Source organism: Paraburkholderia acidicola, from assembly GCF_002362315.1.
Classification (GTDB): Bacteria; Pseudomonadota; Gammaproteobacteria; order Burkholderiales; family Burkholderiaceae; genus Paraburkholderia; species Paraburkholderia acidicola.
This window is the reverse complement of the sequence record NZ_MTZV01000002.1, coordinates 57,672-173,014: the sequence shown is the minus strand read 5'-3', so window position 1 is coordinate 173,014 and position 115,343 is coordinate 57,672. Positions and strand designations below refer to the sequence as shown.

The window sequence follows — 115,343 nt, the reverse complement described above, 5'->3', positions numbered from 1 at the left end:
CGCGATAGCGACGGATCGCTTTTGAAGAAACCGCCGGCTTCGGCAATATTGCTGGCGATCATCCCGCGATGCTCGCGGCGATAACGGCGAATTTCCTTCATCGTGCGCAACGGTTCGCTTGCGCACACACCCAGTAGCTCCGGGTTGCGCACACGATGACAGGTCACCACATCGAGGTGATCGTGCAGATTGGCGCCCACCTGCGCGGCGTCGTGCACGACCGGAATGCCGTGTGCCGCGAGATGTTCGCCCGGGCCGACACCGGAGCACATCAGCAGTTGCGGCGTGCCAAAGGCACCGCTCGCGAGTACGACTTCGGCACGCGCACGCAAGCTGCGGCGCGCGCCGTTCTGTTCTACTTCGACGCCGACACAGCGCTTTCCTTCGAAGAGAAGTCGCATTGCCTGCGTGTGGGTCAGTACTTCCAGGTTCGGCAACGACGCGCTGTACAGATACGCGCGTGCGGCGTTCCAGCGTTCGCCGCTCTTGATCGTGCGCTGGTACATACCGGCGCCTTCCTGGTCAGCGCCGTTGAAATCGGGGTTGTGCGGCAAACCGGCTTCGCGGGCCGCTTCGATGAACGCGAGCGAAAACGGATTGGGGTCGGGCGTATCGCTGACATGCAGCGGACCGCCGCTGCCGTGCCACTCATCGTCGCCGCGCGTGTTGTCTTCGGCGCGTTTGAAGTAGGGCAGAACCTCGTTCCAGCTCCAGCCGGCGCAGCCTTGCCCGGCCCAGTCGTCGTAGTCGTCGTGCTGACCGCGGATATACACCATCGCATTGATGGAGCTCGAGCCGCCGATGACGCGCCCACGCGGCTGGTAGCCGCGGCGGCCATTCAGGCCCGGCTGCGGCACGGTCTCATAGGCATAATTGCGCGCATTGCGGCGTGGTCCGACGAGCGCAACAGCCGTCGGAACACGAATCAGAAAGCTGTTGTCGTCGGGCCCCGCTTCGAGCAGCGCAATGCGGGCCTGCGGGCGCAGGCGCGCCAGACGTCCCGCGACTGCGCAGCCGCCCGAGCCGCCACCGACGACGATGAAATCGTATTCCAAGGATGCTCCTCTCAGATATCTCGTGTCCCGAGATGTGCTTCGGCGCCACGCAACCGCGCCCTGGTGCGGCCTTTTCGTGCGTTTTAACGTAACAGCATTGTTATTATTGACGGCAATCGTAACAGTGGTGTTTCGATTGAACAAGAATTTTGCAGTTGCCTAGGGGAAGACACTGAGATGCCCGGCGATATGCCAGATAACATAACGCGGATGTTATGATTTGCGCCGTGTATGTGTTTGCTGAGGCGATGACCCCGATGTCGACTTCCCCACCCGATGCGGTGCGCCGCACCAGGACAACGAAAAAGGCTGAACCCAAAGCACGCAGGCCAGGACGTCCGTCCGCAGACGAACCTTCAGGGCAGGAGTTGCGTGAACTGGTGATCGATGCGGCGAGAAGCGTCTACGCCGAGCATGGCTTTCATCGCAGTTCCGTCGAACAGTTGCTGGTGGCCGCGAAGATTTCGCGCCCCACGTTCTACCGGTTGTTCGACGATAAACGTGAGGTGTTCGACGAACTGATTGCGAGACTCAAGGCGGGGTTGGCGGAATCGGTGACGCAGGCCATGGCGAGAGCCAGCTCGCTGCATGAACTGGTCGAGTACGGGCTCGATGCTTTCTTCGAGTGGCAGAGCGAAGACGCAGCGGTAATAGGCGCGCTATACCGCGAGATACACGATCTGAATTCGCCCGCGAGCGCCCATCGCGACCGCACGGTGGCCTACTTGAACGAAGCGTTCACGAAGCGGGCAGAAGCGCTCGGATATCCGAAAGTCGATCCACTGCTATACGACGCGTTGCTGCATGTCACCGAGTATGTCGCTGCGATGTCTTTCATGAACAACCCGACATCGAAAGCGCAGATTCGCAGAAGTCGTCAGGTCGCGTCGAGGATCATGCTGGCGGCGCTGCTGTCCGGGGTGGACGATCGCCAGATTCCGCCGCTTCCTCTGCTCGGTGCGAAGAGAAGCCGGCGGGGCGGTGAGCCGCGTCGCGGCCACCGCGGTACGGCTTATTCGCTTTGCGACGGCGGCACGAACCCCGACGCCTGATCGGCACCTTCGCCGAAGAAGAACTTTTCGGTCTGCTTCATCAGATACTGGCGCGCGCGCGGATCGGCCATGTTCAGGCGGTTTTCGTTGATCAGCATGGTCTGCTGCTTGAGCCATGCCTGCCAGGCTTCCTTCGAGATGCCCTCGTAAATCCGTTTGCCGAGTTCGCCGGGTAGCGGCGGGAAATCGAGGCCTTCGGCTTCCTTGCCGAGCTTCGCGCATTGAACCAAACGAGCCATGCTGTGCTTCTCCTGTAATCGATGTGGGGTGGCAGTCGCGCCTGTGCCGCGTATGCGGTGCTCAGAGCTGCTTCATCAGCACAAGTGACTTGCGCTGCCAGTTATATAGACGACGGCGATCTTCGGGCAGGTCGTCGACCGTTGCCTTTACAAAGCCGCGTTTGAGGAACCAGTGTTCGGTGCGGGTCGTCAGCACGAAGATGCGCGTGAGACCGCGGGCCCGCGCGCGCTGCTCGATGCGCTTGAGCAACCGCTCGCCGTCGCCGGAACCTTGCGCTTCCGGTGCGACCGTCAGGCACGCCATTTCGCCGATGCGCTCCTGCGGATACGGATAGAGCGCCGCGCAGCCGAATAGCACCGCATCGTGCTCGATCACCGAGAAGTGGTCGATGTCGCGTTCGATCTGGTGGCGATCGCGCCGCACGAGCGTGCCGTCGGTTTCGAGCGGCTCGATCAGCGTCAGGAGGCCGCCGACGTCGTCCGGCGTCGCTTCGCGCAGGCTTTCCAGATTCTCGTACGAGATCATCGTGCCGACGCCATCGTGCAGGAACAGTTCGAGCAGCAGGCTGCCGTCGAGCGCGTATGGAATGATGTGCGCCCGTGCGACTCCGCCGCGGCACGCGCGGATCGAGTGCTTCAAATAGAAGCCCGCGTCGCCAGTGACTTCGCCGCTTTCATGCAGTTTGAAAGCGTCGTCGAGCGACAGTTCGCGGATCAGCTCGCTCTGGTCGTCCATCAGACCGGGCGTTTCGGTGAGAAACACGATCTTGTCGGCGCGCAGCGCGATGGCCGCGGCGGACGCAACGTCTTCCATCGACAGATTGAACGCTTCGCCGGTCGGCGAGAAACCGAGCGGCGACAGCAACACGAGCTTGCGGCTTGCCAGCGAATGGCGGATCGAATCCGCGTCGATCTTGCGCACGACACCGGTGTGCGCGAAATCGACGCCGTCGAGAATCCCGACCGGCCGCGCGGTGACGAAGTTGCCGGACACGACGCTGATGTGCGCATGCGCCATCGGCGTGTTCGGCAAGCCCTGGCTGATCGCGGCTTCGATGTCGAGGCGCACTTCGCCGGCGGCTTCTTTCGCGGATTCGAGCGCGCGGGCATCGGTGATGCGCATGCCGTGCGAGAACTCGGATTCGACGCCGTGCAGGCTCATCTGCTCTTCGACCTGCGGGCGTGAGCCGTGTACCAGCACGATCTGGATGCCCATCGCCTGCAGCAGCGCGATGTCGGAGACGAGCGCACTGAGCAGGCCCTCGTGCACCACTTCGCCGCCGAACCCGACGACGAACGTCTTGTTCCGGAACTCGTGAATATAGGGGGCGACCGAACGCATCCAGTCGACAAATTGCGCATGCGGCAAGTCGGATTCCAGGGCTTGGGGGGCCGCCGGAACGCTCTCGGGCGCGGGGACGAGGTCGGGTTGAGAATTCATGCCCGGGATTATAATGCGCCCCCATGTCGAATGTATCCAAAAGTCCCGCTTCGCCGGATGCGAAAAATGCGTCGGGTGCCGGGCAAGACAAGCCGGCGCAGCCCCGCCCCGACACGGCGCCCGCGCGGCGCCCGCAGCAGCACGCGCCGAAGCATGTGTCGAAGCCGCCGCGCCGTGGGCCATCTGGAGCGCCAGGAGTGTCTGGCCAGCCCGGTGAGCCCGGTAAATCCACGGGCAATAACAACCGTCCCGCTCCGCGCGCGCCGCGCATCGTCGAGCCGAACCCGATCCCGCCGATCACCTTCCCGGAAGCGCTGCCGGTCTCCGGCCGGCGCGACGAAATCGCGCGTGCGATTGCCGGGAATCAGGTCGTGATCGTCAGTGGTGAAACCGGTTCGGGCAAGACGACCCAGTTGCCGAAAATCTGTCTTACGCTTGGCCGCGGTCTTGGCGCCGGCGGCTCGGGCCTGATCGGGCACACGCAGCCGCGGCGTATCGCGGCGTCCGCGACCGGCCGCCGGATCGCCGAAGAACTCGGTACGCCGTTCGGCGAAGTGGTCGGCTACAAGGTGCGCTTCACCGACAATCTCGCTCCGGGCGCGTCGGTCAAGCTGATGACCGACGGTATCCTGCTGGCCGAAACGCAGACCGATCCGCTGCTGCGCGCGTACGACACGCTGATCATCGACGAAGCACACGAGCGCAGCCTGAACATCGATTTTCTGCTCGGCTACCTGAAAGAGATCCTGCCGAAGCGGCCCGATCTGAAGCTGATCGTCACGTCCGCCACGATCGACGCGGACCGTTTTGCGCGGCACTTCGGCAGTGACGAGCGGCCGGCGCCGGTGATCGAGGTGAGCGGCCGGCTCTATCCGGTCGAGGTGCGCTACCGGCCGGTCGCCGAAGACAGCCCCGCGGTGAAGGCCGCCGAAGGCACGGCCGGCCGCGAGCGGGCCCGCGGCGGCGCGGGCCGCGACCGCGATCTGATGGAGGCGATCGTCGATGCGGTCGACGAGCTGTGCCGCGAAGGTCCGGGCGACGTGCTGGTGTTCCTGCCCGGCGAGCGCGAGATTCGCGACGCCGCGGAAGCGCTGCGCAAGCACCATCCACCGCATACGGAAATCCTGCCGCTGTTCGCGCGGCTGTCGGCGGCGGAGCAGGAACGCGTGTTCCGCACGTCGAGCGCGCGGCGCATCGTGCTCGCGACCAACGTCGCCGAAACTTCGCTGACGGTGCCGGGCATCCGCTATGTGGTCGATACCGGGCTGGCGCGCGTCAAGCGCTATTCGTACCGCAACAAGGTCGAGCAGTTGCAGGTCGAGTCGATCTCGCAAGCGGCGGCGAACCAGCGCGCGGGCCGCTGCGGCCGGGTGGCCGACGGTATCTGTATCCGTCTTTACGAAGAGACCGATTTCCAGGCGCGGGTGCGTTTCACCGATCCGGAAATCCTGCGCTCGTCGCTGGCGGCGGTGATTCTGCGGATGAAGTCGCTGCATCTGACCGGAATTGAAACCTTCCCGTTTATCGAGCCGCCGCCGGGCCGCGCGATCGCCGACGGTTACCAGTTACTGAACGAACTCGGCGCCGTCGATGACGACAACGCGCTGACGCCGCTCGGCCGCGAGCTGGGGCGCTTGCCGCTCGATCCGCGGGTCGGCCGGATGATTCTTGCCGCGCGCGACCAGCAGGCGTTGCGCGAGGTGCTGATTATTGCGAGCGCACTCTCGGTGCAGGACCCGCGCGACCGGCCGATCGAGGCGCAGGAGCAGGCCGATCAGGCGCACCGGCGTTTCGCCGACGAGCGTTCGGAATTCCTGCAGTGGCTGAAGATCTGGGCGTGGTTCGAAGAAGCGATCGAGCACAAGAAGTCGAACCGGCAGTTGGCCGACGCGTGCCGCGCGAATTTCCTGTCGCATCTGCGCTTGCGCGAATGGCGCGACGTGCACTCGCAACTGCTGACGGTAGTGCGCGAACACGGCTGGCGTCTGAACGAAACCGAAGCGACCTTCGAGCAGATCCATCTCGCGTTGCTCACGGGCCTGCTCGGCAATATCGGCCTGAAAGCCGACGACGAACCGCACTACCTCGGCGCGCGCGGTATCAAGTTCTTCCTGTGGCCGGGTTCGGCGCTGGTGAAGAAAGCAGGGCGCTGGGTAATCGCCGCCGAACTCGTCGAGACGAGCCGGCTGTACGCACGCTGTATCGCGAAGATCGAGCCGGAGTGGATCGAGCGGGTCGGCGCGCATCTATTGAAGAAATCGCTCTCCGAGCCGCACTGGGAAAAGCGCGCGGCCCAGGTGTCGGCGTTCGAGCGGGCGGTGCTGTACGGCCTGACGGTGTATCACCGGCGGCGTGTGAGTTTCGGCAAACAGGACCCGGCGCGGGCGCGCGAGCTGTTTATCCGCGGCGCGCTGGTCGAAGGCGAATTCGACACGAAGCTCGCGTTCTTTGCACATAACCGCAAGTTGTTCGCCGATATCGAGCAGCTCGAACACAAGTCGCGTCGTCAGGATGTGCTGGTCGACGACGAACTGATTTTCGGCTTCTACGATCAGGCGATTCCGCAGGGCATGCATACGGGCGCCGCGTTCGAGCGCTGGTATCGCGACGAGGTGAAGAAGAGCGGGCAGCCGGAAGAGCGCTTGCGGCTGCTGTATCTGTCGCGCGATGACCTGATGCGGCACGAAGCTGCCGGTGTTACCACCGATCTGTTCCCGAAGCGGATGACGATGTCGGGTGTCGAGATGACACTAACGTATCACTTCGAGCCAGGCACGCCGCGCGATGGCGTGACGCTCGCGCTGCCGCTGTATGCGCTGAACCAGGTCGACGCACGGCGCTGCGAGTGGCTCGTGCCGGGCATGATCAAGGAAAAGACCCAGTTGCTGCTGAAGTCGCTGCCGCAGAAGCTGCGCCGTCATTGCGTGCCGCTGCCGGAATACGCAGCGGGTTTTGTCGAACGCACCGGCGGTCCGCGTTTTGGCGCGGGCGGTCTGCTCGAAACGTTGATCGCGGATATCCGCGAACAGACGCAGGTCGCCGTCCGGCAAGCGGACTTCAAGCTCGAAACGCTGGCGGCGCACCTGTTCATGAATTTCAAGGTCGTCGACGAGCACGGACGACAGCTCGCGATGGGTCGCAATCTCGCGCAGTTGCGCGCTGAACTCGGTGGTCAGGCGCAGCAGCATTTTCAGCAGATTGCGGCGGGGGCGGCCGGTGCTGCGCTTGCCGATGTGGCGGGTGGGGGTGCCAGTGTTGCTGCGAGTACGCGCGGTGCCGCAGCCGGAGCGTTGCCAGTACCGGCGACGCGTGGCAAACCCACGTCCGCGGCGCCACAAACCGCACGGCAAGAAGGCACGGCGTCTGGCACGGCGCTCTACGAAAACCTCACCACCTGGAATTTCGGCAAGCTGCCTGAACTGCTCGAAATCCGCCGCGGCGGGCAGACGCTGTTCGGCTATCCGGCGCTCGTCGATCGCGGCACACATTGCGACGTCGAGGTATTCGATTCGCCCGATGAAGCTGCGCGCATCCATCGCGCGGGTCTGCGGCGGCTCTTCGCGCTGCAGTTGCGCGAGCCGATCCGCTACCTTGAGAAGAACCTGCCGGGGTTGCGCGAGATGGCGATGCAGTTCATGCCGCGCGGCTCTCAGGAAGAATTGCGCGACCAGTTGATCGACGTCGCGCTCGATCGCGCGTGCCTGCAAGAACCGCTGCCCGACGACGACGCGAGTTTTCACGCGCGCCGTGACGAAGGCAAGGGGCGCCTCACGTTGCTCGCTCAGGAGATCGCGCGGCTGGTTGGGCAGATTCTCGGCGAGTACGCGGCGGCCGCGAAGAAACTCGTGCAGGCGAAGTCGTTCGGCGCGGCGTATGCGGATCTCAGCAGCCAGCTCGATACGTTGATCGGAAAACGCTTTGTCATCGATACACCGTATCAGCAGCTCACGCATTTTCCTCGCTATCTGAAGGGCATCGCGCTGCGCATCGACAAGCTGAAAGCCGATTCGGCACGCGATGCCCGGCAGTCGGCGGAATTCCAGCCGCTGTTGCAGCACTATCAACGCGCGCTCGCGCAGCGCGGTGGCGTCGCCGATCCGCGTCTTGCGGAGTTTCGCTGGCTGCTCGAAGAACTGCGCATTTCACTGTTCGCGCAGGAACTGCGTACGCCGATGCCGGTGTCGGTGAAGCGGCTCGTCAAGGTGTGGGAATCGATGCAGCGTTGAACGTAGCGGGGTTTGCGGCTAATTGCAGCAAACCCCGGCAACCGCGCGCTCTGGCAAACGTTCTACAATGACGGCTGTTCTTCGAAGTCATTCTTCATGTCCATATTCTCTCTTCGTCGTTTGACCGGTACGTTCGCAGCGGGTGCGGCGATGGTTGCCGCAGCAGGTCTGTTTTCCCCGGCAGTTCACGCGAACAACGTGATCGTGCTCAATTCCGGCGAAGCCACGCTGAGCCTGATCGACGAGGCCACGCGTCAGGTGGTGTCGACCGTGCCGACCGGCAAGGAGCCGCACCATCTGATGGCGACGCCCGACAACGCGTCGCTGATCGTCGCGAATTCGGTGTCCAACAACCTGTTGTTCGTCGATCCGAAAACCGGCAAGCCGCAACGCTGGATCGAAAACATCGAAGATCCCTACCAGATCGTTTTTTCACCCGACCGTAAATGGCTCGTTACGACGGGGCTGCGGCTCGACCGTCTGGACATCTATCACTTCGACGGACGCGACCCGACGCTCGCGAAGCGTCTGCCGCTCGCGGTGATGCCAAGCCATATGGCGTTCACGAACGACAGCAAAACCGTATTTGTAACGCTGCAGGTTTCTGGCGAACTGGCTGCGATCGATCTGCCGACGCAGACCATCAAGTGGAAGATGAAACTCGGCAAGGTGCCGGCCGGCCTGTGGATGACCCCCGGCGAAAAGTACCTGCTGGTTGGCATGACCGGCGCCGATTACGTCGCGGTGGTGGACTGGAGAAACCAGACCATCGTCAAGACGATCCCGACCGGCAAGGGCGCGCATAACTTCCGCTCGCTCGCGGACGGCCGGCACGTCGCAGTATCGAACCGGGTAGCGAGTACGATCAGCATCATCGACGAAGAGTCGTTGACCAACGTCGGCGATATCACTGGCCTGATGCCAGGACCGGACGACATGGAACTCACGGCAGACAAGCGGTATTTGTGGGTGACGTTCCGCTTCGCGAAGCACGTCGGCATCATCGACCTGAGCACGCGCAAGCTGATCCAGACTATCGCGGTGGGTCGTTCGCCGCACGGCATCTATTTCTACGACCGCGCACCGGTCACGGCGCCGAACGGCGCGTGATGCGGGCACGAGTAAGCACCAACCGGCACGATCGGTAAGGCACGACAGACACCATGTTCCAGCTGATCTTCTCCGCGCTCGACAGCTTCGTTTCGACGGTGCAGACCACGCTGTACGTCGATATCGTGCAGCCGCTGCTGTTTCGCTTCGATCTGATGGGCTACGACGAAGACACCTACGACAGCCTGTACTGGGTGATCGTCGGCGTGTTCGAGGTGCTGGCGATGTACGCGGTACTGCGGCCGCTCGAAGCGCTGCGTCCGGTCGAGAAATGGGAAAACCGCAAGGCGGTGCGTGTCGACGTGCTCTATACATGGATTGCGAAGCTCGGCATCCTGAACCTGTTTTTCTTCTTCGCGCTGCAACCGCTGTTCGATCACGTACAGGGCTGGCTGCGGCTGCACAACATCGCGAACTTCGAGATCGACAACCTGTGGCCCGGCGTCACGACGCAACCGCTCGTGACATTCGTGATCTATCTGCTGGTGCTCGATTTCGCTGGGTACTGGTATCACCGCGGGCAACATCGTGTCGGCATCTGGTGGGAATTGCACGCGGTGCATCACAGCCAGCGCCAGATGTCGCTATGGACCGACGACCGTAACCATCTGCTCGACGATCTGATGCAGGCGTGTTTCTTTGCGCTGATCGCGCTGGTGATCGGTGTGCCGCCCGCGCAGTTCGTCGTCCTCGTCGCTATCACCAACCTTGCGCAAAGCGTCCAGCACGCGAATATCCGTCTGTACTTCGGCCGGTTCGGCGAACGGTTGCTGGTCAGTCCGACGTTTCATCGCCGGCATCATGCGATTGGCTACGGGCACGAGGGCCTCAAGTACGGCTGCAACTTCGGCGTACTGTTTCCATGGTGGGACATGCTGTTTCGCAGCGTCTCGTGGAACCGCGAGATGGAACCGACGGGGATTCGCGACCAGCTCGATGGCCGGCGCTATGGCGATGGTTTCTGGGCGCAGCACGGGCTGGCCTTCGTGCGGATCGGCAAGCGGCTCACCGCGAAACGGCGCGGATCAGGCAAGGATGCCGCGGCGCTCTGAACGGACCGGTGCGGCCGCGCTCGCACGGCTTACGTCGCCGTGCGGTTTACCGGGTGCCGGGCGAGTGGTTTATCCTGTCCCCGTGACACCTTCGTTCAATTCTTTTCACCGCTTCAATCACCGGCACCGGCTCGCATGAATGATCTGTTGCGCTCGTTCGGGCGCGCGCTGACGAGTGCGCTCCACCCGCGCATGCTCTGGCTGACCTTTATGCCGTTTGCGGCGGCAACGGTCGTGTGGGGCGTGATTCTCTGGTTCTTCTGGCAGACGCTGACCGGCGTTGCGCGTACATGGCTCGATAGCTGGTCGTTCACGACGACGCTGTACGGGCTGTTCAACTGGCTCGGGTTTTCGTCGCTGCATGCGGTGATCGCGCCGTTTCTCGTCGTCGCACTCGCCATCCCGCTGATCGTCGTCTCCGTACTGCTGCTGATCGCCACGCTATCGATGCCGGCCGTGGTCCGGCATCTGTCGCAGCGGCAGTTCACGAGCCTCGAGATGCGGCGCGGCGGGACATGGTACGGTAGCCTCGCGCATTCGCTGTTCACGACGCTGATCTGTCTCGTACTGCTCGTGGTGACGTTGCCGCTCTGGCTCGTGCCGCCGTTCTTCGCGCTGATTCCGCCGCTACTGTGGGGCTGGCTCACGTACCGCGTGATGACTTACGATGCGCTTGCGCTGCATGCAAGCGCCGACGAGCGGCGTGCGCTGATCCGGCGCTACCGGCTGCCGTTGCTGCTGATCGGCGTCGCGAGCGGTTTGCTCGGCTCGCTGCCTACCTTGTTGTGGGCATCGTCGGTCTGGCTGATTGTGCTGTTTCCGGTGGTGACCGCGGTGACCATCTGGATCTATGCGTTCATCCTCGTGTTTTCGGCGCTCTGGTTCGGCTACTACTGCCTGCGCGCGCTGCAACGGATGCGCGCCGAAGAGCAGGGCGCCCGCACGACGGCGACCCCTTACTGACTTCTTATCGAGAGGCGGCCATGGCATTTGGCGTCATCATCATCGGCGATGAAATCCTGTCGGGTAGACGCTCGGACAAGCATCTGCCGAAAGTCATCGAACTATTGAGCGCACGCGGACTGTCGCTCGAATGGGCCGACTATATCGGCGACGATCCGCAACGTATCGTCGATACGCTGCGTCGCACGTTTGCCTCGGGCGATATCGTGTTTTCGACCGGCGGTATTGGCGCCACGCCCGACGATCACACGCGCCAGTGCGCAGCAACCGCGCTCGGTGTGCCGCTCGAACTGCATCCGGAAGCTTCGGTGCTGATCCAGGAGCGGATTCGCGAGACGCATCCAGCGAACTCTCCCAAGCCAGTCGATCTCGACTCGCCGGACAACCGACATCGTCTGAACATGGGTACGTTCCCGCGCGGTGCGTCGATCATTCCGAACGGCTACAACAAGATCCCGGGCTTCTCGGTCGGCGATCATCACTTCGTGCCGGGCTTTCCGGTGATGGCGTGGCCGATGATCGAATGGGTACTGGACACGAAGTACGCGCACCTGCATCACGCGATGCCGCACGCGGAGAAGTCGCTGCTGGTGTTCGAGATGCCCGAGTCGACGTTGACGCCGCTCATGGAGAAGATCGAGCGTGATTTTCCTGGCGTGCGGGTGTTCAGCTTGCCGAGCGTCGGCGATGCGGAGCGTGGTGGCGTCTACGCGCGCCGGCATATTGATCTGGGCGTGAAGGGCGAGCCCGAAGCGGTGGCTGCGGCGTTCGTGAAACTGCGCGAAGGCGTGCATCAGCTGGGCGGCGATATCGTTGAGCCGGTGGTGGCTGACGTACCGTTTGTGGCGGGCAAGCCGCAAGGTTAACTTTTGACTTAACGAATGACGCGCTGCGCGGCCGGACGCGCAGCATCATCGGCCTGTCACATCGGGCGCCGAGCATGGGGCATGAATGCAGCCGTTCAGCGTGTCACGCGCCGATCCACGGCAAGCCGCGAAAGCACCATCCCGCCACCGTCTTGCGATGCCCCTGGCCATCCTTGTCGCCCTCGAATCCTTCCAGCAGATCGAATGCACGCGTGAAGCCGGCCTGGGTCGCGGCGATCGCGGCGAGCTTCGAGCGCGCCGCGCTACGGCACAGCAGGAGGACGGGGGTATCGGGGGAGACGACGAGGCGTAGTTGCTCGAGGAATTCCGGATTCGGCACGCCGCCTGGGTAGCGGGTCCATTCGACATGAGCGTACTGACCGTCGCCGATCACCGGGCGGCCGACCCAGTCGAGTTCGGCGCGCGTGCGCACGTCGACGAGCCGGGCGCTGGTGTCGAGTTGAAGAAGCTCGAAGGCTTCGGCCGGGGACACGGCGCCCGCATACGGCAACTGGTTCTCGGTACGGCGCCTGTCGGCCTGGGCGTACAGCTGTTCGAGCGTGCTCATGACGGCAAATCTCCTTCGGACCAAAGGAGCATTCTAGCTCGCGGAAGGTGGCGGCATCAGTGGGTCGTCAGGGCGTGACAACGCGGCACATCGGTTTTGGGTGGTGGCAGGGATGTTTGGGGAAGTTGTCTGGCGGGTGCGTTAAAGTGGTGCATATTTTCAGAAATGCACTAATGTGGTGTTCAATAGTGGCGCGTACTTTTGGGTTGCACCGAGATAGTGCTTCTTTGCTATCGTCGCCACGGTGCAGCGCTGCATGGAGCCCCGCCGATTCCCCGCAAACGCGCGCCGGCAAACGCGCTGCGCCGCTTTGGCGCATGTATGGCATGGAAGCTGCTTTATTGGTGCCGATCGATTCAGTCACGGGCCGCATGCCCTGATTCCCTGCTATCAGGATCAGGTGGACGTACCGGGATGGGTCAGCTAGATTTGGGCGGCGGCTCGATCCGCCGAATTCGTTAATCAGGAGATAGGTTATGAGTAAATCCGTGGCCGACGTCATGCAAATCGTCAAAGACGAAGACGTCAAGTTTGTCGACTTTCGTTTCACCGACACGCGCGGCAAAGAGCAACACGTTTCGGTGCCGGTGTCGGCATTCGATGAAGACAAATTCGAAAGTGGCCATGCGTTTGACGGTTCGTCGATTGCCGGCTGGAAGGGCATCGAGGCTTCGGACATGCTGCTGGTGCCGGACGCCGACACTGCGTTCATCGACCCGTTCTACGAAGAATCGACGCTCGTGCTGACCTGCGACGTCGTCGAGCCGGCAGACGGCAAGGGCTACGAACGCGATCCGCGCTCGCTCGCGAAGCGCGCTGAAGCGTACCTGAAGAGCTCGGGTCTCGGCGACACCGCGTACTTCGGTCCGGAACCTGAATTCTTCATCTTCGACTCGGTCCAGTGGAACACGGACATGTCGGGCAGCTTCGTGAAGATCGGTTCGGAAGAAGCACCGTGGTCGTCGGCGAAAGAATTCGAAGGCGGCAACACGGGTCACCGTCCTGGCGTGAAGGGCGGTTACTTCCCGGTCGCACCGGTCGATTCGTTCCAGGACATCCGCTCGGAAATGTGTCTGCTGCTCGAGCAGATCGGCATTCCGGTCGAGGTGCACCACCACGAAGTGGCCGGTCAAGGCCAGAACGAAATCGGCACCAAGTTCTCGACGCTCGTGCAGCGCGCCGACTGGACGCAGCAACTGAAGTACATCGTCCACAACGTTGCGCACACGTATGGCAAGACGGCGACGTTCATGCCGAAGCCGATCGTCGGCGACAACGGTTCGGGCATGCACGTGCACCAGTCGGTGTGGAAGGACGGCCAGAACCTGTTCGCAGGCAACGGCTACGCCGGCCTGTCGGAATTCGCGCTGTTCTACATCGGCGGCATCATCAAGCATGCTCGCGCGCTGAACGCGATCACGAACCCGACGACCAACTCGTACAAGCGTCTCGTGCCGCACTTCGAAGCACCGGTGAAGCTCGCCTACTCGGCGCGCAACCGTTCGGCATCGATCCGCATTCCGCACGTGTCGAGCCCGAAGGGCCGCCGTATCGAAACGCGCTTCCCGGATCCGATGGCGAATCCGTACCTGTGCTTCTCGGCGCTGCTGATGGCCGGTCTGGACGGCGTGCAGAACAAGATTCACCCGGGCGAAGCTGCCGACAAGAACCTGTACGACCTGCCGCCGGAAGAGGATGCAAAGATCCCGACCGTGTGTGCCGGCCTCGATCAGGCGCTCGAAGCACTCGACAAGGATCGCGAGTTCCTGACGCGCGGCGGTGTGTTCACCGACGCGATGATCGATGCGTACCTGGGTCTGAAGGAAGCCGAACTGCAACGCGTGCGCATGACCACGCACCCGGTCGAGTTCGAACTGTACTACTCGCTGTAAGCGGCGATGGCGCTTCGCCTGCTACGCAAGCGAAGCGCGCGCCCGACGCTCGCGATCGGTGACGAAGGGACGGCGGCGCCGTCCTTTTTTTTCGGCCACGCGAGTGGTATTGCTTCACGCAGTTGCTCTATGCAGTTGCTCTATGCAGTTGCTCTATGCAGTTGCTTCATCTAGTCACAACACTGTCTCATACCGGCCAGACTGAACGATGGTTCTGAAGAATCTGATCAAGGCGAGAAAGGGACATGCGGAGGCGCTGTCCGACGACCCGCAACTCGTCGACTCCGGCCTGCTGACGGGTTTCGAGGCGTTGCCGACCGTCGTGCTCGTGCTCGAGAAGCGCACGCTGCGGGTGGCGTTTGCGAATCCATCCGCGGAAGCGATGCTCGAACTGTCGCGGCGACAGTTGAGGCAGATGGCATGGCCCGATATTTTCACGAACGCCGATGAACTGGTCGCGACGATCGCATCGATCGCGGCGCAACGTTTTCATGCGACGCATCTCGACGCGGTGCTCGAACGCACCGCACACGAGCCGCTGCATGTGCATGCGATAGTTGGTTTTCTCGAAAGCGCACCCGACTACGTGCTGCTCGAACTCTTCGAAAACGAGCGCCATATGCGCTCGGATCGCGAAGAGCGCATTCACGATCTGACCGCGGTCAACAAGCAGTTGATCCGCAACCTTGCGCACGAAATCAAGAATCCGCTCGGCGGGATTCGCGGGGCGGCGCAGTTACTCGAATTCGAACTCGGCGCGCGCGAGCGCGACGAACTGCGCGAATACACGCAGGTGATCATCAAGGAATCGGACCGGCTGCAGACGCTCGTGGACCGACTGCTTGAGCCGCACCGTCATCCACATGTGGTTGGCGACGTGAACATTCACGAAGTGTGCGAGCGCGTGCGCGCGGTGATCATGGCCGAGTTCCCACGCGGCCTCACGATCGAGCGCGACTACGACGTGAGCGTGCCCGATCTGCGCGGCGACAAGGAACAACTGATCCAGGCGCTGCTGAACATCGTGCGTAACGCAGCGGAAGCGCTGCGCGAACGGATTTCGCAAGGCGACGCGCGTATCGAGTTGCGCACGCGTATTGCACGCAAGGTGACCGTTGCAAAACGTCTGTGCAAGCTGGCACTGGACTTGCATATCATCGACAACGGCCCAGGCATTCCGAATGAGATTCGCGACCGTATCTTCTACCCGCTCGTTTCTGGGCGCGAAGACGGCAGCGGTCTTGGTCTCACACTGGCGCAGACCTTCGTGCAGCAGCACGATGGACTGATCGAAGTGGAGAGCCGCCCGGGGCACACCGAGTTTCAGATTCTGCTGCCGCTCGACTGCTAGAACCAACGCCTCTCAAGACTTCTGACCGACCTATATGAAGCCGATCTGGATAGTAGACGACGATCAATCGATACGCTGGGTGCTCGAAAAAGCACTCGCCCGCGAGAACTTCGCGACGCGTAGTTTCGCCAACGTCCGCGAAGCCGCGGGTGCGCTCGATCACGATAGCCCACAGGTGCTGGTTTCCGATATCCGCATGCCTGGCGGCTCGGGGCTCGAACTGTTGCAGACCGTGCGGGAGAAGGTGCCGGGGCTGCCCGTCATCATCATGACCGCGTTCTCCGATCTCGACAGTGCGGTCGCGGCTTTTCAGGGCGGCGCGTTTGAGTATCTGGCCAAACCGTTCGATGTCGACAAGGCGGTCGAACTGATCCGCCGCGCCGTCGACGAGAGCATGCGCGGCGAACAGACCTGGGATGAACGTGTCGCCGACGCGCCCGAGATGCTCGGCCAGGCACCGGCAATGCAGGACATGTTTCGCGCAATCGGCCGCCTGTCGCACTCGGCGGCGACTGTGCTGATCACCGGGGAGTCGGGTAGCGGCAAGGAGCTCGTTGCACGCGCGTTGCATCGCCATAGCCCGCGCGCGAACGGACCGTTCATCGCGCTGAATACCGCGGCGATTCCGAAGGATCTGCTCGAGTCCGAACTGTTCGGTCATGAGCGCGGCGCGTTCACCGGTGCGCAGGCGATGCGCCAGGGTCGCTTCGAGCAGGCGGAAAACGGCACGCTGTTTCTCGATGAAATCGGCGACATGCCGTTCGATCTGCAGACGCGCCTCTTGCGCGTGCTGTCCGACGGGCAGTTCTATCGGGTCGGCGGCCATAACCCGCTGCGCGCGAACGTGCGCGTGATCGCGGCCACGCACCAGAATCTGGAATCGCGCGTACGTCAGGGGCTGTTTCGCGAGGATCTGTATCACCGGCTCAACGTGATCCGTTTGCGTCTGCCGGCGCTGCGCGAACGCAACGAAGACATCCCATTGCTCACGCGACACTTTCTGCAGAAGAGCGCGCGCGATCTCGGCGTCGAACCGAAGCGCGTTTCCGACGAAGCTTTGGCTTACCTCACGTCGCTAACGTTTCCAGGCAATGTGCGGCAGCTCGAGAATCTCGCGAACTGGCTGACCGTGATGGCGCCCGCGCAGACGATCGAGATCAAGGATCTGCCGCCCGATCTCGTGCCGGGGCACGCGGGCAGTATCGAGAGCAGTGGGTTGATCGGCGGGGATGTGACGGGTGGTGCTGCGGGCGGCATCGGGTCGCCCGCGATTTCGACGAACGGCTTGGGCGGTGTGCCGTTGATGGGCGGTGTGGCGGGGACGGTATCCGCGACGACGCCGGTTAGCGTATGGGAAAACGGCTTGCGCACGGAAGTGGCGAGAATGCTGCGCGAGAATTCCGCCGATGTGATGGACGAACTGTCACGCCGGTTCGAAGCAGCAGTGATTCGCGAAGCGCTCGATTTCACGCGCGGTCGTAAAGTCGAAGCGGCCGAACGGCTTGGTATCGGCCGCAATACGATTACGCGCAAGATTCAGGAACTGCATCTCGAGCCGTGATGTTTGCGGCGGCGTGCGCGTGCACTGCGTTGTGCACGTCGCTCGCGCATGCGGACGCGGCGCGGGTCGCGATGGACCCGTTAGCGGCTTCTGCGTCTAGTCGATCTGCGCGACTACCGGCGTGTGATCGGAAGGCTGGTCCCACTTGCGCGGCGTCTTGTCGATGTCGCAGAACGTGCAGACCGCGGCGAGCGGCTTCGATAGCAGGATGTGATCGATGCGCAGCCCCGCGTTGCGGCGGAACGCGAGCATCCGGTAATCCCACCACGAGAATGCCTTGTCGGGCTGGTCGAACAGACGAAACGCGTCGACGAGTCCGAGCTCGATGAGCCCAACGAACGCGGCGCGCTCTTCGGGCGAGACCAGATTCTGTCCTTCCCATGCTTGCGGATCGTGTACGTCGCGATCATCGGGGGCGATGTTGTAGTCGCCGAGCAGCGCGAGCTTCGGATACTGCGCGAGTTCCTGAGCGAGCCACGTGTGCAGTGCTGCGAGCCAGCTCAGCTTGTACGCAAACTTCTCCGTGCCCGGCGCCTGACCATTCGGAAAATACGCGGAGATCACGCGCGCACCTTCGACGGTCGCGGCGATCACGCGTTGCTGCGGGTCTTCGAAACCAGGGATGTTGCGCACGACGCTCACGTCGTCGACGTTCAAACCATCGCGCACGAGAATGGCCACACCGTTATAGGTCTTCTGTCCCGCGAACCAGCTGCGATAGCCCTTTGCTTCGAACTCGGCGCGCGGGAATTTCTCGTCGGGCATCTTGAGTTCCTGCAGGCACAGGACGTCGGTCTGGCTCGTTTCGAGCCAGTCGAGTACGTGTTGCTGGCGGACTTTCAGGGAGTTGACGTTCCACGTGGCGATTTTCATCGGCGCTTCCTAATCTGGATCTGGCGTGCCCGAATCTTACCGCGAACTCTGGACATATCTCACGCGCTGGATGTCGATTGGTGCGCTCGCATTTATTCGTCCCCGCCACATCGAGCACGAAAATAACTGACGGATTCGTTTGACGCGTGCCACATGCCTCAGTACAATTCGCTTCCTCTGACGCGGGGTGGAGCAGTCTGGCAGCTCGTCGGGCTCATAACCCGAAGGTCACAGGTTCAAATCCTGTCCCCGCAACCAAATGAAAAGCGTGCCGCCTGATGCGACTAACGATCGCTGGGCGGCACGCTCGTATTCGGCACAGACGTTCGCTCCATCGACGATCATCTGCATCTCGCTGTGCAGCTATCTTGACGTCGTGAAATAGATAGCCGCGCATTACATTCGCGGCGCCTTCAATTCATCGAACGCTGCTGATCCGACGCGCTCAAGCCGGTTGGTGATCCTTCAACCAGTCACGTAGCGCATCGTTCATTCTGGTTTGCCAACCATCACCGGTCGCCTTGAACGTCTCGACGATGTCCGCATCGTAGCGAACGGACAATAGAACCTTCGGCGTTTCAAGCCGAGGTCGACCGCGTGCACCTAACGGCTTCATCTTCTTGAAGTCTTCCGCTGACACTTCGTAGGTATCGGGATCTGCGGCAATGCCGCGATTGATGGCTGCATCTTCTTCGTCCGTCGGCATGACGATCTTACGTTTGCTCGACATAGCTCTTTACCTCGCGCTTATTCGCCTTTCGCATGCTGATGATGTGCATCGTGTTGCCACGCTGCGTGAACACGATGCAGTAAAGGCGATTCTCAATGATGCCGAAACCCACCTCACGTATTTCTCTGTAGTCGCGGCGCGTATCAACATAAGCCATCACTGAAGACCAGTCGAGTAACGCGGCGGCGTTAAGCCAGACGCCGTGTTTTTCAACGTTCGATAGGTTTTTATCCTGGTCAAAAGTGATGTCCATATGATTAATTGTAGCTACATTTATTATTGAGCGCAACGCTTATTTGTAGCTACTCGATGTGCCCCGTGTTTTCTCAAGGGCGCGACGTTGTAACACCGGCAGCAACGGGAACGTTGCCGCCTGAGGGGCAACATGATTGGCGGCGAAATCAAATGCGCGCGGAACGCACATGTATAACGATGGCCGCGGTTATGCTTCGTCGCGACCTCGGCATCGCGTTGAGTAAACGTCGCTCCGATGTGGAAACATGAAAGCGGCCCTCACCGTCCTAGCCTTAAACTGTCCAACTTTACGGGGTCAGCTCACAAGTGGGCTTTTTGTCTTTCGGCTTCTAACCAGGTTGCCCTCCGCCAACGCAAAACGGAAGCCACAGCGCTAGGGCAGTTTGGCTAGCAGTCGGTCATATAGAGATGGCGGTAGGTGAATCGTTCCTAAATCGGCACCGTCCTCGTAACGCAGCTCATCGGGCTTCCAATAAAGCCGCACGGGATCGTCGGCGGAACTCCCATAAGTTCTCTCAGCGAGAAGCTGCTGGCTTTGCCGCTCATAGAGCCGCAAGACAATTCGTGATCCAAGGTAACAGACGCGCGCCGTATAGCGGCCATCCGCAGATTGCGCGTTGTCGCAATCCGTAGGCTTAACGAGTGCGCGTAGCCTTGCGCCTTCCCAATAAGTCCACGCCGACGCGAGTGCGGCCAGTGCGCAGATACCGACAATGGTTCGTCGAACTGAAACCTTTACGATCTGATTGACTCGCTCGTTTCGCCCGTCGCGGCTGGAAAGGATGAAAGACACGGACCGGGTAATCGAGACTGCGAGAATACAGATAGCGATGAAAGTGGCGATTAACACCAACATGCCGATACCGGCTTCGTCTGCTGCCGCACTCATAGGAACGCAATCTCGATAGGTTGGGGGAGCGTCACGAAGCGGTAATCCGAGTAGACGATAAAATCGCCGCCGCGCCCATGGATTCGTTGCCATCTTCGGAACGAGCTATTGCGTACGGGGTAATACACGTTGCCACGCACGCGGATATCTCCTACAGCAACCGGATAGTCCGGCCATGGGATTCCGGCCAATCCTGCCGCGCCGGTCGTAGGAACGATGATGACGCCATCGCGACTCCAGTGTCCGAGGTATTGAGATATTTCTCCCGCCTTGTCGGTGAAGGTGTAGTTATCTTTGACGTAGAGAATGATGCTGGTGATTGTGGCGCGGGTGGCTTCGCGGTTGAATGTCGCGTAGCCGACGGCGGCATAGAAATTGAACGAGCCGAGCGAGCCGGTCAGATCATCAGGCACTCCGGCGTTGTTTTTTCCCCTTGTGATTAACTGGTCTAGCTTCTGGCCAAAAGTGCTCTCGACACCTGCTAACTGGAATTGAAACTTCTTATGCAGAGTGGGGATATCCTGGCCGCTCAGCTCCCAGGCATCCACTTTCCCGTACGACGCGCGTAGCGGCGTCAAGGCATGACCTAAAGCTTCAATAGCCCGTGGTGTTGTGAGTCGCTCATAGGTCTGGAGCGACTCATACGCCGCCTTTGCTCGCGCATGCTTCAGCACCCAATCGAGCTTGATCGTGGTCTTGTCAATCATGCTCGGCGGATAAGGCTGGCCGTTCTGGTTGATGCCGTTAACTTCGTCTTGCTGGGTTGGCGAACAATTGAGCTCCCCGGCAAACCACCTTTCCATCAGCGTCGCCGACATCGGCATAAACTCCTTGCGCATGGCTCCGGAGATTTCCTGAATGTCAAACGGTGGAACGGCTTGACGTTTTTCCTCTTTGACGGGGGCGGGCTTGGGTGGTTTAGGCGGCTCGGGGGCATCAAGCCATTTTTTGAAGCGCGATATGCCTTCCGCCGCCGACAGCAGTCCGTCGAATGTATTGTTCACCCGGTCGACATGCGTCAACGATTTGACCGGCGGCTTGGGGGAAGGCTTGGGCGCAGGCTGAGTGAGCAGGGGCGGCGGCGCTTTGTTCATCGAGATATCTAGATCAGGAACGGGGCAACAGCCGTTCTCTGCACCACATCGTTTCCACCGCCACAGAATCCTATTCACCTTGTAGTACGGGATCTTTTCGTAATATGTGGACGACATGTTTGATATCACCGGTTCGGTTTTTCGAGTATCAATCGCCGACGGTTGCTTACTACCGCCACATCGGGCAAACAATCTTAGTCGGCATATGCATCTCAGAAAACTGCTTTAGATGATCCCCGTAGTCACCTCCACTGCACAGGTATCCGCCTCGCCGCGCGCGTGCACTGGACCGGCGAAGCCCTCGCCGGTTACGGAACAATCAGCGGTCGTCGTAAAGCCACGGCTTTTTATCGGTTGGCATGACACCGCAGAGCACACCAATGCGCACGGCGGGCGACAGTTCAAGTACCTTGCCGAAGCGCTCAACCATAGGGGCCCCGTTGGCGGTGGCGCCAACCAGAGGATTCTCATTTCGAAAAATTACGTATCACCTGCTGATTTATCCAACCCGCAAGCACTCTTCGACCAATTCTTTTACACTGACTTTTTTCGTCTTTTCGTATCCCCCGTTTTTGTCTACTGTTCGTATCGAAACACCGCCACAAAAGTGAGTGCGATATCCGCAGATCCTCACAGATCGAGCCACTCGCGGCCAGGCATCACATGCAACAAGCATCATTGCTGCGCCAGTCATCCAAAGATTCGATAAGTACCCGTTGCTGCTACTAAAAAGACCTTCCCGGGGTTTGCAGTTAACGGCACTTTGCCGGCAGCTCGCAGCACAGGCGAGCTACCAAAGGCAGAGGCGCCATCGATGAACGTCAACGATTGGGCGGGCATGCATGGACTATCTGATCATCGGAGCGGGACCGGCCGGACTTCAGCTTGGCTATTTCCTCGAGCGGGCGGGCAGGGACTACCAGATTCTGGAAGCAGGCGCGCAACCCGGAACTTTCTTCACGCAATATCCGCGGCACGGACAGTTGATCTCGATCAACAAGGTACACACCGGGACCGCCGATCCTGAACTGAATCTCAGGATGGACTGGAATTCGCTGCTGTCCGACAATCCTGATCTGCTTTTCACCCGCTACTCGCCACGCTATTTCCCACCATCGAAAGATATGGTGCGGTATCTCGCCGACTTTGCGACGACCTTTTCGTTGCGCATCCGGTACAACACGCGTGTCGCTCGCATCAGCCGCGATGGCGATTTCGTCGTGACCGACGACAAGGGCCACGAGTACCGCGCGAAACGCCTGATCGTCGCGACGGGCGTATCGGAAGCCAACGTCACCGACATCCCGGGTATCGAAACCGTCGAGCAGTACGCCGACGTTTCGGTCGATCCCGCCGATTTCGTCAACCAGCGCGTGCTGATCATCGGCAAGGGCAACTCGGCCTTCGAAACCGCCGACAACCTGATGGAAACCGCCGCGGTGATTCACGTGGCGGGCCCGAGCCCGGTGCGCTTTGCGTGGCGCACGCACTACGTGGGGCATCTGCGGGCAGTGAACAACAATCTGCTCGACACGTACCAGTTGAAATCGCAGAACGCGATACTCGATGGCAACGTCGTGCGCATCGATCGACGCGACGACGGCGGATACAGCGTGATCTTCAGTTTCTCGCGTGCTGGAGAAGTGAAGAAGAATCTGCCTTACGACCGCGTCATCGCCTGTACCGGCTTTCGCTTCGGCTCATCGATCTTCGACGACAGTTGCCGTCCCGAGTTAGTCATCAAGGATCGCTTCCCGGCGCAGACCGCCGAATGGGAGTCGACCAATATTCCCGATCTCTACTTCGCTGGCACCTTGATGCAGGTGCGCGATTTCAAGAAGTCGACGGGCGGCTTCATTCATGGGTTTCGCTATGCGGTGCGGGCGCTGCATCATATGCTCGAGCGCAAATATCACGACGTCGAATGGCCGCACCGTGGACTGTCGCAAGACCCCCATCAGTTGATGGAAGCGGTGATCGCGCGGGTGAATCGCACGTCGGCGCTGTGGCAGCAATTCGGTGTGATCGGCGATGTGATCACCGTGCAACCAGGCGGCGGCGCGCGCTATTACGAAGATCTATCCGTCGACTATCTGCATCAGAGCGATCTGGCCGCCGCCGATTGCTATTTCGCGATCACGCTCGAATACGGTCCCGACCACGACAAGGTCGATCCTTTCGACATCACGGTCGGGCGGATTACGCAAAACACCGTCGAGCGCTCTCACGAAGGCCAATACCTGCATCCGGTCGTGCGTCGTTATCGTCGCGGAGAACTGGTCGCCACTCACCACGTGACCGAGAACCTCGAAAACGACTGGATTGCGCCGATGCATCGCGATCCGCTCGAGGCGTTCTTCGCACGCGAGTTGGGCCCGGCTGCCGAGATGGCCGCCTGAGCGCGAGGACACGTGCCAATGGAGTCGCTGACATTGCGCGAGCTCGAGGCCGAGGCGAATCGACGCCTCGAACCGGCGGTTGCCGATTACTTTTCCGGCGGCGCCGGCGATGAGCTGACCGTCCATGCAAACGAGAGCGCTTACGCACGGATCGGCCTCGTTCCGCGCGTGCTGCGTGGCGCGGGCGAACCGGACCTGTCCACCACCTTGTTCGGTCAGCGCATCGCGATGCCGGTACTGATCGCGCCTACTGCATTCCATCGGCTGGCGCATCCGGACGGCGAATGCGCTACGGCACGCGCCGCGCGCACCGCGGACACGATTCTGATCGCAGCGATGGCGTCAACCGAGGCCATCGAGAACGTGGCCGCTGCGGGCAACGGCAAGTTGTGGTTTCAGCTCTATCTGCAACCCGACCGGACGTTCACGGAGTCGCTGGTGCGGCGCGTCGAAGCAGCCGGTTGTACCGCGCTGGTAGTCACTGTCGATTCACCGGTGTTCGGCAGACGCGAACGCGACATTCGCAATGGTTTTACCGATCTACCTGCAGGCATGTATTGCGAGAACCTGCGTGATGCCGATAGAAAACCAGGTACACCGGTGCGCAGCATTGCGTTTTCTACCGCGCTGTCGTGGAAGGATGTCGAGTGGCTACGCTCGATCACCGGGCTGAAGATTCTGCTCAAGGGCGTAGTTCATCCCGCCGACGCACGGATGGCACTCGAATGCGGCGTCGATGGTTTGATCGTCTCTAACCACGGCGGTCGTCAGCTCGACACGATGCCCGCGACGATTGAGTTGCTGCCGGACATCGTGGATGCCGTGGGTGGAGCGGTCCCCGTGTTACTGGATGGCGGCATCCGGCGCGGCACCGACGTGGTCAAGGCACTCGCATTGGGAGCGACGGCGGTCGCGATCGGGCGGCCGATCGTGTGGGGACTGGCCATCGATGGTGCGGAGGGAGTCGCTTCGGTACTACACATGCTACGTACCGAAGTAGAACGCACGCTCGCGCTGTGCGGCTGTCATTCACCGAAAGAACTCAACCGGGATTTCCTGCGCTTCGAGCGCCGGGAGGAAGCATGGCGGCAGCACTAGGCATCGTGTTGGGATTCGCGGTTTTCGCCAGTATTCCGTGGTGGCTTCCACAGCGCGTGCTCGCGTTGAGGGCGCGCATCTTTGTACGCATCAACGGCGAGGAGGGCATCGCTGTTCCCGGACCGACGGTTAGCGCCGCGCAGTTCATGCACGTCTATTCGCATCCGGCGGCCAATGGCCGCAGCAAGGGTGCGGGATTGTCCGATCTGTTCTGGTACTGGCTGTCGCCGGGGCCGGAGATTCATCAGGAGCATCTCGAAGCGGGCGCGCGCTACGACGAAGTCGCGCGGGCGACGCGTCAGTTTCTGGCGCTACCGAAGGTGAACGCTGAAGAGCTGGCGGCGCGCTGTGCCGAACGCGCCTATGCCGACCTGAACGGCAAGAGCATGGTGCTGGTCCGCTTGCGCAATCTGATGATGTCGGTGTGGGCCGATTTCTACTATCAACTGGTGTTCGGCGAGCTGTGTACGCCGGCAGCGCGCAAGCTGATCGTCGACAACGCCGACGACGTCGTCACCGCACTCAAATGCTGCGGTCTTCGTCACATGAAAAAACGCGAGCGACTGACGGCTTTCCTGGTCGAGAAAATCAAAGCCAGCAAGTTGACGAATCCGCTCCCCGACGGACTCTCCATCGACGAGCAGGCGTTGTACCTGCAAGGCGTCTTCTTCAATACGGCCATCGTGCAGATGTCCGAGGCGATGACTCACCTGATCCTCGCGATCGCCCAACACGAGGAAGTCCAGCAGGCACTAGTCGATAACGATCACGACAATCACCACCTCGATCAGGTGATCGCCGAGACGTTGCGCGCGTTTCCGCTATTCGGCATCGCTCACAGAATCGCCACCGCCGATATCGCCGTCGACGATCACACGACGATTTCGCAAGGCTCCGTGCTGTGCTTCAACTACGCCGACTATCAGCGCACCGGATTCGACGATCCGGAACGCTTCGATCCGACACGATGGAACGGCCTGTCGAAGCGGGACGCGACTTACATCCCGTTCGGTGTGACGGCGAACCGGCCGTGTCCGGCCCAGGCTGTGGCGATGGTGACCATGCGGGCCGCTGGCCGCGAGTTGCTCAAACGCTTCGCGTGCTATTCGTCGGCTTCCCATACCCGTTCGATTCCACATCGCGGTCCGTGCCTGTTCGTCGCGAGGGGCGGCGAGGAACATCCGCGCATGCGTGCTGGTGTGCTGGCGTTCATGGCGCTACGCGATCGCTGGGAAGACGTATGGCGCAGCCTGCTGCAACTCGTGCTGGGCACCTGGATGGTCTGGCACGCGCGGCGGCTGCGACTGTGTCAACGGCATTTCGAGGCGGCGCGCTGTCCGGTGCACGCCGATACGCGTTGAGTACCCGAAGCGAAGCATAAAGACGTCCCACCCTTAAACGGTGCCAGTCTCATGAACGACTCAGACGTGTTCCTTCTCGCGATGCTGATGATCTTCGCGATTCCCTATCTGGTCTGGCGGATCCTCAGGACCGACTCGTACGCGCCGCTGGTGGTCGTGCAGATCATCGCCGGCATTCTGTTGGGGCCAGGCGTGCTCGGGGCCGCTTTTCCCGGCTATTACAGCGTCGTTTTCAGTCCACATGTGATTGCGGCACTGAACGGCATCGCGTGGTGGGCGGTGATGATTTTCGTCTGGATTGCCGGTATCGAACTGGACCTGAAACAGGTCTGGAAGCATCGCCTCGACACCAGCGTTACCGCGTCGCTGGCGCTCGGCATGCCGTTTCTTCTGGGCTGCATCGCTGCGGCCGCCATGCTGAAGCTCGGTGTCTGGAGCGGTGTGGCGGGCAAGTCATGGCAGGCGACCTTCGGCATCGGCATGGCGTGCGCGGTGACAGCGTTGCCGATCCTCGTGCTGTTCCTCGACCGGCTGGAAATACTGCGCTCGCCATTTGGCCAGCGTGTGCTGCGTTACGCGAGTTTCGATGACGTTGCGATCTGGGGCGTGCTCGCGTTGATCCTGCTGGACTGGAATCGCGCGGGACGGCAACTGGTTTTTCTCGTTGGCTACGCGGTGGCAGGCTACGCGATACGCAAGCTGATGGCGCGATTGCCCGAGCGCGACCGCTGGTATGTCGGACTGGTCTGGCTGGCGGCGAGTGGTCTCGCTGCCGACTGGTCCGGCCTGCATTTCATGGTCGGCGCGTTTCTCGCGGGCGCGATTCTCGATTCGGACTGGTTCGACAGAAAGCAGATGGATCTCTTTCGCGACGGTGTGCTGCTGTCCATCATGCCGGTGTTCTTTCTGAGCACCGGTCTGCGTACGAGCTGGAACATGCATGGCGGTGCAGTGCTGATCCTTGCCGCTGTCCTGCTGGTTGCCTCGGTGGTCGGCAAACTGCTCGGCGTGCAGCTTGCCGGCAAGATCCTGAAGTGGCCGCGTGGCGATGCTTACCGGATTGGCTGGCTGCTGCAGACCAAGGCACTGATCATGATCATCTTCGTCAATATCCTGCTCGACAAAGGCATCATCGATCATCCGACGTTCACCGCTCTCTTGCTGATGGCCGTGGCCAGCACAATGCTCACGATGCCGATGCTGGCGGCGAAACGTGCAGGCGTGGCGGTCGATGCGGTCGAGGCGGGTTAGAAGTCTTCAGAACGGAGCGCTACACCATGACTACCGGTTTCGATCCAACATTGTTGCAGCGCTGTGCCGAGGGCATGGCCGACGGTCGGCTCGCAGATGCGGACATGCAGTCGCTGCGCCACTGGTGGGCGCCGCAACGCGAGCGGGCCGCGGAGCTCGTCGAATTGTTTGCGGGCCTTCCGATCGACGCATGGTCCGACGCGATCCTCGCGCATCGCTCGCACCGTCACCCGTGGTACGACTGGCTGGCGACGGAAGTGAGCTTGCGCGAGTTCGCGACGTTCATGCTGGAGAACCGCTACTTCCCGTCGTTTTTGTTATTGGTGGAGCGTGTTAAGGAGGCGCAGGTCTGCGATGTGGCGCGCGACGCGCTACAGCGCAATATCGACGATGAAAGGCTGCCGGTGCCGCACGCGGATCTGATGCGGCGCTTGATGCTCGCGCTCAAGACCAGGGCAGGCGATGGACTTGCGCTCGACAGCTACCCGAGTCTCGCCGACCGGACGTTGATTCTTCACTACGGCTACTACTGCGACCCCTGGTGTCTGATTGGTGCGCTCTTCATGATCGAAACAATGGCGCTGCACCGGATGCAGAGAATGAACGAGGGTCTGCGCAGGCTCGGCTTGAACGAACACGAACTCGAATTTGTCAGCATCCATCTGACCTGCGATGAACATCACGCGCGCGAGTGGAGCGAATGTGTGATTCAGCCGTCGGTTGAACTGCAACCGCAGCGGCGCCTGGCTATCGCGGAGGGCATCGCAGTTGCGCTGGAAACGATGGAGCACTATCTGGACGATCTCGTGACGAGAGCTACTTCGCAGCTACGCATGGTGTAAGGAAGGAGACGGATTTTCGGAGGGATGGGTACGAAACTGCGGATTCGAAACTAGGCCTCATTGCTAGTAACAACCCCAAAAATCGAAATTCACCCTTGCGAATAACGTGCTTAATTATCGGCAATTGCGCTCCTAAACTGGCATGGCGTGCTATGGGCTCGATTTCGCGCTATCGGTGATGTGCGGTTTGCTTCACGCGCATTACCGTGAACATTCGCGCGAGTTTGAATGCCATCAGCCCGGCGTATAACGACCACCATGAAGAAATACCAATGGCTCGTTTGCGTCGATATTCCAGTCCACTCCAGGAGGAACGGGTTATGAAAAAGACAACCAGCACACTCATCGCGGCCGTCGCCGCACTCGCGCTGTCGGGCGGCGCTTATGCACAGAACAACACGCTGGCGAGGCCGACCGTCACGTCGCCGGCTGCTGCTGCGAATACAACGACAAGTGGTTACGGCACGTCCGGCGTCGCCAAGTCGGACAGCGGCACGGGCTCGCAGAACGCAGGCCTGCCGAATAGCGCGACGTCCCTCACCAACATTCCCGGGAGCCACAACACACTGGCGACCCCTGGCGTAGCGTCGCCAGCCCAATAACAGCGACTAATCCGCCAATCTGGCGGGGGTTCGAGTTTCTCATTCACGGGCCATCGTAAGAAAGACCGCTGTTCTCACGGGCAGCGGTTTTTGTTTTTCGTCGATCTTTTCCTCGCAGCGGCTTGCTGCATAACGATGTCCAGCTAGCCGCACGCCAGTCCAGCGCATTCCATTTACCTGCACTTTCTCTGACCCTCGCGCCGATCTTGTAATTATCACTGTGTTTTTGTACAGTATCGGCATCTTGAACGCGCCCGATGCCCCCTCTCTCCCAGCCGCACCTTTGCCCGTGCGCAAGATCATTCATTGCGACTGCGACTGTTTCTACGCGTCGGTTGAAATGCGCGACGATCCGTCGTTGCGCGGCCGGCCGCTGGCGGTCGGCGGGCGGCCGGAGCATCGCGGGGTGGTCGCCACCTGCAATTACGAGGCGCGCCGCTTCGGCATCCATTCGGCGATGTCGTCCGCACTCGCCATGCGCAAATGCCCGGAGCTATTAATCCTGCCGTCGGCGATGGAGAAATACCGCATCGCCTCGCGGCAGATCATGGCGATCTATCGCGACTACACCGACGATGTTGAGCCGCTGTCGCTCGACGAAGCCTATCTCGACGTCACCCACACCACGCGCTGCAAGGGCAGTGCGACGTTGATGGCGAGCGAGATCCGCCAGCGCGTGCGTGACACCGTCGGTGTGACGGTATCGGCTGGCGTCGCGCCCAACAAGTTCGTCGCGAAGATCGCGTCTGACTGGAACAAGCCCGATGGCCTCCATGTCGTGCGTCCGCACGAAGTCGATGCGTTCGTTGCCGCGCTGCCGGTGCGCAAGATATTCGGCGTCGGCAAGGTGACGGCGGCGAAGCTCGAAAAGCTCGGGCTTGTCACCTGCGCCGACGTCCGTGCCTGGTCGCTGATCGATCTGCACCTGCGCTTCGGCGTGTTCGGCAAACGTTTGTACGAGCTGTCGCGCGGCATCGATGCACGGCCGGTACGCGCCGATCAGGAGCGCAAGTCCGTGAGCGTCGAGACGACCTATGTCACCGACCTCACGACGCTCGACGAATGCGCGGACGAAGTGCGTCGTCTGACTGCGCTGCTCGATGAGCGGATCGAACGCGCGCAGGCTGGGCCGGCCGTGCGCAAACTGTTCGTGAAAATCCGCTTTGCCGACTTTCAGCGCACGACGGTCGAATGCGTCGGCGACGCGACGCATGTGCCGACGCTGCTCGCGTTGCTCGAAAAGGGCTTTGCCCGTCGTAACCTGGCGGTGCGGTTGCTTGGTGTCGGTGTGAGGCTCGAAGAGGAAGATGCGGTGCAGCCTGGGCAGTTTGCGCTGTTCGACGACAATGTGGCGCACGATGCTGAACCCGAGGTGCTAGATCATCCCGAAGAGCATGATGACAACGACGAATCTGGCGAACCTGTTTGACCCACGTGGTTTCTGGTGCCGATAGAATCGCAGGCAGACAATGTGGAGACACCCATGGATCTGATCATCCGTCGTGCCGTACTGCCGCGAGGAACCGGGCCGCATAAAACGCAGAATGGCTCGGTCGACCGCGCCTCCGGGCATGGGACCGGAGTAACCGCTAAAGCGGCAACTCTGGTCGACATCGGTATCGAAGCCGGCCGTATCGTGGCCGTCGAACCGCATCTCGCCGCCGTCGCCGCCGAAGAAATCGACGCGGCCGGTTCGCTCGTCACGCCGCCGTTCGTCGATCCGCATTTCCATATGGACGCGACGCTCTCCTACGGTCTGCCGCGCGTGAACGCGTCGGGCACGCTGCTCGAAGGCATTGCGCTATGGGGCGAACTCAAACCACAACTCACGCAGGACGCGCTGGTCGAACGTGCGCTCCAGTACTGCGATTGGGCCGTCGCGCGCGGGCTGCTTGCGATCCGTAGCCACGTCGATATCAGCGACGGGCGGTTGCTGGCTGTCGAAGCGCTGCTCGAAGTGAAGCGCCGCGTCGCGCCCTATCTCGACCTGCAACTGGTCGCATTTCCGCAGGACGGCCTGCTGCGCAGCCCCGGTGCCTTCGACAACCTGAAGCGCGCGATCGCACTCGGTGTCGACGTCGTGGGCGGCATCCCGCACTTCGAACGCACGATGGCCGATGGCGCACAGTCGGTGCGCATGTTGTGCGAATACGCAGCGGAGCAGGGGCTGCGCGTCGACATGCATTGCGACGAATCCGACGATCCGTTGTCGCGCCACATCGAAACGCTCGCGGCCGAGACACACAGGCTAGGGTTGCATGGACGCGTCGCGGGTTCGCATCTGACGTCGATGCATTCGATGGACAACTACTACGTCAGCAAGCTGCTGCCATTGATGCGCGAGGCCGGCGTCGCGGCGATCGCCAATCCGTTGATCAACATCACGCTGCAAGGCCGCTCGGACACGTATCCGAAGCGGCGTGGCATGACGCGCGTACCGGAACTCATGGCTGCGGGCATCACGGTCGCGTTCGGCCACGATTGCGTGATGGACCCGTGGTACAGCCTCGGTTCCGGTGACATGCTCGAAGTCGCGCACATGGGGTTGCACGTCGCGCAGATGACCGGCGTCGATGCGATGCATGCGTGCTTCGACGCGGTGACGGTCAACGCAGCACACATTCTCGGACTGGAAGGCTATGGCATCGCGCCCGGGTGCGAAGCGAATTGTGTCGTGCTCGATGCCCGCGATCCCGTCGAAGCCATTCGTTTGCGCGCGGCGCGCCTCGCGGTCGTGCGGCGCGGCAAGATAGTGAGCCGCGCGCCCGCGGCTCGCGCGACGCTAAACCTCGAAGGACGTCCCGCGGAAGTCGATTTCAGGTTGCATCGCGGATAAAAAAGCCGGTGCCTGCGTGAAGCAGGGCTCCGGCTCATGATCGATCAGGATACGTGCAGCGAAGTCAGGTTCAGGCTTCGCCGCACAATCCGGCAACGCACGTTCGTTTAATGCGCCGCGTCCGGCGCCATCCCGTTGTGCCGCAGCAGCGCATCGATATCCGGCTCACGCCCGCGGAATGCCTTGAACGATTCCATCGCGGGCCGGCTGCCGCCCACTTCAAGAATCTCCTTGCGATAGCGCGTGCCGGTCGCCACATCGAGCACGCTGCCGTTCGACGCGTGCGCGGCTTCCTCGAATGCCGCATACGCATCGGCGGACAGCACTTCGGCCCACTTGTAGCTGTAGTAGCCCGCCGCATAACCACCCGCGAAGATGTGGCTGAACGTGTTCGGCCAGCGCGAGAACGACGCCTGCGGGATCACGTGGAAGCGCTCGTTGATTTCGCGTGCGAGATCGTTTGCGCTGGTCGGTCCTGCCGGATCGAAGTCCGTATGCAGGCGCATGTCGAACATCGAGAACACGATCTGCCGTGCCGTACCGAGCCCGCTCTGGAAGTTCTTCGCGGCGAGCATCTTGTCGAACAGCTCACGCGGCAGCGGTTTCGCCGTGTCGACGTGCGAGGTCATGTCGGACAGCACGTCCCATTCCCAGCAGAAATTTTCCATGAACTGCGACGGCAGTTCGACCGCATCCCATTCGACGCCATTGATACCCGACACGCCCAGTTCGTCGACGCGCGTCAGCATGTGATGCAGGCCGTGGCCGGTTTCATGGAACAGCGTGATCACTTCGTCGTGCGTGAAGCACGCCGGTTTGCCGCCGACCGGCGCCGAGAAATTGCAGGTGAGGTATGCGACCGGCGTTTGCACGCCGCCGTGGGCGAGCTTGTGACGCGCACGTGCGTCGTCCATCCATGCGCCGCCGCGTTTGCCTTCGCGTGCATAGAGGTCGAGATAGAACTGCGCGACGAGGCCGCCGTCCTGGTTCTCGACGCGGAAGAAGCGCACGTCCGGATGCCACACGGTTGCATCGTCGGGCCGGATGCGCACGTCGAACAGCGTCTCGATCACCTTGAACAGACCCCTGAACACCGCATCTTCAGGGAAGTACTGCTTGACCTCGTTTTCTGAGAACGCGTAACGCTGCTGACGCAGGCGTTCGGAAGCGAAGGTCATGTCCCACGGTTGCAGGTCGCTCAGGCCGAGCTCGCTGGCGGCGAATTCGCGCAGCTCTTTCCAGTCCTGTTCGGCGTGCGGTCGTGCGCGCGTGGCGAGGTCTTCGAGGAACGCCATCACCTGTGCCGGTGACTCGGCCATCTTCGGTGCCAGCGACACTTCGGCGAAGTTCGGGTAGCCGAGCATGTGCGCTTCTTCGGCACGCAGCGTCAACTGCTCGGCGAGGTTCGCGGTGTTGTCCCATTCCGGCTTGCCGCTGCCATACGCGGCGCCGAGTTCCGACGCGCGCGTCACGTACGCGCGGTACATGGCTTCGCGCATTGCGCGGTTTTCGGAGTACTGCATCACGGGGAAGTAGGACGGGAAATGCAGCGTGAATTTCCAGCCTTCCTTGCCGTCGCGTTCGGCGGCTTCGCGCGCTGCGGCGACCACGTCTTCGGGCAGGCCGGCGAGTTCGGTTTCGTTCGTGACGACGTAGGCGTACGCGTTGGTCGCGTCGAGCACGTGATCCGAAAACGCCTTCGATAGCGCAGCCTGGCGTTCCTGCAGTTCGGCGAAATGCGGTTTCTGGTCTTCGGGCAATTCGGCGCCCGACAGACGGAAATCACGCAACGCGTTATCGAGAATCTTGCGGCGCTCGCCGGTGAGCGTCGGGAAATCGCCGCTCGCCGCGATCGCCTTGTACTTTTCGTAAAGCGCGAGATTCTGCCCGACGCTCGACCAGAACTCGGTCACGCGTTGCAGGTTCTCGCCGTAGGCGGCGCGCAGCTCCGGCGTGTCGGCGACCGCGTTCAGATGGCCGACGACGCCCCATGCACGCGAGAGCGGCTCGGTAGCGTGTTCGACGGGCTCGACGATGTCGACCCATGAAGCGGGTGTCACGGGCGCGCTGGCGCGCTCGACAGCGGCACTGGCATTGGCGAGCAGCACGTCGAGTGCGGGTGTCACATGTTCGGGCCGGATTTCGCCGAAACGCGGCAGATCGGAGAAGTCGAGGAGCGGATTGGCGGATGTCGATTGGGTTTGGGACATGGTGCTTCCTGTCTGACGCGGGAAAAAGGGCTAGCGAAATAGGTGAAGCGGGTACTGCACGGTGGAGCAGGCGGTGCAACGGGCGCGGCGGCAAGCGGTGCAGCAAACGATGCACCAGGTAAGGCCGCGCCACTGGAGCAGGCGGGCGACCAGCCCACGCATGGAAGCGGCCCACGCGCGCCCACAACCAACAGTATGGGGGCGCCGCGCGGCGATTCCAGTCCGCCTACGGAACAAATTACCAGAACTTTGGCCGGGCGGTTCCGTGGCGGCGATATCCAGGCCCGCCTGGTCACCCTTACCAGGCCTTCCGCCGCTCGCGCGAGAAGCCGCTGCATCGACGCAATTGTGGGCGAGCGCACCGTCCCGGTGGCGCATTTGACGCATTGTGGCGGCATCGCTCGTCCAGTGCCGCGTGGTTCGCCGGCCTGCCTGTTCATCCGCCTCGCATCGGTAATCAACCTTCGACATTCGTCATCGCGATGAATCTGCTTTCGCATTCGCTGTCGCGCAACGGGAATAATTTCGATCTCGTGCGCCTGTGTGCCGCCATTGCGGTGGTGTATTCGCATTCGTTCCTGATCCAGTCCCCAGATGGCACGCACGACCCGGTTGCGGCATCGCTTGGATTCGACGGTGCGGGCAGTTTCGGTGTCTACGCTTTTTTCCTGTTGAGCGGGATGCTCGTCACGACGAGCTTCGTACGCCAGCGCTCGGCGCTGCGCTTCGTCGCGCTGCGGATCGCGCGGATCTGGCCCGCGGTCGCCGCCGGATCGCTGTTTGCGGTGTTCGCAATCGGGCCGCTGTTCACAACGCTGCCGTTGTCCACGTACTTTCGTCTGCACGCGACGTGGGCTAATCTCGACAACTTCTCGACGCTCGTTCTAAAACGCGGCTGGGTGCTACCGGGCGTGTTCGAGTACAACCGGTTCGGCCCCGATGTGTGCGCTCCACTCTGGACGTTGCCACTTGAAGTGCGCTGCTACGCGATCGTGCTGGTCACCGGCGTAGCAGGGCTGCTGTCGACGAACCGCGGCATTGTCATCGCCGCGCTACTCGGTCTCGTCGTGTTTGGTCTGCACGTGCATTTCGATCCGCTTCAGATCGGCCTGCGTGATTTCGCTGAAAAGCCGGGCGGCTATTCGTTCTGGCCGGAACCGTTCTTCATGCTTGGCATGTTGCTGGTGGGATTGCGCGAGCGCGTTCGTATCGACGGTATCGCTGCGCTTGGACTGATCGGTGTCTTTCTGGTCTTTCACGACACGGCCGCCGCACAGCCGCTGTTTTACCTGGCGTTTGTGTATGCGGTGCTATGGGTCGGCACGACGCCGTTGCTGCGTCGCTGGGTGCCGCGGCACGATTATTCGTACGGGATCTATCTGTATGGTTTCGCGATCCAGCAATGTGTCGCGGCGGTTGCGCCGCAACTGGATCATCTTGCCGCGCTAGCGGTTGCTGCGCCGCTGATCATGGTGTGCGCGATGTTGTCGTGGCACGGCGTGGAGCGGCCAGCGCTTGCATGGTGCCGGTGGCATATTGCGCGGCGAGGGATGAGTGTGAACGGCGCAGGCGGTACACACAACGCAATTGCGTCGCGCGATACCGCTCTGAACTGATATGTCGTGGAGCGCTTCTGCGTGAGCTGACTTACGCCTGACCCGCGGCGCGCTCGGCCGCCTCGATCGTATTGACGAGCAACATCGTGATCGTCATCGGACCGACGCCGCCCGGCACCGGCGTGATATAGCCGGCCACTTCCTTCACACCCGCGAAGTCGACGTCGCCGCACAGCTTGCCGGCGTCGTCGCGATTCATGCCCACGTCGATCACCGTCGCACCGGGCTTTACCATGTCGGCGGTCAGGACATTGCGCTTGCCGACTGCTGCGACGACCACGTCGGCGGCGCGCGTGTGCGCGGCGAGATCACGGGTCTTGCTATGGCAGATCGTGACGGTTGCGCCCGCTTCGAGCAGCAGCAACGCCATTGGCTTGCCGACGATGTTCGAGCGTCCGATCACCACCGCATTCGCACCGCTCAGCGCAATGCCATGCGCTTCGAACATCTTCATCACACCATACGGCGTGCATGGACGAAACAGCGGCTTACCGGTCATCAACGCACCGGCGTTTGCAACGTGAAAGCCGTCGACGTCCTTCTCCGGCGCGATCGCCTCGATGACCTTGTGGCTGTCGATATGCGGCGGTAGCGGCAACTGCACGAGAATGCCGTGGATCTTCGGGTCGTGGTTCAGTGCGTCGATACGCGCGAGCAGATCGGCTTCGGAGAGCGTCGCGGGATAGCGGTCATACGAGGAGAACAGGCCGTTGTCCTCGCACGCCTTGATCTTGTTGCGCACATACACTTCGCTGGCCGGATTGTCGCCGACCAGCACGACGGCGAGCCCCGGCTGATGACCGCGAGCGGTGAGGGCGGCGGCGCGCGTGGCGACGTCGGCGCGCAGGGTCTTGGAAAGGGCGTTGCCGTCGATCAAGGTGGCTGTCATGGTCGGGTCAGATTGGGCTTCGGAATGCACGGCAGGGTGAACGTCATGGCGCGCTTACGCATGAACCGGTCGGATCGTGGAAAGCACACAGCGCAGAAATTGCGTCGAAACGGCGCCTGCGCGAAGAGCGCCATTATACCGATGTGTGTCGACGGGAATGGGCGGTGGCGCTGCGTATGCGCGTGTGTCGATAGCGGGATCGGCAGGACCAGCGCGACCGACGTGCGCGCAAAAAACAAGGCCGGACCGATGAGGTCCGGCCCGTGCCGGTCAACCGTGCAACGCCGTAGCGTTATTGCGCCGCTTGCGGCTTGTTCGACAGCGCGAGTCGCAGCAGATCGGCGACCGTGTTGACGTTGAGCTTTTCCATGATGTTCGCGCGATGCGCTTCGACGGTCTTGATGCTGATGCCGAGGTCGTCGGCAATCTGCTTGTTCAGCCGTCCCGCGATGATCCGTTCAAGCACCTGGTGCTCGCGCGCCGTCAGCTTGCCGAGTCGCTCGGCGGCTGCGCGCTGCTGCTGGACGCTGCTGCTTTCGCTACGCGCCTTGTCGAGCATGCGCTCGACGAGCTTGCGCAGTTCGGCTTCGTCGAACGGTTTTTCGATGAAGTCCATCGCGCCTTTTTTCATCGTCGAGACGGCCATCGGCACATCGCCGTGGCCGGTCACGAAGATGATCGGCAGCGATGCGTTGTCGGCGATCAGCCGTTCCTGCAATTCGAGGCCGCTCATGCCCGACATCCGCACATCGAGGATCAGACACGCGATCTGTCCTGGATGCTGCGCGGGGTGCCATGCATCGAGGAACTGTTCCGCGCTGGAGAAGCATTGCACGCGGTAACCGTTCGCCTCCAGCAGCCAGCGCAGCGAATCTCGCACGGCCTCGTCGTCGTCGACAACAAAGACGGTTTCCTGTGTGGTGACTGGGGTATTCATGGCTCTCCCGTAACGGTTTGTGGTGTCGGCGCCTCGTACCCGCCGCTGCTCGGGCCGTCAGGCTCCCCAATGGGCAGACTGCAGTGAAAGGTCGCGCCCGTGATGTGGCCGTCAGACTCGACGTTGTTCACCACCCACAGACGGCCGCGATGCGATTCAATGATCGAACGGCAAATATTGAGCCCCATGCCCATGCCGTCCGACTTCGTACTGTAGAACGGTTCGAACAGACGCTCGGCCATCGCTTCGTCGACGCCCGGACCCTGATCGACGACGCTGATGCAGACAAAACCGCTATCGAGCCGCACGACGATGCGGATGACCGGATCCACGGCATTGGGCCGTGCATCGTGCATGGCTTCGGCGGCGTTTTTCAGCAGGTTGACCAGCACCTGCTCGATCAATACCGGGTCGACATAGATGACCGGCAACCGCGAACGCAGGTCGCTGACAATGCGGATGCGGCGCTTGCGGGCCTCGATTTCAGCAAGGCCGACTGCGTCCGCGACGATGTCCGCGACACGGGTGGCCTGGCGTTTCGGTTCGCTGCGTTTCACGAATTCGCGGATCCGCTTGATGATCATGCCGGCCCGGACGGCCTGCTGGGCGGTCTTTTCGAGCACGGGCAGCAGGTTGTCGGGAGTTGTCCGACCAGATTTAACCAGTGCGACGGTTCCTGAGCAATAGTTATTGATGGCGGCGAGCGGCTGGTTCAACTCGTGCGCAAGCGACGACGCCATTTCGCCCATCGTCATCAGGCGGCTCGTGAACTGCAGTTTTTCGTCCTGCTGGCGCGCGAGTTCCTGCGCCTGCTTGCGGGTCGTGATGTCGGTAGCGATCTGCATCTGCGCGAGATGGCCGTCCACCCACTGGATGTACTGGCGCCGCACTTCGAACCATTTCTGGGCGCTCTGTACGTAGATTTCCTGCGCATCCGCGGTGCTTTCGGTCAGCGCCGCAGCGGGCAGGCCGGCGTAGGCATCGACCATGTCGATCGAATCCGACGACGCTTCGCCGCTGTCGAAACCACCGCCCGCTAGTTCCAGATGGCCGTCCGGACGGATGCCGAACAGGTGGCGGTAATAGCGGTTGGCGAACAGCAATTCGGCTTCGTCGGCGGCCAGCACGGACACAGCGGCATCGAGACTTTCGAGCACGGTGGTGAAGCGTTCGTGCGCGGCGGCCAGTTCTTCGCGGGCGCGTTTCGGCTCGGTAATGTCGGTCATCGACGACATCCAGCCGGTCTGCCGGCCCGAACTGTCGATCAGCGGCGACACATACAGACGCGCATGGAAGAGCGAGCCGTCCTTGCGCCGCACCCGCAACTCGAACCCCGACGAAGGCGCCTTGCCGCGCAGCGTCATATCGAGCTGGCGTTGCATTTCCGGGTACGCGTCACGCGGCCAGTACGGGAACGGTGCGTTCTTGCCGACCAGATCGGTTTCGTCCCAGCCGGTCATCCGGCAGAACGCGGGGTTCACGTGCGTGATGCGGCCGTGCATGTCGAGCACGCGCATACCGATCAACACCGAATTTTCCATCGCCCGGCGAAAGAACGCTTCCGCATACAGTGCCTGCTGCGCCTCGAAGCGCTGCCGCGTGTGTTTCCACAAACTCCACAGGCTCCACAGCACGAAACACGACAGCCCCGCGACCAGCCACACGAGTGTGTTGTTCGTGAAGTTGGTCATCTGCGGGAACGAATACACGCGCACCGACACGCCCTGGCCAGGTGGGTCGAGCGGCAGGTCGTAGTAGACGTCGCGCGGCAGGCGCGGGCGCGATGAAGTCGTGGCGAGCTCGCGGTTGTTGACGTCGATGATCGAGATCTTGTACTTCGCGGACAGCTCGGGCGGGATGTCGTGCTTCAGGATGCCTTCGATCGAAAACACCGCAGCGATCGTGCCGAGGAATTCGCGGTCGCGATAGACCGGTGTCTGCAGCGTCAGATAACCGTTGCCGACGTCGTCGTACATAAGCGGCGAATAGACCTGGCGGCGCGAGTTGCGCGCATCGGCGAACGCGGCTTTGACGGCCTCGTCCATCTGCGTGTCGTTGGGTCGGGCAAGGCGCTGGCCGAACAGCGGCAGCGCGGTGTTGGGCCAGCGCGGCTGCTGCTGGCTCGTGTACCAGTTCATGTAGAGGATCTCGGGATGCCCCTGCATGATGTCGGTGGTGGATACCTGGAACGAATGCGGATCGGCGTGGCCAGCGACCAGGTCGCGCGACAGCGCCTGGATCTGTTCCTGTGCGCCGGTCATCGACAGGCGGATCTGTTGCTGGGCCCACGCCACGTTGCGATAGAGCGTGTCCTCCTGCTGCTGCTGTTCGCGCCGGTTCAGGCTCCACAGAATCAGACTCATGACGATCAGAAACACCAGGATCGACAGGAGCGGCGTCAGCAAATAGGAGTTCGACCACCACGGTCCGTGGTGCCAGCGGGACGGCGACGAGTCCGCCGGCGAACCGGACGGTCGCGCCGAGCGTGCGAAAAGCCGTTCGGTCAACATTGCGGCATTGTAGCTCAGCGGGTCGGGCGCAAATGCTGCAAAAAAACGCTGAAACTGCTCTTGATCGGAGCAAACTACCCGACGTATCGATCAGGGAGCAGTCAATTCAAGGTGCGCCGCAACAATTTTCCGCATTGTGAGAATGCGTCTCGTAATTTGAAAATTTTGTTGCGCGGACATCGGGCGACTCATTACAATCGGCGCAAAGCTAGCTGCCGCGGGTGAGGCGTGTCCGCGTCGTCTGTCCGAAGAGCATTCCTTTAATTCAGGAGACAAGCATGTCCGCTGTACCCGACGAAGTCATGAAATATGTCGCCGCCGAGAAAGACGACGACCCACAGGAAACCGGCGAATGGCTTGAAGCGCTAAATGGCGTGATTTCCGCGATCGGACCCGACCGCGCGCATTACCTGATCGAAAAACAGATTGAATTCGCCCGTGTACACGGCGAACACCTGCCGTTCTCGGCAAACACCCCCTACATCAATACGATTCCCGTCGCGCGTCAGGCGAACATCCCCGGCGACCAGGACATCGAACACCGCATCCGTTCGTACACGCGCTGGAATGCCATCGCGATGGTGCTGCGGGCGGGCAAGGACACGAACGTCGGCGGCCATATCGCATCGTTTGCGTCGGCTGCTACGCTCTATGACGTCGGCTTCAACCACTTCTGGCATGCGCCGTCGCCTGAGCATGGCGGCGACCTCGTGTTCGTGCAGGGCCATTCGTCGCCGGGTGTGTACTCGCGCGCGTTCCTGCTCGGCCGTCTGACGGAAAACCAGCTCGATAACTTCCGTCAGGAAGTGGGCGGCGAGGGTATCTCGTCGTATCCGCACCCGTGGCTGATGCCCGACTTCTGGCAGTTCCCGACCGTGTCGATGGGCCTTGGCCCGATCATGGCGATCTATCAGGCGCGCTTCATGAAGTACCTGCAGGCGCGCGGCATTGCGAAGACCGAAGGCCGCAAGGTATGGGCGTTCCTTGGCGACGGTGAAACGGACGAACCGGAATCGCTCGGCGCGATCGGCATGGCCGGCCGCGAGCGGCTCGACAACCTCGTGTTCGTGATCAACTGCAACCTGCAGCGTCTGGACGGTCCGGTGCGTGGCAACGGCAAGATCATCCAGGAACTGGAAAGCGAATTCCGCGGTGCCGGCTGGAACGTGATCAAGGTCGTCTGGGGCAGCCGCTGGGATGCGCTGTTCGTGCGCGATCGCTCGGGCGTGCTGATGCGCCGGATGATGGACGTCGTCGACGGCGAATATCAGACGTACAAGTCGGAGTCGGGCGCTTTCGTGCGCGAGCATTTCTTCAACACGCCGGAATTGAAGGCGCTAGTCGCCGACTGGTCCGACGATGACATCTGGAATCTGAACCGCGGCGGTCACGACCCGCACAAGATTTACGCGGCGTTCCAGGAAGCGTCGAATTCGCAAGGCCAGCCGACCGTCATTCTCGCGAAGACGATCAAGGGCTACGGCATGGGCGAAGCTGGCCAGGCGATGAACATCACCCACCAGCAAAAGAAGCTGCACGTCGATCAGCTGAAGAAATTCCGCGATCAGTTCCGTCTGCCGATCTCCGACGAAGATCTCGTCAACGTGCCGTATCTCAAGTTCGAAGAAGGTTCGAAGGAACTCGAGTACATGCGCGCGCGGCGCCAGGAACTGGGTGGCTATCTGCCGGCCCGCCGCCAGAAGGCGGAGTCACTGCCGGTGCCGGCACTCGACGTGTTCGAGCCGCTGCTAAAGGGCACTGGCGAAGGCCGTGAGATCTCGACGACGATGGCGTTCGTGCGGATCCTCAACATCCTGCTGAAGGACAAGGCGCTTGGCAAACGCATCGTGCCGATCGTGCCGGATGAGTCGCGCACGTTCGGTATGGAAGGTCTCTTCCGTCAGATCGGCATCTGGAATCAGGACGGCCAGAAGTACGTGCCGGAAGATTCCGACCAGTTGATGTTCTACCGTGAATCGGAAACCGGTCAGATCCTGCAGGAAGGGATCAACGAAGCCGGCGGTATGTCGGACTGGATCGCGGCCGCGACGTCGTATTCGACGCACGGCGAGATCATGATTCCGTTCTACATCTTCTACTCGATGTTCGGCTTCCAGCGCATCGGCGATCTGGCGTGGGCTGCGGGCGACATGCGTTCGCGCGGCTTCCTGCTGGGCGGCACCGCTGGCCGCACGACGTTGAACGGCGAAGGTCTGCAGCACGAAGACGGCCACTCGCTGCTGTGGGCGGCTTCGGTGCCGAACTGCATCAGCTACGACCCGACTTTCGGCTACGAACTTGCGGTGATCATGCAGGACGGTCTGCGCCGCATGGTGCAGGACCAGGAAGACGTGTACTACTACGTCACGGTGATGAACGAGAACTACGAGCACCCGGCGATCCCGCAGGGCGAGAGCGTGGCTGCGGACATCATCAAGGGCATGTACGCGTTCCGCAAGGCGGATGAGTCGAAGGCGCCGCACGTGCAACTGATGGGCGCCGGCACGATCTTCAACGAAGTCATCGCCGCCGCCGACCTGCTGAAGAACGACTGGGGCGTCGCTGCGGACTTGTGGAGCGTGCCGAGCTTCACGGAACTCGCGCGCGAAGGCCACGAAGTGCAGCGCTGGAACCTGCTGCACCCGAGCGAAGAAAAGAAGGTGTCGCACGTCGAGAAGCTGCTCAAGGGCGCGCAAGGTCCGGTCATCGCATCGACCGACTATGTGCGTGCACTGACCGAGCAGATTCGCGCGTTTGTGCCGCAACGCTTCGTCGTGCTGGGCACCGATGGCTACGGCCGCTCGGACACGCGCGAAAAGCTGCGTCACTTCTTCGAAGTCGATCGTTACTGGGTCACCGTCGCCGCGCTGAACGCGCTGGCCGACGAAGGTACGATTGAGCGCAAGGTCGTTGCCGATGCGCTCAAGAAGTACAACCTTGATCCCGCCAAACCCAACCCGATGACCGTTTAAGGCATCACCCCCCGCGTGCATCGCGCGTGCCTCCCCGCATGGGAGAGGCGCGCGCGGCCCAGGAGACACCCACAATGAGTCAAGCGATCGAAGTGAAGGTGCCGGACATCGGCGATTACAAGGACATTCCTGTGATCGAGGTGCTGGTGAAGGCGGGTGATGCCGTCGAGAAAGAGCAGTCGCTCGTCACGCTGGAATCCGACAAGGCGACGATGGATGTACCGAGCCCGGCATCGGGTACGGTGAAGGAAGTGAAGGTCAAGCTCGGCGATACCGTGTCCGAAGGCACGCTGATTGTCGTGCTCGATGGTGCGGAAGCGGCAGCGAAGCCTGCGCAGGTGAATGGTGCGGCTGCTGCTGCATCGGCACCCGCTGCTGCTCCTGCCGCAGCGCCGGCGGCACCGGCCGCGAGCGGTGGCGGCGTTCAGGAAGTGAAGGTACCCGATATCGGCGATTACAAGGACGTGCCGGTAATCGAAGTGGCCGTGAAAGTCGGCGACCGTGTCGAGAAGGAACAGTCGCTCGTTACGCTCGAATCCGACAAGGCAACGATGGACGTGCCGAGTCCGGCCGCCGGCATCGTTAAGGAAATCAAGGTCAAGGTAGGCGACTCGGTGTCGGAAGGCTCCGTGATTGTGTTGCTCGAAGGCGAGGGCGCGGCGGCTGCACCTGCTGCTGCACCGGCAGCGTCGGCAGCAGCTCCGGCACCTGCCGCAGCCGCACAGAAGCCGGCCGCAGCAGCACCGGCCGCACCGTCGGCGCTCGCTCAGGCACCGTCTATTCCGGCCAGCGAAGGCGGCGCGCACGCAAGCCACGCATCGCCGTCGGTACGCAAGTTCGCACGCGAACTCGGCGTCGATGTATCGCGCGTGCAGGGCACTGGCCCGAAAGGCCGCATCACGCAGGACGACGTCACTGCCTTCGTGAAGGGCGTGATGACCGGTCAGCGCGCGGCACCGGCTGCGAGCGCACCGGCTGCCGCGGGCGGCGGCGAGCTGAATCTGCTGCCGTGGCCGAAGGTCGACTTCACGAAGTTCGGTCCGATCGATCCGAAACCGCTGTCGCGTATCAAGAAGATCTCGGGTGCGAACCTGCATCGCAACTGGGTGATGATTCCGCACGTCACGAACAACGACGAAGCGGATATCACCGAGCTCGAAGCGTTGCGCGTGCAACTGAACAAGGAACACGAAAAGGCCGGCGTGAAGTTCACGATGCTCGCGTTCGTGATCAAGGCGTGCGTATCGGCGCTGAAGAAATTCCCGACGTTCAATGCGAGTCTCGACGGCGACAACCTCGTCTTCAAGCAGTACTACAACATCGGCTTTGCCGCCGACACGCCGAACGGCCTGATGGTCCCGGTGATCCGCGATGCGGACAAGAAGGGGCTCGTCGACGTCGCGAAGGAAATGGCCGATCTGTCGAAGGCCGCGCGCGAAGGCAAACTGAAGCCGGATCAGATGCAGGGCGGCTGCTTCTCGATTTCATCGCTGGGTGGGATTGGCGGAACGAATTTCACGCCGATCATCAACGCGCCTGAAGTCGCGATTCTCGGTTTGTCGCGCGGTGCGATGAAGCCAGTGTGGGACGGCAAGCAGTTCGTGCCGCGCCTCACGCTGCCGTTGTCGCTGTCGTACGATCATCGCGTGATCGACGGTGCGGAAGCTGCGCGGTTCAATGCGTATCTGGCGTCTATTCTTGCCGATTTCCGGCGTGTGATTCTTTGATTGTCGATGGATGACCGGTACGACCGGAGCGCCGCTAATGGTGGCTCCGGTCGCGCTTCGCGCGCCGGTCCGATCGATCGCGATCAACAGGAGAAGGGGACACTATGAGTCTCGTCGAAGTGAAAGTACCGGACATCGGTGACTTCAAGGATGTCGATGTCATCGAGGTCAACGTCAAGCCCGGCGACGTCATCGAGAAAGAGCAGTCGCTGCTGACGCTCGAATCGGACAAGGCGTCGATGGAAGTGCCGAGCGATACCGCCGGCACCGTGAAGGAAGTGCGCATCAAGCCGGGCGACAAGGTGTCGCAAGGTACGGTGATCGCGATGGTGGAAACGTCGGCTGTATCTGGGGCTGCGCCGGCGAAGGCACCGGAAGCGGCCGCAGCGAAACCGGCTGCGACGAGTGCCGCGCAAACCGCGGCACCGAAAGCAGCCGCACCAGCGCCCGCGCCGCAAGCCGGTAGCTTTTCAGGCACTGCCGACGTCGAATGCGACATGCTCGTACTCGGCGCTGGCCCTGGCGGTTATTCGGCAGCATTCCGCTCCGCCGATCTCGGCATGAAGACCGTACTCGTCGAACGTTATTCGACGCTCGGCGGCGTGTGTTTGAACGTCGGCTGTATCCCGTCGAAGGCGTTGCTGCACACCGCGCTCGTCATTGACGAAGCGGCGGCACTCGGCTCGCACGGCATCACGTTCGGCAAGCCGCAGATCGATCTCGACAAGCTGCGTGACTTCAAGTCGGGCGTCGTCAAGAAGCTGACCGGCGGTCTCGCCGGCATGGCGAAGGCGCGCAAGGTCGAAGTGGTGACGGGCGTCGGTACGTTCGTCGATCCGCACCATATCGAAGTCGTCGCCGAAGGCGGCAAGAAGGTCGTCAAGTTCAAGCAGGCGATCATCGCGGCCGGGTCGCAGGCAGTAAAACTACCGTTCATTCCGGAAGATCCGCGCGTCGTCGATTCGACCGGCGCGCTCGAACTGCGGCAGATTCCCCAGCGCATGCTGGTGATCGGCGGCGGCATCATCGGTCTGGAAATGGCCACGGTCTATGCCACGCTCGGCTCGCAGATCGACGTCGTCGAAATGCTCGACGGTTTGATGGCCGGCGCGGACCGCGATCTCGTGAAGGTCTGGGAAAAGTACAACAGCAAGCGTTTTGCCAACGTGATGCTGAAGACGAAAACCACGGCCGCCGAAGCGAAAGCGGACGGCATCTACGTGTCGTTCGAAGGCGAGAAGGCTCCGGCCGAACCGCAACGCTACGACCTCGTCCTGGTTGCAGTGGGCCGCAGCCCGAACGGCAAGAAGATCGGTGCCGACAAGGCCGGTGTTGCAGTAACCGACCGCGGTTTCATCGACGTCGACAAACAGTTACGCACGAACGTCCCGCACATCTTTGCGATCGGCGATATCGTCGGACAGCCGATGCTTGCGCACAAGGCCGTGCACGAAGGACACGTCGCAGCCGAAGCGGCACACGGCGAGAAAGCCTACTTCGACGCACTGCAGATTCCGTCGGTGGCCTACACCGATCCGGAAGTGGCATGGGCCGGCAAGACCGAAGAGCAGTGCAAGGCCGAAGGCATCAAGTACGGCAAGGCTGTATTCCCGTGGGCCGCATCGGGTCGCGCCATCGCGAATGGTCGCGATGAAGGTTTCACGAAGCTGATCTTCGATGAAGAGACACATCGCGTGATCGGTGGCGGAATTGTCGGTCTGAATGCCGGCGACCTGATCAGCGAAGTCTGCCTCGCGGTCGAGATGGGTGCAGATGCCACCGATATCGGCAAGACCATCCATCCGCATCCGACGCTCGGCGAATCGGTGGGCATGGCGGCTGAACTGTACGAAGGTGTCTGTACCGATCTGCCGCCGCAAAAGAAGAAGTAACGCGACGGTGTGAAACGCCCGAACCTCGATGGGGAAGGGCGCAAAACAGGCGTAAAAACAGGCGAAAAAAAACCGGTGCACCCTTTGCGGGGTGCGCCGGTTTTTTACTACCGCGAGAGGACTTGCACTGCGCGGTTTAACGCGCAGTCATAAAGCTCTTAGGCAGTCTTCTTTGCCGAACGCGAAGCTTGAGCAGCTGCTTGCGTGGTGGCCTTCTGGGCAGCGGCTGCTGCCGCGTTGAAGTTGCTTTCAGCGAGTTCGACAGCTTGCTTCGTTGCCTTGTGAACCGTTTCGTACGTCGTGTTAGCGGCGGTGATAGCCGACTTGATCACGGCGACAGCGGTTTCCGAACCGGCCGGTGCGTTCTTCGCGACGTTGTCGACGAGTGCTTGCACCTTGCGATTCTGTTCTTCGTATTGCGCTTCAGCAACACGGGCGAATTCAGCTTGCGTAGCCGATGCGATCTCATACAGGTGACGGCCGTACGACAGAACCTTCTCAGCGACCGGCTGTGCCAGGCTGGCTTGCAGCGCGAGCAGTTCCTGAGCGTCCTTCACCGACAGCGCGCGCTGGGCGTTTTCCTGGCTTTCTGCGAGCGTCGACTTCACGACTTGCAGGTTCAGTTCGACCAGCTTTTCAACGCCTTCGAATGCTTTCGACGTCAGGCCGAACAGCGCTTCGAGGTTAGCTTTCTGGGCAGCGGCGAATTGCTCGGGGGTCAGCAGACTCATGTTTGATACTCCTGGATTACGGCCGTCGGGCGCAGACCGTGTGGGGTTAACGACAAGAACTGGATAATTGCGGCACACATTTGGGTCATGCACCGTTTGGTGCAGGGTTTGTGCATCGCAACAATGGTTCCCATTTTAGGACGGCCGCAATGGATGTCAAGTACTTTTTGTGCGTCGCACAATATCGAGAATTTGCCGATAAAACAATGCGTTATGCGGCTTGCATCTGAGATTGATGATGCGGCTGGAAGCCGCGTCTGCACTGGGGCGGTGCGAATGCTGACAGCCTTCGATGGCTACTTTATGGTGCGTTGCCGACGAATATTCGACAAACGGCATAAAATCCTCGATCGACGTAAACCGGCGACTGTCATGGAACGTTAACTTGCACGCGAAGTCGAACGCGCGTCGTGCTGTTTTACAGCAGTCATTTAACACGCGATGGCGCTGTTTCAGGCCGCCAAGGCATGCTGGACAAGGCAGTTGAGCGGCCCACCCGATGTCTGACCGTGTTTCCCCTGATCAAGTGTTTGCCGGAACGGCCGTTAAGCCGGAAGCCGGAATCGGTGCCCAGTTTGGACCGGTCCACGCGATCGTTTTTTTCGATTGAACAAGGAACTTATTCGCTTTTCTCAATCAATCCTTACATCTAGGTTTAACGAGAACGGATAAGTACTTAATATTGCTAATTTTTCGCGGTTTTACTACACTTGCGGAAAACTCCTGCCGCTCCATTCAGAACACCAATGAAAACCAACCTGTTTTCGTCGCTTAAAGTGATCCACGGCGCGGCCTTCAGCATGGCGCTGTCGGTGGCTGCCTCGGCGGTCATCGCTGCGGCGTTCGCTGCGCCTGTCGACGCGTTTGCCGCGTCGACCGCGACTCAGGCTCAATCTTCCAAGGCATCCAAAACCGGCAAGGCGACCCGCAAGGTGGCGCCCGTGGCCGGCAAGGCTGCTAACGGTAAGGTTGCTGCGCGTTCGTCCAAAACCGCCATGAAGACTGCGGCGGCCAAAGCCGACGATGACGCGCCGCGCGTCGTCGCGAAGAAACGGCGCGTTGCCTATTCGATGAACGGCCGCCACCACGGCGTGGTCCGGCGTGTCGCATTCGAGCCGCGTCCGCCCACCGTCGGTCAGGCATTCGGTCTGCACGACACGCCCGATGCGCTCGCGCTGCGCTCCAGTGTCGCCTACGTCGTCGACCAGAATACGGCTGAGCCGCTCTTCGACAAGAATTCCCACGCCGTCGTGCCGATCGCGTCGATCACCAAGCTGATGACTGCAATGGTCGTACTCGATTCGAAAGCGTCGATGACCGAGCAGATCGAAGTCACCGATGAAGACCGCGACTACGAGAAGAACACCGGCTCGCGTCTGTCGGTCGGTTCGGTGCTGTCGCGCGAAGACATGCTGCACATTGCACTGATGGCGTCGGAGAACCGCGCCGCAGCCGCGTTGTCGCGCTACTACCCGGGCGGTCGCCCTGGCTTCCTCGCGGCAATGAATGCGAAGGCGAAAGCGCTTGGCATGGCCGACACGCATTTCGAAAATTCGACGGGTCTGACTAGCCAGAATGTGTCGAGTGCGCGCGATCTCGTGAAGATGGTCAATGCGGCCTATCAATATCCGATGATCCGCGAGTTCTCGACCGATCGCAGCTACGACGTGTTCACCGGCAGACGTACGCTGGCGTATCGCAGCACGAATGCGCTGGTGCGTAATTCGACGTGGGATATCGGTCTGCAGAAAACCGGCTTCATCAACGAAGCAGGTGAGTGCCTCGTCATGCAGGCGAACATCCACGGCCGTCCGATGATCATGGTGCTGCTCGATTCCTCGGGCAAGTACTCGCGTTTCGCAGATGCGGTGCGCCTGCGCACGTGGCTCGACAATGGCGGCGAAGCGCGGATTACCAGCGCGGATGCCGGCGGTACGGGTACCTGAGCACCTCATACCGGTACGGCCCAGGCCGTCGGTTAGACATGCTTCAAGTAAAAGAGCCTCGCAATCGCGAGGCTCTTTTACTTGAAGCAGCAGGTTGCGCCAGATCAATCAGGCGGGATGTTGCGCGTGGCCGTGCAGGTTGTGAGTTTTTTGCGCTGCGTCCACGTGATAGCCGAGCGATTCGGAAATAACAAACGCCGTCTTGCTGACCTGACCGAGCCATGAATCCTGCAGACGGTCCGCAGGGGCCGACAGCGAAAGCCCAGCAACGAGCTTGCCCGTATCGTCGTAGATGCCCGCAGCGATGCAGCGCACACCCAGTTCCAGCTCTTCGTTATCGCGTGCGTACAGATGTTGCCGCACGTGGGTCAGTTCGCGTTCGAGTTTGGTCAGATCGGTGATGCTGTTCTGCGTATGGCCTGACAGACCGGTGCGGGTCGCATAGGCGCGTACGCGCGTGGCTTCATCCGCGGCGAGGAACAGCTTGCCGACCGACGTCAGATGCAACGGCGCACGTCCGCCGATCGCGCGCACCACCTGCATGCCGGAGCGTTCCGAGTAAGCACGCTCGATATACACGATCTCATCGCCCTGGCGCACCGACAGATTGACCGTTTGCCCGGTCAACCGATGCAGTTCGCGCATCGGCATCAACGCCGCATCGCGCACCGACAAACGCGCTTTCACCAGATTACCGAGTTCGAGAAGCCGCATGCCCAACCGATAGGTGCCCGGATCCGAGCGATCGACCAGCCGGCACGTGACCATATCGTTGAGGATGCGGTGCGCCGTGGAAGGATGCAGCTCGGTGCGCAGCGCAAGTTCTTTCAGGCTGACCGGGTCGCTGTGCGCCGCGAGGGCATCCAGCAGGCGCATCATGCGCTCGATCACCTGGATCGAAGTCTTGGGATCCGGGTTCGTTTCGCTCATGGAGAATAATCAGTTGACGCGTCAAACAGCGGAAATTGATTGTATCTCGTATGGTGAAAAAAGCGAACGCCATCCGAGGCGGCATTCCAATCTGCGCGGTCCCTCTCGCGTGTATGTCCGCCACGGGTGTCGCGTATCATCGCGTATCAAACAAAGCACAATCGGCAACGTTCCCCCGAAGGAGGCCCCATGCGAGTCGGATTGTTCGTCACTTGCCTGATCGACCTGATGCGCCCGGAAATCGGCTTCTCGACGATCAAGCTGATCGAACGCGCTGGCTTCGAGGTGATCGTGCCGCCCGCACAGACCTGCTGCGGACAACCGGCTTACAACTCGGGCGAGCGCCGCATCGCGCGCGATCTCGCGGAAAAAGCGGTACGCGAGTTCGAGCAGTTCGACTATCTCGTGATTCCCTCTGGATCGTGTGGCGGCATGATCCGCGCGCATTACGGCGATCTGTTCCGCGACGATCCCGAGTTGATGAACCGCTACAACCGGCTGCGACCGAAGGTGTTCGAGCTGACCGACTTCCTCGTCAATGTCGCGAAGATCGAACTGGCGGACGTCGGTTTCGAGGGGGCAGTGACGTATCACGACTCGTGTTCGGGCCTGCGTGAACTGGGCGTCAAGACACAGCCGCGCGCATTGCTCGCGCAGGTCGGCGTACCCGTTACGGAAATGAAGGGTTGCGAGCACTGCTGTGGTTTCGGCGGGACGTTCGCAGTGAAGTATGGCGACATCTCCACCGCGATCGTCGATGAGAAATGCGCGAACATCAGCGCGAGCGGTGTGGGGGCGGTGGTGCTGGGCGATCTCGGCTGCATGCTGAATATCGAAGGCCGCTTGCGTCGCACCGGCGATACGACGACGCGCGTGCTGCATATCGCCCAGGTACTCGCCGGCGACGCCTGATCGCGCCGCTGCATTCGTACATCACGTCTTCCACGATCTCTTCAGGGCCGCCATGCAAGTTCAATCGATGCACTTCAAGGCGCGCGCAGGCCAGAAGCTTGCCGATCAGCGTCTGCAGCAGAACCTCACCAAGCTGTCGACCAAATTCGTTTCCGCGCGTGCCGAAGCGATCACCGCAATCGATTTCGCGGCGACCCGCGACGCGCTGAAAGCGCGCCGCAACCGCGCGCTGGAAAACCTCGATGTCTGGCTCGAAACCTTCGAGCGCGAAGCAAGCCGCCGCGGCGTTACGGTGCTGTTCGCGGAAACGACCCGGCAGGCGGCGCAGATCGTGGCCGACATTGCGCGCCGGCATGATGTGAAGAAGGTCATCAAGACGAAGTCGATGGTGTCGGAGGAAATGCGGCTGAATGCGGTGCTCGGTGAAATGGGCGTGCAGTCCATCGAGACCGATCTCGGCGAATACATTCTGCAGATCAACGACAACGAACCGCCGAGCCACATCATTGCGCCTGTCGTGCACAAGGACAAGGACGAGATCGCCGATCTGTTTGCGAAGACGCATCAGCGGCCACGTCTCACGGAAATCCCCGACATGACGCGCGAAGCACGCGAGGTGCTGCGCCCGCATTTCATGACCGCCGACATGGGCGTGACCGGCGGTAACTTCGTGATTGCGGAGACGGGGTCGGTGGCGATCGTCACCAACGAAGGCAACGAGGGCATGTGTACGGTGATGCCGCGCGTGCATGTCGCGATAACGGGCATCGAGAAGGTCCTGCCGACGCTCGAAGACCTCGCCACGGCCATGCGGCTGTTGCCGCGCTCGGCGACCGGCCAGGCGACGTCGAACTATTTCTCGTTACTCACGGGCCCGCGTGGAGCGGACGATCAGGATGGGCCCGAACATATGTATGTCGTGCTCGTTGATGGTGGGCGTACGGGGCTGATCGGCGGCGACTTTCAGGAGATGCTGCGCTGTATCCGCTGCGGCGCGTGCATGAATCACTGTCCGGTGTATCAGAAGGTCGGCGGCCATGCTTATGGATGGGTCTATCCGGGGCCGATGGGGTCGGTGCTGACGCCGAGCTATGTTGGTATCGACAACGCTCTCGACCTGCCGCAGGCCGCGACGCTGTGCGGCGAATGCAACAGCGTTTGCCCGGTGGGGATTCCGCTCTCCGACCTGCTGCGCAAGTTACGCGAGAAACAGGTGGAGCGGCGGCTGCGTCCGTGGCGCGAGCGGGTTGGGCTTGCGGTATGGGGGTATCTCGCGCTGCATCCCGATGCGTACGCGCTGCTCACGAAACTGGCCGTGCGCGTGCTCGAGAAAATGGGCGGACAGAAGCGCGCGATCGCCCGGCTGCCGCTAGGCGGTGGCTGGACTAATACACGCGATATGCCCGCGCCAGTTGGACGAACGTTCCGTGAGCTATATAAGGCGCAGCGCAGTCATATCGGTTGATCGCCGCAGGGCGCGATCAGTGCTGCCTGCCCGGTGACGTCCACTGGCCGCCGCCATTGCCCCCACCGCCACATTTAATGCCGTAATCGCCGCAGGCCCAGCCTTTATCCCCACGGCCGCCGTTTCCTCCGCCGTTACCGGCTTGCGGCGGTGGGTTGTTCGGGCGTCCGTTGCCGGGATTGCCGTGCCATCCGCCACCCGGCGCATTGCCTTGCGGTTGCCCGCCGCGTTGCCCACCGTCGTCGGGCCTGCGATGCCAGCCGCCGTCGTCAGGACGTCGCCGGTCGTTGCCGTTCCAGTAGGGCCGGTCGCCATAGCCGCGCCCACCGTAATACGACGGGCCTGAATAGCCGCCACCGCCGTAGCCCAGATACACATTCGATTGCACCGGCACTCCGCCGTAGGCGCCGCCGTCGCCATAACCCGGGCTACCGTAGTTGCCGTAGTCGCCATACATAGGGGAGCCGTCCGGGTAGGCGGCACATCCGGTCAGCATCGCGGCGAGCGCGAGGCCGGCAAAGGGCGCGAGGCGTTTCAGGAGAGAGGGCATCGATGCGGTCCAGAAGAGGAGATCTGCCCTGATTTTCCACTGACAACCTCATTACGTCTGTATGACTTTGTAAGTTTTCTCTCGAACCGCAACCCCGCTCCTGACCGCGAGGTGCGCCGATGCCGGAGCGACACTGTTCGTGCGGACGCAACACTGTATTCTGGTTACACGGGTTTTTCCGGATTGCGTCTCCCTTTATGATTTAACCGAGGCGCAGTGGGTCACGAACTCCTGGCGTCGACCGAAGAGAAGAGCATCATGAGAAAGACAATATCGATGTACTGGCCACTGGCCATCGTTGTGCCGCTTGCCACGGCGGCCGCCCTCCATGTGTGCAGCGACGTTGGATCGCGCGCATCGCAGGCGCCGCTCGCCGCCAACCAGTTGACCGCCGAACTGGCCCGCACCGTATCGTTCGGGCTCGTCGACGACGATGCCGGCATGCCCCTGAAACCGCTGCGTGCAGTGGCGATGCCGCTACCCGCTTCTTCCTGATATGTAGACATGCCTGGCGTGGGTTGTGCCAGGCATGTCTGCGTGGACCTTTGTATAATCGCGGCACTTATTTTTAGCTGTATTTCACCTCTGCGGCGTAGCCGCACAAAGACCATCCGATAGCCGCCCGATGAAAACAATCGCCATCTGCTTTGTCTGTCTCGGGAACATCTGCCGTTCCCCGACCGCGGAGGGCGTGATGCGGCATCAACTCATCGAAGCAAAGCTGGGCGAGCGCATCCACGTCGATTCGGCGGGTACCGGCGACTGGCATGTCGACGAAGCCCCCGACGAACGCGCCCAACGTGCGGCCAGCCAGCGCGGCTACGACCTGTCGGTGTTGCGGGGCCGGCAGATCGATGTGGCGGACTTCGAGCGATTCGATCTGCTGATCGCAATGGACGACGCCAACGTGAGCGCGTTGCGCAAGCTTTGCCCGCCCGCACAACGCGACAAGATCCGCCTGCTCATGGAGTTCGTGCCGGAAACGGACAGCCGCTGGGCGGGCGCACGCGAGGTCACCGACCCCTATTTCGGCGGGGCGGCCGGCTTCGAACAGGTGCTCGATCAGTGCGAGGCGGCGTGCCGCGGGCTGGTGGCCGCATTGCGGCCGCAGCTGCTCCAGACATAGTTCAACGGGTTCAAAACGGGTTTTGTTAAGTAATGACCCAATTCGCGATAGGGATACTTGACTAAAACGCTCATGTATTTATACTTGACGAAAATTGTCGAGAATTGCGGACTCCCACACCATTATGAGACTCACCACGAAAGGCCGTTTCGCCGTCACGGCGATGATAGACCTGGCACTGCGCCAGGAGCAGGGCCCGGTGACGCTTGCGGGTATCAGCCAGCGCCAGCACATCTCCCTGTCCTACCTCGAACAGCTGTTCGGCAAGTTGCGCCGTCATGAGATCGTCGAGTCGGTGCGCGGGCCCGGAGGCGGGTACAATCTCGCCCGCCGCGCGGAGAACGTGACGGTTGCGGACATCATCATTGCCGTCGACGAGCCGCTCGATGCGACCCAATGCGGCGGCAAGGGCACCTGCGAAGGTACGAAACAGCACGACGGCCACTGCATGACGCATGAGCTATGGTCCACGCTGAACCAGAAGATGGTCGAGTACCTCGATTCGGTGTCGCTGAAAGATCTGGTCGACCAGCAGCGTTCGCGCGAAAGCGCGCCTGCTGTGCTGCGCGACAGGCGCAGCGAGGCGCCCGCGAGCGAAACGGTGCGCGCGGTGCCCAAAGGACCGAATTCTGTTTTCAATATGGCCGGTTCCTGAGGACGCCATAGAGCGAACCCGGAATGCAGAGTCCAGAACAAATATGTCCCCGGAGTAACTGATGAATAACGCTATCCCCCATCTGCCCATCTATATGGACTACAGCGCGACGACCCCGGTCGACCCGCGTGTGGTGGACAAGATGATTCCGTATCTGCGCGAGCAGTTCGGCAACCCTGCATCACGCAGCCATTCGTACGGATGGGATGCGGAGCATGCCGTCGAGGAAGCGCGCGAAAACGTCGCAGCGCTCGTCAACGCCGATCCGCGCGAGATCATCTGGACGTCGGGCGCGACGGAATCGGACAACCTCGCTATCAAGGGTGCGGCGCACTTCTACAAGAGCAAGGGCAAGCACATCATCACGGTGAAGACCGAGCACAAGGCCGTGCTCGATACCTGCCGCGAACTCGAGCGTGAAGGCTTCGAAGTTACGTATCTCGACGTGAAGGACGACGGTCTGGTCGATCTCGACGTGCTCAAGGCCGCGCTGCGTCCGGACACGATCCTGGTGTCCGTCATGTCGGTGAACAACGAGATCGGCGTGATTCAGGATATCGCGTCGATCGGCGAAATCTGCCGTGAAAAGGGCATCATTTTTCACGTCGACGCTGCTCAGGCAACCGGCAAGATCGAGATCGATCTGCAGAAGCTGAAGGTCGACCTGATGTCGTTCTCCGCACACAAGACGTATGGTCCGAAGGGCATTGGTGCGCTGTACGTGCGCCGCAAGCCCCGCGTGCGGATCGAAGCGCAGATGCACGGCGGCGGTCACGAGCGCGGTATGCGTTCGGGTACGCTCGCGACGCATCAGATCGTTGGGATGGGCGAAGCGTTCCGTATCGCGCGTGAAGAGATGGCGACGGAAAACGAACGCATCCGCATGTTGCGCGACCGCTTGCTGCGCGGCCTGTCGGAGATCGAAGAGGTTTACGTGAACGGCGAGATGGACAAGCGCGTTCCGCACAACCTGAATATCAGCTTCAATTTTGTCGAAGGCGAGTCGCTGATCATGGCGGTTAAGGATGTGGCGGTGTCGTCGGGTTCGGCGTGCACGTCTGCTTCGCTGGAGCCGTCGTATGTGCTGCGCGCACTCGGCCGCAACGACGAGTTGGCGCACAGCTCGATCCGCTTCACGGTGGGCCGCTTCACGACCGAGCAGGACGTGGACTATGTGATCAACCTGCTGAAGTCGAAGATCGCGAAGTTGCGCGATCTGTCGCCGCTGTGGGAAATGCACAAGGACGGTATCGATATTTCGACGATCCAGTGGGCTGCGCACTGACGCGCTACGCGGGATCGAATGCAGGTTGAAACGAATTAAGGAGTGTAATCATGGCTTATAGCGACAAGGTTCTGGACCATTACGAAAACCCGCGTAACGTGGGCTCTTTTGCGAAAGACGACGATGCAGTCGGCACCGGCATGGTCGGCGCGCCGGCGTGCGGCGACGTGATGAAGCTGCAAATCCGCGTCGGCGCGGATGGCGTGATCGAAGACGCGAAGTTCAAGACGTACGGCTGCGGTTCGGCGATCGCTTCGAGCTCGCTCGTCACCGAATGGGTGAAGGGCAAGACGCTGGATCAGGCGATGTCGATCAAGAACACGCAGATCGCGGAAGAGCTCGCACTGCCGCCGGTGAAGATCCACTGCTCGATCCTCGCGGAAGACGCGATCAAGGCGGCTGTTGCGGATTATCGCCAGCGTCACGGTGGCGAGACCGCAGCAGCGGACGACAAGCAGGCAGCCTGAGCAAGCTGTCTGACGCGGGTACGAGCTACGAAATACAGGTAGGGCTGCAGCGCGTGTGACCGGGTATGGCATCCGGCGTCACGATGCGAAGTGGAGCAATGAGAAACGCTATGGCAATTACGTTGACGGAAAAGGCAGCACAGCACGTGCAGAAGTACCTGGTGCGCCGTGGCAAGGGCGTCGGGTTGCGGCTCGGCGTGCGTACGACCGGGTGCTCAGGGCTTGCGTACAAGCTCGAGTACGTGGATGAACTCGCGCCGGAAGACGAAGTGTTCGAGTGCAACGGCGTGAAGATCATTGTCGATCCGAAGAGCCTGGCCTATATCGACGGTACGGAACTCGACTTCGCGCGCGAAGGGTTGAACGAAGGCTTCAAGTTCAATAACCCGAACGTCAAGGACGAGTGCGGCTGCGGCGAATCGTTCCGCGTATAAGTCCGCAGGGTGCGGCAAAAAGGCGGCGTGGGCCGCCTTTTTAATTTGCCCGCTTCCTCGCTACACAATCTGCTCCTTCCGCTCACCCCGAACCGAATCACACGACGACGTACACGATGGCCTCGCTGAACGACAGCCACTTCGATCTCTTCAATCTGCCGGCACGCTACACGCTTGACATGCGCGTGCTCGACGACGCGTATCGCACCGTGCAGGCGCAGGTGCATCCCGACCGTTTCGCTGCCGCTGGCGATGCGCAAAAGCGCATCGCGATGCAGTGGGCGACGCGCACGAACGAGGCCTATCAGACGCTGCGCGATCCACTGCGGCGCGCGACCTATCTGCTGACGCTGCGCGGTATCGATGTCGGTGCCGAGAACAATACGGCGATGGAGCCGGCGTTCCTGATGCAGCAGATGGAGTGGCGTGAAGGCATCGAAGATGCAGCAGGCGCGAAGAATGTCGACGCGCTCGATGCATTGCTTGCCGAACTGCGTGACGAAGAGCGCGTGCGCTTCACGAAGCTCGCGGCGTTGCTCGACAGCGGCGCGGATCAGGCGGCGAGCGAAGCGGTGCGGCAACTGATGTTCATCGAGCGCGTCGCGGCGGAGATCGACACGCAGATCGAGCGACTCGAAGCCTGACCCGACCTGAGCAAGCGACCGGCGCCCCCAAACAGCAATGCGATTCACGCGGGTGAATCGAACGATTCCGAAGAAGATCACAGATGGCCTTACTGCAAATCTCCGAACCCGGCATGGCGCCGGCACCGCACCAGCGGCGCCTCGCAGTCGGCATCGATCTCGGTACCACGAATTCGCTGGTCGCCGCCGTGCGTAGCGGCGTGGCCGACGTGCTGCCCGACGAGGATGGTCATGTACTACTGCCGTCGGTCGTGCGCTACCTGGAGAAGGGCGGGCGGCGTATCGGACGCGTAGCGAAGGCCGAAGCCGCCATCGACCCGCGCAACACAATTGTCTCGGTCAAGCGCTTCATGGGGCGCGGCAAGCACGAAGTGGAAGGCGCGGAGAACGCACCGTACGACTTCGTCGACGCGCCGGGCATGGTGCAGATCCGCACCGTCGACGGTGTGAAGAGCCCAGTCGAAGTATCGGCGGAAATTCTCGCCACGCTGCGCCAGCGCGCCGAAGACACGCTCGGCGACGAACTCGTCGGTGCGGTGATCACGGTGCCCGCGTATTTCGACGAAGCGCAGCGCCAGGCGACCAAGGACGCTGCACGCCTCGCGGGTCTCAACGTCCTGCGTCTGCTCAATGAGCCAACCGCGGCCGCGATTGCCTACGGTCTCGACAACGGCTCGGAAGGGCTCTACGCGGTGTACGACCTGGGCGGCGGTACGTTCGACCTGTCCATCCTCAAGCTGACCAAAGGCGTCTTCGAAGTGCTGGCCGCAGGCGGCGACTCGGCGCTCGGCGGTGACGATTTCGATCAGGCGCTGTATCGCTACGCGCTCGAGCAGGCCGATATCGCACCCGACACGCTTACGCCGGAAGACGTACGCGGTTTGCTCGACCGGGTGCGCGAGACGAAGGAAGCGCTGACGGATGCGCCGTACGTAGCGCTTTCGGTGCCGCTGTCGAGCGGCGCACAACTCGATCTGGCGATCAATGAAGGCACCTTCGAAACCGTCACGCGCGCGCTCGTGCAACGCACGCTCGGCCCGACGAAGAAGGCACTGCGTGACGCGAAAGTAACCACGGCGGAGATCAAGGGCGTGGTGCTGGTGGGTGGCGCGACGCGGATGCCGGTCATACGCCGCGCGGTCGAAGCTTTTTTCGGCCAGCCGCCGCTGATCAACCTCGATCCCGACCGCGTCGTGGCGCTCGGCGCTGCGATCCAGGCCGATCTGCTGGCGGGTAACCGCGGCGCGGACGGCGACGACTGGCTGCTGCTCGACGTGATTCCGCTGTCGCTCGGCGTCGAGACGATGGGCGGCCTGACCGAGAAAATCATTCCGCGTAACTCGACGATCCCTGTCGCGCGTGCACAGGACTTCACGACGTTCAAGGACGGCCAGACGGCGATGGCGATTCACGTCGTGCAGGGCGAGCGCGAACTCGTGTCCGATTGCCGCTCGCTTGCGCGTTTCGAACTGCGCGGTATTCCGCCGATGGCCGCGGGCGCCGCGCGGATTCGTGTGACGTATCAGGTCGATGCGGATGGGCTGCTGTCGGTGTTTGCCCGCGAGCAGTTGTCGGGTGTCGAGGCATCGGTGGTCGTGAAGCCGTCATACGGTCTTGCTGATGACGATGTCGCCCGGATGCTCGAAGACAGCTTCAAGACCGCGGAAGTCGACATGCGCGCGCGTGCGCTGCGCGAAGCGCAGGTCGAAGCGCAACGCCTGCTCGAAGCGACCGATGCGGCACTGGCCGCCGACGGCGAACTGCTCGACGAAGCCGAACGCGCCGAGCTCGACGCGCATCTGGCTGCATTGCGTGCGGTAGCGCAGGGTGATGACACCGACGTCATCGAACACGCGACCCGCACGCTCGCCGAAGCCACCGACGAATTCGCCGCCCGCCGCATGAACAAGGGTATTCGCCGCGCGCTCGCGGGGCGCAAGCTCGACGAGATCTAGGCGCAGTAGCGGTTGCCGGATGGCGCAAGTAAGCCGGTCCGGCGCATCACGACCACAGCCGCGCGCTGCAACGAGAACGTCGCGCGCTGCCAGTAAAATGACGCGGAGCCGGTTGTGGCGGCCGCGCCTCACGAATAAACGGAATACGTATGCCTCAAATCGTTGTGCTGCCTCACGTCGAACTGTGCCCCGAGGGCGCGGTGATCGACGCTGTGCCGGGCAAGAGCATCTGCGACAATCTGCTGGATAATGGCATCGAGATCGAGCACGCGTGCGAGAAATCGTGTGCGTGCACGACGTGCCACGTGATCGTGCGCGAAGGGTTCAATACGCTGACACCTTCGGAAGAAGACGAAGACGATCTGCTCGACAAGGCGTGGGGGCTCGAGCCTGAATCGCGCCTGTCGTGCCAGGCGCTCGTGCCGGAAGGCGAAGATCTCGTGGTGGAAATTCCGCGGTACTCGATCAACCATGCGAAGGAAAATCACTAACAGGAGCGAGCAGTCATGAAGTGGACCGACACGCAAGAGATCGCAATGGCGTTGACCGACAAGCACCAGGATATCGATCCGCAGCAGGTGCGCTTCACCGATCTGCACCGCTGGGTGATGGAACTGGAAGGCTTCGACGACGATCCTAATCGCTCGAACGAGAAGATTCTCGAAGCGATTCAGGCGGCGTGGATCGAAGACGCTGATTATTAAGTAGGGAGTAGGCACGCCGCGCAGCCTGTCTCTGTCTGTGCGGCGGAAACAACTTTGGCCGTCTCGGCCTCTGGAAAACTTCAGTGCACACGCGGCACGTAGCACACGTCGAACCGTTCGGTCAGCCGTCTGAGACGCTGGTCTAGCGTCCAGAATCGCGTGTCCGGCGTCAGCAGCGTTGACGCCAGTAACGTGCAATCCACCGCACCGCATCCCACTTCATATAAACGCTCACGCTCGATCAGGCCCGCCACCTCAGCGTGCGTGGCCAGTTGCGTCTGACGTAGCAGGGCGATATCGCTGAGTACTTGCGCACGCGGCTCTGGTGGCATGCCGCAGGTCAATTCGAGGACAACCAGCGGGTGCGTGACGCAAACATCCACTCGCAAAAGCTGCTGCAGTTCGGCGTTGGAGCGCCGGAAATGATCCACCCAGACCGAGGTATCGATCAGGATGTTCATCGGGACGTCCCATCCGGACGCCGTCGTGGAATCTCGGCCATCCCGGGTGCATGGCCGCCGAGCGCAGCGAGACGCTTGCCTGCCTGGATCCGGACGAACGTCTCCAGGGCTTCGCGGAACAGATCTGCCGCGCTGATTCCTGGCTCGGCGAGCTCGAGGGCACGCGTGTAGAGCAGGTCGTCGACGGTGACGGTAGTTCGCACGATCACTCCAATTGATGACGATGAGCATCAATTTTAGCATCAAATCGACCGGCAACAAGGACGGACGAGAATCCATGAGGCGAGCTCTGGAATGACGGACAGGCCGCAGCCAGCTATTTCGGCTGTCGGCCAGGAGGGATATCGGGGGCGGGGGATTTTCGGCGATCTGGGCTTGCATCCCCGGAAAGGGAATCGCCGTGTCGCTTGCGGGTAGTGTAGATAAAGCGGGCGGCAGCGGCGGCGCATGCCGCCGCTGCACGCAAAAACCTAATTCATCGCGACGAGCGTGCCGTGCTCGATCTGCACGCGTTCGCCTTGCTGAAACGGCGGCGCGTCGTGGTACGTGAAGTAGCGCGCCTTACCGCTTTCCATCCGCACTCGCACCGAATACGCGGTCGTGCTGCGCAGATGACGCTCCACCGTGTTGCCGGCCAGACCGCCACCAAGCACGCCAAGAACCGTCATCGCGGTACGGCCGCCGCCACCGCCGAACTGGTTGCCGACCAGGCCGCCGGCAACAGCGCCACCGACCGCGCCAATACCGGTTCCATGACCTTCCTGACGTGTCACTGAGATCGCTTCAACGGTGCCGCAGCTCGAGCAGTAAGCGGGCTGGGCAGGCTGTTGCTGCGCATACTGCTGCTGCCCATACTGCGGGGCTTGCTGCGCAGCGTACTGTTGCTGTTGCGACGGCGCTTGCACCTGTTGCTGCTGCGGTTGCTGCTGCGCATACATCGCCGGATTGGCCGGCTGGGCAGAACCGACAACCGGCTGCTGCGCAACCTGAGCCGCCTGCGTCTGATTATTCTGCGCATCGTTGCTCGATGCCGTCGGAAAGAGCCCGGTGACCGCAGCCGTCGCAGCGAGGCTGGCGACGAGGACGGCGCCGGCCGCGGTCGCGACGAGCGGATGCATACGGCGTTTTTCGGTGGGCTGGGTAGCGTTCATAGGGTCCATGAGTGGCCTCCGTCTCAAGCAGAGTCGATTGTTACGAAGCTAAGTGTCCGACACAGGCGGTCCGGCCGGGTTTCAATTTGTAACGAATTCCACGCGGTGTACTGCGAGGAAAGTGCGGCGAAGCGGCGAGAGGCAGATAGAGCCTTGAATTTCCGGCCATCGCGGGCGCCGCTACGTGCTCCGATGGGTGCCCGGCGCAACAGGTCTCGCGCGGCTTTTACTGATAGTTACAAAGCGTCATGAAAAGAAAGAAGGGCGACCGGTGTGAACCGGCCGCCCTCGGCATTCATTCAGCAAAAACGCTGCTTCAGTCTTCGCGGCGCAGATGCGGGAACAGGATCACGTCGCGGATGCTCGGGCTGTCGGTGAGCATCATCACCAGACGGTCGATGCCGATGCCGCAGCCACCGGCCGGCGGCATGCCGTATTCGAGCGCGCGGATGTAGTCGGCGTCGTAGTACATCGCTTCTTCGTCGCCGGCTTCTTTCTGGTCGGCCTGCTTCTTGAAACGCGCCGCCTGGTCTTCCGGATCGTTGAGCTCCGAGAAGCCGTTGGCGATTTCACGCCCGGTGATGAACAGCTCGAAGCGTTCGGTGATGCCGTCGAACTTGTCCGATGCGCGCGCAAGCGGTGACACCTCGAGCGGATAGTCGACGATGAAGGTCGGCTCCCACAACTGGGCTTCGGCGGTCTCTTCGAACAGCGCCAGTTGCAACGCGCCGACGCGTGCGTTGAGGAACTGCGGCTGCGACGCATCGACACCGAACTTCTTCAGTTCAGTGCGCAGGAATGCATCGTCAGTGAGTTGCGCGTCGGTGTACTGCGGCGCGAACTTTTGAATGGCCTGGTTGATCGTCAGACGATGGAACGGCTTCGACAGATCGAGTTCGCGACCCTGGTAGCTGATGGTCGCGCTGCCGAGCGCATCGACGGCGGCCTGGCGGATCAGTTGCTCGGTGAAGTCCATGATCCACGTGTAATCGGTGTACGCCGCGTAGAACTCGATCATCGTGAATTCCGGATTGTGGCGCACCGAGACGCCCTCGTTACGGAAATTCCGGTTGATCTCGAACACACGCTCAAAGCCGCCCACTACCAGCCGCTTCAGGTACAGCTCCGGCGCGATGCGCAGGAACATCTGCATATCGAGCGCGTTGTGATGCGTGACGAACGGCTTGGCGGTTGCGCCGCCGGGGATCGGATGCAGCATCGGCGTCTCGACTTCCATGAAGTCGGCGTCGGCCATGAACTTGCGGATCGACGACATCGCCTTCGTGCGCGCGACGAAGGTCTTGCGTGTTTCCGGCGTGACGATCAGGTCGACGTAGCGCTGGCGGTACTTCATTTCCTGATCGGCGAGGCCGTGGAACTTGTCCGGCAGCGGGCGCAGCGACTTCGTCAGCAGGCGCAGCTCGGTGCAGCGCACCGACAGTTCGCCCTTGTTAGTGCGAAACAGCACGCCGCGCGCCGCGACAATATCGCCGAGGTCCCACTTCTTGAACGCGTCGTAGGTTTCCTGGCCGACGTCAGCCGGCGTGATGAAGAACTGGATCTGCCCCGAGCCGTCGCGCACGGTGGCGAAGCTCGCCTTGCCCATCACGCGCTTGAGCATCATGCGACCGGCGAGCGCGACTTCGAGCGGCTTCGCTTCGAGCGCTTCCTTGTCGATGTCGGCGTACTGCGTCTGCAGATCGTCGGCGTGATGTGTGGGGCGGAAATCGTTAGGGTAGGCGACGCCCTGTTCGCGCAGCTCGCGCAGTTTCTCGCGACGCTCGGCGATGATCTTGTTTTCGTCCGGTTCGGGCGCGGCGTTCGGCTGATTCGGTTCGGTCATGATGGTTCGGTAGTCGGGAAGGTCCCGCAACGACAGGGGGAGTGCGTCTACAGGCGCGGACTCGGGGCAGCGGCGGTGCCGGACTTCAGCCGGCGGGGATCACGAGACGGGCAACACTGCGTGCCACGTGATTCCCGCCGCGCGGGTGCATCAAACGCCCTGTTTCAGGCTGGCGCTGATGAACGGATCGAGGTCGCCGTCGAGCACGCTCTTCGTATTGCTGATTTCGACGTTGGTGCGCAGATCTTTAATACGGCTGTTATCGAGCACGTACGAACGGATCTGATGGCCCCAGCCCACATCGGTTTTGCTCGATTCGAGCTTGTCCTGCTCGGCCTGGCGCTTGCGTATTTCGGCTTCGTACAGACGCGATTTCAGCATCGCCATCGCTTCGGCGCGGTTGCGGTGCTGCGAGCGGTCGTTCTGACATTGCACGACGATGCCCGACGGAAGGTGCGTGATCCGCACGGCCGAATCGGTCTTGTTGATGTGCTGTCCGCCCGCGCCCGAAGCGCGGTACGTGTCGATGCGCAGATCGGCCGGATTGATGTCGACTTCGATCGAATCGTCGATTTCCGGGTAGACGAACACCGATGAGAACGACGTATGCCGACCACCCGACGAATCGAACGGCGACTTGCGCACGAGCCGGTGAATACCGGTTTCCGTACGCAGGAAACCATACGCGTATTCGCCTTCGATCTTGATCGTCGCATTCTTGATGCCTGCGACATCGCCTTCCGACTCTTCGAGCACTTCGGCCTTGAAGCCCTTGCGTTCGCAGTAGCGCAGATACTGGCGCAGCAGCATGGCGGCCCAGTCGCAGGCTTCGGTGCCGCCAGCGCCGGCCTGGATGTCGAGAAACGCGTTGTTCGGATCGGCCGGGTTCGAGAACATCCGGCGGAATTCCATGTCGGCGACGCGCTGTTCGAGTGCGGCTGCGTCGGTTTCGCAGGCGACGAGCGTGTCCTCGTCGTTTTCCTCGCGCGCCATGTCGAACAGGTCCTGCGCGTCGCGCAGATCGCCGTCGAGCGCGGTCAGCGTGTGCACCACGCCTTCGAGCAGTTTCTTTTCCTTACCGAGCCCCTGTGCGTGCTTCGAGTCGTTCCAGACGTCGGGGTCTTCGAGTTCCTTGTTGACTTCGGCTAGACGCGCGGCTTTGGCGTCGTAGTCAAAGATACCCCCGTAGCTCGCCTGCGCGCTGGCGCAGGTCCGCGAGGGAGCTTTCGATTGAATTCTGGCGTTCCGCTTCCATGTCGGTCTTCTTGCTTTCCGCTGCTGTAAAAGGGGGAAATTATAGCGCATCGGGGGCGCGCAGCCGTCCCGGCGAGGCTGTCTGTCGCGGGGTTTGGCGGTTTTTTCGGGGTTTGCCGTGCGTTGTATGCCGCAATCGCCGCGTCACTGCGGCGCAGCGGTAGCGCAGGTTAGCCCGCCGCGTGCTCGACGATCAGTTGCACCCGCGACACGCCGTTCCACATGTCGCTGGTCAGCCGGTAGGCGAGCGTCGTGCGCGTCGGCAGCGGCTCGGTGTGGTTGAACCAGATCGCATTGAAGCGTTGTCGGCCACGCAGCAACTGCAGCTTCAGATGCTTGTCCTTGACGAGCGCCTGCGACGCGATTTCGAACTCGCCCGAAAAAACCGGCGCCGGAAAGCCCTGGCCCCATACGGCCGCGTCGAGCAGCGCGACGAATTGCGGTGTGAAATACGCGTCTTCGAGATCGCCGTCGGTTTCGACGATGCGCGCGAGCGCGTCTTCGCTGAGCCATTCGCGGCCGATCGCTTCGAAAGCCGCCGAGAAACGCGGCACATCTGCTGCCGCGATCGTCATGCCGGCCGCCATCGCATGGCCGCCGAACTTCACGATCAGCCCCGGCTCGCGCTTCGATATCAGATCGACGGCGTCGCGCAGATGGAAGCCTGGGATCGAGCGGCCGGAGCCTTTGACGAGGACGCCGCTGTCGTCGGCGGGCGCGAACGTGAACGACGGCCGGTGAAATTTCTCTTTCAACCGACCCGCGACGATCCCGATCACGCCCTGGTGCCAACTTGGGTTGAACAGGGTGATCGTCGCGGCGCCCGCCGGGTCCACCGCCGAAAGATCCGCGAGCGCCTGCTGCTGCATGCCGGCCTCGATTTCGCGCCGCTCGCGGTTCATGCCGTCGAGTTGTTGCGCGAGTTCCCAGGCGCGGCCGATATCGTCGGTGGTCAGGCATTCGATGCCAAGCGACATGTCCGACAGCCGTCCCGCCGCATTGAGCCGCGGACCGAGCGCGAAGCCGAGGTCGAAACCGGAGGCGCTACGCGCGTCGCGCGCGGCCGCGCGAAACAGCGCGGCGATGCCCGGCTGCATCCGGCCCTTGCGGATACGCTGCAACCCCTGCGCGACCAGCACGCGGTTGTTGCCGTCGAGCTTCACGACATCCGCGACGGTGCCGAGCGCGACGAGATCGAGCAGGCCGTCCAGACGCGGTTCGGGCTGTGCTTCGTCAAATGCGCCGCGCTTGCGCAGTTCGGCGCGCAACGCGAGCAGCACGTAAAACATCACGCCGACGCCGGCGATGCATTTGCTCGGGAACGTGCAGCCCGGCTGGTTCGGATTGACGATCGCGCGGGCGGCGGGCAGCGTGTCGCCGGGCAGGTGGTGATCGGTGACGAGTACGTCGATGCCGAGTGCGTTGGCCGCCTCGACGCCGTCGACACTCGCGATGCCGTTATCGACGGTGATCAGCAGATCGGGTTTGCCGGCCGGCCGCGAGGCGGCGAGCGCGACGATCTCCGGCGTGAGGCCGTAGCCGTATTCGAAGCGGTTCGGCACCAGGTAGTCGATCTTCGCGCCGAACATGCGTAGCCCGCGCACCGCAACCGCGCAGGCGGTCGCGCCGTCGCAGTCATAGTCGGCGACGACCAGCATGCGGCGCTGGTTTTGTAGCGTGTCGGCGAGCAGCACGGCGGCCTCTTCACAGCCGCGCAACGCAGCGGGCGGCACCAGCCGCGCAAGGCCCGTTTCGAGTTCGTCGGGCTGGCAGACGCCGCGCGCCGCATAGAGCCGCGCGAGCACCGGATGCAGGCCGTGGCGGGTCAGTACTTCAGCGTCAGCGGGAGAGCACGTGCGCGTAACGATTCGAGTCATGCAGCGAGGCCGTGAGACAGTCGGAACTTCATTCGATGAAAAGCGACGCGAACATACGCCGCCGCCAGAATTTGCGCAGATCGCCGCGCCGTACGGCAAGCGTCACCGAACCGGTATCGCCACAGAGCGTCATGCCAAGCTTATGCAACTGGCCGCTTTCCAGCGCGGCCAGCGCGGGCGCGAACCAGTCGCGCTCCAGCGCGGCAAAGCCGTCGTTCCAGCGCGCCCAGTCCTGCTCGATATACGGTGCCGAGAGCGGGTCGAGTTCGACGAGCGTCGTGCCCGGCGCGGCATCTGCGCCATGTTGCGCGCCCGCTTTGAGCGCTGCCAGCGAAACCGGCGCGGCATCCACCGCGACGTGGGCGGTGAGCGCGAGCCCACGGGTTGCTGCGGCATCGGACAGAACCTGTGCAAACGGACTCGTTACCGGTTGCGCCGCGCCTTGCGCATGAAACCAGATCGAATTGACGGCGGGCAGCCCGCGCGCTTCGCGGGCTTCGTTGACCGGATGTTCGAACCACGCCATCTGGACTTCGTTCTGCAGCTTCATCCATGCACGCGAGCGCGCGCCGGTATGCGCTTCATGCGGCAACCAGATTTCAATGTTGCGGCCGCTCGCGCGCAGCGGCGACGCACCGGCCAGCGTGCCGAACCCGTCGCCCGACAGATACCAGCGCAGCGGGTTCGGCGCTTCGATGCGTACGCCGAGTTCTTCGATCAGCGGTCGCGCAACGGCGAGCAATGCGGCGGCTTCGTCGTCGGTCAGGTCGAGCGAGGCGGGGTCGATCAGGACGAGGTGGTCATGCGCGATCCGTACATGGACCGGTTGCACACAGGCCCACGTCGCGCTGCCCGGATCGCCGCCGTCGGCGCGCAGCATGTAAGGCGCGAGCGGGGCTTCGTCGGCGGCGGTCGCTTTGTCGGGGACTGCGCCGAATTGCTGCGCAACCCAGCGCTCGTGCGGCAACGTGCGCTGAAAGTCTTCCCCGATGACCCGTTCGACCTCGCTTGCCCGCGCGACCAGCCGGGCCAGGGCGGGATGGCTGGAGCCAGACAGGGCGGTGGAAGCGTCGGCGGCCGCAGGCAGCGCGAAAGGCAGGAGGAGATGAAGACGGTCAACATGCATGATGCTGCGCATTGTATGGCAAACTTCGCGGTTGATTGGTGGTTGCAGCGGTTAAGCCGGTCGCAGTGGCTGCGGCGAGCCTGCAAGGAAGCCCGCACGACGGCCGGAGCGGTTTTCGAGGAACCATCAGGGGCTTGCGCTAACCCAAGCGTCAAGGCGTTCACGTGGCACGAACCCCGACGAGAGAAACCGTCTACCCGAAGGTCCGGAAGCCCGTAACGGGCCCCCGGCCCGGTACACGGATAACATAAGCAGCAGAGGGCCGCGGCCCGAACGCAGATGGGCCGCAGAACAGCAGACAAGGATTCGCTTGAAATTTCCCTACGAATGGCAGATTGGCTGGCGCTATACCCGCGCCGGCAAACGCACGACCGGCAACGGTTTCATCTCGTTCATCGCGCTCGTATCGATGTCGGGTATCGCACTCGGCGTGGCGGCGCTGATCGTCGTGCTGTCGGTGATGAACGGTTTCCAGAAAGAGGTGCGCGACCGGATGCTGTCGGTGCTCGCGCACGTCGAGATCTTTTCGCCGACCGGATCGATGCCGGACTGGCAACTCACCGCGAAAGAAGCGCGACTGAACCATGAGGTGATCGGTGCCGCGCCGTACGTCGATGCGCAGGCGCTGCTCACGCGCTCGGATGCGGTCAGCGGGGTCGCGCTGCGCGGCGTCGAGCCGTCGCTCGAACCGCAGGTCTCGGACATCGGCAAGGACATGAAGCAGGGCACGCTCGATTCACTGACGCCGGGCGACTTCGGCATCGTGCTCGGCGCTGACCTTGCGTCGAACCTTGGCGTGCGCAAGGGCGACAAGATCACGCTAGTCGCGCCCGAGGGCACGATAACGCCTGCCGGCATGCTGCCGCGCCTGAAGCAGTTCACGGTTGTCGGTGTGTTCGAATCGGGGCATTACGAGTACGACAGCACGCTCGCGTTGATCAACATCCAGGATGCGCAGGCTCTGTTCCGATTGCCGGCGCCAACCGGCGTGCGATTGCGATTGAAGGACATGCAGCGCGCGCCGGAAGTCGCGCATCAACTGGCGCGCACGCTATCGGGCGATCTATATATCCGCGACTGGACCCAGCAGAACAAGACATGGTTCTCCGCGGTGCAGATCGAGAAACGCATGATGTTCGTCATTCTCACGCTGATCATCGCGGTCGCGGCGTTCAACCTGGTGTCGTCGCTGGTGATGACAGTGACGAACAAGCAGGCCGACATCGCGATCCTGCGTACGCTCGGCGCGCAGCCACGCTCGATCATGAAGATCTTCGTCGTGCAGGGCGTGACGATCGGTTTCATCGGAACTGCGACTGGCGTAGCGCTTGGCTGCCTGATTGCGTGGAGTATTCCGTGGCTGGTGCCGATGATCGAGCATCTGCTCGGCGTTCAGTTCCTGCCGCCGTCGGTGTATTTCATCAGCGAGTTGCCGTCGGACCTGGTCGCAAGCGATGTCATCCGTATCGGTGTGATCGCGTTCGTGATGTCGTCACTCGCGACGCTGTACCCGAGCTGGCGCGGTGCGAAAGTGCGTCCCGCGGAGGCGCTCCGCTATGAATAACAAACAACGTTCCGTGATCGATACGATGTCCGGCGATGCCGCGAATTATCCCTACGTGCTCGAAGCAACGGGCATTTCGAAGTCGTTCGTGCAGGGCGGCCTGAATGTGCAGGTGCTCAATAACACCGAGCTCAGCGTGCGGCGCGGCGAGAAGCTCGCGATTGTCGGCGCGTCGGGTTCCGGCAAGAGCACGCTGCTGCATGTGCTGGGCGGTCTCGACGATCCGAGCGCCGGTCACGTCTCGGTGATGGGCCGGCCGTTCACGAAGCTGACCGAGCGTGAGCGTAACGACCTGCGTAATCGCGCACTCGGCTTCGTGTATCAGTTCCACCATCTGCTGCCGGAATTCACAGCGCTCGACAACGTCGCGATGCCGCTGCGCATCCGCCGTCTGACCACCGAGGTGGCACGTCGCGAGGCGCTCGAGATGCTCGACCGCGTCGGTCTTGCGAACCGGGCGAAACATCGGCCGGGCGAACTGTCGGGCGGCGAACGCCAGCGCGTTGCAATGGCACGGGCGCTGGTCACGAAACCGGCCTGCGTACTCGCCGACGAGCCGACCGGCAACCTCGACGGCGGCACCGCGGACACCGTGTTCAACCTGATGCTCGAACTCTCGAACACGCTCAACACGAGCTTCGTGATCGTCACGCACGACCCCGATCTCGCGGGTCGCTGCGACCGCATCATGCGTCTGCGCGATGGCGTGCTGCACGAGGAGCCCGTCGTTTCTGCCTGACCTTCCGGAGCCGACCGCGCATGTGGATCGATACGCATTGCCATCTCGATGCATCCGAGTTCGACGCGGACCGCGATGCGGTCGCCGCGGCGGCGCACGATGCGGGCGTGGCGCGGATCGTGATTCCCGGTGTGATGCGCGAGAACTTCGCGACCGTGCGCGCGCTCGCGCATCGCGTGGCGGGCGGTGCGTATGCGCTCGGTATCCATCCGCTCTTCACGCCACGCGCGCAGGAAGCGGACCTCGAGGTGCTGCGGATGGAAATCGAAGCGAGCCTCGACGATCCGCTCTTTATCGGCCTCGGTGAAATCGGTCTCGACTATTTCGTGCCGGGCCTCGACGATGCGCGCCAGCAATTCTTTTACGACGAACAACTGAAGCTGGCCCGTGCGTTCGATCTGCCGGCCATCTGCCATGTGCGTAAATCGCAGGATCAGGTGTTGAAAGGGCTGCGCCGGCACGGCATTCATCACGGTATCGCGCATGCGTTCAACGGCAGTTTCCAGCAGGCGCAAGCCTATATCGATCAGGGCATTCATCTCGGCTTTGGCGGTAACGTGACGTTCGAACGTGCGTTGCAGATCCGCCGTCTCGCCGAACAGTTGCCGCTCGATGCGCTCGTCGTCGAAACCGACGCACCGGATATCTCTCCGGCGTGGCTCTACAAGCAACGCAACACACCCGATCAGATCCCCCGCATCGGCGCGAGTCTCGCGCAACTGCGCGGCCTCAGCGAAGACGAGCTTGCACTAGGCACAACGGCTAACGCGCATGCCGCGTTGCCCCGGCTCGCACTTTCCTCAGCATAATCGGCGGTAGCTGTTCACCTGCGTACGCGGTTTGCGGTGCAGACCGCGTCGATTGCGCTCGCTTGCGTGAAGCGCGAGTGCTCGAATCCTGGACCCAGGTGCCACAGCCAGTGATCGGGGAGGAGGGCGAGTGCGGGCAGTGTGGTGCGGTTTTGTGTTGGGTGTGATCGGTTTGCAGCAACAGGCCGCGCTACCTTCGATGATGGGCTGGTGTGTGCTCGCGCTCGCATGGTTGTGTGGTGTCGCAGTTGCGGTTAATGCGTGGACGATCGTGCGTCGCCGCACTCGCGTGTCTGTTGATGCACGTCGGTGGGCCCACGCGGGGTGGGGCGCGTTGATTTTCGCCGCCGCGTGCAGCGGCTTCGGCTATGCGGCGTGGCGTGCCGAACTGCGTCTGGCGGTCGCGTTGCCGGCTGCATGGGAAGGTCGCGATATCGAGGTGAGCGGCTACGTAGTGGGGCTGCCTTCGCGCGACAAGATCGCTTCGCGGTTTCTGTTCGAAGTCGAATCCGCGAGCGCGCCGATTGTCAGGTTTCCGAAGACGATCCAGCTGGTGTGGGTCGCGCGCGATACACCGCCGCCGGTGCTCGAACCTGGTTCGCGCTGGCGCTTACCGGTGCGTCTCAAGCGAGCACACAGCACCGCGAATTTCGGCGTGCGCGATGGCGAGGCGACGCTGCTCGCCCGCAATGTCCGCGCAACCGGTTACGTCAGCGCGCCCGAGCATGCGTTGCAGCTTGCCGGAAGCGCATCGGGCGTAGCCGTGACGATCAACCGCTGGCGGGCCGCGATACGCGCGCGCATCGATACCGTGCTCGCGGACGCGCCGCATCGCGGCATCGTCATTGCGCTGGCCATCGGTGCGCAGGACGCGGTCAGCACCGCCGACTGGGCCTCGATGCGCAACACCGGCACCAACCATCTGATCGCGATCTCAGGCCTGCATATCGGCCTCGTGGCCGGTTTTGCCGCATGGTTCGCGGGCAGCCTGTGGCGGCGCTCGGCATTCGTCGGCCGGTACTGGCCGTTACGTGTGCCGGCGCAGAAGATCGCGGCACTGGGCGGCGCGTCGTTTGCCGCGTTTCATGCGGCGCTGGCCGGATTCAACGTGCCGGCGCAACGCGCGCTGTGGATGCTGGCGATTGCCGCGCTGGCGTTTGTCGGTGGACGCAGGCTGGCGCCGTCGGTGGTGTTCGCGTGGGCGCTTGGGCTCGTGCTGATCACCGATCCATGGGCCGTGTTGCTGCCGGGATTCTGGCTGTCGTTCTGCGCGGTCGCGGCGATCCTGTTCGCGGTGTCCGGGCCACGCCGCCGTGTGCGATCACCGTACGAGCCCGATGCCGTACCCGTGCATCCGCTGCGCCGGGCATGGCGACGCTGTTCGCATGCGTTTGCCCGATATGTGCATGACAGCACACACATCCAGCTGGCGGTCACGATCGCTCTCGCGCCGCTCACGCTCTACTGGTTCTCACAGATTCCACTGGTCGGCCCCGTTGCAAACGCGTTCGCGATTCCGTGGATGAGCCTGCTCGTGACGCCCGTCGTGCTGGCGGGTGCGGTACTCCCCATGCCGCTCGATGCATGGGCGTTTCAGGCCGCGGACGGTTTGCTGCGCATCCAGTCGGTCGTACTGCAATGGCTCGCCACGCCCACGTGGGCGGTCTGGCATCTGCCGCGACCGGGGCCATGGGCACTCGTGTGCGCGACGGCGGGCGTTGCCTGGTGTCTCGCGCCACGTGGCTGGCCATTGCGCTGGGCGGGCCCGCTCGCGTGGCTGCCGTTACTGTTGCCACCGCCGCCCGGTCCGCAGCACGGCGCATTCCGGCTGACCGCGCTCGATATCGGTCAGGGCAATTCGGTGCTGGTCGAGACCGCCCATCACGCACTGCTGTTCGATGCGGGCCCCGGGCCGGAATCGACGCATGCGGGCGAGCGTGTGGTCGTGCCGTTTTTGCAGGCGCAGGGCGTCACGACACTCGATGCGCTTATGGTCAGCCATGAGGATTCCGATCATGCGGGCGGCGCACCGGCGGTGCTTGACGGCATCGAGGTCCGGCAACTGCTCGCGTCATTGCCGCAGCGGCATGCGTTGTGGGCGCAGGCGCGCAAGGTCGGCGCCGAGCGTGTGCAGTGTGCGGCCGGGCAGCACTGGCAATGGGATGGTGTCGATTTCACAATCCTGTGGCCCGATGAGCGGCGGTTGCGAGCGAACCCGAACGATCAGTGCTGCGTGCTGCGCATCCGTACCGCCGGGCGGGCTGGGCACGCTGGCCACGGCTATGCGGCCAGCCCGACCGCTACGCTCACGGCGTTGCTTGCCGCCGATATCGAGGCACCCGTCGAACGGACGCTGCTCGCCCGCGATCCCGACGCGCTGCCAGCCCACGTGCTGCTGGTACCGCATCACGGTAGCCGGACCTCATCGACCGAGCCGTTCCTCGACACGATCGATCCGCTGATCGCCATATTTCAGGTAGGCTATCGCAACCGTTTTCGCCATCCGCATCCGGGTGTGTTTGCGCGTTACGAGGCACGCCAGATCGAACTTACGCGTAGCGATACGGACGGTGCCGTGCGGATCGAGGCGCTCGGTACGACGCTGTCGCTCGAACGGTATCGGGACACGCATCGGCGCTACTGGATGGATCGCTGAAGCCGCTACGGTGTTTTGTCACACAAAGCCGGATACATCGGGATCGGGATTCACCACGGAGACACCCGCAGTTGAAAGACATCATCCATTTCTCGCACGCGAACGGTTTCCCGGCGTCGACCTATCGAACCATCTTCGCCGAACTCGCGGACGACTACGACTTGCGCTTCATCGAACGGATCGGCCACGACGCGCGCTTCCCGGTGACGCGCGACTGGCCGCATCTGGTCGAACAGCTTCTCGACGATATCGACCGGTCGTACGAACGGCCGGTCTGGCTGGTCGGGCATTCGCTGGGCGGCTATCTGTCGCTGATGGCGGCGCTCAGAAAGCCGCAGTGGGTGAAGGGCGTCGTGATGCTCGATTCGCCGGTCGTTGCCGGCTGGCGTAGCAGCATCCTGAAAGTGTCGCAGTGGACCGGGCTCGACGACCGCCTGTCGCCGGCCGCCGCGACGCGTGCGCGCCGCACCCATTGGGCGAGCCGCGACGAGGCATGGCGGCACTTCCACTCGAAGCCCGCGTTTGCCCGCTGGGACGAGCGTGTGCTGTCCGACTATATCGACTTCGGCATTCCGCAGAGTTCGCCTGACGGTTCGCGCTCGCTGGCCTTCGACCGGCGCACCGAATATCTGATCTATCGAACGCTGCCGCATACGCTCGGCTCGCGGTTGGCGCGGGGCGCGCCGGTGCCGGTTGGGTTTATCGCCGGGACGCATTCGAAAGAGATCCGCCAGGCCGGGCTCGATGCGACGCGCCGGGCGACCGGCGGTCATCTGGAATGGATCGAAGGCAGCCATCTGTATCCGATGGAAAAGCCGCTTGAAACGGCACGGGCTCTTCAGCGGATGCTGCACGAACTCGATCGACGGGCGTAACGAATCTGCGGCGCACCGGTCTGCCCCGATGCGCCGCAGATTGCTGGGTTGGACCCCTGCTTTACGGTATAATCCGTTTTTCCCGCGAGCATCCAGCGATGACCAAATATGTTTTCGTCACCGGCGGCGTAGTTTCTTCCCTCGGCAAGGGTATTGCCGCCGCTTCCCTCGCCGCGATCCTCGAATCGCGCGGTCTCAAAGTCACCCTCCTCAAGCTCGATCCGTACATCAATGTCGACCCCGGCACGATGAGCCCGTTTCAGCACGGCGAAGTGTTCGTGACGGAAGACGGCGCGGAGACCGATCTCGACCTTGGCCACTACGAGCGCTTCATCAGTACGAAGATGCGCAAGGCCAATAACTTCACCACGGGCCAGATCTACGAATCGGTGATCCGCAAGGAACGCCGCGGCGACTATCTCGGCAAGACCGTGCAGGTTATTCCGCACATCACGAACGAAATCCAGGCGTTTATCGAGCGCGGCGCGGCGTCTGCGACGTGCGGCGAGCCGGATGTCGCGATCGTGGAAGTGGGCGGTACGGTGGGCGACATTGAATCGCTGCCGTTCCTCGAAGCCGCGCGCCAGATGAGCCTGCGCATGGGCCGCAACAGCGCGTGCTTCGTGCACCTGACGCTGGTGCCGTTCATCGCCACCGCCGGCGAACTGAAGACCAAGCCCACGCAGCACAGCGTGCAGAAGCTGCGCGAAATCGGTATCTATCCGAACGTGCTGCTGTGCCGCGCCGACCGCCCGATTCCCGACGACGAACGCGCGAAAATCTCGCTGTTCTCGAACGTGCACGAAGAGGCGGTGATTTCCGTGTGGGACGTCGACAGCATCTACAAGATTCCGCAGATGCTGCACGACCAGGGCCTCGACACGATCGTCTGCGACGAACTCAAGATCACGCCGAAGCCGGCCGACCTGTCGCTGTGGGCCTCGCTCGTCAACAAGCTCGAACACCCGCAACACGAAGTGACGATCGGCATGGTCGGCAAGTACGTCGATCTGACCGAGTCGTACAAGTCGCTGATCGAAGCGCTGCGCCATGCGTCGATCCACACGTCGACGAAGGTCAATATCCAGTACATCGACTCGGAAGAGATCGACGCGAATGGCATCGACGGCCTCAAGCATCTCGACGCCGTTCTCGTGCCGGGCGGCTTCGGCCGGCGCGGCACCGAAGGCAAGATCAAGGCGATCCGCTATGCGCGCGAAGCGAAGGTGCCGTACCTCGGCATCTGCCTCGGCATGCAGCTCGCGGTGATCGAGTTCGCGCGCGACGTGGTCAACCTCGCCGATGCGAACAGCACCGAATTCGATCCGGCCACGCCGAACCGTGTGGTCGCGCTGATCACCGAGTGGTACGACCGCGAAGGCAAGGTCGAGAAGCGCACCGAAGAATCGGACCTCGGCGGCACGATGCGGCTCGGTTCGCAGCGCTGCCCGATCAAGCCCGGCACGATGGCCGAAGAGATCTACGGCAAGGATGTGAACGAACGCCATCGTCACCGTTATGAAGTCAATAACCGTTTCGTGCCCCAGCTCGAAGCGGGCGGCCTTATCATCAGCGCCCGTACACCGAGCGAGGATCTGCCGGAAATGATGGAACTGCCGCGTGACATGCACCCGTGGTTCGTCGGTGTGCAGTTCCACCCGGAATTCACGTCCACGCCGCGCGATGGCCATCCGCTGTTCAAGTCGTTCGTCGAAGCGGCGCTTGCGCACCAGCAGTCGCTCACGGCGAATGAAGTCGGAGAGAAAGCATGAAACTGTGCGGATTCGAAGCCGGTCTCGACAAGCCGTTCTTCCTGATCGCGGGCACCTGTGTCGTCGAATCCGAGCAGATGACGATCGACACCGCCGGCAAGCTCAAGGAAATCTGCGCGAAGCTCGGCGTCCCGTTCATCTACAAATCGTCGTACGACAAGGCCAATCGCAGCAGCGGCAAGTCGTTCCGCGGTCTGGGTATGGACGAGGGGCTGCGTATCCTCTCCGAAGTGAAGCGCCAGCTCGATCTGCCGGTGCTGACCGACGTACACAGTGAGCATGAAATCGAAGCGGTCGCGGCGGTCGTCGACGTACTGCAGACGCCGGCGTTCCTGTGCCGGCAAACCGATTTCATCCACGCGTGCGCGCGCTCGGGCAAGCCGGTCAATATCAAGAAGGGGCAGTTTCTTGCGCCCCACGACATGAAGAACGTGATCGACAAGGCGCGTGAGGCTGCACGTGAAGCCGGTCTGTCGGAAGACCGTTTCATGGCTTGCGAACGTGGCGTGTCGTTTGGCTATAACAATCTCGTGTCGGACATGCGGTCGCTCGCGATCATGCGCGAAACCGGCGCACCGGTCGTGTTCGACGCGACGCACTCGGTTCAGTTGCCGGGCGGGCAGGGCACGAGCTCGGGTGGTCAGCGCGAATTCGTGCCGGTGCTCGCACGTGCGGCGGTGGCCACCGGTATTGCCGGGATTTTCATGGAAACGCACCCGAATCCGGCGCAGGCGAAATCGGATGGGCCGAACGCGGTGCCGCTGCATCGTATGGCCGATCTGCTCGAAACGCTGCTCACGCTCGATCAGGCCGTGAAGCGGGCGCCGTTCCTCGAGAACGACTTCAACTGACAGACGATTGAAAATACAAGCAACGCGTCGCGCAGCCGGCTGCGACGCGTGAATGAAACCGATGACCCCCGGCAGCGTCTGACGACAGACGCACGGCGTTCGCCCGGTCGTCACCGTACAGCATCCACCGTCATTTCTTGAGGAAACCATGAGTGCTATCGTAGATATCATCGGCCGCGAGATTCTCGATTCGCGAGGCAATCCCACCGTCGAATGCGACGTGCTGCTCGAGTCGGGCACGATGGGCCGCGCAGCGGTTCCGTCGGGCGCTTCGACCGGCTCGCGCGAAGCGATCGAGCTGCGCGACGGTGAAACCGGCCGCTACGGCGGCAAGGGCGTGCTGAAAGCGGTTGAGCATATCAACACCGAAATCTCCGAAGCGATCATGGGGCTCGACGCCTCCGAGCAGGCGTTCCTCGACAAGACGCTGCTCGAACTCGACGGCACCGACAACAAGGCACGCCTCGGCGCGAACGCGATGCTGGCGGTATCGATGGCCGTTGCGAAGGCCGCTGCCGAAGAAGCCGGCCTGCCGCTGTACCGCTACTTCGGCGGCTCGGGCGCGATGCAACTGCCGGTGCCGATGATGAACATCGTCAACGGAGGCGCGCACGCCAACAACAGCCTGGACATCCAGGAATTCATGATCGTGCCGGTCAGCCAGCCGAGCTTCCGCGAAGCGCTGCGCTGCGGCGCCGAAGTGTTCCACGCGCTGAAGAAGATTCTCGCGGACCGCGGCATGAGCACGGCGGTCGGCGACGAAGGCGGCTTCGCGCCGAACTTCGGTAGCAACGACGAATGTCTGTCGACCATCCTGCAAGCCATCGAGAAAGCTGGCTACCGCGCCGGTGAAGACGTGCTGCTCGCACTCGATTGCGCCGCGAGCGAGTTCTACCACGACGGCAAGTACCAGCTGGCGGGCGAAGGGCTGCAACTGTCGTCGGCGGAATTCACCGATTACCTCGCCACGCTGGCCGACAAGTTCCCGATCGTATCGATCGAAGACGGCATGCACGAAGGCGACTGGGCGGGCTGGAAGCTGCTTACCGACAAGCTCGGCAAGAAGATCCAGCTGGTCGGCGACGATCTGTTCGTGACGAACACGCGCATCCTGAAGGAAGGCATCGACAAGGGCATCGCGAACTCGATCCTGATCAAGATCAACCAGATCGGTACGCTGACCGAGACGTTCGCAGCGATCGAAATGGCGAAGCGTGCCGGCTACACGGCCGTGATCTCGCACCGCTCGGGCGAAACCGAAGATTCGACGATCGCCGATATCGCGGTCGGCCTGAACGCCGGGCAGATCAAGACCGGCTCGTTGTCGCGCAGCGACCGCATCTCGAAGTACAACCAGTTGCTGCGCATCGAGGAAGATCTCGGCGATATCGCGAGCTACCCCGGCAAGTCGGCGTTCTACAATCTGCGCTAAGCATTGCAGCCGCCATCCATCGTTCCAGTTTCAACCCGCCGCCCTGCGTATAGCGCAGGGCGGCGCGTATTATCTGCGCTCTCTTTTTCATGCGGCTCGTCACTGTCGTTCTGATCGTCTTGCTGGCGCTGATCCAGTTCCCGCTCTGGTGGGGACATGGCGGCTGGCTGCGCGTTCACGAACTGCAGCAGCAGCTCGACGGACAGCAGAAAAAGAACGCGGATGCGAAGCTGCGTAACGAGCGGATCGAAGGTGAAGTGCAGGATCTGCAGAGCGGCACGGCTGCTGTCGAGGAGCGTGCGCGCTACGAGATGGGCATGGTGAAGGACAGCGAAGTGTTCGTGCAGTTCGTGTCGCCGAACGCTGCAGCGAATGCAGCGGCAAGCACGGCGGCGGCGAATACGTCGACACGTGGGGTGATGTCGGCGGCACCGGTACGTGTGGTCCCGAACCCGGAGTCACGCGCGAAGCCGGACCGCAAGCACGCGGGCAAGAAGACCGGCAAGGATACGAAGGCGGTGGCGCAGCGTTGATGCGGTTATCCGGCGAATGGCGGAAGGATTGAAGAGATCTGTAAAAAAGGCGCGATATTGATCGCGCCTTTTTTGTTGGTGCTCCTGACTGCGATGGCTACCAGCCCCATCCCCAGCCCGGCGCATAGCCATAGCCGATTCCGCCGCCCCAGCCACGGCCCCATCCGCCGTAGTAGCCGCCGGAGATCGTAACCGGCGGACTGTAATACTGTGCCCATGCCTGAGCGGCGGCTTCGGCGGCGATCGCCTGGTTTTGCTCGGCCATGACCTGGCGGTCGATCGCATCGTAGCGCTGGCGTTCCTGTTCGGTCAGCGGGCGCGTACCGTCGGGTACGCCCGACTGGCTGGCGGGCAGCCGGCTGTAGATCGGTGCAGGGCCGAGCGGTTCCAGTGCGCAGCCGGCCAGCGCGACGCTACCGGCAACCAGCGACAGTGCGATCGCGATCCGGCCGCGATGGAACAGGGGGAAAGGGGTTTTCATTTCGTTCTCCATCGGTCGACGCCTGCATGGTCTGACAACGACACGCTGACGCTCACCCGTAATACACCGCAACAACGCGCAACACCGATTTTGCAGCCCACGATACAACGGCGGTGGCTACCCGCACAAGCCGGATAGCCACCGCCCGTTAATGCCGTTGCCCGGGAGCGGGCGTTAACCCTTCTGAGAGCCCGCTAGCAAGAAAAAGTTGCGCGACGTCGACCGGGTCGAACTCATAGCGCTGATTGCAGAACTCGCAGTGAATCTCGACGTGACCGCGCTCTTCGAGCACGCTGTCGACTTCCTCGCGACCGAGCATCTTCAGCATGGCGCCAACCCGTTCACGTGAGCAGCTACATTCGAAGCGCGCGGTGGCCGGCTCGAAGTGCTGGACGTTTTCCTGCCAGAACAGACGCCGGAACACGGTTTCGGGCTCTTCCTTCAGCAGTTCCTCACGCGACAGCGTACCGCCGAGCGTACATACGCGTTCCCACGTGTCGGTGTCCAGCTCGCCCGGATGCGGCACGATGCCGCCGTCGCCGGGCAGCTTCTGCAGCAGCATGCCGACTGCGCGCTCGGTATTGGCGGCGAGCCACAGACGCGTGTCGAGCTGCTCCGAATGATGCATGTAATGCTCGAGTACCTCGGCCATCGACTTCAGCGGCCCATCCAGGCCCGACAACGGCACGATGCCCTGATACGGCTGCTGACCGGGCATCTTGTCGTGCGGATCGAGCGTGATCACGCAGCGACCGTGGCCGCCCGCGTTGAGGAGTTCGATCAGGGTGGTGTCGTCGCCGATGGTGGCCGCGACGTCGCCGGAGAACTTGGCTGTGGCACGCATCGACAGATCCGAGCCGCACTGGACGACCAGCATCTTCACCGGCCCATCGCCGAAAATCTGCATGATCAGCGTCCCGTTGAACTTCAGGTTCGCGGACAGCAGCGCGCAGGCAGCCATCATTTCGCCGAGGATGGTTCGCACGGGCGCCGGGTAATCGCGGCGCGTCAGCACTTCCTGCCAGGTGTTGCGCAGTGAAACGATTTCGCCGCGCACTGGCGCCGCGCTGAAGATGAACTTTTGCAACTGATCCTTCACAACTTTTCCTTAGATTTAGGGCGCGGCTCGCTGCCACACCTGCGCATCGCGCGACCGGCTGTCTATCAGCCGATGCGCACGAGCTGCGCCTTGAAATATTCGCGGCGTTCCACATAGTTCGCCGCGTTGCGCCGCATGCCGGCGATGTCCGCCTCCGTCAGTTCGCGCACGACCTTGGCGGGCGCGCCCAGAATCAGCGAATTGTCCGGAAACACCTTGCCTTCGGTCACGACCGCGCCGGCTCCGACCAGACAGTTGCGGCCGATTACCGCTCCATTCAAGACCACCGCCTGAATTCCGACCAGGGCGCCTTCCTTGATCGTGCAGCCGTGCAGCATTGCCTGATGGCCGATCGTCACGTCGGCTTCGATCGTCAGCGGGAAGCCGGGGTCGGTGTGCAGCACGGCGCCTTCCTGGATGTTGCTGCCGGCGCCGACCGAAATCAGCTCGTTGTCGCCGCGGATCGCCGCGCCGAACCAGATACTGGCGTTTTCTTCCACCGATACCTTGCCGATGATCGTCGCGGTGTCCGCGACGAACACGCTTTCGTGAATGGTCGGGGCTGCTGTGCCGAGCTTGTAGATTGCCACGGTGTCTCCGGTGTCGCGCGTCACGCCGGAAACCGGCTCCGCGCACGTTCGCAGCGCGCGGGGGCGCTGCATCATGGTTGAATCGCGTATTGTAAACGGTTGTGTATGGAGGCTGGGTGACGTGGCGACGGCGGGTGCGTTGCCGCCTCGTTGCGTGGTCCGTTTCCGCGCTTTTCTACTCCTTTCTTCGTCCGTCAGACATGGTTGCCGCTGCTTCGCCTGCTTTTTCCGTCCCGTTCGAACCGGTCTGCGCTCGCACCGCCGCGCTGGCCGCTTTGCGCGAGCGTGACCCGGCGCGCAAGGCCGGGGCGACGCGCCTGCTGCAGATCGAGGTTCACGGCGGGACTGCGGTGTGCCGCCCCGACGCAACGATCGCCGAGCCGCCGGACCTGCCGGGACGGCCCACACGGCCCGAGCTGGTTGAGCCGCGCCAGCTCGGCAGGCGCAGCATGCAGTCGCCAGAAGGGCGTGCCGTGCTGCTGCATGCACTCGCGCATATCGAGTTCAACGCGATCAACCTGGCGCTCGACGCCGTGTGGCGCTTTGCCGGTATGCCCACAGCGTTCTACGTCGACTGGCTGAAAGTCGCGGCAGAGGAAGCACATCACTTTTCGCTGCTCGTCGCGCGGCTCGCCGAATTCGGCCATGCATACGGCGATTTTCCCGCGCACGACGGCCTGTGGGACATGTGCGACCGGACCCGCGACGACGTGCTCGCGCGCATGGCGCTCGTGCCGCGGACGCTCGAAGCACGCGGACTCGATGCGTCGCCGCCGATCCGCGCGCGTCTGAAGCAGGCGGGCGATGACGAGTCAGCGGCGATTCTCGACGTAATCCTGCGCGACGAGATCGGCCACGTGCTGATCGGCAACCGCTGGTTCCGCCATCTGTGCGACGCGCGCGCCCTCGATCCCCACGCGACGTACACGTTGCTCGCCGCGCAGTACAAGGCGCCGAAGCTGCGCGGCCCGTTCAATTTCGCGGCGCGCCGCGACGCCGGCTTCGACGAAGCCGAGCTGGCGGCGCTTGCCGGTCTCGACGATCCAGTGGTCGACTGAACATTCCTTCCACGCTCCGACAGCCGCCGGACGCAGACGTCGATATAATCGAACGACCATTCTTTTTTTTGCGGGTCGCTCATGAATACTTCCCAGTCCGATTTCGTTTCCGTCCACGGTGTGCGGCTGCATGTGCGCCGCTGGGGAAATCCGGACGCTCCCGCACTGTTCATGCTGCACGGCTGGATGGATGTCGCCGCGTCGTTCCAGTTCGTGGTCGACGCGCTGGGCGGCGACTGGCAGGTGATCGCCCCGGATGCGCGCGGTTTCGGGCTATCCGACTGGCCGGTCGCGGAGCGCGGCGCCGGGCACTACTGGTTTCAGGAGTACCTGTCGGATCTCGATGCGCTGCTCGATCATTACGCGCCGACCGGCGAGGTCAACCTGGTTGGGCACAGCATGGGCGCGAACGTCGTTTGCCTGTACGCGGGGATCAGGCCGGAGCGCGTGCGGAGGGTGGTCGACCTCGAAGGGTTCGGACTGGCGCCTTCGTTTGCGGCACAGGCGCCACGGCGCTTGCGCGGCTGGCTCGATGAAATGCGCGAACCGCCGAGCCTGAAGCATTACGCGTCGCTCGACGCGGTCGCGGCACGGCTCGTCAAGACCAATGAGCGCCTGAGCGCACAGCGCGCCCGGTTTCTCGCCGAGCACTGGTCGCGCCCGGACGGCGAGGGCGGCTACGAACTGCTGGCCGATCCCGCGCACAAGATGCGCGGCCCGATGCTGTACCGGCTCGACGAAGTCATGGCGGTGTGGGCCAAGGTGCAGGCGAAGGTCCTGCACGTCGAAGCGGCCGCATCGCCAACGCTCGCGATGATCGCTGGCGAGATCCCGCTCGACGAATTCAAGGCCCGTTTCCGCGCGTTTCCGAACTGGCGCGAAAAGATCATCGACGATGCCGGTCATATGGTGCATCACGACCAGCCGGAGCAGGTCGCGGCGTTGATCGAGGCGTTTTGCACGTAGCGTCATCGGGCGATGTCACGCGGCTGACTTTTTGCGCATAAGGAAACCCACGCGGCGCAGGCCATGCGGGTTTCCGGAGATTGGTCAGCGTTCGCTTACTGCATTGCAGTAAAATAGCGCGTGAACCTCCACAAACCCACATGAACGCCGATCTCCATTGCCACTCCACCGTTTCCGACGGCCACTTCGCGCCCGCCGACGTCGCGCGGCGCGCGCACGCGTGCGGCGTGACGTTATGGGCGTTGACGGATCACGATGAAGTGGCTGGCCAGCCAGAGGCGCGCGCGACCGCCGAGGCGCTCGGCATGCGCTATCTGGGCGGTGTCGAGATTTCGGTGACCTGGGCGTCGCGGACCGTGCATATCGTCGGCCTGCATGTAGACCCTGCGTGTAGCGCGCTGGTCGACGGCCTTGCGCGTACGCGTAACGGTCGTGCCGCGCGTGGTGAGGCGATCGGCGAGCAGTTGGCCACCCTGGGCGTGCCGGATGCTTACGAAGGCGCGTTGAAGTACGTGTCGAATCCGGACATGATGTCGCGCACTCACTTCGCGCGTTTCATGGTCGATGCGGGCTACGCGGAATCGACGCAGGATGCGTTTACCCGCTACCTCGGCGATGGCAAGCCGGGCTACGTTGCGCATCGCTGGGCGAAGCTGGCCGACGCGGTCAAATGGATTCACGCCGCTGGCGGCGAAGCCGTCATCGCGCATCCAGGCCGTTACGCTTACACGCCGCTCGAGTTCGATGCGCTGTTCGGCGAATTCATCGATCTCGGCGGCAAGGCAATCGAAGTCGTGACCGGTAGCCACACGCCGGATCAGTATCGCGAGTATGCAGACGTCGCGCGCCGCTTCGGCTTCGAAGCCTCGCGCGGCTCCGATTTTCATTCACCCGGCGAAAGCCGCGTCGAGCTGGGTAGCCTGCCGCCGCTTCCGTCCGATCTCAAGCCTGTCTGGGAACGCTGGCTGTGATGCCGCGCGGTGCCGCAACGGCACGCGCCGCGCATCTGCCGATGCAAGCCGGCGCATCGTCCAATTTCCTCACCTGATCGCCATGTCGCAATTTTTTCGGGTTCATCCGGACAATCCGCAGTCGCGCCTGATCAAGCAGGCGGTGCAGATCATCAACGACGGCGGCGTGGTCGCGCTGCCCACCGATTCCAGCTACGCACTCGCATGCCATCTCGATGACAAGCAGGCGGTCGAACGTCTGCGGCGCATCCGTGGGCTCGACGAACGTCAGTTGTTGTCGCTGCTGGTGCGCGATCTGTCCGAGCTTGCCAATTTCGCGATGGTGGACAACCGCCAGTACCGGCTGATCAAGTCGGTGACGCCGGGGCCCTACGTGTTCGTGCTGGAAGCGACCAAAGAGGTGCCGCGCCGGTTGTCTCATCCGTCGCGCAAGACGATCGGGCTGCGGGTGCCCGATCATGCGATCACGCTTGCGATCCTCGAGGAGCTTGGGCAGCCACTGCTGGGTACGACGCTGATCATGCCCGGCGAAACGGAGCCGCTCAACGATCCCGACGAGATCCGAGCGCGCCTTGAAAAGCAGCTTGATCTGGTGATCGACGGCGGTGCGTGTCCGCGCGAACCATCGACGATCATCGATCTGACCGGAGAAGAGCCGGTGCTGGTGCGGGCAGGGCGCGGCAGTCTCGCGCCGTTCGGGCTGGGCCAGGCTGCATGAGCAGGCTGTATGAGTAAACGAAACGATATGAGCGGAGCGTCAGGGAGACCTGAACGCACCGTAAGAGAAGGCGGACGGACGCGCGTAATCGCGTTGTTACAATAGCGAGCTATGGATTCTTCCCTGATACAAACTATCGCCGTCTACGCGTTGCCCGTGATCTTCGCGATCACGTTGCACGAAGCGGCACACGGTTACGTCGCGCGAATGCTCGGCGACAACACCGCCTACGTGCTCGGTCGCGTGTCGTTCAATCCGATGCGGCACATCGATCCACTCGGCACGATCGTGATTCCGCTGGTGCTGTACTTCGCAACGAGCGGCGCCTTCATGTTCGGCTATGCGAAGCCGGTCCCGGTCGCGTTCGGCAATCTGCGCAATCCGCGCTGGGGCAGCCTGTGGGTCGCGCTCGCCGGACCCGGATGCAATTTCATCCAGGCGCTCGTGTGGGGCGTGGTCGGTGTGGTGCTTGCCGTGGTCGGCGTCGATGAACCGTTCTTCACACGGATGGCCGCGGCCGGCGTCGGCGTGAACCTCGTGCTCGGCGTGCTGAACCTGTTCCCCTTGCCGCCGCTCGATGGCGGCCGTGTGCTCACCGCCTTGCTGCCGACGCGTGCGGCCATCGCGCTGTCGCGCATCGAACCGTACGGATTCTTCATCGTCATGGCGCTGGTGATGACGGGCACCCTGACACGCTACTGGCTACGACCGCTGGTCGATCTCGGCTACGATGCGGTCACGACCATCCTGACTCCTCTCGTTTCGCTCTTCTCATAAGACCATGTTCCCAGACCGTATCTTCTCCGGCATGCGGCCCACCGGATCGCTGCACCTCGGCCACTATCACGGCGTGCTGAAAAACTGGGTGCGACTGCAGTCCGAATACCCGTGCTTCTTCTGCGTCGTCGACTGGCACGCGCTGACGACGCACTACGAAACGCCCGAGGTGATCGAAAAGAACGTCTGGGATGTGCTGACCGACTGGCTCGCTTCCGGCATCGATCCGGCGCAGGCGACGCTGTTCATCCAGAGCCGGGTGCCCGAGCACGCGGAACTGGCGCTGCTGCTCGGCATGAGCACGCCGCTCGGCTGGCTCGAACGCGTGCCGACCTACAAGGAGCAGATGGAGAAGCTGAAGGACAAGGACCTGTCCACCTACGGCTTTCTCGGCTACCCGGTGCTGATGGCGGCCGACATCCTGCTGTATCGCGCGTCGCTCGTGCCGGTTGGCGAAGACCAGGTGCCGCACGTCGAAATGACACGCGAGATCGCGCGCCGCTTTAACTACATGTACGGGCGCGAACCGGGTTTCGAAGAGAAAGCGCTCGAGGCCGCGAAGAAGCTGGGCGGCAAGCGCTCGAAGCTGTATCACGAACTGCGCAACGCGTATCAGCAGGAAGGCGATGACGAGGCGCTCGAACAGGGCCGTGCCATGCTGCAGGAATCGCAGAGCCTGTCGCTGAACGATCGCGAGCGGCTCTTCGGTTATCTGGAAGGCGCGCGCAAGATCATTCTTCCCGAGTCACAAGCTTTGCTCACCGAAGCATCGCGGATGCCGGGGCTCGACGGACAGAAGATGTCGAAGTCGTACGGCAACACGATCGGCCTGCGCGAAGACGCCGACACGATCACGAAGAAGGTCCGCACGATGCCGACCGATCCGGCGCGCGTGCGCCGCACCGATCCGGGCGATCCCGACAAGTGCCCGGTGTGGCAACTGCACCAGGTCTACACCGACGAAGCGACACACGAGTGGGCGCAGAAGGGCTGTCGTACGGCGGGCATCGGTTGCCTCGACTGCAAGCAGCCGGTGATCGAAGGCATCCTGCGCGAACAGCAGCCGATGCTGGAACGCGCGCAGAAATATATGGACGATCCGTCGTTGCTGCGCGCGATTGCCGCGGATGGCTGCGACAAGGCACGCCGCTTCGCCGTCGAAACGATGCGTGATGTACGCGAGGCGATGGGCCTCGCGTACAACTGATCGCGTTCGCAGCGCCGCGTCGCGGTCTGTCCGCATGAGCGATCAACCGTTGGCCGCCACTCTGGCCGAGCCGTCGAGCTGGGTCTGCAGCTGGGCGCATCTGATCGCGCCGGGCGGTACGGTGCTCGACGTCGCGTCGGGGCGCGGCCGGCACGCCCGCTGGTTCGCTGAGCGCGGCCATCCGGTGACGGCGATCGATCGCGACATCGATGCGCTGGCCACGATGCGCGACGAACCGCGCATCGCGACGCTTGCCGCCGATCTCGAAGGCGCGCCATGGCCCCTGCGCGCCGACGCGCAGTTTGCCGCGGTGATCGTGACGAACTATCTGCATCGACCGCTATTCACGACGCTGCTCGACGCGCTCGCGCCCGGCGGCGTGCTGATCTACGAAACCTTCGCGCACGGCAACCAGACGGTCGGCAAACCGTCGCGACCAGAATTTCTGCTGGCGCCGGGCGAGTTGCTCGAGGTCGTCCGCGGGCGGCTGCGGGTTGTCGGATTCACCGATGGTTTTCTTGCACAACCGCGTCAGGCTTATGTCCAGCGGATTTGTGCGATTTTCGAGGGGCCTGGCGACAACGATACGGAAGGTGCACGACCCCCTCCGCGTTACGTTCTGCCCGGCTAATCCGCTACAATCGCGATTTACCGATTCAATTCATGGCGTTTCATGACTAACGGCACACATAGCAACGACGGCATCCAGATTCGCGGCAGCATCCCTGCCATCATTACGCCGATGCTCGAAGACGGCGGCCTCGATCTGCCGGCGTTCCGCAAACTGATCGACTGGCACATCGAAGAGGGCACGAACGGGCTGGTCGTCGTCGGGACGAGCGGCGAATCGGCGACGCTGTCGGTCGACGAGCACGTGCTGATGATCAAGACCGCAGTCGAGCACACCGCGGGCCGGATTCCGGTGATCGCGGGCTCGGGCGGCAACTCCACGGCGGAAGCCATCGAGCTGACCGAGCACGCGAAGCGCGCCGGCGCCGATGCGACGCTGCAGGTCGTGCCTTACTACAACAAACCGACCCAGGAAGGCATCTACCGCCATTTTTCGAAAATCGCGGAAACGGTCGATCTGCCGGTCATCCTCTACAACGTACCGGGCCGCACGGTCGCGGACATGTCGAACGAGACGATCCTGCGTCTGGCCCAGGTGCCGGGCGTGATCGGCGTGAAGGAAGCGACCGGCAATATCGACCGCGCGGCGCACCTGATCAAGTCGGCGCCCGCGCATTTCGGCATCTACAGCGGCGACGATCCGACCGCGATCGCACTCATGCTGCTGGGCGGCCACGGCAATATCTCGGTCACGGCCAACATCGCGCCGCGCGCGATGAGCGAGCTCTGCAAGGCCGCACTTGCCGCCGACGCGAAGACTGCCCGCGCCATTCATCTGAAGTTGTTGTCGCTGCACAAGAACCTGTTCGTCGAATCGAACCCGATTCCGGCGAAATGGGCGCTGCAGCAACTGGGTCGCATTCAGGGCGGCATCCGCCTGCCGCTTACGCCGCTCGATGCGCACTACCACGAAGGCGTGCTCGCCGCGCTGCGCGAAGCGGGCTTGATGGGCTGAAGCGGGGCTGGCCCGGTTACGCGACCGGGCTGCACCGTCACCGGCATTTCCTTAACCGACGTCGATCCCGCCACGTTCCGGCTCAGAACCAGGCACCGCGTTCCAGCTTCACGAAGGACCTCATGAAACGTTCCGCACTTTCCCTCCACGCAACCCGCATGGCGGCGCTGACGCTCGCTCTCGGCATGCTCGCCGGCTGCGATACGCTGAACGACTGGTTCGCTACCGACCGCGTCAACTACAAGACGACGAGCAGCGCGCCGCCGCTCGCAGTCCCCAGCGATCTGACACCGACCGGTATCGATCCGCGCTACACCGCGCCCCCGGCCGACAAGGCGTTCGGCGGCGCACCGCAGCGCGCGGTGACGGCGGCTGGCAATTCGACCGAGGGCGTACCGAACACGCAGGATCCGCTCGGCATGCACATCGAGCGTGACGGCGATCATCGCTGGCTGGTGGTCGATGGCCGCACGCCTGACCAGTTGTGGCCGCTGTTGCAGGATTTCTGGAAGGACGCTGGCTTCTCGTTGAAGACCGACGCGCCCGCTACCGGCATCATGACGACCGACTGGGCCGAGAACCGCGCGAAGATTCCGGATGACTGGTTCCGTCGCACGATCGGCCGCGTGATCGATTTCGCGTATTCGTCGGGAACCCGAGACATGTTCCGTACGCTCGTGTCGCGCGATCCGAACGGCGCCACCGACATTTCGATCACGCACAGTGCCATGGAAGAAATGCTGACTGGGCAGGACAAGACATCGTCGCGCTGGGTCGAACGGCCGCGCGATCCAGCGCTCGAAGCGGAATTTCTCGCTCAGCTGATGCAGAAGTTTGGCCTGACCGACGCGCAATCGAAGCAACTGCTGACCGATGCGCGACTGGCTGTGGCGCCTGCGCAGCTCGATACGTCGAGTGGCGGTTCGACGCTCGATCTGCAGGAACCGTTCGACAGCGCATGGCTGCGTGTCGGTCTCGCGCTCGACCGGACGAACTTCACCGTCGACAACCGCGATCGCCAGAAGGGCATCTACTATGTGCGCTACGCGGATTCGACGCAGGAACTGAAGCGCGACGGGCTGTTCGGCAAGCTGTTCTATAGCAACGAAAGCGCCAAGAAACAGGGTCCGGAATTCATGGTCAACGTGCGTTCGCGCGGCAATCAGTTGACCCAGATTGCCGTGCTCGATGCGAACGGCCAGCTCGATACGTCAAAGGATGCGCAGAACATCGTGTCGCTGCTGCACGCGCAACTGAACTAGGCGGACCATGCGGTTCGCGAGCCTCGGCAGCGGCAGTGAAGGCAATGCGCTGCTCGTCGAAGCGCAGGATGGGGCGACGACGACGCGGGTGCTGCTCGATTGCGGTTTTTCAGCGAAGGAAGTCGAGCGTCGGCTGATGCGCATCGGCGCGAATGTCGAGGCGCTCGACGCGATCCTGATCACGCATGAACATAGCGACCACATCGGCAGCGCGCTGACGCTGGCCCGCAAGTGGTCGATCCCGCTGTACATGAGCTGGGGCACGGCACGCGCTGTCGGTGCCGACGATGCCGACGTCGACCTGCGGGTGCTGTGGGGCGACGAGACGGTGGCGATCGGCGATCTTGCCGTATTGCCCTATACCGTGCCGCACGATGCCCGAGAGCCACTGCAGTTCGTGCTATCGGACGGAGCGGGGCGACTGGGCGTACTCACCGACGTCGGCACATCGACACCGCATATCAGCGAAGTGCTGAGCGGTTGCGATGCCCTGGTGCTCGAGTGCAATCACGATCTCGCGATGCTGGCGGCAAGCCGCTATCCGCCGTCGCTGAAAGCGCGCATCGGCGGCGCGCATGGACACCTGAACAACGATGCCGCCGCGGAAATCCTTGCGTCGCTGGACCGGTCCCGGCTGCGACATCTGATCGCGGCCCACCTGAGCCAGCAGAACAATCTGCCCGAGCTGGCGCAGGCCGCGATGGCTGGCGTCCTGGGCACCGCCGCTACCGAGGTGATCGTCGCGTCGCAGCAGGAAGGGTTTTCGTGGTTGAGCCTGTAGGGCGACACGGACAGTCATAAAGCACGGCTACAAAGAAAAACGCGCATGACGGTAAGTCATGCGCGTTTCTGTTTATAGCTGGTTGTTTGTTGATGCACCGGCAAGGCTGTCGCGTAGCTTGCCGGCTCACGGCTTAGTTACGATTGCCGCCGAAGATACCGAGTAGCGCGAGCAGGTTCACGAACACGTTGTACAGATCCAGGTAGATCGCCAGCGTTGCCGTGATGTAGTTCGTCTCGCCGCCATTCACGACGCGCTGCACGTCGACCAGCATGTACGCCGAGAAGATCACGATGGCGAGCACCGAGACCGTCAGCATTAGCGCCGGCAATTGCAGGAAGATGTTGGCGACCGAGGCCAGCAGGATTACCAGCACGCCCATGAACAGCCACTTGCCGAGGCCCGAGAAGTCGCGCTTGCTGACCGTCGCGACCGTCGCCATCGCGGCGAAGATCACACCGGTGCCACCGAACGCGAGCATGATCAGCGACGGACCGTTCGAAAAGTGGAGCACGAAGCTCAATATGCGCGACAGCATCAGGCCCATGAAGAACGTGAAGCCGAGCAGCACGAACACGCCGACGGCGCTGTCTTTGGTGCGCTGGATTGCGAACATGAAGCCGAAAGCGATCGCGAAGAACGCCAGCATGCTCATTGCCGGGCTGGTGGCGGCGAACAGCGTGAAACCGGTCGCGACGCCCACCCACGCGCCCAGTACCGTCGGCACCATCGACAGCGCGAGCAGCCAATAGGTATTGCGCAGTACGCGGTTGCGGGTTTCGACCGTGCTGACGGTGCCGCCACGGCCGAAGTTATAGGGGGTGTTCATGGTTTCTCCTTGCGTCGAACGCAGTGGTGCGGTGGTTGTGCCAGCCACGTGGCCTTCTGGGGCCCGACCGGCTGACCCTACATCTGGAAGCTACATCCCTAAGATTAACCCTGTCTTAAGGAGTTGCAAGACCTGCCGGATGGGTAACGCAAGGCACCTGCAACTCCCCTTGGAGTCTTTCAATGCTGTAAGGGTTCAATCGCAATCATACATGGGAACATGCTACAATAGCGGATTCATTTAAATCTGTAACCTCTTAATTTTCTGGAGTTTTTATGGCGCTCGAACGCACTTTGTCGATTATCAAGCCGGACGCAGTGGCAAAGAACGTGATTGGCCAGATCTACAGCCGTTTTGAAAACGCTGGTCTGAAGGTCATCGCTGCCCGCATGGTGCATCTGTCGCGTGCCGATGCCGAGAAATTTTACGCCGTTCATGCCGCTCGCCCGTTCTTCAAGGACCTCGTCGAGTTCATGATCTCCGGTCCGGTGATGGTGCAGGTTCTGGAAGGCGACGACGCCATCCTGAAGAATCGTCAGCTGATGGGCGCAACCGACCCGAAGAAGGCTGAAAAAGGCACGATTCGTGCTGATTTCGCTGACAGCATCGACGCGAACGCAGTTCACGGCTCGGATGCAGCCGAAACGGCGCGCGACGAAGTGGCGTTCTTCTTCCCGGCAGTCAACGTTTATTCGCACTGATCGCCGGACAAAGTAGTAAGGTAAAAGCAGCAGGAACGGGCGCGAACGGCACAGACGTTCATGCAGCTTGCTTTGCATGAATGTAGTCTCGCACTGAAATGGCAGGATTCGATATGACGAGCACAACCGTCAACCTTCTCGATCTCGACGCCGAGGGGCTCGTCGCCTATTGCGACAGCCTCGGCGAGAAGCCGTTTCGCGCCAAGCAGTTGCAACGCTGGATCCACCAGTACAATGCGGCGGACTTCGACGGCATGACCGATCTCGCGAAGTCCCTGCGCGAAAAGCTGAAAGGGCACGCGACCCTCGCGATGCCCGATATCGTCAGCGACCATATCTCCACCGACGGCACCCGCAAGTGGCTGATCGACGTCGGCAACGGCAATGCCGTCGAAACCGTTTTCATTCCTGAAGAAACCCGCGGCACGCTGTGCGTGTCGTCGCAGGCGGGCTGCGCGGTCAATTGCCGCTTCTGTTCGACCGGCAAGCAGGGTTTTTCACGCAATCTCACTACCGGCGAAATCGTTGGCCAGTTGCGCATGGCCGAGTTCGCGCTGCGCGCCGCACGCGGCACCGCGATCGGCCGGGCGGCCGGCGGTGACGGCAAGGGCGAGCGGGCGGTCACCAATGTGGTGATGATGGGCATGGGCGAGCCGCTTCTGAATTACGATGCGGTCGTGCCCGCCATGCGCCTGATGCTCGACGACAATGCATACGGCCTGTCGCGCCGGCGCGTGACGTTGTCGACCTCCGGGGTGGTGCCGATGATGGACCGGCTCGGCGCCGATCTGCCGGTAGCACTTGCGGTGTCGCTGCACGCGCCGACCGATTCGCTGCGCGACATGCTGGTGCCGCTGAACAAAAAGTATCCGCTGCGCGAGTTGATGGCAGCATGCGAGCGCTATCTGAAGGTGGCGCCGCGAGATTTCATTACGTTCGAATATTGCATGCTCGATGGTGTGAACGACAGCGAGGCGCAGGCGCGCGAACTGCTCGCCGTGACTCGCAACGTGCCGTGCAAGTTCAACCTGATCCCGTTCAACCCGTTCCCGGAATCCGGGTTGTTCCGCTCGAAGTCCGAACAGATCAAGCGGTTTGCGCAGGTGCTGATGGACGCGGGTGTCGTAACCACGGTGCGCAAGACGCGCGGTGACGACATCGACGCGGCCTGTGGTCAACTGGCCGGAGCGGTCCAGGACCGCACGCGGCTCGCCGAGCGCACCGGGAAGGCGGCGAAAGTCATCGAAGTACGGGCTGTGTAGTCCGGCAACGTCCGCGGCAACGTCGCGGCGATGCAAGAGGGAAGTTTTGCAGAAGCGATCGGAAGCGGCACACATGCCGCGCATTTTGTTATAAACGGTCTGCGAATCCGGATTGGGGCGGGGTGTCCCGAAGGGTCGCACGAGTGAAAAAGAATCGACGCGAAAGGATTTGGGATGAGTGAGCCGCAGCACCCGCAGCCGCAGGACACGGAGACGAACGCAGGCCGCCCCGCACCGGCTGTGGTGCAGCCGCTTGGGTCGGGCGGACTGGATTCGCTGGCGGCGCTGGGAGCGCGACTGACGCAACTGCGTGAATCGAAGGGCTGGACGATCGACGACGTATCGGCCCGCCTGAAAGTGGCGGTGCCGAAGCTGCGCGCGCTTGAAGCAGGCGACATCAGCCATCTTCCGGATACGACGTTTGCGCTCGGTGTGGTGCGCAGCTATGCGCGTATGCTCGGCGCCGATCCCGCGCCGTTCACGCAGGCGCTGCGCCGCGAAAAAGGTGTGCCCGAGCCGGATCTGTCGATGCCGGCTTCGTCGGGACGCGATCTGCCGCGCGGCAAGGTTTCGCTGTCACTGGGTGGAGCGCCGCGGCGGCGTTCGTGGCTGTGGGGGATTGCAGCGATCGTCGTCGCGGTGATCGCGCTGGCCATGTGGCACACGAACAGCGGCGAGTCGTCGGCGTGGTTTGCGCGCCTGAAGGCCAGCGCGAACGGCACAGCCCCTACGGCAGGCGATGCGGCGAGTACGTCGGCTACCGTCGCGCAGGGCCAGACGGCTGCAGCCGACGACACGGCGAGTGCGCCGGATGGTCAGAGCAATCAGGCCGCATCTACCGATGCAGGCGCCGTCGCGTCGGGAACGCCGCTACCGGCCCCGCTGCCAACCGCCGCGGCACCGGCATCGGTTGTTGCGTCGGCGGCGCAGGCGAACCAGCCAGCGGTTACTGCCGCACCGGCAAGCGTCGCCACCACGATGACTGCCAGCGCACCCGCCGCCGCGCCTCAGGAAGGCGAAGCGATCGTCGCGATGAGCGTCAGCCAGGACAGCTGGTTCAGTGTGCGCCAGAACGACGGTAAGGAACTGTTCTCCGGCCTCGTTCATGCGGGAGAAACGAAGGAAGTCACCGGCGCGGCGCCGTTCAAGATCACGGTGGGCAACAAGGCAGGGCTCGCGTCGATGACGCTCGACGGCCAGCCGGTCGATCCCGCCAAGTATTCGTCGGCCCGAGGCAATGTGGCGCGCTTCGCGTTGCCTTGATTCTGTCATGACGCGTTGCGGCGAATCAGCCTGCGGCGCTTTCCCCGGTTGGGCGTTGCCAGTGTGCATGGCGGCCTGAGCGGTTTTTTTGCGGATTTTTTCGATGCATTCCGATCCCTTGCCATCCAGCAGCCAGATTTGTTCATCCGAGCCCGTTTTCGGCGGCCACGCGCCGCGTCGCGTGTCGCATGCGGTCGACGTGCGTTGGGGCGGTCAGCTCGTGACGATCGGCGGCGACGCGCCGGTGCGCGTGCAGTCGATGACCAACACCGACACCGCCGACGCGATCGGCACCGCGATCCAGATCAAGGAACTGGCACAGGCCGGCTCCGAGCTCGTGCGGATCACAGTCAACACACCTGAAGCCGCCGCGGCGGTGCCCGCCGTGCGCGAGCAACTCGACCGGATGGGTGTGAGCGTGCCGCTCGTCGGCGACTTCCACTACAACGGCCACCTGTTGCTGCGCGACTATCCGGGCTGCGCAGAAGCGCTGTCGAAGTACCGGATCAATCCCGGCAACGTCGGTCACGGTGCGAAGCGCGACACGCAGTTCGCGCAGATGATTGAAGCCGCGGCTCGCTACGACAAACCGGTCCGGATCGGCGTGAACTGGGGCAGTCTCGATCAGGAACTGCTCGCGAAGATGATGGACGAAAACGCTGCGCGCGCTGAACCGTGGGGAGCGCAGAGCGTGATGTACGAAGCGCTGATCCAGTCGGCGATCGGCTCGGCGGAACGGGCGGTCGAGCTCGGACTCAGCCGCAATCGCATCATCCTGTCGTGCAAGGTGAGCGGGGTGCAGGATCTGATCGCGGTGTATCGCGAACTCGCGCGTCGCTGCGAATTTGCGCTGCATCTCGGCTTGACCGAAGCGGGCATGGGTTCGAAGGGCATCGTTGCATCGACGGCGGCGCTATCGGTGCTGCTGCAGCAGGGTATCGGCGACACGATCCGGATTTCGCTGACACCGGAGCCAGGCGGCCCGCGTACCGGCGAAGTGATCGTCGGCCAGGAAATCCTGCAGACCATGGGCCTGCGTTCGTTCACGCCGATGGTGATCGCGTGTCCGGGTTGTGGGCGCACGACTAGCACGCTGTTCCAGGAACTCGCGTCGCAGATCCAGACCTATCTGCGCACCCAGATGCCGGTCTGGCGCGACCAGTTCCCGGGCGTCGAGAAGATGCACGTCGCAGTGATGGGCTGCATCGTCAACGGTCCCGGAGAGTCGAAGCAGGCGAACATCGGTATCAGCCTGCCGGGTTCCGGTGAGAATCCGGCCGCGCCGGTGTTCATCGACGGTGAGAAGGTCAAGACGCTGCGCGGCGAGCGCATCGCAGAAGAATTCCAGCAAATCGTGAGCGACTACGTCGAGCGCACCTACGGTCGCGCAACGGCGCTCAACTAAATATTCGTCGATCGAAGACAGATGACAGAACAGAAGAAGAAGCTCGAAAAGTTGTCCGGTGTGAAGGGCATGAACGATATCCTTCCGCAGGAAGCCGGGCTGTGGGAGTTTTTCGAAGCGACGGTGAAGTCGATGTTGCGTTCGTACGGATACCAGAACATCCGCACGCCGATCCTCGAACATACGCAACTGTTCACGCGCGGCATCGGTGAAGTAACGGACATCGTCGAGAAGGAGATGTACAGCTTCACCGACGCACTGAACGGCGAGAACCTGACCATGCGTCCGGAGAACACCGCCGCGGTTGTGCGCGCAACCATCGAACACAACCTGCTGTACGACGGTCCGAAGCGGCTGTGGTACGTCGGTCCGATGTTCCGTCATGAGCGTCCGCAGCGCGGGCGTTATCGCCAGTTCCATCAGGTTGGTGTCGAGGCGCTCGGTTTTGCCGGTCCGGATACCGATGCTGAGATCATCCTGATGTGCCAGCGCCTGTGGGACGATCTCGGGCTGAGCGGTATCCGTCTCGAGATCAACTCGCTCGGTCTTGCGCACGAACGCGCCGCGCATCGCGTCGAACTGATCGCGTACCTGGAAAAGCACATGGACGTGCTCGACGAGGACGCAAAGCGCCGGCTGTATACGAATCCGCTGCGCGTGCTGGACACGAAGAATCCGGCGCTGCAGGAAATCGCGCAGAACGCGCCGAAGCTGATCGATTTTCTCGGCGAGGAATCGCGTGCGCACTTCGACGGGCTGCAACGCATCCTCAAGTCGAACAACATTCCGTTCAAGATCAATCCGCGGCTCGTGCGCGGTCTCGATTACTACAATCTGACGGTGTTCGAGTGGATCACGGACAAGCTCGGCGCGCAGGGTACCGTCGCAGCGGGCGGTCGCTACGATCCGCTAATCGAGCAGCTCGGTGGCAAGCCAACGGCGGCGTGTGGTTGGGCAATGGGCGTCGAGCGTATCCTCGAGCTCCTGAAGGAAGAGAACCTCGTACCTGAAGCCGAAGGCTGCGACGTGTATGTGGTTCACCAGGGCGATGCGGCGCGCGAGCAGGCGTTTATCCTTGCCGAACGGCTGCGCGATACGGGCGTCGATGTGATCCTGCATTGCAGCCCGGACGGCCAGACGGCGAGCTTCAAGTCGCAGATGAAGCGCGCCGATGCCAGCGGCGCTGCGTTCGCGGTGATTCTCGGCGAAGACGAGATCGCGAACGGCACGGTTGGGGTCAAACCGCTGCGCGGCATGGATGAAAGTGGCGGTAAGAGTGAACAACATAACGTTCCCGCCGAAGACTTGACCGAATTTCTAATCAATGCGATGGTTGCAACCGCCGAAGACGGCGAGGACTGATCGCGGCGGCGCGTTTGCGGCTCGATATGAACAGATATAAGGAAGAAGGGATCGCCCGGCGATGAGTTACCACGACGAACAAGAATCGATTGAAAGTCTGAAGGCATGGTGGACGCAGTGGGGCAATTCGACCACGTGGGTTGTCCTGATCGTGCTCGTGGCCGCAGCTAGCTGGAACGGCTGGAATTTCTGGCAGCGTCGCCAGGCAGCGGAAGCTTCGGTGCTGTACGACCAGGTGCAGCAGGCGGTCGCATCCGGCGATAAAGCCAAGGTGTCGCGCGTCGCCGCTGATATGGAAGACAAGTTCAGCAGCACGGCCTATGCGCAGATGACTGCGCTCAGCGCAGCGAAGGCGCTCTATACGGCAGGCGACGAGCCCGCCGCGAAGGCGCAGTTGCAATGGACTGTCGACCACGCGAAAGACGACGAATTCCGCCAGATCGCGAAGCTGCGACTCGCTTCGCTGCTGCTTGACGAAAAGGCGTATGACGCAGGCCTCGCGCTGCTCGCGGAGCCGCAGTCGGATGCCTTCAAGGGCGTTGTTGCCAACGGCCGCGGCGATCTGCTCGCAGCCCAGGGCAAGCGCGACGATGCGCGTACTGCTTACAAGCTCGCGCTCGACACGCTGCCGAAAACCGATTCGTCGGCTCGTCAACTGATCCAGTTCAAGCTGGACGCACTGGGTGGTTGAACGTCACGCTGCGACGTGTCACCTCCCATCGATTAACTCACCATCCTTGCCTGGTTCACTGATGAATCTGCTGAAACGTTACGCTGTGCCCGTTGCCTGTGCGATGACCGTGCTCACCCTGGCGGCTTGCTCATCCACGAAAGACGAGCGCCGCGAGCCGACGCCGCTCACCCAGTTCAAATCCGTGCTCGATGTGCAGCTCGCGTGGAAGTCGAGTGTCGGCAAGGCCGGACGTTACCTGTTCTCGCCGGTCGCGGTAGGCGACTCGATCTACGCGGCAGGCACCAATGGTTCGGTGGCGAAGATCGACGCGAAGACCGGCAAGGACATCTGGCGCACGAAGGTCGGTAGCGATCTGTCGGCTGGGGTAGGCAGCGACGGTACGCTGACCGCCGTAGGCGCGCTGAAGGGCGGCGTCTATGTGCTCGGACCCGACGGCAAGCTGCTGTGGAAGTCGACTGTGCAGGGCGAGATCATTTCGCCGCCGCTCGTCGGCAACGGCTATGTGGTGGTACGGACGATCGACGGTCAGATCGCTGCGTTCAACGCGGAAACCGGCGAGCAGAAGTGGATCTATCGTAACCGCGCGGTGCCGCTCAATCTGCGCGTATCGTCGGGCATGACGTTCGCCGCCGATGTCGGCGTGCTGGCAGGCTTCCCGGGCGGATCGTTTGCTGCAATCAACCTGCAAAGCGGCGATGCGTTCTGGCAGACACCGGTGTCGTATCCGAAGGGCGTGACCGAAGTCGAGCGGATCAACGACGTGACTGGCGCGCCTACGCTCGTCGGTGCACAGACCTGCGCCGCGACGTTCCAGGGGCAGCTCGGCTGCTTCGATGCGAACTCGGGGCGCCCGGTGTGGGAGAAACCGTTCTCGAGCACGAGTGGGGTCGCTCAGGATGAGCGCGCGGTGGTCGGCGGCGACGACTGGTCGGTGGTCTGGGCGTTCGATGCATCGAACGGCAGCGCACTGTGGCACACCGACAAGCTGAAGAACCGCGAGGTCAGCATTCCGTATCTGCTGGGCCGGGCGGTCGTAGTCGGCGACTATCAGGGCTTTGTGCATTTCCTGTCGCGCGACGATGGTACGTTCATCGCGCGGATGAAAACCGATGGCAGCGCGATTACTGCCCCGCCGGTGCTGGCCGGCGACACGCTCGTCGTGCAGACGCACGACGGCGACCTGTACGGGTTCCGTCCGCGCTGATTGATCCTGTCGCGGCAACTCCCGTACGACGTGCAGGCCGGCTGTGTTGCCGGCCGTCTGCGTTTTAACGCTGCACGATAATCCTCAGGCGGCCTTGCGTGCCGCCCGAACAAGCCGGTCGAACCAGCACTGAACCACGCCGTTGCATTGGCGTTGTATGAAGTGTGGTCAGGCAGGCATCGCAGAACCCATGATCGCCGGAACCGCAACAGGGTCCGGCTCCGGCGCGAGAGCCTGGCGCGTCGGCCGGGCGTTGGCCCGTGTATCGACCCAGCTTGGTCCCTGGACCGTCTGGACGCGCGAGTTGCCTGTGCGTCCGGCCCCGGCCGGATTCGTGATAATTTTCGTCAAGCGCTGCCGCGAACCGGCCGCCTGGCGTCGCCACGCGGCACACCGTGTTTCCGTGCGCCGCGCTTCACCGTGAACAACATTCGATGAAACCCGTAATTGCCCTCGTCGGGCGCCCCAATGTGGGGAAATCCACGCTGTTCAACCGCCTGACACGCTCGCGCGACGCTCTTGTCGCCGACCTGCCGGGGCTGACACGCGATCGCCACTATGGCGAAGGGCGGGTCGGCGAACGGCCGTACCTGGTGGTCGACACCGGTGGCTTCGAGCCCGTCGCGAAAGACGGCATCCTGCATGAAATGGCGCGGCAAACGCGCCAGGCCGTCGCGGAATCGGACATTGTCGTGTTCATTGTCGACGGTCGAAACGGGCTGGCTCCGCAGGACAAGACGATCGCCGACTATCTGCGCAAGACGGGCCGGCCGATCTTCCTCGTCGTGAACAAGGCCGAAGGCATGAAGTACAGCGCGGTCGCCGCCGACTTCTACGAACTCGGCCTCGGCGATCCGCGTGCCATTTCCTCCGCGCACGGCGACGGTGTGAGCGAGATGATTGGCGATGCGCTCGAAGTCGCGTATGCAGGGCAACCTGAAGAAAGCGAAGAAGAGAAGGAAGCGCGCGGTGTCAAGATCGCGATCGTTGGGCGGCCGAATGTCGGCAAGTCGACGCTCGTGAACACGTTGCTCGGCGAAGAACGCGTGATCGCGTTCGATATGCCTGGCACGACGCGCGATTCGATTTACATCGACTTCGAACGGCAGGGCAAGAAGTACACGCTGATCGACACCGCGGGTCTGCGTCGTCGCGGCAAGGTGTTCGAGGCGATCGAGAAATTCTCGGTGGTGAAGACGCTGCAGTCGATCTCCGATGCGAACGTCGTGATCCTCATGCTCGATGCGCGGCAGGACATCTCGGATCAGGATGCACACATCGCGGGGTTCGTCGTCGAACAGGGGCGTGCGCTCGTGGTCGGCGTGAACAAGTGGGATGGCCTTGATCCTCATGTGCGCGAGCGTACGAAATCGGATTTAGAGCGCAAGCTAAAATTTCTTGAGTTCGCGAAATTTCACTTTATTTCAGCGTCGGAAAATACCGGCATCGGTGCATTGATGCGTTCCGTCGACGACGCGTATGCAGCTGCGATGGCCAAGCTGCCGACGCCGAAGCTGACCCGCGCATTGATCGACGCTGTCGAATTCCAGCAGCCGCGTCGTCGCGGCCCGGTGCGACCGAAGCTGCGCTATGCGCACCAGGGCGGCCAGAACCCGCCGCTCATCGTGATTCACGGCAACGCGCTCGACGCGATCACGGACACCTATAAGCGCTACCTTGAAAAACGCTTCCGGGAAACTTTCGGGCTGGCGGGAACTCCATTGCGAATAGAGTTTCGTTCGTCGACGAACCCCTACGCGGACAAAGGCTGAGATTCAAACTGAAGTTCAGCCTGAAACCCGCGTGCATACTGGGTTTGGCCGCATGGCCAGGCCAGCGCGCAAAAATGAAAATCGGCTATAGTGTAGCGATTGACGGCGGATCTCTTTTTCTTCGCCGACAATTCAGTCAACCTGCAAAAAAATACGGAGTTTGCTATGAGCAACAAAGGGCAATTGTTACAAGACCCGTTTTTGAACGCACTGCGTAAAGAGCATGTGCCGGTGTCGATCTACCTGGTCAACGGCATCAAGCTTCAAGGGAACATCGAATCGTTCGACCAGTACGTCGTGTTGCTCCGGAATACGGTGACCCAGATGGTGTACAAGCACGCTATTTCGACTGTTGTGCCTGCCCGTCCGGTGAATTTCCACCCTGATTCTGAAACAGCGTCCTAATTCCTCATCGCGGCCGGCCCGCGTCGCCCACTGGCGATCCTGACCGGCCGCCTCATTTTGACCACCACCAATTTGATCAATGCAGCGCTTGTCGGCGTCGACTTCGGAAAGATCGATTTCGTAGCCAGTCTCGAAGAACTCAGCCTGCTCGCGAAAAGCGCGGGCGCTCATCCCGCCGTTACCCTCACCGGACGCCGTTCGAGTCCCGATGCCAGGATGTTTGTTGGCAGCGGCAAGGTCGAAGAGTTGCGTCTTGCGTGCGAGGCGAACGACATCGAACTTGTCATCTTCAATCATGCTCTCGCGCCGGCTCAGCAGCGCAATCTGGAGCAAGCGCTTAACAGGCGCGTGATCGATCGCACGAGTTTGATTCTCGATATTTTTGCGCAGCGCGCCCGCAGCCACGAAGGCAAGCTGCAGGTCGAGCTCGCCCAACTGCAATACCTGTCGACGCGGCTGATCCGCGCGTGGACTCACCTGGAACGGCAAAAAGGCGGTATCGGCCTGCGCGGTCCGGGTGAAACCCAGCTCGAAACTGACCGCCGGTTGATCGGCGAACGCATCAAGGCGCTCAAGACGCGGCTCGAGAAATTGCGTCGGCAGCACGGCACGCAACGGCGTGCGCGCGAGCGCAACCGGACCATGTCGGTGTCGCTCGTTGGCTATACGAACGCGGGCAAGTCGACACTCTTCAATGCGCTGACGAAAGCGCAGGCGTATGCGGCCGATCAGTTGTTCGCGACACTCGATACCACCTCGCGGCGTGTCTACCTCGGTGACGAGGTGGGGCAGGTGGTCGTGTCCGACACGGTGGGCTTCATCCGCGAACTGCCTCACCAACTGGTCGCGGCGTTCCGCGCAACGCTTGAAGAAACGATTCACGCTGACTTGCTGCTGCACGTCGTCGATGCATCGAGCGCGGTGCGGCTCGACCAGATCGATCAAGTGAACGAGGTGCTTCACGAGATCGGTGCGGACGCGATCCGCCAGGTGCTGGTGTTCAACAAGATCGACGCGGTGCCCGAGCTGGCGGCCCGCGGCGACGCGGTTGAAAGGGATGAGTATGGTAATATTTCGCGCGTCTTTTTGAGCGCGCGCACGGGGCAGGGACTGGACACGCTGCGTGCTGCCATCGCTGAAATCGCTACTGCCGAACATCTTGCCGACGCGGCTCCTTCGCTGCCTGAGTTGCTGCCTGAAGAAGCGCTGTCCGCGGCTCCGCACGAGCACCGCAAGATCCCAGAACACGGGCTTTGACCCGTTCCACATTGCATTGACCGGCTGTCTATTCTGGTGAACGAACTCAGGTGAACGAATACAACGAGCGGAGTACCTGGCTGCGTCTGCGCGCCATCCTGTCGCTGAACGATCCGCGTTGGGGACGGCGCGACGACAATGGCTCCCGGCAGCGCCCGAACGACCCACGCCGTCCGCAAAACGGCAAGGACGGTGACGGGCCGCCGGATCTCGACGAGATGTGGCGCGACTTCAATCGCCGGCTGTCCGGTCTGTTCGGCCGCAAGGGCTCGGGCGGTGGCGGCGAGCGTCGTCCGGACAACGGTCGCAACGCGCAGATCGGGGTCGGTATCGTGGTTGGCGTGCTGATCGCGATCTATCTCGGCAGCGGCGTATTCGTCGTGCAGGATGGTCAGGCGGCCGTCGTGTCGCAGTTCGGTCAGTACCGCTACACCGCGAACCAGGGCGTGCACTGGCGTCTGCCGTATCCGTTTGAAACCCACGAAGTCGTCAACGTCGGTCAGATCCATTCGGTCGAGATCGGGCGTGACAACGTCGTGCGGCCCGCCAACGTGAAGGACGCATCGATGCTCACGCACGACGCCGATATCGTCGACGTGCGCTTTTCCGTGCAGTACCAGGTGCGCAAGCCCACCGACTATCTGTTCCGCAGCGTCGACCCCGACCAGAGCGTGACGCAGGCAGCCCAGGCGGCGGTGCGCAGCATCGTCGGTGCGCGCAGCACCGACGATATCCTCTATCAGGATCGCGAAGCAATCCGCCAGCAATTGAGCGATTCGATCCAGCAGTCGCTCGACGCATACCATACCGGCCTCGTCGTGACGGGCGTAACGATCCAGGGCGTCAAGGCACCGGACCAGGTGCAGGCCGCCTTCGACGACGCGTCGAAAGCCCATCTGGACAACGAGCGCGCGACGCGCGACGCGCAGGCGTATGCAAACGACCTGTTGCCGCGTGCACAAGCCGATGCCGCGCGCATGATCGACGAAGCGAAAGCCTACAGCGACCGCGTAGTCGCCCAGGCGCAAGGCGATGCGGCGCGCTTCAAGCAGGTCTACGCGCAGTATTCGAAGGCCCCTGCGGTGATCCGCGAACGTATGTATCTGGACACGATGCAGCATATCTATTCGAATACGACGAAGGTGTTCGTCGACAGCAAGGCGGGTAACAACGTGCTGTATCTGCCGCTCGATAAACTCGTCGAGCAGACGCGTCAGCGGGCCTCGGATGCAGCGGCCGCGGCCGCCGTCACTCCGAATCCGAACGCAGCCGCTTCCGCGCCGCAAGACGCGAGCGCCGCCTCGGCTGCCGCTGCAGCAGCCACGACATCGGGCGCCACGGGCGCCGCTATCTCCGCAGTGCCGGCGGTTCCCGCCAGCCAGGCGGCAACCGCCGCCAGCGATGCATTCCGCTCGCGCGACAGTCTTCGCGACCGCAGTCGCGAAGACGACGTGTCGCAATGAGGAGCGCATCATGAATCGAATCATTGCACTCGTCGTCGCTATCGTGGTCGTGCTGTTCGTCGCCTCGTCGACGGTGTTCGTCGTCGATCAACGTCATATGGCGGTGGTGTCCGGACGCGACAGCGCCGCCGGTACGCTGGCGGGCCCCGGTCTGCATGTGAAGCTGCCTGCGCCGCTGCAGACCGTCACGTTGATCGACACGCGAATCCAGTCGCTCGACACGCCGGACGAAAATAATTACGTCAGCGCCGACAAGACCGGTCTGCTCGTCAACCCGGTGATCAAGTATCGCGTGAGCGATCCGCTGAAGCTCGTGGCTGAGACCAAGGGCGATACTCAGGGCCTGCCCGACCGGCTCGCACTGCTGGCGCGCAGCGCGCTCGGCGATGCGTTCGCGAAGTACACGGTGGCCGACGCGCTCGCGAAGCAGCAGGACATCGCGAACGAAGCACGCGACAGCATGCAGAAAGCGGCCGCGTCGCTGGGTGTCGACGTGCTTGCCGTGCAGCTGACGCGTATCGATTTCCCCGCCGCGATGGCCGACTCGGTGTACAAGCGGATGATCGCCGCACGCGAGCAGGCTGCGAGCGAGGAGCGCGCCAAAGGCGCATCTGCAGCGGACCAGATCAAGGCCGATGCGGATCGCAAGCAGCAGGCGCTGCTCGCCGATGCGTACCAGCAGGCGCAGACGATCAAGGGCGAGGGCGATGGCAATGCGGCATCGATTGCCGCCGATGCGTTCGGTCGCGACCCGCAGTTCTACGAGTTCTATCAGAGCATGCTGGCCTACCGGAACAGCTTCAAGCCGAACGACGTGATCGTCGTGGACCCCAGCAGCGACTTCTTCCGCTTCATGCGTAGTCCGTCCGGTGCTGCATCGCCGGACGCCGCTGCGGCGCCACGCAAACACTGATTACCGGAGCGCCGCGGCACACGCATCGCGGCATCGCCCTCGAATGGACATAGCCGGCTCGTTATTGCTCGCGATCGCACTGATGCTGATCATCGAAGGGATGTTTCCCTTCGTTTTCCCGAGCGCGTGGCGCGACACGTTTCGTAGAATAGCGGAGCGGCCGCCGCACCATATCCGGATCGGCGGCCTGATCGTGATGGCGCTGGGCCTCGTACTGCTGCTGATCGCGACCTGAGCGTTAGTACGTGGCGCTGCGATGGCCGCGCGCCGCAGCCGTACGTACCATTCAAGGCGTTCGGGCGCGCTTTTGATCGCACGTCGTGGCCCAAAAACGGGCACGCGTCGAATCCAGTGTGCCGTACACCGCTTTCCGTGCCCGCTTGCCTTTTCCCGACGGCGCCCGACGCGCGCCGTGCTTACCGTCGTAGGACTGCACCGATGTCGACCTGGTTACTTCCCGAGAATATTGCCGACGTATTGCCGTCGGAGGCCCGCAAGATCGAAGAGTTGCGGCGCAGACTGCTGGACCGGTTCCGCGCCTACGGCTACGAGATGGTGATGCCGCCGCTGCTCGAATACATCGAGTCGCTGCTCACGGGCGGCGGTAGCGATCTGGATCTGCGCACCTTCAAGCTCGTTGACCAGTTGTCCGGCCGCACGCTCGGGCTGCGCGCGGACATTACGCCGCAGGTCGCGCGGATCGACGCGCATCTGCTGAACCGTCAGGGTGTGACGCGCCTGTGCTACGCGGGCAACGTCGTGCATACCCGTCCGCGCGGTCTGCATGCCACGCGCGAGCAGATCCAGATCGGCGCCGAAATCTACGGTCATGCCGGGCTCGAAGCAGACCTCGAAATCCAGCAACTGATGCTCGACGCGCTGCGTCTCGCCGGTCTCGCGAAGGTGCGGCTCGACCTGTGCCACGCCGGCGTGCTGGCTGCGCTGATCGATACCGAGCCGGCGGCTGAGGCGCTTGGCGAACCGCTTTTCGAGGCGCTGGCGGGTAAGGACGTGCCACGGCTCGTTGAGCTGACGGCGGCTCTGCAGCCTGTCACACGCGACGCGCTGCGTGTGCTGCCGACGCTCTACGGCGATGCCTCGGTGCTCGACGAGGCGCGTGCGCGTTTGCCGAACGCACCGGAAATCGCCCGTGCGCTCGACGATCTGGCGTTCCTTGCGGCCCAGGTCGACGGCGCCGAAGTGATGATCGATCTGGCCGACCTGCGCGGCTACACGTATCACAGCGGCGTGATGTTCTCTGCCTATGTGGACGGCGTGCCAAACGCGGTGGCGCGCGGGGGCCGTTACGACCACGTGGGCCAGGCATACGGCCGGGCGCGTGCTGCGACCGGTTTTTCGCTCGATCTGCGCGAAGTCGCGCGTATTTCGCCGGTAGAGGCGCGCAGCAGCGCGATTCTCGCGCCGTGGCAGCATGACGACGCGTTGCGCGCGAGCGTGGCAGCACTGCGCGATGCCGGCGAGGTCGTGATCCAGGCATTGCCGGGCCACGACCACGCGCTCGACGAATTCGCTTGTGACCGGGTGCTGGTCGAGCGCAACGGCGCATGGGTCGTCGAAGCGCGCAACTGAATAAACCCGCAAGCGACGGCGCAGAAGTGACGCCGCCGCCTGCCATCCCGTCTATACCTTTGAGCGGAAACGTAAAAATTCGGAACCTTCCGCGAACATAGGTAAAATACGTTTTTAACCAGCTTACGAAACAACATGTCTGCCAGCGCAGTGAATGTGAACGCCGGGCGCAACGTCGTCGTGGTGGGGACCCAGTGGGGTGATGAGGGCAAGGGCAAGATCGTCGACTGGCTGACGGACCACGCCCATGGCGTCGTGCGCTTCCAGGGCGGCCACAATGCCGGCCACACGCTGATCATCGGCGGCAAGAAAACGATCTTGCGCCTGATCCCGTCGGGCATCATGCATCCGGGCGTCGCATGCTACATCGGCAACGGCGTCGTGCTGTCGCCCGAAGCGCTGTTCAAGGAAATCGGCGAACTCGAATCCGCCGGTGTCGACGTCCAGAAGCGTCTCTTCATCTCCGAAGCCACCACGCTGATCCTGCCGTATCACATCGCCATCGACCAGGGCCGCGAAGCGCGCCGCGGCGCGGGCAAGATCGGCACTACGGGTCGCGGCATCGGTCCGGCATACGAAGACAAGGTGGCGCGCCGCGGCCTGCGCGTGCAGGACCTGTTCGAGCCGGAGCTGTTCGCCGCGCGTCTGCGCGAAAACCTCGACTATCACAACTTCGTGCTGACCCAGTACCTCGGTGCGGCACCGGTCGATTTCCAGCAGACGCTCGACACCATGCTGAGCTACGCCGACCGTCTGAAACCGATGGTCACCGACGTGTCGCGCCGCCTCTACGACGAGAACGAAGCCGGCCGCAACCTGCTGTTCGAAGGTGCGCAGGGCACGCTGCTCGATATCGATCACGGCACCTATCCGTTCGTCACGTCGAGCAACTGCGTCGCCGGTGCGGCGACCGCGGGCGCGGGCGTCGGTCCGCAGAAGCTCCACTACATCCTCGGCATTACCAAGGCGTATTGCACGCGCGTCGGCTCGGGCCCGTTCCCGAGCGAGCTGTACGACGCCGACAATCCCCAGCGTCAGGATCAGATCGGCGTAACGCTTGCCAACGTCGGCAAGGAATTCGGTTCGGTGACCGGCCGTCCGCGCCGCACCGGCTGGCTCGATGCAGCGGCGCTGCGTCGCTCGATCCAGATCAACGGCATATCGGGCCTGTGCATGACGAAGCTCGACGTGCTCGACGGTCTCGACGAAGTGAAGCTGTGCGTGGGCTATACGCTCGACGGTCGCAGCATCGACATCCTGCCGCGCGGTGCATCGGAAGTGTCGCGTTGCGTGCCGGTGTACGAAACGTTCGGCGGCTGGAAGGAAAGCACGGTCGGCATCAAGGAATGGGACAAGCTGCCCGCCAATGCACGTGCGTACCTGACACGCGTGCAGGAAGTCGCAGGCGTGCCGGTCGACATGGTCTCGACCGGTCCTGATCGCGATGAAACGATCCTGTTGCGCCACCCGTTCAAGGTCTAACTCATGACGCAGGGTGTACCCATGATTGCGATGAAAGACCCTCGCAACGACGACAAGAACCTGTGGGTCGGCTGGGACGAATATCATCGGCTGATCGAATTGCTTGCGCTCTCCGTGCACGATTCGGGCTGGAAGTTCGACAAGATCCTGTGCCTCGCACGCGGTGGGTTGCGCGTCGGTGACCAGCTGTCGCGCATCTACGATCTGCCGCTCGCCATTCTCGCCACCAGTTCGTATCGCGAAGCCGCGGGCACCGAGCAGGGCGAACTCGACATCGCGCAATACATCACGATGACGCGCGGCGAGCTGTCCGGCAACGTGCTGCTGGTCGACGATCTGGTCGATTCGGGCGTGACGCTGGCGCGCGTGCAGCAGCATCTGAAGGAGCGTTATCCGGCCATCACGGCGGTGCGCTCGGCGGTGCTGTGGTACAAGGGCTGCTCGAAAGTGAAGCCGGACTATAGCGTGCAGTATCTGCCGACCAACCCGTGGATTCATCAGCCGTTCGAGGAATGGGACACCGTGCGTCCGCATAACCTCGGCGCATGGATCAAACGCGGGACGGCGCAGGATGCCGCGTCGAAGGCATGATCGACGACGCCCACGCGGATGCGCTGCGATAGCGTTGCTGCATCGGTAAACGGAGCCTCGATGGCTCCGTTTTTTTGTGCCTGTGCGAGCGGTGTGCATAACGGTGCAACCGTCTGCCGCCGTGGCGCCCGCAACTATTTCCACACACAGACTTGCCACGGACGCGATGCTACACTGCGCGGACCGTGTGCGTCGCGCGATCGCAACGACTGGACAGTGGCTCTCAGCCCGCAGTTAGAATAGCGCTCGCTTTACTCCGCTCAGGAACGGATTCGTTGCGTCTATGACAGATAACCATCACGTGCGCAAGCAGCCTCTGCCGTCTCTTGCGATCGCCGCAATCGGGGTGGTCTTCGGCGATATCGGCACGAGCCCGCTGTACTCGTTGAAAGAAGCCTTCAGCCCGTCACACGGCATCCCCCTCACCGAAAGCTCGATCCTGGGCGTCATTTCGCTGCTGTTCTGGGCGATCGTGATGGTCGTCAGCATCAAGTACGTGCTGTTCGTGATGCGCGCGGACAATAACGGCGAAGGCGGCGTACTCGCCCTGATGGCGCTGTCGCTGCGTTCGTTCAACCAGAAAAGCCGCGCGGCAGGACTGCTGATGATGCTCGGCATCTTCGGTGCGTGCATGTTCTACGGCGACGCGGTGATCACACCGGCCATCTCGGTGCTGTCGGCGGTCGAAGGGCTGCAGATCGCCGCGCCGAAACTCTCCCACCTCGTGTTGCCGCTGACGATGATCATTCTCGTCTTGCTGTTCTGGATCCAGCGCCACGGCACGGCACTCGTCGGCCGTCTGTTCGGTCCGATCATGGTGGTGTGGTTCGTGACGCTTGCCGTACTCGGCATTTCGCATATCGTCCAGGCGCCGGTCGTCATCAAGGCATTGAATCCGTACTACGCGTTCAGCTTCATGTCGGCGCACGTGCTGCAGGCGTATGTCGTGCTCGGTTCGGTCGTGCTGGTGCTGACCGGTGCGGAAGCGCTGTATGCGGACATGGGCCATTTCGGTGCGAAGCCGATCCGCATGGCCTGGTATGCGCTCGTGATGCCGTCGCTCGTGCTGAACTACTTCGGTCAGGGTGCGCTGCTGATGCACGACCCGAAAGCGATCCAGAATCCGTTCTACCTGCTCGCACCCGACTGGGCACTGCTGCCGCTCGTCGTGCTGTCCACGGTGGCGACGGTGATCGCTTCGCAGGCCGTGATTTCCGGTGCGTACTCGCTGACGAGTCAGGCCATCCAGCTCGGCTATGTGCCGCGCATGAAGATCCTGCACACGTCGGAACTCGCGATCGGCCAGATCTACGTGCCGGTGGTGAACTGGATGCTGCTGTTTATCATCCTGTGCATCGTGCTTGCCTTCAAGAGCTCCGACAATCTCGCGGCCGCCTACGGTATCGCGGTGACGGCGACGATGGTGATCACGACCGTGCTCGCGTGTGTGGTGATGGTCAAGGTGTGGAACTGGAACAAGCTGCTGGTCGGCTTCATCATCGCGGTGTTCATGATTGTCGATTTAGGCTTCTTCGGTGCGAACCTGCTGAAGGTCGAGGAGGGCGGCTGGTTGCCGCTCGGTATTGGTGCGTTGCTGTTCTTCCTGCTGATGACCTGGTTCAAGGGCAGGATGATCGTGAAGGAACGCACTGCGGCCGACGGTATTCCGTTGATGCCGTTCCTTCAGGGGCTGCTTGCGCATCCGCCACATCGCGTGTCGGGCACGGCGATCTATCTGACCGGCAGCGATACGCTCGTGCCGGTGAGTCTGCTGCACAACCTGAAGCACAACAAGGTGCTGCACGAACGCACGATCTTCCTGACCTTCGTCACGCGCGATATCCCCTACGTCGACGATGCGGAGCGCGTGACGTTCAAGGAACTCGATGGTGGTCTGTATCTCGTGAAGGCGGTCTACGGGTTCAACGAAACGCCGGATGTGAAGGCCGTGATGCTCGAAGTGGGCCGCACGCACGACATGACTTTCGAGCTGATGGACACGTCGTTCTTTCTCGCTCGCGAAACGGTGGTGCCGACGCAGTTGCCGGGCATGTCGGTGTGGCGCGAGCGGGTGTTCGCGTGGATGCACCAGAACGCTGCAAAGCCGACCGATTTCTTCAGTATTCCCGCGAATCGTGTGGTCGAGTTGGGGACGAAGATCGAGATTTGACGGCGTGCCGATGGTTTGAGGTGCGGTTCGACATGGGTCGCCAAGACCGCCAGGACCGGCAAACAAAAAGCCCGCGCAATTCAGATGAATTGCGCGGGCTTCGTCGTTTTCGGGCGTCTGTCTATGCTGCGCGAATTCCGCGTGCTGGCCGTGCTTCGCACGATCACGGCCGGTACGCGCGTCCTGCCAGGTCTATCGCTGCTTAAGTTTCGCGAATGCCGCCGCCATCGCGCCGCCAGCGGGTTCCGGCTCACGCGAACGCTGCTGCGGCCGGCCTGCGCCGCCTGAGCGCCCCGCGCCGCGATCCTGCTGCCCGCCGCTACGCGGCGCGCTGCTACCTGCGGCATCGTCGTCCAGACGCATCGTCAGCGCAATGCGCTGCCGTTTCACGTCGACTTCGAGCACCTTCACCTTGACGATCTGCCCGGCCTTGACGACTTCGTGCGGGTCCTTGATGAAGCGCGTCGACAGTGCTGACACGTGGACGAGGCCATCCTGATGCACGCCGATGTCGATAAACGCGCCGAATGCTGCGACGTTTGTGACGACACCTTCGAGCACCATCCCCGGAGAGAGATCGGAGATCTTCTCGACGCCTTCGCGGAAGGTCGCGGTCTTGAACTCGGGGCGCGGATCGCGGCCCGGCTTTTCGAGTTCGGAGAGAATGTCGCGCACCGTCGGCAAGCCGAAGCGCTCGTCGACGAATTCCGCCGGCGACAGCCCCGCGAGCGCCTCGCGATTGCCGAGCACATCTCCGGCCTGCTTGCTGATCTTCGCGAGAATCCGTTCGACGACCGGGTACGCTTCCGGGTGCACCGACGAACGATCGAGCGGATTCTCACCGCCATTGATGCGCAGAAAACCTGCCGCCTGTTCGAAGGTTTTGTCGCCGAGGCGCGGCACCTTGCGCAGATGTTCGCGTGACGGGAACGGGCCGTTTGCGTCGCGGAAATCGACGATATTGCGGGCGAGCGTCGCGTTCAAACCGGAGACGCGCGCGAGCAGCGCAACCGATGCCGTATTCGCATCGACCCCCACCGCGTTCACGCAATCCTCGACGACGGCATCGAGCGAACGCGCGAGTTCGCGTTGATTCACGTCGTGCTGATACTGACCGACGCCGATCGCTTTCGGGTCGATCTTGACGAGTTCCGCGAGCGGGTCCTGCAGACGCCGCGCAATCGACACCGCGCCGCGCAGCGTCACGTCGAGGTCCGGAAACTCCTTCGCGGCGAGTTCGGAGGCGGAGTACACCGAGGCACCGGCTTCCGATACGACGATCTTCTGCAGCTTCAATTCCGGATGGCGCGCGATCAGTTCGCTCGCGAGCTTGTCGGTTTCGCGCGAAGCCGTGCCGTTACCGATGCTGATCAGCTCCGCCCGCGTATGCGTGGCAATGCGCTCGAGCCGCGCGAGCGAGCCGTCCCAGTCGCGACGCGGCTCGTGCGGATAGATCGTATCGGTGGCGAGCACCTTGCCGGTGCGATCCACTACCGCGACCTTCACGCCGGTGCGCAGACCCGGATCGAGACCGATCACAGCCTTCGGCCCCGCGGGTGCGGCGAGCAGCAGGTCTTTCAGATTGCGCGCGAACACGCGGATCGCTTCGTGCTCGGCTTCCTCGCGCAGATGCGTGAGCAGTTCGTTTTCGATATGCGGCTGTACCTTGACGCGCCAGCACCAGCGGCACACGTCGGAGAGCCACTTGTCGGCGGGCCGACCCAGATTCGCGACGCCGACGTGGCGCGCGATCATCGCTTCGCCGGGATGCGGCACCTGCGCGTCGAGTTCTTCACCGAGGCCGAGCTTGACCATCAGCACGCCCGCGTTGCGGCCGCGAAACAGCGCCAGCGCGCGATGCGAAGGGATGGTCTTGATGGTTTCGGAGTAGTCGTAGTAGTCGCGGAATTTCTCGCCTTCTTCGCCTTCCTTGCCTTCCACCACGCTCGACGACACGACGCCCTGGTTGAACAGATAATCGCGCAGCTTGCCGAGCAGTTCAGCGGTTTCGCCGAATTGTTCGGAGAGGATGTCGCGTGCGCCGTCGAGGGCGGCTTTGATGTCGGCCACGCCTTTTTCGGCGTCGACATACGCGGCAGCTTCGGTCTGCGGATCGCGCTGCGGCTCGGCGAGCAGCAGATGCGCAAGCGGCTCGAGCCCAGCTTCGCGGGCGATCTGCGCGCGCGTGCGGCGCTTCGGTTTGTACGGGAGATAGAGGTCTTCGAGAACCTGCTTGCTGTCCGCGCCTTCGATCGCGGCGCGCAGTTCGTCAGTCAGCTTGCCCTGTTCGTCGATGCTCGCGACGATCGATGCGCGCCGGTCTTCCAGTTCGCGCAGATACAGCAGACGCTCTTCGAGATTGCGCAATTGCGTGTCGTCGAGATTGCCAGTCACTTCCTTCCGGTAGCGGGCAATGAACGGAACAGTCGATCCTTCATCGAGCAGTTCCACCGTAGCCGCGACCTGGCGCGGCTGGACGGCGAGTTCGGTGGCGATACGCTGGACGATCTTGAGTGCTACGGTTTCCGTCATAAGGTCTAGAGGTTCCTGCCGGACTCGGTTTTGAGGCCGCATAAGGCGGCACATGGAACACGCAGCGGCGTGCAGCGGGGGATTCCCGGCAGATTCCATGTGCCGGCCGCGACCGGGTGGCTGAGGTTGCTGAAGCGGGGCATTTTGCCATAAATGCCCGAGGGCCCAACCGCACGGTGATAGAATTTCGGCCATGTCCCGCCGCCCATTCCTGACGTTGCCGAACTCCCACTTTTTCCTTGCATCGCGTGCTGCCGCCGCGTTTACCGCACTCGCCGCGGCGCTGCTTGCCGTTTCGGCGTCTGCGCCCGCGTTTTCCCAGGATATGCCCGCGTCATCCGCGGCGGTTGTGACCAGCAGCGCGGCTGCCTATGACACGCCCGGCGCATCGGCGGTGCAGGCGGACGACAGCAACAATTTCAATGCGCGCCAGAAGGATCTGGACCGTCGGTCCACGGACAACAACTATCGCTACGGCGTTGCCGAGCACGACTGCTATAGCAAGTTCTTCGTGAATCACTGTCTCGACAATGCGCGCGACGAAATGCGCGAGAAGCAGGCCGTGATCCGCAAGGAACAGCTTGCACTCGACGACGAGCAGCGCGCCGCGCGTGCGCAGAAGCGCGACGAGAAGGCGGCGCTCCAGCGCGCGCAGGACGCGGCGAACGCACCGCAACGCGCGGCGAACGACGCACGCAACACCCAGGCGTATCAGGACAAGCAGCGTCAGCACGCACTCGATCAGGCACAGCGCACGGCCGAAGCGCCGCAGCGCGCGGCGAACGAGCAGGCCTACGAGCAGAAGCAGCGTCAGCACGAACTCGATCAGGCGCAACGGGGTATCGGCGCATCGCAGGCGGCGGCGAACCAGAAGGCGTACGATCAGAAGCAGGCGAATTTCCAGCAGCAACTCGATGCCGCGCGCCAGCAGGGCGCCCAGAAAGCGCAGCAGCGCGTCGAGAACCAGCAGCACTTCGAGCAGAAGCAGGCGACCGCCGCGCAGCACAAGGCGGACGTCGAAGCGCGCCAGAAGCAGGCCGCCGAGAAAGCACGCGAGAAGCAGCAGCAACAGTTGCAGGAACAGCAACAGCAGCAACAACAGATCGAGCAGCAAAAGCAGCAACAGGGCCAGTAACGCGTTTTAAGCCGGGATAGCAACCTCAGGCGAAGCGGCTGAATCGATGGCCGGTCGCCGCTTCGGAAAGAGGAGGCGAGCATGCGGGACCATCACGCCATCAGCGCGAATACCCTTCGCGACCGCATTCTGCAGCTGGAGTCCGAGCATAGTGGGCTCGACCGGCTGATCGACAGGATGTCGGACGAGCCCGGCATCGACGACCTGGAGTTGCAGCGCCTGAAAAAGCGCAAGCTCAAGGTCAAGGACACAATCATCTTGCTGCAGTTGCAGCTCGAACCGGACGGGCGCGCCTGACCGGGCGACCTGGCAGGCGCCGGGTGCGCCCCGCGCACACCGGACTTTGCAGGAACCGCTTGCCTTGAATTCACCGCTCGTTTCTTCTTCTCCTGTGCCGACGGACGGCGCCGCGGCGTCGCGCGACGCGCGTGGCGCGCCCGCTGTCGTGCTCAACGCCCGTCGTGCTACCGAACTCAACGATATCTTCGCCGCCAATGGGCTGCTCGCGCGGCAGATCGACGGCTACCGGCCACGGGCTTCGCAGATCGAGATGGCGCGTGCCGTCGCGGCCACTATGGAGGCCTCGGGGCGTGGCTTGCCTGAGCCCGCCATGTTCGAGCTACAGAAGCGCCCGGCACGCCGTTTACAGGGCGCTGGTGGCGATGCGCGTGCGGCGGCGAGCGATACCCCCAGCGGAGCACCCGATGCGTCC

At 62.5% G+C, this 115,343-nt stretch carries 101 protein-coding genes and 1 tRNA gene (2 of these 102 cut by a window edge); 74 read left to right on the top strand and 28 right to left on the bottom strand.

Annotation, left to right across the window (positions count from 1 at the left end; all coding sequences use genetic code 11):
- Positions 1 to 1,055, bottom strand: partial view of a GMC family oxidoreductase gene (locus BWP39_RS02820; protein WP_096716856.1) — the 5' portion only. It extends 535 nt beyond the left edge of the window; only the first 1,055 of its 1,590 coding nucleotides appear in the window; its start codon is at positions 1,053 to 1,055; its stop codon lies off the left edge, out of view.
- 257 nt (positions 1,056 to 1,312) lie between these two features.
- Here BWP39_RS02820 and BWP39_RS02815 point away from each other — a divergent pair, with 257 nt between their 5' ends.
- On the top strand, positions 1,313 to 2,107 hold the full coding sequence (locus tag BWP39_RS02815) for a TetR/AcrR family transcriptional regulator (protein WP_157915119.1): 795 nt from the start codon (positions 1,313 to 1,315) through the stop codon (positions 2,105 to 2,107).
- Here BWP39_RS02815 and BWP39_RS02810 read toward each other — a convergent pair.
- Both BWP39_RS02810 and argA read right to left on the bottom strand, forming a co-directional pair.
- Positions 2,068 to 2,346: an oxidative damage protection protein gene (locus tag BWP39_RS02810; RefSeq protein WP_096716854.1), complete on the bottom strand. Its 279-nt coding sequence runs from the start codon at positions 2,344 to 2,346 to the stop codon at positions 2,068 to 2,070. The two genes, BWP39_RS02815 and BWP39_RS02810, sit on opposite strands and share 40 nt — an antisense overlap.
- Before the next feature lie 61 nt (positions 2,347 to 2,407).
- Positions 2,408 to 3,787: an amino-acid N-acetyltransferase gene (argA, locus tag BWP39_RS02805; RefSeq protein ID WP_096716853.1), complete on the bottom strand. Its 1,380-nt coding sequence runs from the start codon at positions 3,785 to 3,787 to the stop codon at positions 2,408 to 2,410.
- 23 nt (positions 3,788 to 3,810) lie between these two features.
- Between argA and hrpA the strand changes: the two genes are divergently transcribed.
- The 5 genes from hrpA (at position 3,811) to BWP39_RS02780 (ending at position 12,004) form a co-directional block, all read left to right on the top strand.
- On the top strand, positions 3,811 to 8,013 hold the full coding sequence (gene hrpA / locus BWP39_RS02800) for an ATP-dependent RNA helicase HrpA (RefSeq protein WP_096716852.1): 4,203 nt from the start codon (positions 3,811 to 3,813) through the stop codon (positions 8,011 to 8,013).
- A 150-nt stretch (positions 8,014 to 8,163) separates the two neighbouring features.
- The gene (locus BWP39_RS02795) at positions 8,164 to 9,123 is read left to right on the top strand and encodes a YVTN family beta-propeller repeat protein (protein ID WP_235851383.1); all 960 of its coding nucleotides are present in this window, start codon (positions 8,164 to 8,166) and stop codon (positions 9,121 to 9,123) included.
- A 53-nt stretch (positions 9,124 to 9,176) separates the two neighbouring features.
- On the top strand, positions 9,177 to 10,175 hold the full coding sequence (locus BWP39_RS02790; protein WP_096716851.1) for a sterol desaturase family protein: 999 nt from the start codon (positions 9,177 to 9,179) through the stop codon (positions 10,173 to 10,175).
- Between the two features lie 135 nt (positions 10,176 to 10,310).
- Entirely contained in the window at positions 10,311 to 11,138 is an 828-nt protein-coding gene (locus BWP39_RS02785; RefSeq protein ID WP_096716850.1) for an EI24 domain-containing protein, read from the top strand.
- Between the two features lie 20 nt (positions 11,139 to 11,158).
- Complete coding sequence (locus tag BWP39_RS02780; protein ID WP_096716849.1) at positions 11,159 to 12,004, top strand: competence/damage-inducible protein A; 846 nt, start codon at positions 11,159 to 11,161, stop codon at positions 12,002 to 12,004.
- Positions 12,005 to 12,107: 103 nt separating this feature from the next.
- Here BWP39_RS02780 and BWP39_RS02775 read toward each other — a convergent pair whose 3' ends face one another.
- On the bottom strand, positions 12,108 to 12,572 hold the full coding sequence (locus tag BWP39_RS02775) for a rhodanese-like domain-containing protein (RefSeq protein ID WP_096716848.1): 465 nt from the start codon (positions 12,570 to 12,572) through the stop codon (positions 12,108 to 12,110).
- Between the two features lie 476 nt (positions 12,573 to 13,048).
- Here BWP39_RS02775 and glnA point away from each other — a divergent pair, with 476 nt between their 5' ends.
- The 3 genes from glnA to ntrC all read left to right on the top strand — a co-directional run bounded on the left by glnA (position 13,049) and on the right by ntrC (position 17,376).
- Entirely contained in the window at positions 13,049 to 14,464 is a 1,416-nt protein-coding gene (gene glnA, locus BWP39_RS02770; protein WP_091014389.1) for a type I glutamate--ammonia ligase, read from the top strand.
- Between the two features lie 208 nt (positions 14,465 to 14,672).
- Positions 14,673 to 15,815, top strand: a complete 1,143-nt coding sequence (gene glnL / locus BWP39_RS02765; protein WP_091014387.1) for a nitrogen regulation protein NR(II) — start codon at positions 14,673 to 14,675, stop codon at positions 15,813 to 15,815.
- A 34-nt stretch (positions 15,816 to 15,849) separates the two neighbouring features.
- On the top strand, positions 15,850 to 17,376 hold the full coding sequence (gene ntrC / locus BWP39_RS02760) for a nitrogen regulation protein NR(I) (protein ID WP_096716847.1): 1,527 nt from the start codon (positions 15,850 to 15,852) through the stop codon (positions 17,374 to 17,376).
- A 96-nt stretch (positions 17,377 to 17,472) separates the two neighbouring features.
- Here the strand turns inward: ntrC and xth are convergent, their stop codons facing one another.
- The gene (gene xth, locus BWP39_RS02755) at positions 17,473 to 18,249 is read right to left on the bottom strand and encodes an exodeoxyribonuclease III (RefSeq protein ID WP_096716846.1); all 777 of its coding nucleotides are present in this window, start codon (positions 18,247 to 18,249) and stop codon (positions 17,473 to 17,475) included.
- 181 nt (positions 18,250 to 18,430) lie between these two features.
- Here xth and BWP39_RS02750 point away from each other — a divergent pair.
- A tRNA-Met gene (locus tag BWP39_RS02750) sits at positions 18,431 to 18,507 on the top strand.
- A gap of 187 nt (positions 18,508 to 18,694) precedes the next feature.
- On the opposite strand, the gene BWP39_RS02745 is transcribed toward BWP39_RS02750, so the two are convergent.
- The 4 genes from BWP39_RS02745 to BWP39_RS02730 all read right to left on the bottom strand — a co-directional run bounded on the left by BWP39_RS02745 (position 18,695) and on the right by BWP39_RS02730 (position 21,217).
- A complete protein-coding gene (locus tag BWP39_RS02745; protein ID WP_096716845.1) occupies positions 18,695 to 18,979 on the bottom strand; it encodes a BrnA antitoxin family protein in 285 nt (94 codons plus the stop codon).
- The gene (locus BWP39_RS02740; protein ID WP_096716844.1) at positions 18,963 to 19,232 is read right to left on the bottom strand and encodes a BrnT family toxin; all 270 of its coding nucleotides are present in this window, start codon (positions 19,230 to 19,232) and stop codon (positions 18,963 to 18,965) included. Before BWP39_RS02740 ends, BWP39_RS02745 begins: the two co-directional genes overlap by 17 nt.
- Positions 19,233 to 19,607: 375 nt before the next feature.
- The gene (locus BWP39_RS02735; RefSeq protein ID WP_096716843.1) at positions 19,608 to 20,123 is read right to left on the bottom strand and encodes a hypothetical protein; all 516 of its coding nucleotides are present in this window, start codon (positions 20,121 to 20,123) and stop codon (positions 19,608 to 19,610) included.
- Complete coding sequence (locus tag BWP39_RS02730; protein WP_207556563.1) at positions 20,120 to 21,217, bottom strand: DUF6402 family protein; 1,098 nt, start codon at positions 21,215 to 21,217, stop codon at positions 20,120 to 20,122. The genes BWP39_RS02735 and BWP39_RS02730 overlap by 4 nt, the downstream gene beginning before the upstream one ends.
- Before the next feature lie 842 nt (positions 21,218 to 22,059).
- Here BWP39_RS02730 and BWP39_RS02725 point away from each other — a divergent pair.
- From BWP39_RS02725 to BWP39_RS02690, 8 genes are all read left to right on the top strand, one after another.
- Positions 22,060 to 23,616 carry an NAD(P)-binding domain-containing protein gene (locus BWP39_RS02725; protein WP_096716841.1) on the top strand — a complete coding sequence of 519 codons (1,557 nt, stop codon included), beginning with the start codon at positions 22,060 to 22,062 and terminating at the stop codon, positions 23,614 to 23,616.
- An 18-nt stretch (positions 23,617 to 23,634) separates the two neighbouring features.
- Complete coding sequence (locus BWP39_RS02720; RefSeq protein ID WP_096716840.1) at positions 23,635 to 24,714, top strand: alpha-hydroxy acid oxidase; 1,080 nt, start codon at positions 23,635 to 23,637, stop codon at positions 24,712 to 24,714.
- Positions 24,699 to 26,075: a cytochrome P450 gene (locus tag BWP39_RS02715; protein WP_096716839.1), complete on the top strand. Its 1,377-nt coding sequence runs from the start codon at positions 24,699 to 24,701 to the stop codon at positions 26,073 to 26,075. The genes BWP39_RS02720 and BWP39_RS02715 overlap by 16 nt, the downstream gene beginning before the upstream one ends.
- 51 nt (positions 26,076 to 26,126) lie before the next feature.
- Positions 26,127 to 27,326, top strand: coding sequence for a cation:proton antiporter (locus BWP39_RS02710; protein WP_096716838.1), 1,200 nt, complete (start codon positions 26,127 to 26,129; stop codon positions 27,324 to 27,326).
- A gap of 26 nt (positions 27,327 to 27,352) precedes the next feature.
- Positions 27,353 to 28,168, top strand: a complete 816-nt coding sequence (locus tag BWP39_RS02705) for an iron-containing redox enzyme family protein (RefSeq protein WP_096716837.1) — start codon at positions 27,353 to 27,355, stop codon at positions 28,166 to 28,168.
- A gap of 320 nt (positions 28,169 to 28,488) precedes the next feature.
- Positions 28,489 to 28,770 (top strand): hypothetical protein, encoded by a 282-nt coding sequence (locus BWP39_RS02700; RefSeq protein ID WP_096716836.1) that lies wholly within the window; start codon positions 28,489 to 28,491, stop codon positions 28,768 to 28,770.
- A gap of 220 nt (positions 28,771 to 28,990) precedes the next feature.
- A complete protein-coding gene (gene dinB / locus BWP39_RS02695) occupies positions 28,991 to 30,199 on the top strand; it encodes a DNA polymerase IV (protein WP_096716835.1) in 1,209 nt (402 codons plus the stop codon).
- A gap of 54 nt (positions 30,200 to 30,253) precedes the next feature.
- Positions 30,254 to 31,606 (top strand): amidohydrolase family protein, encoded by a 1,353-nt coding sequence (locus tag BWP39_RS02690; RefSeq protein WP_096716834.1) that lies wholly within the window; start codon positions 30,254 to 30,256, stop codon positions 31,604 to 31,606.
- Between the two features lie 107 nt (positions 31,607 to 31,713).
- On the opposite strand, the gene BWP39_RS02685 is transcribed toward BWP39_RS02690, so the two are convergent.
- Positions 31,714 to 33,816, bottom strand: a complete 2,103-nt coding sequence (locus BWP39_RS02685) for a M3 family metallopeptidase (RefSeq protein WP_096716833.1) — start codon at positions 33,814 to 33,816, stop codon at positions 31,714 to 31,716.
- A 482-nt stretch (positions 33,817 to 34,298) separates the two neighbouring features.
- On the opposite strand from BWP39_RS02685, the gene BWP39_RS02680 reads away from it, so the two are divergent.
- The gene (locus BWP39_RS02680) at positions 34,299 to 35,432 is read left to right on the top strand and encodes an acyltransferase family protein (RefSeq protein ID WP_096718473.1); all 1,134 of its coding nucleotides are present in this window, start codon (positions 34,299 to 34,301) and stop codon (positions 35,430 to 35,432) included.
- Between the two features lie 31 nt (positions 35,433 to 35,463).
- On the opposite strand, the gene folD is transcribed toward BWP39_RS02680, so the two are convergent.
- The 3 genes from folD to fixL all read right to left on the bottom strand — a co-directional run bounded on the left by folD (position 35,464) and on the right by fixL (position 39,768).
- Positions 35,464 to 36,321, bottom strand: a complete 858-nt coding sequence (gene folD / locus BWP39_RS02675; RefSeq protein WP_096716832.1) for a bifunctional methylenetetrahydrofolate dehydrogenase/methenyltetrahydrofolate cyclohydrolase FolD — start codon at positions 36,319 to 36,321, stop codon at positions 35,464 to 35,466.
- Between the two features lie 292 nt (positions 36,322 to 36,613).
- Positions 36,614 to 37,258 (bottom strand): oxygen response regulator transcription factor FixJ, encoded by a 645-nt coding sequence (gene fixJ, locus BWP39_RS02665; protein ID WP_096716830.1) that lies wholly within the window; start codon positions 37,256 to 37,258, stop codon positions 36,614 to 36,616.
- Complete coding sequence (gene fixL, locus BWP39_RS02660) at positions 37,255 to 39,768, bottom strand: oxygen sensor histidine kinase FixL (RefSeq protein WP_096716829.1); 2,514 nt, start codon at positions 39,766 to 39,768, stop codon at positions 37,255 to 37,257. Before fixL ends, fixJ begins: the two co-directional genes overlap by 4 nt.
- Positions 39,769 to 40,046: 278 nt before the next feature.
- On the opposite strand from fixL, the gene aceE reads away from it, so the two are divergent.
- The 3 genes from aceE to lpdA all read left to right on the top strand — a co-directional run bounded on the left by aceE (position 40,047) and on the right by lpdA (position 46,359).
- A complete protein-coding gene (gene aceE, locus BWP39_RS02650; protein WP_096716828.1) occupies positions 40,047 to 42,740 on the top strand; it encodes a pyruvate dehydrogenase (acetyl-transferring), homodimeric type in 2,694 nt (897 codons plus the stop codon).
- A 74-nt stretch (positions 42,741 to 42,814) separates the two neighbouring features.
- Complete coding sequence (aceF, locus tag BWP39_RS02645) at positions 42,815 to 44,467, top strand: dihydrolipoyllysine-residue acetyltransferase (protein ID WP_096718471.1); 1,653 nt, start codon at positions 42,815 to 42,817, stop codon at positions 44,465 to 44,467.
- A gap of 104 nt (positions 44,468 to 44,571) precedes the next feature.
- Complete coding sequence (lpdA, locus tag BWP39_RS02640; RefSeq protein WP_096716827.1) at positions 44,572 to 46,359, top strand: dihydrolipoyl dehydrogenase; 1,788 nt, start codon at positions 44,572 to 44,574, stop codon at positions 46,357 to 46,359.
- A gap of 158 nt (positions 46,360 to 46,517) precedes the next feature.
- On the opposite strand, the gene BWP39_RS02635 is transcribed toward lpdA, so the two are convergent.
- Positions 46,518 to 47,090 carry a phasin family protein gene (locus BWP39_RS02635; protein WP_096716826.1) on the bottom strand — a complete coding sequence of 191 codons (573 nt, stop codon included), beginning with the start codon at positions 47,088 to 47,090 and terminating at the stop codon, positions 46,518 to 46,520.
- Positions 47,091 to 47,836: 746 nt separating this feature from the next.
- Between BWP39_RS02635 and pbpG the strand changes: the two genes are divergently transcribed.
- The gene (gene pbpG / locus BWP39_RS02630; RefSeq protein ID WP_096716825.1) at positions 47,837 to 49,036 is read left to right on the top strand and encodes a D-alanyl-D-alanine endopeptidase; all 1,200 of its coding nucleotides are present in this window, start codon (positions 47,837 to 47,839) and stop codon (positions 49,034 to 49,036) included.
- 108 nt (positions 49,037 to 49,144) lie between these two features.
- Here pbpG and BWP39_RS02625 read toward each other — a convergent pair whose 3' ends face one another.
- Positions 49,145 to 49,966, bottom strand: coding sequence for an IclR family transcriptional regulator (locus BWP39_RS02625; RefSeq protein WP_096716824.1), 822 nt, complete (start codon positions 49,964 to 49,966; stop codon positions 49,145 to 49,147).
- A gap of 189 nt (positions 49,967 to 50,155) precedes the next feature.
- Here BWP39_RS02625 and BWP39_RS02620 point away from each other — a divergent pair, with 189 nt between their 5' ends.
- Positions 50,156 to 50,878, top strand: coding sequence for a (Fe-S)-binding protein (locus tag BWP39_RS02620; protein ID WP_096716823.1), 723 nt, complete (start codon positions 50,156 to 50,158; stop codon positions 50,876 to 50,878).
- 52 nt (positions 50,879 to 50,930) lie between these two features.
- Positions 50,931 to 52,343: a lactate utilization protein B gene (locus BWP39_RS02615; RefSeq protein WP_096716822.1), complete on the top strand. Its 1,413-nt coding sequence runs from the start codon at positions 50,931 to 50,933 to the stop codon at positions 52,341 to 52,343.
- Positions 52,344 to 52,359: 16 nt separating this feature from the next.
- On the opposite strand, the gene BWP39_RS02610 is transcribed toward BWP39_RS02615, so the two are convergent.
- On the bottom strand, positions 52,360 to 52,893 hold the full coding sequence (locus BWP39_RS02610) for a hypothetical protein (protein WP_096716821.1): 534 nt from the start codon (positions 52,891 to 52,893) through the stop codon (positions 52,360 to 52,362).
- 258 nt (positions 52,894 to 53,151) lie between these two features.
- On the opposite strand from BWP39_RS02610, the gene BWP39_RS02605 reads away from it, so the two are divergent.
- The 10 genes from BWP39_RS02605 (at position 53,152) to iscX (ending at position 60,163) form a co-directional block, all read left to right on the top strand.
- The gene (locus BWP39_RS02605) at positions 53,152 to 53,388 is read left to right on the top strand and encodes a hypothetical protein (RefSeq protein ID WP_096718469.1); all 237 of its coding nucleotides are present in this window, start codon (positions 53,152 to 53,154) and stop codon (positions 53,386 to 53,388) included.
- Between the two features lie 130 nt (positions 53,389 to 53,518).
- Positions 53,519 to 54,019, top strand: a complete 501-nt coding sequence (locus BWP39_RS02600) for a low molecular weight protein-tyrosine-phosphatase (protein ID WP_096716820.1) — start codon at positions 53,519 to 53,521, stop codon at positions 54,017 to 54,019.
- Positions 54,020 to 54,143: 124 nt separating this feature from the next.
- A complete protein-coding gene (gene iscR, locus BWP39_RS02595; protein WP_096716819.1) occupies positions 54,144 to 54,674 on the top strand; it encodes a Fe-S cluster assembly transcriptional regulator IscR in 531 nt (176 codons plus the stop codon).
- Positions 54,675 to 54,735: 61 nt separating this feature from the next.
- The gene (locus BWP39_RS02590) at positions 54,736 to 55,959 is read left to right on the top strand and encodes an IscS subfamily cysteine desulfurase (protein ID WP_096716818.1); all 1,224 of its coding nucleotides are present in this window, start codon (positions 54,736 to 54,738) and stop codon (positions 55,957 to 55,959) included.
- A 50-nt stretch (positions 55,960 to 56,009) separates the two neighbouring features.
- Entirely contained in the window at positions 56,010 to 56,426 is a 417-nt protein-coding gene (gene iscU, locus BWP39_RS02585; RefSeq protein ID WP_096716817.1) for a Fe-S cluster assembly scaffold IscU, read from the top strand.
- 110 nt (positions 56,427 to 56,536) lie between these two features.
- A complete protein-coding gene (gene iscA, locus BWP39_RS02580; RefSeq protein ID WP_091014251.1) occupies positions 56,537 to 56,860 on the top strand; it encodes an iron-sulfur cluster assembly protein IscA in 324 nt (107 codons plus the stop codon).
- Positions 56,861 to 56,976: 116 nt separating this feature from the next.
- Positions 56,977 to 57,504, top strand: a complete 528-nt coding sequence (hscB, locus tag BWP39_RS02575) for a Fe-S protein assembly co-chaperone HscB (RefSeq protein ID WP_096716816.1) — start codon at positions 56,977 to 56,979, stop codon at positions 57,502 to 57,504.
- A gap of 83 nt (positions 57,505 to 57,587) precedes the next feature.
- Positions 57,588 to 59,459, top strand: a complete 1,872-nt coding sequence (gene hscA, locus BWP39_RS02570) for a Fe-S protein assembly chaperone HscA (protein WP_096716815.1) — start codon at positions 57,588 to 57,590, stop codon at positions 59,457 to 59,459.
- 149 nt (positions 59,460 to 59,608) lie between these two features.
- Positions 59,609 to 59,950 (top strand): ISC system 2Fe-2S type ferredoxin, encoded by a 342-nt coding sequence (gene fdx, locus BWP39_RS02565; protein WP_096716814.1) that lies wholly within the window; start codon positions 59,609 to 59,611, stop codon positions 59,948 to 59,950.
- A gap of 15 nt (positions 59,951 to 59,965) precedes the next feature.
- Positions 59,966 to 60,163, top strand: a complete 198-nt coding sequence (gene iscX / locus BWP39_RS02560; RefSeq protein ID WP_091014236.1) for a Fe-S cluster assembly protein IscX — start codon at positions 59,966 to 59,968, stop codon at positions 60,161 to 60,163.
- Positions 60,164 to 60,243: 80 nt separating this feature from the next.
- On the opposite strand, the gene BWP39_RS02555 is transcribed toward iscX, so the two are convergent.
- The 7 genes from BWP39_RS02555 to BWP39_RS02525 form a co-directional block, all read right to left on the bottom strand.
- Positions 60,244 to 60,624, bottom strand: coding sequence for a type II toxin-antitoxin system VapC family toxin (locus BWP39_RS02555; protein WP_096716813.1), 381 nt, complete (start codon positions 60,622 to 60,624; stop codon positions 60,244 to 60,246).
- Complete coding sequence (locus tag BWP39_RS02550) at positions 60,621 to 60,827, bottom strand: DUF2191 domain-containing protein (protein WP_096718467.1); 207 nt, start codon at positions 60,825 to 60,827, stop codon at positions 60,621 to 60,623. Before BWP39_RS02550 ends, BWP39_RS02555 begins: the two co-directional genes overlap by 4 nt.
- A gap of 267 nt (positions 60,828 to 61,094) precedes the next feature.
- The gene (locus BWP39_RS02545) at positions 61,095 to 61,784 is read right to left on the bottom strand and encodes a glycine zipper 2TM domain-containing protein (protein ID WP_096716812.1); all 690 of its coding nucleotides are present in this window, start codon (positions 61,782 to 61,784) and stop codon (positions 61,095 to 61,097) included.
- A gap of 307 nt (positions 61,785 to 62,091) precedes the next feature.
- Positions 62,092 to 63,618: a lysine--tRNA ligase gene (gene lysS, locus BWP39_RS02540; RefSeq protein ID WP_096716811.1), complete on the bottom strand. Its 1,527-nt coding sequence runs from the start codon at positions 63,616 to 63,618 to the stop codon at positions 62,092 to 62,094.
- A 150-nt stretch (positions 63,619 to 63,768) separates the two neighbouring features.
- Positions 63,769 to 64,873, bottom strand: a protein-coding gene (gene prfB, locus BWP39_RS32225) for a peptide chain release factor 2 (RefSeq protein WP_096716810.1) whose coding sequence is annotated in 2 segments (ribosomal slippage) — positions 63,769 to 64,791 and positions 64,793 to 64,873 — 1,104 coding nt in all. Because the reading frame shifts where the segments join, the coding sequence is not laid out codon by codon here.
- Positions 64,874 to 65,042: 169 nt separating this feature from the next.
- Positions 65,043 to 66,749, bottom strand: a complete 1,707-nt coding sequence (gene recJ / locus BWP39_RS02530; protein WP_096716809.1) for a single-stranded-DNA-specific exonuclease RecJ — start codon at positions 66,747 to 66,749, stop codon at positions 65,043 to 65,045.
- Positions 66,750 to 66,777: 28 nt separating this feature from the next.
- Positions 66,778 to 67,887, bottom strand: coding sequence for a regulator (locus tag BWP39_RS02525; RefSeq protein WP_096716808.1), 1,110 nt, complete (start codon positions 67,885 to 67,887; stop codon positions 66,778 to 66,780).
- A gap of 298 nt (positions 67,888 to 68,185) precedes the next feature.
- Between BWP39_RS02525 and BWP39_RS02520 the strand changes: the two genes are divergently transcribed.
- From BWP39_RS02520 to ftsB, 9 genes are all read left to right on the top strand, one after another.
- Complete coding sequence (locus BWP39_RS02520; protein WP_091014215.1) at positions 68,186 to 69,439, top strand: lipoprotein-releasing ABC transporter permease subunit; 1,254 nt, start codon at positions 68,186 to 68,188, stop codon at positions 69,437 to 69,439.
- Positions 69,432 to 70,178 carry a lipoprotein-releasing ABC transporter ATP-binding protein LolD gene (gene lolD, locus BWP39_RS02515; RefSeq protein ID WP_091014212.1) on the top strand — a complete coding sequence of 249 codons (747 nt, stop codon included), beginning with the start codon at positions 69,432 to 69,434 and terminating at the stop codon, positions 70,176 to 70,178. The genes BWP39_RS02520 and lolD overlap by 8 nt, the downstream gene beginning before the upstream one ends.
- A gap of 20 nt (positions 70,179 to 70,198) precedes the next feature.
- Positions 70,199 to 70,987, top strand: coding sequence for a TatD family hydrolase (locus BWP39_RS02510; RefSeq protein ID WP_096716807.1), 789 nt, complete (start codon positions 70,199 to 70,201; stop codon positions 70,985 to 70,987).
- A gap of 130 nt (positions 70,988 to 71,117) precedes the next feature.
- Positions 71,118 to 73,643, top strand: coding sequence for a DNA internalization-related competence protein ComEC/Rec2 (locus BWP39_RS02505; RefSeq protein WP_096716806.1), 2,526 nt, complete (start codon positions 71,118 to 71,120; stop codon positions 73,641 to 73,643).
- A gap of 71 nt (positions 73,644 to 73,714) precedes the next feature.
- Entirely contained in the window at positions 73,715 to 74,518 is an 804-nt protein-coding gene (locus BWP39_RS02500; protein ID WP_096716805.1) for an alpha/beta fold hydrolase, read from the top strand.
- A gap of 98 nt (positions 74,519 to 74,616) precedes the next feature.
- Entirely contained in the window at positions 74,617 to 76,290 is a 1,674-nt protein-coding gene (locus BWP39_RS02495; protein WP_096716804.1) for a CTP synthase, read from the top strand.
- Positions 76,287 to 77,141: a 3-deoxy-8-phosphooctulonate synthase gene (kdsA, locus tag BWP39_RS02490; protein ID WP_091014194.1), complete on the top strand. Its 855-nt coding sequence runs from the start codon at positions 76,287 to 76,289 to the stop codon at positions 77,139 to 77,141. The genes BWP39_RS02495 and kdsA overlap by 4 nt, the downstream gene beginning before the upstream one ends.
- 148 nt (positions 77,142 to 77,289) lie before the next feature.
- Positions 77,290 to 78,573: a phosphopyruvate hydratase gene (gene eno, locus BWP39_RS02485; RefSeq protein WP_091014191.1), complete on the top strand. Its 1,284-nt coding sequence runs from the start codon at positions 77,290 to 77,292 to the stop codon at positions 78,571 to 78,573.
- A gap of 89 nt (positions 78,574 to 78,662) precedes the next feature.
- A complete protein-coding gene (gene ftsB, locus BWP39_RS02480; RefSeq protein ID WP_096716803.1) occupies positions 78,663 to 79,106 on the top strand; it encodes a cell division protein FtsB in 444 nt (147 codons plus the stop codon).
- A gap of 97 nt (positions 79,107 to 79,203) precedes the next feature.
- On the opposite strand, the gene BWP39_RS02475 is transcribed toward ftsB, so the two are convergent.
- From BWP39_RS02475 to BWP39_RS02465, 3 genes are all read right to left on the bottom strand, one after another.
- Complete coding sequence (locus BWP39_RS02475) at positions 79,204 to 79,587, bottom strand: hypothetical protein (protein ID WP_096718465.1); 384 nt, start codon at positions 79,585 to 79,587, stop codon at positions 79,204 to 79,206.
- A gap of 148 nt (positions 79,588 to 79,735) precedes the next feature.
- Positions 79,736 to 80,686 (bottom strand): Hsp33 family molecular chaperone HslO, encoded by a 951-nt coding sequence (hslO, locus tag BWP39_RS02470; RefSeq protein ID WP_096716802.1) that lies wholly within the window; start codon positions 80,684 to 80,686, stop codon positions 79,736 to 79,738.
- Between the two features lie 65 nt (positions 80,687 to 80,751).
- A complete protein-coding gene (locus tag BWP39_RS02465; RefSeq protein WP_096718463.1) occupies positions 80,752 to 81,276 on the bottom strand; it encodes a gamma carbonic anhydrase family protein in 525 nt (174 codons plus the stop codon).
- A 200-nt stretch (positions 81,277 to 81,476) separates the two neighbouring features.
- Here BWP39_RS02465 and BWP39_RS02460 point away from each other — a divergent pair, with 200 nt between their 5' ends.
- The 10 genes from BWP39_RS02460 to BWP39_RS02415 all read left to right on the top strand — a co-directional run bounded on the left by BWP39_RS02460 (position 81,477) and on the right by BWP39_RS02415 (position 90,601).
- Entirely contained in the window at positions 81,477 to 82,334 is an 858-nt protein-coding gene (locus BWP39_RS02460; RefSeq protein WP_096716801.1) for a ferritin-like domain-containing protein, read from the top strand.
- Between the two features lie 81 nt (positions 82,335 to 82,415).
- A complete protein-coding gene (locus BWP39_RS02455) occupies positions 82,416 to 83,300 on the top strand; it encodes an alpha/beta hydrolase (RefSeq protein WP_096716800.1) in 885 nt (294 codons plus the stop codon).
- A 140-nt stretch (positions 83,301 to 83,440) separates the two neighbouring features.
- Positions 83,441 to 84,271: a 3',5'-nucleoside bisphosphate phosphatase gene (locus BWP39_RS02450; RefSeq protein ID WP_096716799.1), complete on the top strand. Its 831-nt coding sequence runs from the start codon at positions 83,441 to 83,443 to the stop codon at positions 84,269 to 84,271.
- 82 nt (positions 84,272 to 84,353) lie between these two features.
- Positions 84,354 to 84,989, top strand: coding sequence for an L-threonylcarbamoyladenylate synthase (locus BWP39_RS02445; RefSeq protein WP_096716798.1), 636 nt, complete (start codon positions 84,354 to 84,356; stop codon positions 84,987 to 84,989).
- A gap of 111 nt (positions 84,990 to 85,100) precedes the next feature.
- Positions 85,101 to 85,766, top strand: a complete 666-nt coding sequence (locus BWP39_RS02440) for a site-2 protease family protein (protein ID WP_096716797.1) — start codon at positions 85,101 to 85,103, stop codon at positions 85,764 to 85,766.
- A gap of 4 nt (positions 85,767 to 85,770) precedes the next feature.
- Positions 85,771 to 86,973, top strand: coding sequence for a tryptophan--tRNA ligase (locus tag BWP39_RS02435; RefSeq protein ID WP_096716796.1), 1,203 nt, complete (start codon positions 85,771 to 85,773; stop codon positions 86,971 to 86,973).
- Between the two features lie 34 nt (positions 86,974 to 87,007).
- Positions 87,008 to 87,604 carry a class I SAM-dependent methyltransferase gene (locus tag BWP39_RS02430; RefSeq protein WP_096716795.1) on the top strand — a complete coding sequence of 199 codons (597 nt, stop codon included), beginning with the start codon at positions 87,008 to 87,010 and terminating at the stop codon, positions 87,602 to 87,604.
- 42 nt (positions 87,605 to 87,646) lie between these two features.
- A complete protein-coding gene (dapA, locus tag BWP39_RS02425; protein ID WP_096716794.1) occupies positions 87,647 to 88,558 on the top strand; it encodes a 4-hydroxy-tetrahydrodipicolinate synthase in 912 nt (303 codons plus the stop codon).
- A gap of 122 nt (positions 88,559 to 88,680) precedes the next feature.
- Positions 88,681 to 89,820, top strand: a complete 1,140-nt coding sequence (gene bamC, locus BWP39_RS02420; protein WP_096716793.1) for an outer membrane protein assembly factor BamC — start codon at positions 88,681 to 88,683, stop codon at positions 89,818 to 89,820.
- 7 nt (positions 89,821 to 89,827) lie between these two features.
- A complete protein-coding gene (locus BWP39_RS02415) occupies positions 89,828 to 90,601 on the top strand; it encodes an MBL fold metallo-hydrolase (protein WP_096716792.1) in 774 nt (257 codons plus the stop codon).
- A gap of 133 nt (positions 90,602 to 90,734) precedes the next feature.
- Here the strand turns inward: BWP39_RS02415 and BWP39_RS02410 are convergent, their stop codons facing one another.
- The gene (locus BWP39_RS02410) at positions 90,735 to 91,430 is read right to left on the bottom strand and encodes a Bax inhibitor-1/YccA family protein (protein WP_096716791.1); all 696 of its coding nucleotides are present in this window, start codon (positions 91,428 to 91,430) and stop codon (positions 90,735 to 90,737) included.
- 275 nt (positions 91,431 to 91,705) lie between these two features.
- On the opposite strand from BWP39_RS02410, the gene ndk reads away from it, so the two are divergent.
- The 17 genes from ndk to BWP39_RS02325 all read left to right on the top strand — a co-directional run bounded on the left by ndk (position 91,706) and on the right by BWP39_RS02325 (position 110,964).
- On the top strand, positions 91,706 to 92,131 hold the full coding sequence (gene ndk, locus BWP39_RS02405) for a nucleoside-diphosphate kinase (RefSeq protein WP_091014139.1): 426 nt from the start codon (positions 91,706 to 91,708) through the stop codon (positions 92,129 to 92,131).
- A 113-nt stretch (positions 92,132 to 92,244) separates the two neighbouring features.
- Positions 92,245 to 93,393 carry a 23S rRNA (adenine(2503)-C(2))-methyltransferase RlmN gene (rlmN, locus tag BWP39_RS02400; protein WP_096716790.1) on the top strand — a complete coding sequence of 383 codons (1,149 nt, stop codon included), beginning with the start codon at positions 92,245 to 92,247 and terminating at the stop codon, positions 93,391 to 93,393.
- 174 nt (positions 93,394 to 93,567) lie between these two features.
- Positions 93,568 to 94,656, top strand: a complete 1,089-nt coding sequence (locus tag BWP39_RS02395) for a helix-turn-helix domain-containing protein (protein WP_096716789.1) — start codon at positions 93,568 to 93,570, stop codon at positions 94,654 to 94,656.
- A gap of 103 nt (positions 94,657 to 94,759) precedes the next feature.
- Complete coding sequence (ispG, locus tag BWP39_RS02390; protein ID WP_096716788.1) at positions 94,760 to 96,061, top strand: flavodoxin-dependent (E)-4-hydroxy-3-methylbut-2-enyl-diphosphate synthase; 1,302 nt, start codon at positions 94,760 to 94,762, stop codon at positions 96,059 to 96,061.
- A gap of 21 nt (positions 96,062 to 96,082) precedes the next feature.
- Positions 96,083 to 97,423: a histidine--tRNA ligase gene (gene hisS, locus BWP39_RS02385; RefSeq protein WP_096716787.1), complete on the top strand. Its 1,341-nt coding sequence runs from the start codon at positions 96,083 to 96,085 to the stop codon at positions 97,421 to 97,423.
- 61 nt (positions 97,424 to 97,484) lie between these two features.
- The gene (locus BWP39_RS02380) at positions 97,485 to 98,114 is read left to right on the top strand and encodes a YfgM family protein (protein ID WP_096716786.1); all 630 of its coding nucleotides are present in this window, start codon (positions 97,485 to 97,487) and stop codon (positions 98,112 to 98,114) included.
- A 61-nt stretch (positions 98,115 to 98,175) separates the two neighbouring features.
- The gene (gene bamB, locus BWP39_RS02375; protein WP_096716785.1) at positions 98,176 to 99,321 is read left to right on the top strand and encodes an outer membrane protein assembly factor BamB; all 1,146 of its coding nucleotides are present in this window, start codon (positions 98,176 to 98,178) and stop codon (positions 99,319 to 99,321) included.
- A gap of 434 nt (positions 99,322 to 99,755) precedes the next feature.
- Positions 99,756 to 101,093 (top strand): ribosome biogenesis GTPase Der, encoded by a 1,338-nt coding sequence (gene der, locus BWP39_RS02370; RefSeq protein WP_091014767.1) that lies wholly within the window; start codon positions 99,756 to 99,758, stop codon positions 101,091 to 101,093.
- 165 nt (positions 101,094 to 101,258) lie between these two features.
- A complete protein-coding gene (gene hfq, locus BWP39_RS02365; protein WP_091014112.1) occupies positions 101,259 to 101,498 on the top strand; it encodes an RNA chaperone Hfq in 240 nt (79 codons plus the stop codon).
- Positions 101,499 to 101,555: 57 nt separating this feature from the next.
- Positions 101,556 to 102,755: a GTPase HflX gene (gene hflX, locus BWP39_RS02360; protein ID WP_096716784.1), complete on the top strand. Its 1,200-nt coding sequence runs from the start codon at positions 101,556 to 101,558 to the stop codon at positions 102,753 to 102,755.
- A 50-nt stretch (positions 102,756 to 102,805) separates the two neighbouring features.
- The gene (hflK, locus tag BWP39_RS02355) at positions 102,806 to 104,218 is read left to right on the top strand and encodes an FtsH protease activity modulator HflK (protein WP_096716783.1); all 1,413 of its coding nucleotides are present in this window, start codon (positions 102,806 to 102,808) and stop codon (positions 104,216 to 104,218) included.
- 10 nt (positions 104,219 to 104,228) lie between these two features.
- A complete protein-coding gene (gene hflC, locus BWP39_RS02350) occupies positions 104,229 to 105,131 on the top strand; it encodes a protease modulator HflC (protein ID WP_096716782.1) in 903 nt (300 codons plus the stop codon).
- A 43-nt stretch (positions 105,132 to 105,174) separates the two neighbouring features.
- Positions 105,175 to 105,366, top strand: a complete 192-nt coding sequence (locus BWP39_RS02345; RefSeq protein WP_091014097.1) for a DUF2065 domain-containing protein — start codon at positions 105,175 to 105,177, stop codon at positions 105,364 to 105,366.
- Between the two features lie 203 nt (positions 105,367 to 105,569).
- Complete coding sequence (locus BWP39_RS02340) at positions 105,570 to 106,721, top strand: ATP phosphoribosyltransferase regulatory subunit (RefSeq protein ID WP_096716781.1); 1,152 nt, start codon at positions 105,570 to 105,572, stop codon at positions 106,719 to 106,721.
- A 135-nt stretch (positions 106,722 to 106,856) separates the two neighbouring features.
- Positions 106,857 to 108,203 carry an adenylosuccinate synthase gene (locus BWP39_RS02335; RefSeq protein ID WP_091014088.1) on the top strand — a complete coding sequence of 449 codons (1,347 nt, stop codon included), beginning with the start codon at positions 106,857 to 106,859 and terminating at the stop codon, positions 108,201 to 108,203.
- A 3-nt stretch (positions 108,204 to 108,206) separates the two neighbouring features.
- Complete coding sequence (locus BWP39_RS02330; protein WP_235851365.1) at positions 108,207 to 108,794, top strand: phosphoribosyltransferase; 588 nt, start codon at positions 108,207 to 108,209, stop codon at positions 108,792 to 108,794.
- Positions 108,795 to 109,077: 283 nt separating this feature from the next.
- Positions 109,078 to 110,964, top strand: a complete 1,887-nt coding sequence (locus BWP39_RS02325) for a potassium transporter Kup (RefSeq protein WP_096716780.1) — start codon at positions 109,078 to 109,080, stop codon at positions 110,962 to 110,964.
- Positions 110,965 to 111,156: 192 nt separating this feature from the next.
- On the opposite strand, the gene BWP39_RS02320 is transcribed toward BWP39_RS02325, so the two are convergent.
- Positions 111,157 to 113,496 carry a Tex family protein gene (locus BWP39_RS02320; RefSeq protein WP_096716779.1) on the bottom strand — a complete coding sequence of 780 codons (2,340 nt, stop codon included), beginning with the start codon at positions 113,494 to 113,496 and terminating at the stop codon, positions 111,157 to 111,159.
- A 193-nt stretch (positions 113,497 to 113,689) separates the two neighbouring features.
- Between BWP39_RS02320 and BWP39_RS02315 the strand changes: the two genes are divergently transcribed.
- The 3 genes from BWP39_RS02315 to BWP39_RS02305 all read left to right on the top strand — a co-directional run.
- Complete coding sequence (locus BWP39_RS02315) at positions 113,690 to 114,631, top strand: hypothetical protein (protein WP_207556560.1); 942 nt, start codon at positions 113,690 to 113,692, stop codon at positions 114,629 to 114,631.
- An 81-nt stretch (positions 114,632 to 114,712) separates the two neighbouring features.
- Complete coding sequence (locus BWP39_RS02310) at positions 114,713 to 114,928, top strand: DUF465 domain-containing protein (RefSeq protein WP_096716778.1); 216 nt, start codon at positions 114,713 to 114,715, stop codon at positions 114,926 to 114,928.
- Positions 114,929 to 114,992: 64 nt separating this feature from the next.
- Positions 114,993 to 115,343 carry the 5' end (the start) of an ATP-dependent DNA helicase gene (locus BWP39_RS02305; RefSeq protein WP_096716777.1) on the top strand. The gene runs 1,896 nt beyond the window's last position, so the window shows 351 of its 2,247 coding nt (coding positions 1-351); it begins with the start codon at positions 114,993 to 114,995; its stop codon lies off the right edge, out of view.

Coding starts and splice junctions, on each gene's coding strand:
- BWP39_RS02590 (WP_096716818.1), top strand. CDS start 54,736: ATGAATAACGCTATCCCCCATCTGCCCATCTATATGGACTACAGCGCG.
- BWP39_RS02715 (WP_096716839.1), top strand. CDS start 24,699: ATGGCGGCAGCACTAGGCATCGTGTTGGGATTCGCGGTTTTCGCCAGT.
- BWP39_RS02625 (WP_096716824.1), bottom strand. CDS start 49,966: ATGAGCGAAACGAACCCGGATCCCAAGACTTCGATCCAGGTGATCGAG.
- bamC (WP_096716793.1), top strand. CDS start 88,681: ATGAAACGTTCCGCACTTTCCCTCCACGCAACCCGCATGGCGGCGCTG.
- hscA (WP_096716815.1), top strand. CDS start 57,588: ATGGCCTTACTGCAAATCTCCGAACCCGGCATGGCGCCGGCACCGCAC.
- BWP39_RS02705 (WP_096716837.1), top strand. CDS start 27,353: ATGACTACCGGTTTCGATCCAACATTGTTGCAGCGCTGTGCCGAGGGC.
- BWP39_RS02380 (WP_096716786.1), top strand. CDS start 97,485: ATGAGTTACCACGACGAACAAGAATCGATTGAAAGTCTGAAGGCATGG.
- BWP39_RS02785 (WP_096716850.1), top strand. CDS start 10,311: ATGAATGATCTGTTGCGCTCGTTCGGGCGCGCGCTGACGAGTGCGCTC.
- BWP39_RS02730 (WP_207556563.1), bottom strand. CDS start 21,217: ATGAACAAAGCGCCGCCGCCCCTGCTCACTCAGCCTGCGCCCAAGCCT.
- BWP39_RS02320 (WP_096716779.1), bottom strand. CDS start 113,496: ATGACGGAAACCGTAGCACTCAAGATCGTCCAGCGTATCGCCACCGAA.
- BWP39_RS02815 (WP_157915119.1), top strand. CDS start 1,313: ATGTCGACTTCCCCACCCGATGCGGTGCGCCGCACCAGGACAACGAAA.
- kdsA (WP_091014194.1), top strand. CDS start 76,287: ATGAAACTGTGCGGATTCGAAGCCGGTCTCGACAAGCCGTTCTTCCTG.
- lpdA (WP_096716827.1), top strand. CDS start 44,572: ATGAGTCTCGTCGAAGTGAAAGTACCGGACATCGGTGACTTCAAGGAT.
- glnL (WP_091014387.1), top strand. CDS start 14,673: ATGGTTCTGAAGAATCTGATCAAGGCGAGAAAGGGACATGCGGAGGCG.
- ndk (WP_091014139.1), top strand. CDS start 91,706: ATGGCGCTCGAACGCACTTTGTCGATTATCAAGCCGGACGCAGTGGCA.
- ftsB (WP_096716803.1), top strand. CDS start 78,663: ATGCGGCTCGTCACTGTCGTTCTGATCGTCTTGCTGGCGCTGATCCAG.
- lysS (WP_096716811.1), bottom strand. CDS start 63,618: ATGACCGAACCGAATCAGCCGAACGCCGCGCCCGAACCGGACGAAAAC.
- BWP39_RS02460 (WP_096716801.1), top strand. CDS start 81,477: ATGGTTGCCGCTGCTTCGCCTGCTTTTTCCGTCCCGTTCGAACCGGTC.
- BWP39_RS02335 (WP_091014088.1), top strand. CDS start 106,857: ATGTCTGCCAGCGCAGTGAATGTGAACGCCGGGCGCAACGTCGTCGTG.
- BWP39_RS02700 (WP_096716836.1), top strand. CDS start 28,489: ATGAAAAAGACAACCAGCACACTCATCGCGGCCGTCGCCGCACTCGCG.
- aceF (WP_096718471.1), top strand. CDS start 42,815: ATGAGTCAAGCGATCGAAGTGAAGGTGCCGGACATCGGCGATTACAAG.
- BWP39_RS02325 (WP_096716780.1), top strand. CDS start 109,078: ATGACAGATAACCATCACGTGCGCAAGCAGCCTCTGCCGTCTCTTGCG.
- BWP39_RS02710 (WP_096716838.1), top strand. CDS start 26,127: ATGAACGACTCAGACGTGTTCCTTCTCGCGATGCTGATGATCTTCGCG.
- BWP39_RS02430 (WP_096716795.1), top strand. CDS start 87,008: ATGAGCGATCAACCGTTGGCCGCCACTCTGGCCGAGCCGTCGAGCTGG.
- BWP39_RS02735 (WP_096716843.1), bottom strand. CDS start 20,123: ATGAGTGCGGCAGCAGACGAAGCCGGTATCGGCATGTTGGTGTTAATC.
- BWP39_RS02720 (WP_096716840.1), top strand. CDS start 23,635: ATGGAGTCGCTGACATTGCGCGAGCTCGAGGCCGAGGCGAATCGACGC.
- fixJ (WP_096716830.1), bottom strand. CDS start 37,258: ATGAATACCCCAGTCACCACACAGGAAACCGTCTTTGTTGTCGACGAC.
- bamB (WP_096716785.1), top strand. CDS start 98,176: ATGAATCTGCTGAAACGTTACGCTGTGCCCGTTGCCTGTGCGATGACC.
- BWP39_RS02810 (WP_096716854.1), bottom strand. CDS start 2,346: ATGGCTCGTTTGGTTCAATGCGCGAAGCTCGGCAAGGAAGCCGAAGGC.
- BWP39_RS02315 (WP_207556560.1), top strand. CDS start 113,690: ATGTCCCGCCGCCCATTCCTGACGTTGCCGAACTCCCACTTTTTCCTT.
- BWP39_RS02510 (WP_096716807.1), top strand. CDS start 70,199: ATGTGGATCGATACGCATTGCCATCTCGATGCATCCGAGTTCGACGCG.
- BWP39_RS02450 (WP_096716799.1), top strand. CDS start 83,441: ATGAACGCCGATCTCCATTGCCACTCCACCGTTTCCGACGGCCACTTC.
- fdx (WP_096716814.1), top strand. CDS start 59,609: ATGCCTCAAATCGTTGTGCTGCCTCACGTCGAACTGTGCCCCGAGGGC.
- BWP39_RS02475 (WP_096718465.1), bottom strand. CDS start 79,587: ATGAAAACCCCTTTCCCCCTGTTCCATCGCGGCCGGATCGCGATCGCA.
- BWP39_RS02635 (WP_096716826.1), bottom strand. CDS start 47,090: ATGAGTCTGCTGACCCCCGAGCAATTCGCCGCTGCCCAGAAAGCTAAC.
- BWP39_RS02605 (WP_096718469.1), top strand. CDS start 53,152: ATGAGAAAGACAATATCGATGTACTGGCCACTGGCCATCGTTGTGCCG.
- BWP39_RS02410 (WP_096716791.1), bottom strand. CDS start 91,430: ATGAACACCCCCTATAACTTCGGCCGTGGCGGCACCGTCAGCACGGTC.
- BWP39_RS02435 (WP_096716796.1), top strand. CDS start 85,771: ATGTTCCCAGACCGTATCTTCTCCGGCATGCGGCCCACCGGATCGCTG.
- der (WP_091014767.1), top strand. CDS start 99,756: ATGAAACCCGTAATTGCCCTCGTCGGGCGCCCCAATGTGGGGAAATCC.
- BWP39_RS02620 (WP_096716823.1), top strand. CDS start 50,156: ATGCGAGTCGGATTGTTCGTCACTTGCCTGATCGACCTGATGCGCCCG.
- BWP39_RS02310 (WP_096716778.1), top strand. CDS start 114,713: ATGCGGGACCATCACGCCATCAGCGCGAATACCCTTCGCGACCGCATT.
- BWP39_RS02415 (WP_096716792.1), top strand. CDS start 89,828: ATGCGGTTCGCGAGCCTCGGCAGCGGCAGTGAAGGCAATGCGCTGCTC.
- BWP39_RS02445 (WP_096716798.1), top strand. CDS start 84,354: ATGTCGCAATTTTTTCGGGTTCATCCGGACAATCCGCAGTCGCGCCTG.
- iscR (WP_096716819.1), top strand. CDS start 54,144: ATGAGACTCACCACGAAAGGCCGTTTCGCCGTCACGGCGATGATAGAC.
- BWP39_RS02395 (WP_096716789.1), top strand. CDS start 93,568: ATGAGTGAGCCGCAGCACCCGCAGCCGCAGGACACGGAGACGAACGCA.
- iscA (WP_091014251.1), top strand. CDS start 56,537: ATGGCAATTACGTTGACGGAAAAGGCAGCACAGCACGTGCAGAAGTAC.
- BWP39_RS02440 (WP_096716797.1), top strand. CDS start 85,101: ATGGATTCTTCCCTGATACAAACTATCGCCGTCTACGCGTTGCCCGTG.
- BWP39_RS02330 (WP_235851365.1), top strand. CDS start 108,207: ATGACGCAGGGTGTACCCATGATTGCGATGAAAGACCCTCGCAACGAC.
- BWP39_RS02555 (WP_096716813.1), bottom strand. CDS start 60,624: ATGAACATCCTGATCGATACCTCGGTCTGGGTGGATCATTTCCGGCGC.
- BWP39_RS02455 (WP_096716800.1), top strand. CDS start 82,416: ATGAATACTTCCCAGTCCGATTTCGTTTCCGTCCACGGTGTGCGGCTG.
- hfq (WP_091014112.1), top strand. CDS start 101,259: ATGAGCAACAAAGGGCAATTGTTACAAGACCCGTTTTTGAACGCACTG.
- BWP39_RS02745 (WP_096716845.1), bottom strand. CDS start 18,979: ATGTCGAGCAAACGTAAGATCGTCATGCCGACGGACGAAGAAGATGCA.
- BWP39_RS02680 (WP_096718473.1), top strand. CDS start 34,299: ATGAATCTGCTTTCGCATTCGCTGTCGCGCAACGGGAATAATTTCGAT.
- BWP39_RS02790 (WP_096716851.1), top strand. CDS start 9,177: ATGTTCCAGCTGATCTTCTCCGCGCTCGACAGCTTCGTTTCGACGGTG.
- BWP39_RS02685 (WP_096716833.1), bottom strand. CDS start 33,816: ATGTCCCAAACCCAATCGACATCCGCCAATCCGCTCCTCGACTTCTCC.
- aceE (WP_096716828.1), top strand. CDS start 40,047: ATGTCCGCTGTACCCGACGAAGTCATGAAATATGTCGCCGCCGAGAAA.
- hrpA (WP_096716852.1), top strand. CDS start 3,811: ATGTCGAATGTATCCAAAAGTCCCGCTTCGCCGGATGCGAAAAATGCG.
- BWP39_RS02795 (WP_235851383.1), top strand. CDS start 8,164: ATGGTTGCCGCAGCAGGTCTGTTTTCCCCGGCAGTTCACGCGAACAAC.
- BWP39_RS02345 (WP_091014097.1), top strand. CDS start 105,175: ATGGACATAGCCGGCTCGTTATTGCTCGCGATCGCACTGATGCTGATC.
- BWP39_RS02615 (WP_096716822.1), top strand. CDS start 50,931: ATGCAAGTTCAATCGATGCACTTCAAGGCGCGCGCAGGCCAGAAGCTT.
- argA (WP_096716853.1), bottom strand. CDS start 3,787: ATGAATTCTCAACCCGACCTCGTCCCCGCGCCCGAGAGCGTTCCGGCG.
- ispG (WP_096716788.1), top strand. CDS start 94,760: ATGCATTCCGATCCCTTGCCATCCAGCAGCCAGATTTGTTCATCCGAG.
- dapA (WP_096716794.1), top strand. CDS start 87,647: ATGACTAACGGCACACATAGCAACGACGGCATCCAGATTCGCGGCAGC.
- fixL (WP_096716829.1), bottom strand. CDS start 39,768: ATGTTGACCGAACGGCTTTTCGCACGCTCGGCGCGACCGTCCGGTTCG.
- BWP39_RS02600 (WP_096716820.1), top strand. CDS start 53,519: ATGAAAACAATCGCCATCTGCTTTGTCTGTCTCGGGAACATCTGCCGT.
- ntrC (WP_096716847.1), top strand. CDS start 15,850: ATGAAGCCGATCTGGATAGTAGACGACGATCAATCGATACGCTGGGTG.
- BWP39_RS02740 (WP_096716844.1), bottom strand. CDS start 19,232: ATGGACATCACTTTTGACCAGGATAAAAACCTATCGAACGTTGAAAAA.
- BWP39_RS02725 (WP_096716841.1), top strand. CDS start 22,060: ATGGACTATCTGATCATCGGAGCGGGACCGGCCGGACTTCAGCTTGGC.
- folD (WP_096716832.1), bottom strand. CDS start 36,321: ATGACAGCCACCTTGATCGACGGCAACGCCCTTTCCAAGACCCTGCGC.
- BWP39_RS02775 (WP_096716848.1), bottom strand. CDS start 12,572: ATGAGCACGCTCGAACAGCTGTACGCCCAGGCCGACAGGCGCCGTACC.
- eno (WP_091014191.1), top strand. CDS start 77,290: ATGAGTGCTATCGTAGATATCATCGGCCGCGAGATTCTCGATTCGCGA.
- BWP39_RS02610 (WP_096716821.1), bottom strand. CDS start 52,893: ATGCCCTCTCTCCTGAAACGCCTCGCGCCCTTTGCCGGCCTCGCGCTC.
- iscX (WP_091014236.1), top strand. CDS start 59,966: ATGAAGTGGACCGACACGCAAGAGATCGCAATGGCGTTGACCGACAAG.
- xth (WP_096716846.1), bottom strand. CDS start 18,249: ATGAAAATCGCCACGTGGAACGTCAACTCCCTGAAAGTCCGCCAGCAA.
- recJ (WP_096716809.1), bottom strand. CDS start 66,749: ATGACTCGAATCGTTACGCGCACGTGCTCTCCCGCTGACGCTGAAGTA.
- pbpG (WP_096716825.1), top strand. CDS start 47,837: ATGAAAACCAACCTGTTTTCGTCGCTTAAAGTGATCCACGGCGCGGCC.
- BWP39_RS02525 (WP_096716808.1), bottom strand. CDS start 67,887: ATGCGCAGCATCATGCATGTTGACCGTCTTCATCTCCTCCTGCCTTTC.
- hscB (WP_096716816.1), top strand. CDS start 56,977: ATGGCCTCGCTGAACGACAGCCACTTCGATCTCTTCAATCTGCCGGCA.
- hisS (WP_096716787.1), top strand. CDS start 96,083: ATGACAGAACAGAAGAAGAAGCTCGAAAAGTTGTCCGGTGTGAAGGGC.
- BWP39_RS02340 (WP_096716781.1), top strand. CDS start 105,570: ATGTCGACCTGGTTACTTCCCGAGAATATTGCCGACGTATTGCCGTCG.
- BWP39_RS02545 (WP_096716812.1), bottom strand. CDS start 61,784: ATGGACCCTATGAACGCTACCCAGCCCACCGAAAAACGCCGTATGCAT.
- hflC (WP_096716782.1), top strand. CDS start 104,229: ATGAATCGAATCATTGCACTCGTCGTCGCTATCGTGGTCGTGCTGTTC.
- lolD (WP_091014212.1), top strand. CDS start 69,432: ATGAATAACAAACAACGTTCCGTGATCGATACGATGTCCGGCGATGCC.
- BWP39_RS02690 (WP_096716834.1), top strand. CDS start 30,254: ATGGATCTGATCATCCGTCGTGCCGTACTGCCGCGAGGAACCGGGCCG.
- iscU (WP_096716817.1), top strand. CDS start 56,010: ATGGCTTATAGCGACAAGGTTCTGGACCATTACGAAAACCCGCGTAAC.
- glnA (WP_091014389.1), top strand. CDS start 13,049: ATGAGTAAATCCGTGGCCGACGTCATGCAAATCGTCAAAGACGAAGAC.
- BWP39_RS02495 (WP_096716804.1), top strand. CDS start 74,617: ATGACCAAATATGTTTTCGTCACCGGCGGCGTAGTTTCTTCCCTCGGC.
- BWP39_RS02780 (WP_096716849.1), top strand. CDS start 11,159: ATGGCATTTGGCGTCATCATCATCGGCGATGAAATCCTGTCGGGTAGA.
- rlmN (WP_096716790.1), top strand. CDS start 92,245: ATGACGAGCACAACCGTCAACCTTCTCGATCTCGACGCCGAGGGGCTC.